The following is a 115,343-nucleotide window of genomic DNA, read 5'->3' on the forward strand; positions in this document are numbered from 1 at the left end:
AGCAGAAATAAAAGGGATAGGCTGCTCTTTCTTGCGTGGCCTACTGGCTAATTTGGTAAGGCGATATAGCAGCCGTATAGACAGCTGCTATACAAAAGCTTTCTATGGCTTTTCGGCTATGAATGTGGCACGCAGTGGAGCCGGAAGACCTTCTATAGTGCGGCTCATATCAGTAGTGTCAAGAAAGTCGGGCAAAGATTGAAATTTCATCCATTCAGTAGAGCGCTGCTCCTGAATAGAGGTTCTGCTAATATCCGCCAGTCTTATATTTTTGAATCCCGCCCGACGCAGCCATAGTTCTAATGCTGCAGGCGAGGGCAGGAACCAGACATTTCTCATTTGAGCATAACGATCTTCTGGTACCAGTACAGTCTGCTCGTTTCCTTCTACAACTAATGTCTCGAGTACTAATTCACCTGATGAGCGCAGACATTCTTTCAGTGCTAGAAGATGATCAATAGGCGAGCGTCTATGGTAAAGCACGCCCATCGAGAAGACGGTATCGAACCCGTTGAGAGAAGGGGGAAGCTCTTCAAGCGTTAGAGGAAGACTCCAAACTGGAATATCGGGCAAATACTTTTTCATGGCCATAAACTGACATAAAAAGAGCCAGTTAGGATCAATCCCGATTACTGTATGAGCGCCGGCACCTACCATGCGCCATGCGTAATAGCCGTTCCCGCAACCTACATCCAAGACAACCTTATTGTTCAGATCCAAGTGTTTGGACACGCGCTCCCACTTCCAGTCGGAACGCCATTCTGTGTCGATGTGAATACCGAAGACATCGAAAGGGCCTTTGCGCCATGGTGATAATTGAAGTAGCGCGTTTTTTAAGGTTTGTTGAGTCTCAACGTCTAAAGGCTTTTCTAGACAAAACCTATCCTTTAAAACAATCGAATCGGGTTTTAAGTCAGGCAGGGTCTTGAGAGCCGTTTGCCATCTCGCGAGGTCGCCATGACCTTTTTCAAGCTTTGCTGCAATCGCAGGTGGCAGACTGGCTAACCACTTTTCTAAGGGGCCTTCACCCAAGCGATTGGCAAGGCCTTCAATATTTAGTGTATTGATCATGGAAGAGCTATAAATGAAGCGAAGTTGAAGCATTGAAACCAAGGGATAACCGAGCTAAAGCCAGCCTCTTTCAAGCGCGCACGATGTGCTTCAATGGAGTCGATCATCATGACATTCTCCAAAGCGCTACGCTTTTGAGCGATTTCCATTTCGCTGTAGCCGTTAGCTCGCTTAAATGCAATGTGAAGGTCGTTAAGCAGTACTTGCTCTTCCTGAGATTCAAATCTGATCTTTTCCGATAGAAGCAAAGCGCCCTTTGGGTGAAGGGTACTGTGAATTTTACGCAACAGGCCTAGGCGTTTTTCAGGGGCGATAAACTGCAAAGTAAAATTCAAAGCCACTACTGACGCAGGCTGAAAATCCAGCGAAAGGATATCCGTTTCAACAATATCAATAGGTAGCAGTTGCTCATACATTGAGCTTTGCGCAGACATGTATTCACGGCAACGCTCAATCATGGCCGCTGAATTATCAACCGCAACAACCTTTGTTGATTCACTCTGAACGTGCCGTCTCAGCGACTGGGATACTGCACCTAGCGAGCAGCCTAGATCATAGAGAATCGTATTAGGCTGAGCGAATTGTGCAGCAATAACGCCTATATTTTCGACGATAGTGGGATAGCCTGGTACTGAACGCTTGATCATGTCGGGGAAGACCCGAACGACATCTTCGTTAAACGCGAAGTCGGCAACAGTAGCCTGTGGCTTGGCAAATAAACGGTCCTGCTCACTCATTAAGAGGTACCACTAGAAAATGTAAATGGTGTAGCCGAGCGGCGAGTGGCTATTTTACTTCGATACGACAAGTAAAGGCCTTTTCGGGAGCGCTATCTGCGTCCCATGGCTGCTGATATTGCAGCTTAAGCTCAGTCGCTCCTGATTGAATCGCTTGGAAGCGCCAGGAAGATATTCCTGCCGAGCCTATTCCATCTTCGCTCTCGTCAGAGGATGAAAATACCTCAGGCCCTAGGCTTTTCAGCACGGAAGGAACCGTGTTTTCGAGCTTCCATCTATAGCCTGTTGTAGGGTCGCTGGGAAGTGAGAGGTGTAGCTCTTGACCTTGTGTTAGTAAAAGAGGTTTACAGCGCGTGCGCTCGTTGATTGCGACGGTATGCTCGGGGCTGCTTGCACAGCCGGTCATTAGCAGCGTTGTCAATAAAGCGCAAAGCGTAGCTGATTTTAACATTCGTATCTCCAACCAAACTCTTCAACCGGCTGCAAGGATAACGAAGTTAAGGTAGGCAAGGGCAAGCTTGTACACAAACTGCCCTTGCTAATGGATTAAAAAAGGATTTTGGCTACATCTGCAAAACGCTTTGCAAAGTGGACAGTCAGCCCCTCCTTCAAGTACTCAGGAAGCTCTTCGAAGTCTCCTTTGTTGGCGTCTGGCAAAATAAGCTCAAATATTTTCTGCCGACGTGCTGCGATAACTTTTTCCCTGACGCCACCGATGGGCAAAACCTGGCCAGTTAAAGTCAGCTCGCCTGTCATGGCTACGTTTTTCTTGGGTGCCTGATTTCGTGCCAGAGATAACAAGGCGCTGGCCATGGTAATACCGGCACTTGGTCCGTCTTTAGGAGTAGCACCCTCTGGAACATGCAGGTGTACAAAGGCTTGGTCGAAGAACGTAGGATCTCCCTTGAATTCCTTCAGGTGGGAGGTAACGTAGCTGTATGCAATTTCAGCAGACTCTTTCATGACCTCGCCCAATTGACCGGTCAGTTTGAATCCACGGTTTAAGGTATGAATGCGCGTAGCTTCTACAGGTAAGGTAGCGCCTCCCATGCTGGTCCAAGCCAGGCCGGTGATAATGCCTACGCCGTTTAGAACCTGTTCCTTACGGAAAACAGGCTTCCCTAGATAACTTTCGATGTCACTCGCCCCAACCTTTATTCGGAGCTCAGGTTCCTCAATGAGCCTTAGAACAGCCTTACGCACCAACTTACCCAACTGTTTTTCAAGTTGGCGTACGCCAGCCTCTCGAGCATAGCCTTCAACGATACTTTTCAACGCACTGTCGCTGATGATCAGGCGCTCTTTAGGCACACCGGCTTTTTCCAATTGCTTGGGCCACAAGTGGCGTTTGGCAATCGCTTGCTTTTCTTCCGAGATATAACCTGAGAGGCGAATGACTTCCATGCGGTCCAGAAGAGGCCCAGGAATGGAGTCCATGGTGTTTGCGGTGCATACGAACAATACATTAGATAGGTCTAGCCGCAGATCCAGATAGTGATCCAGGAAATCTACATTCTGTTCAGGGTCCAGCGTTTCCAGCAAGGCAGATGCAGGGTCACCTTGATAGCTGGCTCCCATCTTGTCTATTTCATCCAGCATAATGACTGGATTCATTACTTTCACATCACGTAAAGCTTGAACAAGCTTGCCCGGCATGGCTCCGATATAAGTGCGACGATGCCCCTTAATCTCTGCTTCGTCTCGCATACCGCCTACGCTGAAGCGATAGAAGGGGCGGCCCAGTGATTCAGCAATTGACTTGCCGATACTGGTTTTACCTACGCCGGGGGGGCCTACCAGTAGCACGATAGAGCCAGATACTTCTCCTTTGAAAGCGCCAACAGCCAGAAACTCAAGAATGCGACTTTTGATGTCATCAAGACCGGCATGGTGACGATCCAGTACCTTGCGTGCACGTTTCAGATCAAGATTGTCCTTGCCCTGAATACCCCAGGGTAAATCGGTTGCCCAATCCAGATAGTTGCGCGTGACACCATATTCAGGCGAGCCGGTTTCAAGGATAGACAGCTTATTAAGTTCGTCGTCGATGCGTTTACGTACCGGTTCCGGCAGAACTTTGCCCTCCAGGCGCTGCCTGAAGCTTTCTAGATCGCTGCTGCGATCATCTTTCGTTATACCCAGCTCTTGCTGGATCAGTTTGAGCTGCTCTCGAAGGAAGAACTCTCGTTGCCGCTCATTGATTTTTCGGTTGACCTCAGCAGACAGTTCTTTCTGCAGGCGTCCGACCTCAACCTCTTTACGCAGCAATGGCAAAACCTTCTCCATGCGCTTAAGGATCGGGACGGTATCCAAAACCTGCTGCAGTTCCTGGCCTGGTGCGGTTGTCAGGGCGGCAGCGAAATCTGTTAAAGGCGAGGGGTCGTTGGGGCTGAAGCGGTTGAGATAGTTCTTTAGCTCTTCGCTATAGAGTGGATTGAGCGGAAGCAGCTCCTTGATGGCATTGATCAGCGCCATGCCATATGCCTTGACCTCATCGCTTGGGTCAGTCGGAGTCTTGGCATGCTCAACTTCAACAAGGTAAGGGTGCTTACGTCTCAGCCAACCGCTGATCCTGACGCGTGAAAGCCCCTGCGCTACGAATTGCAGCTTGCCGTTTTCCCGACTGGCATGATGGATACGAACCAGTGTGCCGTGCTCTGGCAGGTTATCAGGGTCGAAGCTGTTTCCATCCTCGGGAGGATTGTCCATATAGAACAATGCCAGACAGTGATGATCGGTTTTGGCCACCAGCTCCAACGTTTCGGCCCAAGGCTCTTCATTCACAATAACAGGCAATACCTGCGCTGGGAAAAAAGGCCGGTTATGGATGGGAATGATGTAAAGCTTGTCGGGAAGATTTTGTCCAGGCAGTGCAAGGCCGGTCTTTGAACCGTCGCCACTGATGATTTCGGGAGTATGTTCCTGATCGCTCATTGACTTACCTTAGAATGACTATTTGCGACCAACATGGGGAGGGCTTTGAAGCTTTTCAATGTGGTCGATGGCTACTCTAGACTTGACCGCAGATAAATAGGCAAGTGCGCTTCATTTGAGTAAGTGCACATAAACAAACTGGCTCCGTCCTATGTTGTTTGCTTGGCTATTATCTCTGTAAGGGCGAGGTAGAGAGCGTGCCGCCTGCAAGCCTGCACTGCTCTTGGCGAACGTGTTTATGCTTTTGCAAGGTTAGGCGATAACCAGACGTTGATTGTCTATCTTGATGAAGATGACATGACGGAAAACGTTTCTGATGTCATGGAAAGGTTGCGTGTTTTAGCGCGTTATCCTGCGCCGGACCCAGTTTTCAACACATGTTGTATTACGCCTGTGAAGAACTGTTCTCATTACGGCAATGACCAGCCTCTTTCCAAAGCTCTGTTGACGGGCCTGCTTCAGGCGCTTTATGCCCTTTAGATCGATAAGTGATCATTTCCATTGCCGGGGCGTTGGATTTTGAGGCGATTGAGTACTATTTAAGTGTTCACCTTGATCGCCGAATCACGATGGCGAATTAGCCTGTCAAGTCTCGCTGAGCCTAGTCATTTCCATATCCAGTTTAGGACGTTACAGGCATGACGCCGTATTGATAGCTGTTGAAGGCTCGCCTGGGTTAGACGCTCCATCTGCTGAGCGAGACGGAGATACCCTTCAGGCGAGTAGCGGCCAGATGCGGCGTTTCCTGCCTATTGGGCTTCGCCTTGTCTAGAGAGCGCTAGATTCCGTTACAAACATCATAGCGCCTCAACTATCCCGACACTGTGCCGATAAGGACGAGTAGGTAATTGCCAAGCCGTGTTCGAAGGATAACCTCATGTCTTCATCTATGATGCGTATAGCGCGGTGGCTAACCGGTGGGCTTATGGCGCTCTCTGTTCCGGCATGGGCCACTCAAGTGCATATCGCAGTTATCGATGGACAGGATAATCCGTCAACGGATGCGGTTGTTACGTTAAGCGGAGGCACTAATCCTGCTGTGCTCCAGCCTTCGGTCATGTATCAACGGGAACGTCGTTATGTACCGCATGTACTGGCGGTTCATACCGGAACGCAGGTCAGTTTCCCTATTAGTGATAATGTTCGTCATCAGGTGTATTCCTTTTCACCTGCCAAGCGATTCGACTTGCCTCTTTATCATGGCATTCCAGCTGATCCAGTAACTTTCGACAGACCAGGCGTTGTTGTGTTGGGTTGCAATATTCATGATTGGATGGTGGGTTATATCGTTATTACCGATGACCCATGGTTTGCTGTCAGTAACGAAAAAGGTGAAATAACGTTCGATTTGCCACCCGGCAAGTACCATGTCTCTTTATGGCACCCCTTTGCAAAGGCCAGACAGCTGCCTCATGGAGGGGATCTGATTGTATCGGCCACTGCGGGCACAGCTCGATACGCTATTGAGATAACGCCTGATAATGAACCCTCAGAGCCGGCGCCGAGTGCGTTGGAGCAAGCCTTTCGGAGCGCTGCCGATGACGCTGCGAAATAGCTTTCAGGCGCGCATCGCTAGCGCCATGTTCATCCTGGCGTTGCTAACCATCGGAACGGTTTATTTTGCCGTAAAGGCTGCTACCCAATCATCTGTACGGGCTGAGTCGCTTTCACAGCTCAATACCGGCGCTCGGGTATTCGAGCGTCTTGTGGAAATGCGCGGACGGCAACTGCATGACACGGTACAGGTTCTGACATCCGATTTTGCTTTCAAAGGAGCTGTCGCTTCTGGAGATGGGCTAACAATAACTTCAGCGCTAGCTAATTATGGCGCTCGGATCAAGGCGGATGAGGTGTTGCTGCTTGACCTGACGGGAAGGGTAATCAGTAGTACCGTTTCGCTCTATACAGTTGGGTCGATATTTCACGAGGGTAACAAGGTTCAGGTAGACGGTGCGACTGATCAAACGATGCGTATCGTTTCCCTGCAACGTGTTCCGCATCTGATGGTAGAGGCTCCTGTACTTGCTCCTCTACCAGTTGCGCGCGTGGTAATGGGCTTTGCCATGGATCAGAGCCTGGCGAGCGAATTGCGCTCGCTAAGCGGCCTGGATGTGTCTTTTATTGCGCAAGAGGGGGACGTTCCAGGTGAGCCGATCAGTACCCTTTCGGATCAAGCCGCTGACGAACTGCTAAGCCATCCGGCCAATGAACTCAGGCTAGGCAAACCGTTGCCGCTCAGATTGGATGGTCGTAACTATCTGACGGAGCGGCTGACGTTAACTGATGGCGATACCTTCAAGGTATCCGCTTTTCTGCATCGCCCGCTCGACGAAGCTATGAAAGCGTTTTCTCCTCTGATGCATCAGTTGTTCTGGATAGCCGTACTGACGCTTGTCCTGGCGCTGGGTCTGGCTTTACTTATTGCAAGAGGGGTTGCCGAACCTGTTCGACGATTGGCAGCTGCTACCCAGCGGATCGGTAACGGCGATTACACCACGCCAATTGCCCTGGCGCGAAGTGATGAGTTTGGCCGGTTAGCCAGCACACTTGACACCATGCGGATCGGAATCGCCGAACGAGAACGGCAATTGAGTCATAACGCACTCCATGATGCGCTTACAGGGCTTCCCAATCGGGCGTTGGCCATGGAGCGACTGTCTCACGCCATTGCGGGAGAACAGTCTGTTGCGGTCATGTATCTGGGGCTTGAGCGTTTTCGGGAGGTCAATCAGAGCAGTGGTACTGCAGGTGGAGATGTGGTTCTGCAAACCATTGCAGATCGACTTAAACGTCTTGTAGGAAATGGAGATTGTGTTTCTCGTCTGGTTGGCGACGAGTTCCTGCTGCTGCTCAATCCAGGTACGCCTGATACTGCTCTGGCAGCCGCTGAAGAAATTCAGCAGGCAATTGCTTTGCCTATTGCTGTAGGGCTGAACGAATTCAAGATGAGCTGCCGCGTAGGAGTGGCTTGCTACCCTCAGGATGGTCATGAGGCCCATGAGTTGCTCCTGCGGGCCAGTATTGCAATGCGGGACGCAGGCAGCCAGGCCGGGCGTCTGCAGCTTTACGAGAATGGTCGGGATGATGCTTATTATCGTCAGATCAGTCTTATCAGAGATCTTCAGCATGCAGGCTCAAGGGGTGAACTGCTCTTGCATTATCAGCCCAAGCTGAGTCTGGATGGACGGGGGCCTTTCATGGCTGAGGCGCTTCTACGTTGGCAGCATACTCAGTTCGGTATGGTATCGCCTGGGGAATTTATCCCGTTGGCTGAGCGTACCGGCAGCATCACCCTATTGACGATTTGGGTAGTCGAGGAGGTGTTTCGGCAGTTGGAAGAGTGGAACGAGCAAGGCCTTACTGCACGAGTGTCTCTCAATATATCCGCTGCCGACTTGGTTGATGGCGATCTCCCCAATCGTTTGGAGCGACTACTTAAAGGTTCGACTGTACGAGCAGACCAGCTTGTTCTGGAGGTAACGGAAAGTGCCATCATGCAGGATCCTGAGCGAGCAGTAAGCATTCTGCAACGTCTCCGGGATCAGGGTATCAGTCTGTCCGTAGATGACTATGGCACCGGCTATGCCTCATTGGCTCACTTGAAACGTCTGCCGGTAAGCGAGTTGAAGATCGATCAGTCGTTTATTCGCGACCTGAGTGATAACAGCGAGGACGCTGTGATTGTTCGCTCCACTATCGATATGGGGCATAACCTTGATATGAAGGTTGTTGCCGAAGGTGTGGAATATGCTCAGGCGCTGGAGTTGTTGACGCTATGGGGCTGCGACATGGTGCAGGGTTACCTGATCAGTCGTCCGCTGCCGGCGCAGGCGTTTGAACATTGGATGAATGACCGCCGTGTTCAGACCCCTGTTGAGGCGCTAGCACTGTGACGCGCTCATGGATCGCCATGGTCGCGATACTGCTTGTCATGAGCTTCCGACCCGCTTGGACGAATGATGGGTGTCTGCTGGCTACCCTGTTCCGACGTAAAACAGATTACTTGCGCGTCTTTCGCCTATGCGCAAAGACATTATTCATCAATGATAAGCGTGTGAGGCGCAACCAATCGGTTGCACCTGTCTCTTTCGTCGCTCAATCAATCCTGCTGACATAGAAGGTTAAGACCTTGTTTCAGGAAGCGTTTTTGATTGTCAGTGGCTATCCCAACTTGTTTGCCAATTCCGTAGAATGTTCATCCGGCTACGGTTGCACTTCGTCTGATGACGCTTTTGTCGTCTGGTAGCCCAAGGTAATACCTAGTTTGATCCAAACACGCCAGGAAACTGGTAGTTCCAGAAGACAGAATGGAACTCTGTCTGGTGCATACCTGATGGGTTGCCCAACGGTGACGGCATGTGCGTCGCCCTCTGCCAACGTGGGAGCGATGAGTAATTGATCCCACAACAACAAATAATGAGGGAATAATGAGCGTCAATACTCCAACGTTGATCACTTTCCTGATCTATATCGCTGCCATGGTCCTGATCGGCTTTCTGGCATGGCGATCTACAAAAAACTTCGACGATTACATCTTGGGGGGAAGAAGCCTCGGTAGTGTAGTGACAGCGTTGTCCGCCGGTGCTTCGGACATGAGCGGCTGGCTGTTGATGGGCCTGCCAGGCGCTATTTTTCTCGCCGGTATTTCTGAAAGCTGGATTGCCATTGGCCTGATAGCAGGTGCCTGGCTGAATTGGCTTCTGGTTGCAGGTCGGCTACGTGTCCATACCGAGCACAACAATAATGCTCTGACACTGCCAGACTATTTTACGCATCGCTTTGAGGATCACAGTCGTGTCCTGCGTATTTTCTCGGCAATCATCATCCTGGTTTTTTTCACCATCTACTGTGCTTCCGGTATTGTGGCTGGGGCTCGTCTGTTTGAAAGCACCTTTGGCCTCTCGTATGGGACAGCCTTGTGGGCGGGTGCACTGGCGACCATTCTCTATACCTTTGTAGGTGGCTTTCTGGCAGTAAGCTGGACGGATACTGTGCAGGCTACGCTCATGATCTTCGCCTTGATTCTGGCGCCAGTCATGATACTCAATGCCACAGGTGGTCTTGAGCCAGCATTTGCTGCCATCGAAAGCGTAAACCCCGCCCATTTCGACCTTTTCAAAGGGGCTACCTTCGTTGGCGTTATTTCATTACTGGCCTGGGGACTGGGTTATTTTGGCCAGCCTCATATCCTGGCACGCTTCATGGCTGCAGATTCGGTCAGGTCAATGCGCTCAGCACGTCGAATTGGTATGACCTGGATGATTCTGTGCCTGGCGGGTGCGGTGGGTGTAGGCTTCTTTGGAATTGCTTATTTTGCCGCGCATCCTGAGCAGGCTGGCGCAGTGACAGAAAACCCTGAGCGGGTTTTCATCGAGCTGGCGAAGCTGCTGTTCAATCCATGGGTGGCCGGTGTTCTGCTGTCAGCCATTCTGGCAGCTGTCATGAGTACCCTAAGCTGCCAGCTTCTGGTCTGCTCAAGTGCGCTAACTGAAGATTTCTATAAGGCTTTCCTTCGCAAGCACGCATCCCAGAAAGAGTTGGTGTGGGTAGGACGTCTCATGGTTCTTCTGATTGCAGTCATTGCGATCGCAATCGCTTCCAATCCTGAAAACCGCGTATTGGGATTGGTCTCCTACGCCTGGGCAGGTTTTGGTGCAGCCTTTGGTCCGGTTGTCCTCTTCTCGCTCCTATGGAAGGGAATGACACGTAACGGTGCATTGGCCGGCATGATCGTTGGTGCTGTGACTGTGGTGGTCTGGAAGCAGCTGGGATGGCTTGGCCTGTATGAAATTGTGCCTGGCTTTATTCTTGCGAGCCTAGCTATTGTTGTATTCAGCCGACTGGGTAGCGCTCCGAGCGCATCAATGAAGCAGCGCTTCGAGGTCGCGGAGCAGGAATACCGCAATAGCTGAGAGGTGTGTCAGCTAAGCGTAAAGAATGGTGAGCAGGGGTAAAGTCGTTCGAGAAAGAACGATGTGCCGGGTAGTGTTGGCTTTAAAGGCTCCTTTGAGGAGGAGCCTTTAAATAAGCTGATCGACCCACGAGGTAAACCATGCGTCATCGTGTTTTGCTAGCGACTACTTTAGCGGTCAGTTTGCTGCTGAGCGGCTGCTGTGGATGGTGGGGGCCTCATGGAGGTCACCATGGAGGTCCCGGTGGGCCAGGGCCAGGATTTGAACAAGGGCATGGCCGTCCGTAAAAAGCCGGAGCAATTGCTCCGGCTTTTTTATCGCTGCTTTGTAGCGTCAAACCTGGTACGTCATTTGCTCAACCGATGGTTATCGGTCAAGTATTTATCCAATAGTGTTCGGAGAATAATCATGCCATGGCTTTTTCGACATAGCCGCTGGACAACAGGCTTGTTGCTGATTGTGAGCCTAAGCGTAGCCGCAGCGCCTGCACCTTTCTTCAAATGGCGTAGCAAGTTCAACGGGCAGGTGGTATGTCAGAGGACATCGCCCGGCGATGGATGGGAACGACTGGCAGGGCCGTTTCGAGATATCGGCTGTCAGCAGTCTGGAGAGAAGCCGTTACAGCGATGGGACAGGGTAACTGCTTCCCCACGGTCCTGAGGAAGCAGTATTTATCAGGTCAAGGCGTCTCGTTGGTGTACAGGGCGGCCTTGATCAAGTCCTGCCCGATCTGTTTCTCGAAGTGCAGCCATACAGGTTGCATGGCTGCTCTCCAGCGCTGACGCTGATCATTGGTTAACGTGATGACTTCATTGTTACCAGCACTCACGATCTTGGCCTTGTCTTTCTGATTGAGTGCGTCTGCCTGTCGATTCACCTCATAGGTCACTTCGCCAAGAATAGTTTCCAGCTTGATGCGAACGTTAAAAGGAATCTGGCGCCAGAAGCTGGCGTTGGTAATGAGCATGTAATCCAGAGAGCCATGGTTGCTCTCGGTGATATAGCGCTGCTGCTCGTAAAGATGCTTGCTATAAAGGTTGGTCCAAGGGTTTTCTGCCGCGTTGATGGTCCCGTCAGCAAGTGCCTGGTTTACCTTGCTGAACGACAGCTTGACGGGCGTAGCACCCAACGACTGGAATTGAGACTCAAGGACGTCCGAATCCTGAATGCGAACCTTTAGGCCTCGCATATCTTCCGGCTCACGCAGCGGCTTCTGAGCGGAAAGCTGCTTCATTCCGTTATGCCAGTAAGCCAGTCCTGCGATGTTCTGCTTTTCCATGGACAGGAGCAGCTGTTGTCCGGTTGGCTTGCTTTGGAACCGATCCAGTGCGGCCTGGCTGTCAAACAGGAAGGGTAGGTCAAACAGCTTCAGTTTGGGTGAATAAGTACCCAGTTTGGCCAATGCCACTGCCAGCATTTCTACCTTGCCATCTTGAAGCGCCTGAATTTCTTCCTTATCGCCATACAAGGATGAGTTGGGGTATACCTCTACCTTGACGGTCCCTCCCAGCTGTTCCTCTACCTTCTTCTGAAACAGTAGCGCACCCTGGCCTTTAGGCGTACCTGGCGCGGCAACATGCGAGAAACGGATAACGATAGGGTCGGCTGCCATGCTTATTACAGGAGAAAGCATGGTGAGCGTGCATACCAGGATTTTGGAAAGAGAGCGGTACATGTAGAAGTCCTTGAGGCGCATCAAGTAATTGCCAGTTCCAGGTTTGGCGGGGGCGCCACTTTATCAGTGAGATCCGTCTCAATCGAGTGCCGACAGGCAGGCGACGTATGGTCATTCCGACCTTTTGACAGAACGCAAGACAAACACGGCGTCTAAGTTCAATAGACTTCAGGAGGATCGTTCATGACTTCTACCCCTTCGGCGGCACATGGCTTTGCCATTCCCTACCTTCGCTACCACGACGCTCCCGCTGCCATTGACTGGTTGCGCCTGACGTTTGGGTTCGAGGTAAAAAGCCTGATCTCGAATGAAGACGGCAGTATCGAATATGCACAGCTTGTTTATGGACAGGGAATGCTCATCGTAACGTCCGTGCTGCATAACGATGTGGATGCTTATATGGTCCAGCCGGAACAGGCCAGAGGCGTGACTCAAGGAGTGTATCTGGTAACCGATGAACCTGATGTCTTATGCGAGCGTGCCAAGGCATCGGGTGCCGATGTGATCATTGATATCCGTGAGGCGCCTTATGGAGGCCGTTCCTTTACTTGCCGGGACCGTGAAGGGCATCTCTGGAGCTTTGGCAGTTTTAATCCGTGGAGGGATAAGCCTGCCAAAACATCGGGTAACGGGTATGCCACCGAAGGGTACACGTCATGAAAACGGTTCGTTTACCTGACGGCACAACTGTCCCTGCGCTTGGCCAGGGTACTTGGCATATGGGTGAACAGGCATCAGCGCGCGAAAGAGAGATACGCGCTCTACGCCGTGGGATCGAGCTGGGTATGACCTTGATCGACACGGCTGAAATGTATGCCGAAGGAGGTGCTGAACATGTCGTTGGCGAAGCCATTCAAGGTCAGCGTGACAGTATTTTCCTGGTCAGCAAAGTCTATCCCCACAATGCGAATCGCGAGGGTGTTTTGCAGGCATGCGATCGCAGCCTCAGTCGTCTGCGTACAGATCGTATCGACTTGTATCTTTTGCATTGGCGGGGAAGAACACCGCTGAGCGAAACGGTAGAAGCATTCGAGACGCTGCGAGAACAAGGCAAGATTCTGCATTGGGGCGTGTCGAATTTTGACGTGGACGATATGCTTGACCTCGCGGACGATCGCTGTGCCGCGAATCAGGTCCTGTATAACCTGGAGGAGCGAGGCATTGAATTTGACCTCCTGCCTTGGTGCCAACGGCAGCAAATGCCTCTTATGGCTTATTGTCCGGTAGGGCAGGGTGGCGGCATGCTCCAGCATCCAGCTCTTCTGGCCGTCGCGGAGCGACTTGAGGTTACACCGGCTCAGGTAGCGTTGGCTTGGGTGCTTCGACAGCCTGGGGTGATTGCCATACCCAAGGCCGTCGGGTTTGATCATATCGAGCAAAATGCCAAATCTGCGACGCTTCAACTATCGGAGCACGATCTGGCATTACTTGACGCGGCGTTTCCTTCGCCCCAACGAAAGCAGCGGTTAGCGATGGTATGAGTATGTCATCAAGCTTGGCCCCTGATAACGGCTCTCAGAGGAAACCGGTTGGGGTGACAGGCCTCTGCTACGGCACGAGGTAATGGCAGTGGCTCATTGTTCAACCAAGCCGCCAACAGCTCGCCGGAAAGTGGCGCGGTAATCAGGCCGCGAGAACCGTGGCCTGCGTTGACAAACAGATTATTCAACCAAGGTACCGGACTCTCCGGTACTTGCCGAGCATCTTTGCCGAGAATGGAATAAGTATGCGCAAAGGCGGCAGCATCAGCTATCGGGCCCACGACTGGAAGATAGTCAGGGGTCGTACAGCGAAACGCAGCCCGTCCTTCCAGTGTTGCTGGATCCAGTTGTTCGGCGCCAAGTGCCTTGGCCAGCACGGGTGAGAGGGCATTAAGTAATGCAAGATTACCTTTATGTTCTTCAGTGCACAGCTCAAGATCGTCACGCTTGAAGTCGAAGCTGGCTCCCAATGTATGGAGATGATTCCGTGAAGGAGCAATGTACCCTTCACCGCAAACTACGCATTGCAGCGCCTGGCTTGCGCGTGTCGCTGGCAAATGAGTTATCTGTCCACGAATACGTTTGAGTGGTAGTTGGGCGTTTTCTATCAGTGTTGCCGTCTCGGTCGCGCTGGCCACCACAACAACAGACGCTTGAGCTAAAAGTGCTTCGTTGCCGTACACCTTCCATTGGGCGTGGTGACGCTCGAGCCGAATAGCCTCCTGATGGGTCATCAGCGTGATATTAGGATGCTGCAGTAAAAATCGACAGAGCGCAGGTGGATGAACCCAGCCCGACTCCGGAAAGTGAACTCCCCCTTGGGAAAGCTCAACCCCAGAAAGCTTTGAGGCTTCATCAGCACTGACTCGGCGCAGTAAAGCTGATGGCAACCGTTCTGCCAGTTGCTGCTGACGTTTGTCCTCGGCAGGGTCAGTAGCCAGTTGTATCGTACCGCACCCATCCCAGTTCAATGTTTTGTCCAGACCCTCCAGCAGACGACGGGTATAGCCAAAACCGCTTAAGGCTAAGCGGGTAAGCGGTGTGAAGTGAGGGGAGAGTTTAAGGTATAGAACGCCTTGCAGATTGCCGGATGCCTCTGCTGCAGAAGTTGCATGGCGCTCCAGAACCGTTACCTGCCAACCGCGCATTGCGAGACTGGCCGCTGTCGAAGCGCCTGCCAGCCCTGCACCTATTATTATGGCTGTTCTAGGGCCAATATGGAGCGGCGGCCGCTCAAACCATGGTTTGACAGAGCCAGGTACCGGCGCCACAAGACTGCCTTTGAGCATTTCCCGCTTATGTCCAAAGCCTTGTACTTTCTTCATTGCAAAGCCCGCCTCTAGCAGACCGCGGCGAACAAATCCGGCACAAGTAAATGTAGCGAGTGTTGCATCATCAGCCGACAGCCGGGCTAGTTGCCCAAACAGAGCGCTTGTCCACATGTCCGGATTCTTGGCTGGAGCAAATCCGTCAAGAAACCAGGCATTACAACGAGCATCCAGCTCCGGCAGACAATCGAGTGCATCACCTACCAAAAGCGTTAGCGTAACTCGGCCATCATCTAGAGAAAAACGCTGAAAGCCAGCATGTACGGCAATGTATTGAGCCAACAGAGCGTCGGCGTAATCCACTAATTCAGGCCAAAGGGCCAGAGCTTTTTTCAGGTCCGAAGCACTCAGCGGGAATTTTTCAACGCTAACGAAGTGCAGCCGGGCCTCAGCGGGTGCTGTCTGTATAAAGAGCTGCCAGGCACAAAGAAAATTGAGTCCCGTTCCAAACCCTGTCTCACCAATCGTAAAGACCTCACCTGCATGAAGCGCGGCGAAACGACGTGGGAGCTCATTTTGAGCCAGAAAAACGTAACGGGTTTCTTCAAGGCCACTCGCCTTGGAAAAATAGACATCGCCAAAGGAGCGGGAGATCGGTTGACCCTGATCGTCCCAGTCCAACTCAGCGTGAAAGGTATCTGACATCGACTGCACTGCTTATTTGGGCCAAGCAAAGCGCAAGTCTAGCCGATCCGAACGCGAGATTTTAGAGGAATTAGCCAGCTCGCTTTTGAATTTCAGCGGCCTGGGTCATTCTGGAGATATACCGTCCGATCTGGTGCTCGGCCTCTTCACGGGTAAAAAAAGGTCCTTCGAGCGTACCTTCTCGCGTTGTGAAGAAATAATTGCCATTAACCCAGCTAATGCGCTCGCTGCGAAAATGAGTGGCTGAAGTACTATCTTCAGTGCGCTTACCAAACATGACTGATCTCCGAACCGATTTACTTTCTGACCGCGCAAAACAGCGTTGGTTTGCTTTACCGTCAACTATTTTGGCTATGGATATATTGCCAAGCGTTTCCAGAATGGCAGGGTTACAGCGCGAGTCGTATCACTAAAGGTGTAGGTGATAATTCGCTACCTGAAAAGCTTGAGATATAACCACTGAACATTAGAGTTCAGTTTTTAGGTATCTGTTGCATCCATTCATCCAGACATGGTTGATTGGTAGTCGCCTCGCTGTTATCTGTATATACATCCACCCTGTGCTCGAAAGACCTCCTTCATTCAACTACGCAAAAACGGGTTTCTTTTGTTAAGGCCCGTAGCGGTACTCTGACCCTCCATGCACGCTACTCGAATTCTGGAAGATCCGTTTTATTACCTGAATAATTTCCACACGGTACTGGCCTGGACCGGCGAGCGTTACAGTGATCTTCTGAATGAGACGGAGAAGGTGTTTCTCCAGGTTTTTCCTTCGCTTCCTAAAGCCTCGCAGGCCCTGTTGGTTAGAATGGTCATGCGCAAAGGGGCGCTGTTCCGAGGCAGCAAGCTGTGCTACCAGGAGATTGGCTGCCCCCATCAAGCAGTGTTGCCACTGGTTGAGCTGGGCTGGGTATCGGATAGGCCAGTACTTTCTCTAGAGCAACTGTTCGGGTTACTGAAAAAGGCAGAATTGGCTCAGGTCTTTCCTGAGCAGTTATCTCGCTCATCTTTAAAGAAGTCAGAGCAGCTTGAGGCGCTCAAGGCTGACTTTGATGATCCGAGGCTGCTGACGGAATGGTGCAGTTCGCTGGATGACCGCGTCTATGAAATTACCGTTACAAACATATGTGACCGATTAAGGCTTATGTTTTTCGGTAATTTACATCAGGACTGGAGCGAGTTCGTCTTATCGGATCTCGGAATTTTTCGTTATGAAAAGGTGGAATTTTCTGATTCATCACGAGGCTTCCGTGTCCGCAAAGACATCGATGATTACGTAGCACTATATGACTGTCGTGAGCGCTTTCGTGACGGAACTGCATTGGACGACATTCTAAATGTGCTCTCCAGATTACCGTTAGATAATGATTGGCTGGAGGCACGCAGAGGTAAACTGACTTATGAGGTTGCCTACTGCTGTGAACAGCAGGGTAACTTTACTGCCGCCCTGGATCTCTATCAGAGTTGCCGGCATCCTGGCGCAAGAATTCGCGCTATCCGCGTACTCGAAAAAACCGAGCAGTATAAAGCCGCTTTCGAACTGGCCTGCCAGGCAGAGCGAGCTCCAGAAAGTGATAGTGAAGCCCAGCTATTGGCCCGTATGTTACCCCGGCTGCGGCGTAAGCTGAGTATGCCCAAGTTGCCCAAGCGCATCGAACGCTGCGTTGAGCGTATCGACCTGACGTTACATCGTCTGGATGCTTGTCGTCCCGTTGAGTTATGTGTTCAAGAGCATCTGTCGGAACCTGATGCGCCGGTCTTTTATGTTGAAAATATCCTGATCAATGCGCTACTTGGTCTTTTATGCTGGGACGCAATTTTTGTTCCTTTGCCTGGAGCCTTCTTTCATCCTTTTCATCGCGCTCCTGCCGACATTCATATGCCGCAATTCGCAACCAGGCGTGCACAGCAATTTGAAGCATGCCTGTCTCAGCTCGAAAGTGGCTGTTATAAGGAAACCATCAAACGCAACTTCCTGGAAAAGCAGGGTATTCAGGCCCCTTTTATTGCATGGGGAGCCGTAACGGCAGAAGTGTTGGAGCTAGCATTGCAGTGCTTGCCTCCCCAGCATTTACGCGTGTGGTTCGAGCGAATACTTCAAGATGTAAAGGTCAACCGGACAGGATTTCCAGACTTGATCCAATTCTGGCCCCACGAGCGACGGTACCGCATGATCGAAGTGAAGGGACCGGGTGATCGTCTCCAAGATAATCAGGTTCGCTGGTTGGATTACTCTATGGCTCATGAAATGCCGGTATGTGTGTGTTATGTGCAATGGGAGGAGTCTGTTGCGTGCAGTACAGCGTTGCTGTAAGGGCTCTGTGTGAGTTTGTTGCTAAGCAGGGAGACCTTGATCTACGTTTCACGCCATCACCGACAGCCCTTGAGGGCATTCAAGGACATGGCATCGTTACCTCGCGTCGAAAGCAGTCTTACCAGCGGGAGGTCGCGCTGGAGGGTGAGTACAGGCATCTTCGCATCAAAGGGCGGGCCGATGGATACGACCCGGAGCTGAACCGGCTCGAGGAAATAAAAACTTACCGGGGTGACCTGACTCACATGCCGCCCAATCATCGTCACCTGCATTGGGCGCAAGCGAAGATATATGGATGGCTGTTATGCCAAAAATTGTCGCTTCATGAGCTCGAGCTGGCGTTGGTGTATTTTGATGTAGGCAGTCAGAAGGAAACTACTCTGCTTGAGCGGTTTACATCTGGAGTGCTTAAAGAGTACTTCGAACGGCAGTGCAGCCTGTTTCTGGACTGGGCTGAGCAGGAACTGACTCATCGCGAGCACCGCCAGCGTTACCTGGAGGCGTTACCCTTTCCACATGCCTCCTTTCGTACGGGGCAGCGTGATCTTGCCGAGGCTGTCTATAAAGCGGCCCACGTAGGCTGTAGCCTCATGATCCAGGCGCCCACGGGGATAGGCAAAACCATTGGCACCTTGTTTCCATTGCTCAAGGCTATGCCACGGCAAAATCTGGACAAGGTCTTTTTTCTTACCGCAAAGAATTCTGGTCGGCAGTTGGCTTTCAATGCGATGGGCGCTATCACCCAGGCCGCACCAGAGCTTTCGCTGCGTATTCTGGAGCTGAGGGCACGCGACAAGGCATGTGAACACACGGATAAAGCATGCCATGGTGAATCCTGTCCTCTGGCCAAGGGGTTCTATGACCGTTTGCCCCAAGCCCGGCAAGCCGCCTTGAAGGAAAAGGTACTGGATCATGATTCGCTACGCACCATAGCGCTTGGGTGGCAGGTTTGTCCCTATTACCTGAGTCAGGAGATGGCGCGCTGGTGCGATGTCATTGTAGGGGATTACAACTACTACTTTGACAGCAGCGCTATGCTTTTTGCCTTAAAGGAGCAGAGTCAATGGCGGATCGGAATCCTCGTTGATGAAGCTCATAATCTATTGGAGCGTGCGCGGGGGATGTATACCGCCTCTCTGGATCATGCTGTAGTAGCGTCACTTCGCAAAGAAAGACCTCCAGGGCTGAAGCAGCCACTGGATCGGATCAATCGTTGCTGGAATGCCTTAATCAAGGTACAACCCTCAACCTATCAGGCATACGACGAAATTCCCGCGAAGTTGTTATCCGCGCTGCAAAAAGCGATTTCAGCTATAAACGACCTGCTTAACGAGACGCTGGCTCCACTGGATGCTACGCTTCAGCGTTTCTATTTTGATGCAATTCAATTCGTTCGGATGGCTGAAAGTTTTGGTGAGCACTCACTGTTCGAATTACTGAAAAAAAATGAGCTGTCACGTAAACCAGCCGTGCAACAGTCCGTTGTAACCATACGGAATGTAGTCCCGGCACCTTTTATCGGCCCGCGATTCAACGCAACCCATGCCGCTATTCTTTTTTCCGCGACCTTAAGTCCGCCTCACTTCTTGCGGGATACGCTTGGGCTTGCAGCGGGTACACCTTGGGTTAACGTAAAGTCCCCGTTTGCGGCTGAACAGTTATCGGTTCGCCTCGTAGACAACATTTCGACGCGTTATCAGCACCGAGAGCAATCCCTGCGGCCCATTGCAGAGTTAATGGCTTGGCAGTACAGACAGGAGCCAGGAAATTATCTGGCTTTCTTTAGTAGCTTCGACTATCTCGAAAAGACTGCATCGTTATTTTCCAATCTTTTCCCGGACATTCCGCTTTGGCTCCAGGCACGGCAGATGAATGAGGCAGACAGGGTCCAGTTTCTGCAACGGTTTACAAACACCAGCAGCGGTGTTGGTTTCGTAGTACTAGGGGGGAGTTTTGGCGAGGGTGTCGATTTGCCAGGGCAGCGGCTGATAGGAGCTTTTATCGCAACACTTGGCCTTCCTCAGATCAATCCTACCAATGAACAAATCAGGACGAAGCTCGACCGACAATTTGGTACTGGTTATGACTATGCCTACTTTTATCCAGGTATGCATAAGGTCATTCAGGCAGCAGGTCGCGTCATAAGGACAACCTCTGATCGTGGTGTGCTGTACCTGATTGATGACCGTTTTGCTCAGTCCAAGGTCAGACGGCTATTGCCTGAGTGGTGGAAGGCGCAGACCTTTCGATGGCCTTACAGCGTTAACCAGAAATAAGTCTGAAGGAAAAAGCGTAGGCTGGAGAGGCGGTAGTAGGGGAAGGGACTCAGGGCCTGAACGAGTTGTCCAGGCCCTGAGGTGAGGCACTGTTAGCGAGCCATCGCTACCAGTACTTCAGAGGCAGGAACATTGAAGTCTACTGACATCATCACGCTCAGCGCAGTGATCGTAACGATGGAGAAGACGAACAATTTTCTTGCCCAGGCATTGTCATCGTTGGTCTTGTAGCCCATTAGAGCCATGCGCAACCAATAAACGCCCATGGCTGCTGCAACCACCAAGTACTTATAACCGGCGTAGCCCCCAATCGTGAGCGCTAGCGTAGCGGCCAGAAAGGCCAGGATATAGACCGTAATATGGCGCTTGGTTACAGGGATACCCTTCATGACTGGCAATACCGGAATTGAAGCTGCCCGATAGTCGTTCAGTCTGAAGATTGCAATGGCGTAGGAGTGCGGCATTTGCCAGAGGCAGAAAATCAGCAGAAGAATAGCGGCACCCATATCGAACTCATTGCTAACGGCGCAATAGCCGATTACAGGAGGAGCCGCACCCGACAGGCTACCCACTAGGGTGCCATACACAGATTTACGCTTCAGGCACAGGCTGTATAGACCCACATACACAACGAATCCCATGAGCCCAAAGGCTGCGGATAGCGCATTTACCTTGAAGTAAAGAAGCGCGATACCCGCAATGCCCAAGAGCGTGGCATAGGACAATGTGACACTTGGAGAGATAAGTCCTTGGACGAGGACACGATTTTTCGTCCGTTCCATGACCTTATCAATGTCACGGTCAATATAGTTATTGAAGACGCAGCCGGAAGCGATGACCAGAGACACCCCTACTGCGGTAGCTAAGAAAAGTGCTAAGTCGATGCTTCCTTTCGAAGCAAGGAAAAAACCTCCGGCAACCGAGATCAGGTTGCCGAAGATAATGCCAGGCTTCGTTATAAGTAGGTATTTCTTGATCATCGAAGCGACTCTTAGTGGGCCAGCATGTTGCTATGCATGCCGTGAATGATCCACAGTGACCCTGCAACCACGATGACAGTAATCAGAATAGTGAAGGCAAAAGCGATCACATTCCAGCGCTGCTCGGACGACGTATTCATGTGCAGGAAGAACACTAGGTGTACAAAGATCTGCACAAGTGCCATTACCCAGATCACGATCAGCGTAGCCGACTGTGACAGCACAGGGTTCATGACGATGCCGAATGGGATCACGGTCAGGATGACGGACAGAACGAAGCCAATGATGTACGACTTCACAGTGCCGTGGCTGGAGCCCGCGTGGACAATATGTCCGTGTTCGTGAGCCATTACATAACCCCCATCAGATATACAACGGTAAACACGCAGATCCAGACGATGTCCAGGAAGTGCCAGAAGAGGCTCAGGCACATCAGGCGGGTCTGGTTGGTCGCAGTCAGACCTTTCTGGCTAACCTGAATCATCAGGATTGCCATCCAGATCAGACCGGATGTGACGTGCAGACCGTGAGTACCGACCAAGGTAAAGAACGCAGATAGAAACGCGCTACGCTGAGGGCCAAAGCCTTCAGCAATCAGGTGATGGAATTCGTTGATTTCCATCACGATGAAGCCAAGGCCGAGCAGGAAGGTAACAGCCAGCCAGCCCAGCGCCTTGCTCTTTTGCTCCTTGTGTGCAGCGATCATGGCAAAGCCATACGTGATACTACTGAACAGCAGCAGGAAGGTTTCTACCAGAACATAAGGCAGTTCAAAAATTTCTTTACCGGTAGGACCGCCGGCAAAGCTACCGCTCAGGACAGCGTAGGATGCGAAGATAGTCGCAAACAGAATGCAGTCCGTCATCAGGTACAGCCAGAAACCGAATACAGTCATGGATCCGGCATCGTGGTGCCCATGCTCCTCAGCATGGGCAACTTGGTTGTGAAGAACTTGACTAGACATAAGTTTAAGCCTGACTCGCTGCTAGTTTCTGGAGATGTTCATTCTCGATACGTGCCACTTCAGCGGCAGGTACGTAGTAGTCGATGTCATCGTCGAAGCTGCGAACGATAAAGGTAGCGATCATGCCGACGAATCCAACAGCAGCTAGCCACCAGATGTGCCAGATAAGAGCAAAGCCGAGGGCTAGACTGAACATACCCATGATGAATCCAACGCCTGTGTTGCGCGGCATGTGAATGTCTTTGTAGTCAGCAGCTTTACGCTCAGCCAGACCTTTTTCCTTAGCTCCCCAGTACGCGTCGATATCATCAACAACCGGCTGCTCTGCGAAGTTATAGAAAGGTGGCGGAGAAGAAGTAGACCATTCCAATGTACGGCCACCCCATGGATCACCGGTTACGTCCTGGTTCAGCTTGCGATCACGGATGCTGACGTAGTACTGCAGCAGCTGGCATATAACGCCACACAGAATGATGGCTGTACCAATAGCCGCCACGATCAGCCAAGGATGCCAGTCCGGGTTGTCATAATGGTTCAGACGACGAGTCATACCCATGAAGCCCAGTACATACAGCGGCATGAAGGCAAGGTAGAAGCCAACCAACCAGCACCAGAAGGCATATTTGCCCAACTTTTCGTTAAGCGTGAAGCCGAATGCTTTCGGGAACCAGTAAGCCACACCCGCAAAGTAACCGAAGACGGCACCGCCGATGATCACGTTGTGGAAGTGAGCGATCAGGAACAGGCTGTTATGCAGCACAAAGTCAGCGCCTGGAACAGCCAGCAGAACGCCAGTCATACCACCGATACTGAAAGTGATAATGAAGCCAATGGTCCACATCATCGGAGTGGTGAAGCGGATACGGCCTTTGTACATGGTGAAGAGCCAGGTAAAGATCTTCACACCAGTCGGGATGGCAATAATAGTCGTAGCGATACCGAAGAACGCATTGACGTTAGCACCGGAGCCCATGGTAAAGAAGTGGTGCAGCCATACAATAAAGGACAGCACGGTAATAGCCAGCGTAGCCCATACCATGGATACGTAGCCGAACATGCGCTTGCCGCTGAATGTAGACGCTACCTCAGAGAACACGCCAAAGGCGGGCAGAATGAGGATATATACTTCCGGGTGACCCCACGCCCAAATCAAGTTGACGTACATCATGGGGTTGCCACCAAGCTCGTTGGTGAAGAAGTGCATGCCCAGATAACGGTCAAGCGAGAGCATAGCCAATGTGGCGGTCAGAATCGGGAAAGCTGCAATGATCAGAATGCTGGTGCACAGGGCGTTCCAGGTGAAGATCGGCATTCTCATCAGAGTCATGCCAGTGGTGCGCATTTTTAGAATGGTCACCACAAAGTTCACGCCTGTTAATAGCGTACCCAGTCCCGAAAGTTGCAATGCCCAAATGTAGTAATCCACCCCTACGCCCGGACTGTATTGGATACCTGACAATGGTGGATAAGCTACCCAGCCGGTTGCTGCGAACTCACCAATGGCTAGAGATAGGTTGATAAGGATTGCACCTACCGCAAATACCCAGAAACTGAAAGAGTTCAGGAAGGGGAAGGCAACGTCTCGTGCGCCAATTTGCAGCGGCACGACAAGGTTCATGAGACCAGTCACCATTGGCATGGCCACGAAGAAGATCATGATCGTGCCGTGTGCGGTAAAAATCTGGTCGTAGTGATGTGGAGGCAGATAGCCTTCTGCACCGCCGGCTGCGATAGCCTGCTGTGCACGCATCATGATGGCGTCGGAGAAGCCGCGGAGCAGCATGATGAGCGCCACCAGGATGTACATCACCCCGATTTTCTTGTGGTCAACCGTCGTGATCCATTCGGACCACAGGTAACCCCATTTTTTGAAATAGGTGAGGCCGATAAATACGGCTATCACACCCAGAATCATGGCACCGACCGCACCTACGATGATCGGTTCATGATAAGGAATGTCTGCGAGACTTAATTTTCCGAACATGATTTACTCCGCCGCACCTTCGTGCGCACTCTTATTCATTGCCTGATCCATTACCTGATCTACACGCTTGCTGTAATCGCCTTTCAAGTATTTATCGATGATGTCCTGGAAAAGGTGAGGAGCCACGGATGAGTAATACTCGATCGGGTGCTTCTCGCTGGGCATGGCCAGGTCTGCATAGACCTCAGAGCTCAGTGTCTTAGGAGAAGCCTTGACCTTGTCGACCCACGCGTTGAACTCTTCAGGTGTCGTAGCGTGTGCGATGAACTTCATATCCGAGAAGCCAGCGCCGCTGTAGTTGGCCGAGCCACCGCCATACTGGCCAGTTTCATGAGCCATCAAATGCAGTTGGGTCTGCATGCCACCCATGGCGTAGACCATGCTGCCCAAGGCCGGAATAAACAGAGTGTTCATGACGGTATCGGAGGTGATGCGAAAGTTAACCGGCGTGTTGGCCGGGAATGCAATCTCGTTGACCGTAGCGATACCCTGTTCCGGATAAACGAAAACCCACTTCCAATCGGTAGCAATAGCTTCGATGGTAATCGGCTTGACGTCAGAGTCGAGTGGCCTGAAAGGGTCAAGAGAGTGGCTGGTCTTCCAGATGAGCACGGCCAGAATAGCCACGATCACCAGCGGAACACCCCATACAACCACTTCGACCTTAGTCGAGTGCGCCCAGTTGGGTGCGTAATCGGCATCCTTATTGGAGGCGCGATATTTGATTGAGAAAAGGATCGCCATGACGATGACTGGGATAACGACAATCAACATCAGGCCAGTGGCAGTCAATATAAGGTGTTTTGATTCTAAACCTACTGGGCCTTTAGGGTCTAAAAGCGTCATGTTACAACCACTGAGTAAACCAGTGGCACCTAAAGCCAATAGGCTAGAAAAAATACTATGTTTCTTTTTTCTCATCTCACGACCTCGGTTGAGGGGCACTCTTCGTTTCAGGGGGATAGCCAGTAATCGGTACCATCACTTATTTAAGTGCGGCGCAGAAATAGGTCAGGCTGATGAAGCTTTGGGTGTCGCGGTCATTACAAACGTGTCGATGACGTCGTGCGTCATTGAGTCACATGTAAGGATATGTTACGACCGAAATCCATTTGAGCCAAGCTGAGCCGGTCTTGGGCCTACGTCTGGATTGCACGTTTCACCAGTCCTCCTTACCTAGCCTGCGTAGAGTGCGGGCTTGTTCGGGCCTTAATGTTGAAATCGATCGCAACTGGAAAACAGGACTCTCCCAGACAGGCTACGCGCTCGTGGTATTACCAAGCATAGCAGGGGATACATTTAAGGCTTGGCCGTGCCATGAATCTTATTCACGTCAGTGCCGTGTACCAAAAATAACGCTGCAACTTGGGTAGCGTAAGCTGTACCAATAAGCACGAGGCCTATGCGGACGCGCTAATGGGCAGCATCCGGACCAATCTCGCTTGCTTACCAACCCGGTGGACTTGAAGCCATCTGCTTGCGAGCGAGCATATTGTTGCAAGTTGAAAATTCACCCTGCCTTATGTAGGCATATTGCTATCAATCAGGTGTTTTTTCTCTCTCTCAAGAGCGCTTCAAGGCACGCCTTATTGGGCCGTGCGCAGTTTAAGTTCATCTAGGGTTCACGTCTATCATTGAGTCGCTTTTAGGCGATACAAGGAGCTAGCTAAGTCCTTGATTTTTCAATGCCTGCTTCAATATGTCGCACCTTGATTGAGAGATTGTTGATTGTAGGGAATTGACAGCAGGCAAGTACTACAAAAAGAAGCGGAAAAGGAGTCGAAGCGAGAGTGCTAAAAATAAAGATTGTTACATATTGTGAAATTATGTTTTGTCATGAAAGTACGCTGGCAAGCATACGCCAGCGCAACTCAAATAAGGTTTGGTTTCTACGAAGTCAGTTCTGTTATGCATATTGGGACTTTCTTATTTAAAAGACTATTTACTAAGTTCAAGTAATTAATTTAGCAGCATACCTTTTAATAAAGGTTTCTAGTTCAAGTGCGACCCCATTCTTTGCACATCTTGAAGCCATCTCAATCGTTGTTCCTCGCTACTTGCTCTTATTGGTGCGAATTCCAGATGATCACGAATCTGTATGCCACACACATCCAAGGCCTCTCGCATCATGAGGCGATGCGGAGAAAGTCCTCTCAGGCGCTTCCAGGGAGTAGGCAGGCTGTCAGCAGTGACGATAAGGTCAGCGCTTCGGCCTGATAGAAGTTGTTCGCCTCCCCAGATCTGATCGCGATAAGCGAATGCGAAGCCTGGCAAGAAAACACGCTCGATAAAGCCGCTTAAAAGGGCAGGTAGGCCACCCCACCAGATGGGGTAAACAAATAGAAGATGTTCTGCCCAATGAATCAGTCGTTGAGCTTCCAGCAAATCTTCTTCAAGAATCTGGCTCTTATCGTAGCCTTCTCGAAGTACCGGGTCGAAACTAAGCTCTCCCAGTCGTAATTCACGTACTACATGATTATGTTGGCGAGCCCCTTGTATATAGGCTGCGCTCAATGCATGACAAAAGCTTTCGCTCTTGGGCGAGCCCTGGATAACCAGGACTCGCTTGCCATCGCCCTCTAGAGGTGTTGCGCCCGTTCTTGGCTCAGCCATGGCTGCCTGCTTCCAGCATGGTTTCAGGTCTTACCCACTCATCGAACTGCGCCTCGTTCAGATGACCAAGCTCAAGGGCTGCTGTTCTGAGGGTCTTATTTTCGGCATAAGCCTTCTTCGCAATTTCAGCGGCCTTGTCATAACCAATGTGGGGGTTCAAGGCTGTTACAAGCATCAGACCCTGCTCAAGGTGAGCTGCCATTTTCTCGGCGTCAGGCTCCATGCCGGCTACGCAATGTTTGTTGAAATTGCGGCAGCCGTCGGCCAGTAAGCGAATGGATTCAAGAATGTTATAAGCAATGACAGGCTTGAAGACGTTCAGCTGCAGATGCCCCTGGCTGGCAGCGAAAGTGATGGTGGTATCGTTCCCCATTACCTGGCAGGCCAGCATGGTCAAGGCTTCCGCCTGGGTTGGATTGACCTTGCCGGGCATAATGGAGCTGCCAGGTTCATTGGCTGGTAGCTTGACCTCGGCAAAGCCTGCCCTGGGGCCGGAGCCCAGCAGGCGCAGGTCGTTACCAATCTTCATGAGGGCTACGGCCAGCGTTTTCAGTGCGCCTGACAGTGCGGTAAGTGGTTCGTGACCTGCCAGGGCAGCAAACTTGTTAGGTGCAGTGACAAAGGGTAGGCCGGTAAGTGATGCAATTTCTTTTGCAATCGCCTCGTCGAAGCCTTTGGGAGAGTTGAGGCCAGTTCCTACTGCCGTTCCGCCCTGAGCAAGTTCATAAATGGCTGGAAGGGCTGAGCGAATGGCGCTCTGAGCGATGTCGAGCTGAGCGACGTAGGCCGATACTTCCTGGCCGAAAGTAATAGGTGTTGCGTCCATCATATGGGTACGGCCAGTTTTGACCAGACTCATATGGCGTGCGGCCTGCTGGGCCAGACCTCCGGAAAGCTCATCGATAGCAGGCAGCAGATCTCCCAGTACGGCTTGTGCGGTTGCGATGTGCATTGCAGTCGGGAAGCAGTCGTTGGAGCTTTGGCCGCGGTTGACATGATCGTTAGGGTGCACAGGCTTCTTGCCACCCTTGCCCTGGCCTGCAAGTTCATTGGCGCGCCCCGCGATCACCTCATTGACGTTCATATTGCTTTGGGTGCCGCTGCCGGTTTGCCAGACAACCAAGGGAAACTGATCATCATGACGCCCTTCAAGCACCTCATTGCTTGATTGCTCGATAAGGTCCGCTATCTCTTGCGGCAATTCGCCTAACCCTGCATTCACCCGAGCCGCTGCTTTCTTGATCAGCGTAAGTGCATGCACGATCGCCAGCGGCATTTTCTGGCCACCAATGGCGAAGTTTTCCATAGAGCGCTGTGTCTGAGCTCCCCAATAGGCATTTTCGTCGACTTCTACAGGACCTAGGCTGTCGGTTTCGGTACGGCTCATGATGCTCTCCTGCATGCAAATTTTGGGTGGTCGGCGCGCTGGCCAATGAAAGGCTTTCAAGCAGTAATGGGAAACCAATAGGGCCAAGGCTAGCGCTTATCGGTGATTAGTCTATTCAGATGTGGGGTGGGTTCCGAAAACATTAGGCGGGTCAGATTTCAGCTAGATTTACCATTGAAGATGCTGAAGCTTGCCTGAACGGAGCCGGAATACGACTTGAGTCATCGGGAAACACGTGGGCAGAATACAGATCTTTTAGCTATCGCTATTCATGTTTAAAGGATGTCCGATGAAGACTTTTCGTGCTGTCTGCACCGCTGTGATGCTCTCTGGTGTCAGTGGCCTGGCCCTGGCTGATGCGGCTAGCCATGCTGCCCAAGCCGAGCGGTTTCTAAAGCTGGCCAACGCCGACAAGCTCACTACACCGGTTTATGCCCAAGTGCATGAATTGTTTGATCAGCATTTCGCCCAGGCCAAGGCTCCGAGCAAGAAGGCTGTTCTTGAAAGCTACATTGCGCGTGCTAATGCAACACTGGACAAGTCGATTGGTTGGGACAAGGTTAAGCCTGATCTGGTCAAACTCTATACTCAGAACTTCAGTGAAGCCGAGCTGAAAGACTTGATCGACTTCTACCAGTCTCCACTGGGTAAGAAAATGATGAATACGCTACCGCAGATCTCCATGCAGTCTGCCCAGCTGACCCAGGGCAAGCTCGAGCAGGCAGTTCCCCAGGTCAACAAGCTGCTGAGTGATATGGATAAGGAGCTGGGTGTTAAGCCACAGGCTGCTCCTGAAGGTAGCGGTTCTAAGAAATAAGCGAGACCTATCCATGAGTATGCGCGACCGTATTCTTTCAACGTTAAGCATGCTGCAGCCGCAGCATCTTGATGTTGTTGACGAAAGCCACATGCACAGCCGTGGTCAGGAAACCCATTACAAGGCTGTAGTGGTCAGTGAACAATTTGAAGGGTTGAATGCCGTTAAGCGGCATCAGAAGGTCTACGGGGCGCTGGGTGGGCTGATGGGTGAGTTTCATGCCCTGGCGCTTCATACCTACACACCCGAAGAATGGGCCAGACAAGGAATGGCACCTGAGTCGCCGACATGTCGCGGTGGCAGCAAGCATGACGGACTGCACGACTAGAAGTGGCTGTGATCCGCTTGAGGGCTCTGTTCAAGCCCGTCGCGCTTCCTTAGACTTGTCGCTCCAGCGCCGGCCTTTGCCGGCGTTGTGCATTAACCGGTCCGTCCCTTACGAGGACGACCACTGGAGAAGTCGACATGTCTGGTTCTATTGTTGTAGCTGCACTGTATAAATTTGTCACCCTTGAAGATTACGTCGAGCGCCGTGAGCCCTTGCTTACTGTCATGTTGGACAATGAGGTAAAGGGCACCCTGCTACTGGCGCAAGAGGGCATCAATGGCACCATTGCTGGCTCTCGGGCCGGAATTGATGCGGTTCTGGCTTTTTTGAAGGCAGACTCGCGTCTGGTTGATCTTGAGCACAAGGAATCCTATTGCGATGAGCAGCCGTTCTATCGGACCAAGGTCAAGCTCAAGAAGGAAATTGTTACCTTGGGCGTGCCGGGCGTCGATCCCAACAAGAAGGTTGGAACCTACGTAGATCCGAAAGACTGGAATGCGCTTATTTCAGACCCTGATGTTGTATTGATTGATACGCGCAATGATTACGAGGTCGGTATCGGGACCTTTACCAATGCGGTGGATCCCAAGACCAAATCCTTCCGCGAGTTTCCTCAGTATGTCAGGCAGAATTTTGATCCTTCCCGTCATAAAAAAGTGGCCATGTTCTGCACTGGTGGTATCCGCTGCGAGAAAGCGTCGAGCTTCATGCTCAATGAGGGCTTCGAAGAGGTCTATCATCTTAAGGGTGGTATTCTGAAATATCTGGAAGAGGTGCCGCAGGAAGACAGTCTTTGGCAGGGCGACTGTTTTGTGTTCGATAACCGTGTAACGGTCAGGCACGATCTGAGTGAAGGGGAGTATGATCAGTGTCATGCTTGCCGGACGCCCATATCAGCTGCAGATCGGGAATCTGAGCACTACGTGCCTGGCATTAGCTGCCCTCATTGCTGGGACTCATTGCCAGAAAAAACACGTATCAGCGCACGTGAGCGTCAGAAGCAGATTGAGCTGGCCAGGCAGCGGAATCAGCCGCATCCCATTGGCCGGGATCCCCGACAGGTTTCCAAGCTATCGCAGGAGGCTTGACCTATGAAGGCGCGATTGCTCTATGTAATGGATCCTATGTGTTCCTGGTGCTGGGGGTTCGCGCCTGTCATGGAAGCACTGGCTGAGCAGGCACGTCTCTATGGCGTGCCCATGCATCTTGTCGTAGGTGGGCTGCGTAGAGAGCGAGTCGCCATGGATGCCGCAGCGCGGGTGCGTACTCTGTCTTATTGGCAAGCAGTCGAGGAAACTACAGGCCAACCCTTCACGGTTGACAATGCGCTGCCTGAAGGCTTTGTCTACGATACAGAGCCAGCCTGTCGTGCGCTGGTTGTAGCCAGAGGATTGGATGAGCAGGCGGTATGGCCGCTGGCAAAGCTTATCCAGCGTGCTTTTTATGTAGAAAACCGCGATGTTACCCAGCCGGCTGTTCTTGTTGAGATGGCGGAGAAGGCAGGACTGCCTCGCATTGAGTTTGCTCCGGCTTTCGATGCCCCAGAAACAAGAGCCGCAACCCAGGCGGACTTTGACTGGGCTCTCAATTTAGGCATTGCAGGCTTCCCGACCTTGCTGGCGGAGCGTGAGGGTCAGCTAGCGCTTGTCACCAATGGTTATCAGCCCCTCGATAACCTCTCCGAGCTTTTAGACATGTGGTTGGTGCGCGGTACTGAGTTCTAGTCCGCCTATTGTCTTTAAACCCTCATGATCCCTCGGGGTCTATCAAGGTACGTCCTTGCCTATGGCTATATATCAATGATTAGTATATCCAATACTGTTTCCCTGCCAGATACTGAAGTGGAATTGACGGCGGTGCGTGCTCAGGGGGCGGGCGGCCAAAATGTAAACAAGGTATCCAGCGCCATTCATTTGCGTTTCGATATCCGGGCTTCGTCGCTCCCGGATTTTTATAAGGAAAGGCTGCTGGCTCTGCAGGACACGCGTATTACGCGTGAAGGTGTTGTGGTACTCAAGGCGCAGCAATACAGAACGCAGGAGCAGAACCGTGAAGATGCATTAACGCGTCTTGCTGAGCTTATTCAGAGTGTTACCCGCGTTCAAAAAACACGCCGCCCAACCAAGCCAACGCTGGCGTCCAAAAAGAGACGACTCGAAGGAAAGACCAAGCGCAGTGCAGTCAAGGCAGGGCGTGGCCGGGTTGATTTTTCATAGAGGAGCTTGTACGGGCATTTGATGTGTCTGCAGTGTTTCCTGAGCATGACTCCCTTCTTTTGATGTAAGCCTGCCTTTTTGATGGTAATCAGATTATCTGGCGCCTCGGCTGTCTTTCACCGGGACATCAGCGATTTACGTTCCTGTCCATGATCAAGCAGCATCAGTACTGAGATAGCCGTTAAGACCTTTGTCGAATAGTTACCAAGGCGCTCAGCCAGTAAAACGGAACTACAAAAACAACAAACTTCTCCGTTGAGGTAACCGCCATGAGTGCCGCATCCCTCTATCCCGTACGTCCTGAAGTAGCCGCCCTGACGCTGACTGATGACGCTAGCTATAAGGCTCTATATCAGAAGTCCGTGATTAATCCAGACGGATTCTGGCGGGAGCAGGCCCAGCGGATCAGCTGGACAAAGCCATTTACTCGCGTCAAACAAACTTCATTTGACGATCACCATGTCGATATCAAGTGGTTTGCCGATGGAACGTTGAACGCGTCTTACAATTGCCTTGATCGCCATCTCGAAACGCGGGGTGATCAAGTGGCTATTATCTGGGAGGGCGATGATCCTTCTGAGCATCGTCACATTACCTATCGTGAATTGCACGAAGAGGTCTGCAAGTTTGCTAACGCACTGCGTGGCCAGGATGTACACCGTGGTGACGTAGTCACCATCTATATGCCAATGATTCCAGAAGCAGTGGTGGCCATGTTGGCGTGCGCTCGCATCGGTGCGGTGCATTCTGTCGTCTTCGGCGGCTTTTCTCCCGAGTCATTAGCGGGTCGTATCAGTGACTGTCGCTCTAAAGTCATCATCACTGCGGACGAGGGTGTCCGAGGCGGCAAGAAAACACCTCTGAAAGCCAACGTTGACGAGGCCTTGACCAATCCGGATACATGCTGTGTTCGTAAGGTCATTGTATGCAAGCGTACGGGTGCCCCCATTGCCTGGCATGCGCACCGCGACGTCTGGTATCACGACGTAACTCAGGTTGCCTCCGCGCACTGCGAGCCCAAGGAGATGGATGCCGAGGCGCCACTGTTCATCCTGTATACCTCAGGCTCTACCGGTAAACCCAAGGGCGTCATGCATACTACTGGCGGCTATATGGTTTATGCGTCACTCACGCATGAGCGGGTGTTCGACTATAAGCCAGGCGAGGTTTATTGGTGTACGGCTGATGTAGGCTGGATTACCGGTCATAGCTACATTGTCTACGGGCCTTTAGCCAATGGGGCTACCACATTATTGTTCGAAGGGGTCCCCAACTACCCGGACGTAACCCGTGTCGCCCAGATTATCGACAAGCATCAGGTAAATATTCTGTATACCGCTCCGACGGCTATCCGGGCGATGATGGCCCAGGGGGATGCGGCTGTTCGAGGGGCCGATGGTAAAAGTCTGCGCCTGCTGGGGTCAGTAGGTGAGCCGATCAACCCTGAGGCGTGGCACTGGTACTACAAAACCGTAGGACAAGAGCGTTGCCCGGTTGTTGATACCTGGTGGCAGACCGAGACGGGCGGAATTCTGATCAGTCCATTGCCTGGCGCTACGGCCTTGAAGCCTGGCTCCGCCACACGGCCTTTCTTTGGTGTTCAGCCAGCACTTGTCGATAATGAAGGCAATATCATTGAAGGGGCTGCGGAGGGCAATCTGGTTATTCTAGATTCCTGGCCGGGACAGGCGCGCACGATCTACGGTGACCACGATCGTTTCGTGGATACCTATTTCAAGACATTCAAGGGTATGTATTTCACCGGGGACGGCGCCCGTCGTGACGAGGATGGTTATTACTGGATTACCGGTCGCGTTGATGATGTCCTTAATGTTTCGGGACACCGCATGGGTACGGCAGAGATTGAAAGCTCAATGGTTGCACATCCCAAGGTGGCCGAAGCTGCTGTGGTAGGAATGCCTCACGATCTCAAAGGGCAGGGGATCTATGTTTACGTTACCCTCAACTCAGGTGAAGAGCCTTCGGAAGCGTTACGTCAAGAGCTCAAGCAGTGGGTGCGTAAGGATATAGGGCCTATTGCAACGCCTGACATCATTCAGTGGGCGCCGGGGCTGCCCAAAACACGCTCCGGAAAAATCATGCGTCGGATCCTGCGCAAGATTGCTGTAGGTGAATATGACGCGTTGGGCGACATTTCAACCTTAGCCGATCCAGGTGTTGTTCAGCAGCTTGTTGATACCCATCGTGGCATGACTCAGGCTGTAGCATGAGTACGTAACAACGGATGCGCCGAAATGAGGCCATGAGTAACATCTAGGCTTCATTTCGGCGCATTCTCTCTTCCCTGGCTCTACACGAATTGAGCTAAGCAGCGGTTTCATAAGGAAATATTGTCCTTGGGCGCGCTTATTGCTTCGTATATCTATTTTTAATTTTTTTCAAGCATGCTATCGTATAGCCTGTCAAGACTGTTTAGGTCTGTCTAAAACCCTTCTGTAATTACTTGTCGCATAGACGAAATAACCCTTACTAGGCTGCCGCTAGAATGCCGCTACCCACGCTGCTGCATTGCTGGTGCCATGCATGTGCATAGAGTATTGCCATGCGTATTGGTAGCCTGGGCTATTAACTAACGTCCGCAGCCCATTCCTTCGTAGGAGCTTGCATGAAAAAGCTGGCATTGCTTGGCGCTCTCGCGCTGTCTGTCCTCACCAACGTATCTGTAGCGGCCGATGGCAAGCCGGTTCGCATCGGAATTGAAGCAGCGTATCCGCCCTTTGCCTCGAAAGCAGCCGACGGCAGCATCGTGGGTTTTGACTATGACATCGGTAACGCGCTGTGTGCTGAAATGAAGGTCAAGTGCCAGTGGGTTGAGCAGGAGTTTGATGGTCTTATCCCTGCACTCAAAGTACGCAAGATCGACATGATCCTGTCATCGATGTCCATCACCGATGAACGTAAGCGTTCCGTTGACTTCACCAATAAGTATTACAATTCGCCAGCTAAGCTGGTGATGAAGGAAGGCGCTCAGGTCAACGATATCAAGACTGACCTGAAGGGTAAGAAGCTGGGTGTACAGCGTGGCAGTATTCATGACCGCTTTGCTACCGAGGTACTGGAGCCTGCCGGCGTGAGCATCACCCGCTATAGCTCTCAGAATGAAATCTATCTTGATCTGACCGCGGGCCGTCTCGACGGCACATTGGCCGATGCTACCTTATTGGACGACGGCTTCCTGAAAACCGATGCAGGCAAAGGGTTTGCCTTTACCGGGCCTGACTTCAATGATTCCAAGTATTTTGGCGAAGGTATCGGTATCGCTGTACGCAAGAACGACGGTGAGCTGAAAGAAAAGTTGAACACTGCAATCAGCACCATTCGCGAGAACGGTACGTATAAGAAAATTCAGGACAAATACTTTAATTTCAATATTTACGGAAATTAACGAATCCTGATGAGGCGTGGTGGCTTCACTGCCATCGCGCCTGTTTTGTATCTGGGCGCTTGATTTTGTTGCGCTGAGGAGTTGTCCACTATGCTCAACGGCTACGGGGCGAATATTGTCGATGGTGCCTGGCTTACCATACAGCTGGCCCTGATATCCATGGTGTTGGCCTGCGGCCTGGGTCTGGCTGGCGCTGCCTTTCGCCTTTCACCGGTACGCTGGCTGGCTTGGCTGGGCGATCTGTATTCGACAGTCATCCGGGGAATTCCCGACCTGGTATTGATTCTGCTGATCTTCTACGGTGGTCAGGATTTGATCAATCGTCTGGCTCCTATGGTGGGGTATGACGATTACATAGATATCAATCCGTTTGCAGCAGGTGTTTTTACTCTGGGTTTCATCTTCGGCGCATATTTGTCCGAAACCTTTCGAGGCGCTTTTTTGGGTATTCCAAAAGGGCAGGCTGAAGCGGGTGTTGCCTATGGCATGAGCGGCATCCAGGTATTTTTCCGAATTCTTGTCCCGCAAATGATTCGACTGGCCATCCCTGGATTTACCAATAATTGGTTAGTACTGACCAAGGCAACCGCGCTGATCTCTCTGGTGGGACTGCAGGACATGATGTTCAAGGCCAAGCAGGCGGCCGATGCTACCCGCGAGCCCTTCACGTTTTACGTGGCTGTTGCGGCGCTTTATCTGATTATCACCAGCGTGTCGCTTCTGTTGTTGAGGCTGGTTGAAAGACGTTATTCCGCAGGCGTTAAGGTGGCTGACCTATGATCTTTGACTACAACGTCATCTGGGAAAATTTGCCGCTTTATTTTAACGGGCTTCTGGTTACCTTGAAGTTGCTGGCTGTTTCTCTGGTCATTGGGCTGGCCGCTGCCATCCCGCTGGCGTTTATGCGGGTATCCAAGCGTATTCTGATCAATTTTCCTGCCTGGCTTTACACGTATGTAATTCGAGGAACACCAGGCTTGGTGCAGCTTTTCCTGATCTATTACGGCTTGGCTCAATTCGAGGTGATAAGGGAAAGCTGGCTCTGGCCTTGGCTCTCGAACGCCACGTTTTGTGCATGCCTGGCCTTTGCCATCAACACGAGCGCTTATACCGCCGAGATCATTGCGGGTAGCTTGAAGGCAACGCCGCACGGTGAGATCGAGGCGGCTCAGGCGATGGGAATGTCCCGTTCGCTCATGTATCGGCGGATCGTATTACCTTCTGCATTGCGTCGCGCACTGCCTCAGTACAGCAATGAGGTCATCATGATGCTGCAGACGACTAGTCTGGCCTCGATCGTAACCCTGGTCGACATTACCGGCGCAGCCCGTACAGTCAATTCCCAGTTTTATCTGCCTTTCGAGGCCTATGTCACCGCCGGCGTGTTCTACCTTGCGCTGACGTTTATTCTGGTCCGGCTATTCAAACTGGCCGAGCGGCACTGGCTCGCCTATCTGGCGCCTCGTAAACATTAAATATCGAGTACGAGCCGGGGCCTGTGCACTGGCTAGACTAATCAAGGCTTTGAAACCATGTTCAAACTTGAAATACAGGATCTACACAAGCGTTACGGTGATCATGAGGTGATCAAGGGGGTTTCGCTTGCGGCCAAGGCCGGCGATGTCATCAGTATCATCGGCTCCAGCGGTTCGGGTAAATCGACGTTGCTACGTTGCATCAATATGCTGGAACAGCCCCATGCGGGCAAAATCCTGCTTAATGGTGAAGAGCTCAAGCTGCAGTCTACCAAGCAGGGTGCGCTCAAGGCGGCAGATCCCAAGCAGCTGCAGAAGATGCGCTCGCGCTTGGCGATGGTGTTTCAGCATTTCAATCTATGGTCACATATGACGGTGATGCAGAACGTGATCGAGGCGCCAATTCATGTATTGGGTGTTCCCAAGGCTAAAGCCATCGAGCGAGCTGAGCGTTATCTGGCCAAGGTCGGGGTATCTCATCGTAAGGATGCATACCCTGCCCATATGTCGGGAGGCGAGCAGCAACGTGTAGCAATAGCTCGCGCGCTGGCCATGGAGCCTGAAGTTATGCTGTTTGATGAACCTACCTCTGCGCTGGATCCTGAGCTGGTAGGAGAGGTGCTCAAGGTGATGCGTGATCTGGCGCTTGAAGGGCGTACCATGGTGGTGGTTACCCATGAGATGGGCTTTGCCAGAGAGGTCTCCAATCAGGTTATCTTTCTGCATCAGGGGCGCGTCGAGGAGTCTGGCAATCCTCGTGAAGTTTTGGCTAATCCGAGCAGTGTGCGACTACAACAATTCCTGTCTGGCAGCTTGAAATAACATATGGCCATTCGTATAGGCTTTTTGATTTGGCCCGAAACCCGCCCTTTGACGGTAGCCCTGGCCGAAGAAGCCTTTCGAGTGGCTAGACGGCAGCAGGCCAGCGCTGAATACGTGCTTGAATTGATACGCATCGATCAGGCCGAGCAGCGCTTGACGCATATCTCCTGGCCCGCTCAACTGGAGCACTTCCAAAGAGTGTTTTTGTTGGCGGATGAGATTCCGCAATCACTCTCGGTCCCGCTGAGTACGGCGCTAAAGCAGTGCGCTCGATCCGGAGTGCAGGTAGGGGCTATTTCAGCAGGCGTATTTCCGCTGGCGCAGTCAGGTCTGCTTGACGGGTACCGCGCTGCGGTGCACTGGCGCTGGCTGGATGATTTCACAGAGCAGTATCCCAAGGTTATCGCAACTAATCATCTGTTTGAGTGGGACCGTGACCGGCTCTCTGCCTGTGGCGGTCTGGCTATCCTGGACATGGTCTTGTCCATGCTGAGCCATGACCATGGGGCGGACCTGGCTGGTGTTGTTTCGGAAGAGCTGGTTGTCGAGCGAATCCGCGAGGGTAATGAACGCCAGCGAATCCCACTGAAAAACCGGCTGGGCTCCAGTCATCCGAAGCTGACCCAGGCAGTGATGCTCATGGAGGCTAATATTGAAGAGCCGCTTACCACTGATGAAATTGCGCAGCATGTCTGCGTGTCACGTCGTCAGCTTGAGCGCATTTTCAAGCAGTACCTGTCACGTGTGCCAAGCCAATACTATCTGGAGCTTCGGCTGAATCGGGCACGCAAGATGCTGATGCAGACCAGCAAATCCATTATTCAAATTGGGCTGTCGTGCGGTTTTTCGTCGGGGCCTCATTTCTCCAGCGCCTATCGAAATTTCTTTGGTGTGACGCCGCGTGATGATCGTAATCAGCGGCGTGGTGCAGGACCGGATGTCGCGGTTGTTACCGAACGTTGAGCCGGGGCTTGGGCTTGCTCAGCCAAACAGTAGAGACAGTTCATGCGCAGGTAATGCCTTGCTGAAATGAAAGCCCTGTACCTCGTCGCAGGCATCGCCACGTAGGTGCTCAAGTTGCTCTGCTGTTTCTACGCCTTCAGCCGTAACCGTCATGCCAAGGGATTGGCCCAACGTAATGATGGCCTGGACGATAGCGCGATCGTCTGGGTTTGTACCGATACCAGCGACAAAGCTGCGGTCTATCTTGATGCCATCAAAGGGGTAGCTGCGCAGGTATCCCAGAGAAGAAAAGCCTGTACCAAAATCGTCCATGTGGAGACGTATCCCGAGCGCCTTCAGGCTGTTGAGTGTCTCCAGCGCTCCGTCAGCATCGTCCAGCATGACGCGCTCGGTAATTTCTAATTCAAGTCTGGAAGGGTCTAGCCTACTCTCGGTCAGCGCATTTTGTACCTGATTGATCAGGTCGTGGCGACCAAACTGTCGGGGCGAGAGATTCACAGAAATACCCACCGGTTGTGGCCAGTTGACAGCTACGTGGCAGGCACGTTTCAGTACCCAGTTTCCTATGGGAACGATAAGGCCGGTGTCTTCTGCCAGCGCAATGAAACTATCGGGTAGCAGCATGCCATGCTCAGGATGCTGCCAGCGTAATAGCGCTTCGAACCCGGTCAGCCGATTTCCCGTAAGCGAATAACGTGGCTGAAAATAGAGGCTCAATTCTTCTCTTTCCAACGCCTGACGGAGATCGTTCTCCAAGCGTCGACGGCTGGTAATCAGCTCGTTCATTTCGTGGGAGTAGAAGCGCCATGTATTACGGCCCGCAGCCTTGGACTGATAAAGCGCAATATCGGCGAGCCGCAGAAGCTCCTCTGCGTTATTTGTATCAGAGGGCGCTAGTGCAACGCCTATGCTTCCTCCGATAAACACGGTCTGGTCATCCACTTTGATAGGCTGATGGAGCTGATCAATGATTCGTGAGCTCAGTGCAGAGATTTCTTCATGGTTCTGAAGGCGGGTCATCACGACAATAAACTCATCACCACCGACCCGCGCGACTAGATCGGCTTCTCGAATGCAATTACGCAGGCGCTTGGCCACTTCCCTGAGCACTCTGTCGCCCGCTGCATGACCCAGCGCATCGTTGACCGGTTTGAAGCGATCCAGATCCACACTTAACAAGGCCACAGGGGCAACGCGTGTTGATGGGCTTACATGCTTTTTTAGAAACTCGTTCAAACGGTTGCGATTGGGCAGATCGGTTAAGGGATCATGCAGAGACAGGTGCCTTACCTGAGCTAGCGCCTTGACCTCGTCAGTAATATCGCTGGCCGTGCCGCGAAACCCTTGCGTGCCGTCTTTTATCGGTCGCGCCGAGACACGGCAGGTCCGCTGCTTACCTTGTCGGTCATGATAATGACAGACGAGTGGAGTAGATGTAGAGGCGTTCCTTCGATGGTTCAGCCATGTTGTCAATGACTCATGGTCTGCTGTCAGCAGTTCATTAAGGTTTTTGCCAAGCCACTGCTCAGGTGTAGTGCCTGTAACTTCCTCGAAGCGCCCTGAAAGATAGGTCAGGCGGTACTGAGCATCGATTTCCCACAGCCAGTCTGACGCGGCTTCTGCTACGTCTCTGAAGCGCTCCTCGCTAACCGCCAAAGCTTCCTTGCTCTGAGTCAATTCAACGTAATGAGCTTCCATGAGTCGTGCCGTAGAAAGTGCATTACGCAGGACTAGCCAGGTTGACGCGATCAGCATGAGACCCGCGATACCGAAGTAGGGAAGAATCGAGTCAAGCAGCGTCTGCCCATGACGTGGCGGGTCCCAGGCCAAGTAGCTATCAGCGCCAGGTGCTAGACGAAGCGTGGACGAGCCTTCAATCTGAGGCGTCTGTGTAGTCCGCAGATTGACTAATCCATATTGCGTACCCAGCGCCTTGAGCTTGTCTGGTGTAAGGATATTGACGAAGAGAAGTACTGAGCGGGTACCGGGCCGCTCCTTAACGGTTGGGTCTTTTCCTGGCGTGATAGATCCAGCCGCAACGATGGCAGGTACTGAGTCGACTTTCAGGAGTTCACTGACTACCTCTTACTTATTTTCAGGCGCGCGTGCCTTGTTCAGTAGAGCGTCAACATCGCCTTGTAACCATTGCCGGGCATCAAGAGGTGTTTGCTCACCCTCAAACAGTGAATAGACGGTTTTGTCCTGCGCATTTAGAACAAGTAATCCCTGAAAGCCATAGAGCTCATAAATCGACTCGCCCAGGTTTTCTCCGTCATACGCCCAGCTGATGTTGAGCTTAAGGTGCATGTTCTTGTAAAGCTCACCCCATTTGGAATAGTCAGATATATCCTTTTTTATGCTTGTATTCAGGTCTTCAAGGGCTTTTTGAGCAGCGTATAAGGTGTCTGCCTGAGCCTGTTGATCCTGGCTACGAGCGTTGTGGATCAACAGCCCACATGCGAGCGAAAACATCAGGAACAGCAATACTGTAACCAGAGGGAATACGCGACGGGTAAAAGTAGTACTGAGCATAGTAGGCAAAGGCGGCGCAGAGTGGTCTTGAAATATAGGCATTGATGGCAGATGGCCACTCTTAGGGAGGGGAGGCATCCTATAAGATGTCGACTGATGTGTGAAATAATTCAGCTAAAACAGATATTAAACTAGCAGGCCTAGTGAGCTTGGCGAAATAGATATTCGTCTGATGTAAGGCGGGCGCCCATGAGGCAGTAAACGAAGAACCTTGGATAAGAGGCTTTCATTGCCAATGCGTGCTGTTTGAGGCTTAGTAACAGCACGCAGGACTGGATTTCTTTAATGGGTGTCAGTAGCACCGCCATAGTGCGCGCAGCCTGACATGCTCTTGCCATTGACACGCAGCTCCGCCTGAAGGGATTGAACCGTACCAGTGCTTTCATCAACACAGCGCTGCGGACTGACCCATAGCTCGACACGCTCGCCGTTGGCTTCGGTAGACAGGCTACGACTACCGTCGGGTAGTTGCTCCTGCAAATATGGAAGAGCCTGCTGGCTGCGATCGGTCGAGGCTATAACCATGCCTTGGCCACTTACTACCACATTCCATTCTGGAGTATGACCGGCTGCGCGAAGCGTCAGGCGCTTGAAATTAGGGTCTGAACAGCCGGGCCCGGTGTACTGCATGCGATACACTTCGGAAACGGCAAATACGCCATCGCTTCCAGCCGGCCCTCCAGATTTCATCTTTCCGCGTAAATCTGCGAATAGGCTGCTGGCACCGCTATCGGCCGTCAACTCATGAGCATCGTTGATAATAGACGTGTTGGCCGCATCGTCTATTTGAAAGTAGCGATGCTCCTGACAGGGGCGAAAGAGTAACTGGTCATTCGCTAACCGCAAATCACCTTGCAGGCGTACGCCTTGAGACGCCTTGGACGAAGCGATGCTATCGCTCGGGGTGCTATGGCAGCCTGCCAGCAACGTGGCCAGCAAGGTCAGGGGCAGCAGCAAGCGTGGCGCTAACATCTAGAGCTCTCCATTGAAACAAGGGTGGCAACGTTACTGAGCTATATCCGTTAGGACAAGGCTGAAATGAACTTGTGCGCTCTTTTTGAACGGAGCGCACAAGCGATCCTTTAGCCTCCCAGGTAGGCCTTGCGTACGTCAGGGTTGGCCAATAGGGCTTCGCCGGTATCCTGCATGACGATATGACCATTTTCTAGAACGTAGCCACGGTCTGCTAGTCTGAGCGCCTGGTTGGCGTTCTGCTCGACCAGAAATACCGTTACGCCATCCTCGCGCAGTTGTTCGATGATATCGAAAATCTGCTGAATGATGATGGGGGCTAAACCCAGTGAGGGCTCGTCAAGCAGCAGGAGACGCGGATGACTCATCATCGCACGACCGATGGCCAGCATCTGTTGCTCCCCACCGGACATCGTGCCTCCGCGCTGGTGATAACGCTCCTTCAAGCGAGGAAACAGGCCAAGAACCTTTTCAAGCTGACGATCATAGTCATGCTTGTCGGTAAAAAAACCGCCCATGGCGAGGTTTTCCTCGACAGTCAGGCGAGCAAAGACGCGGCGACCCTCAGGAACTACGGCGATACCCTTGCGCATGATTTCGGAGGAGTCTTTCCCGACCAGCTCTTCACCTTCGTAACGAATACTACCGCCAGCTGCCTTAGGAGAACCGCATAGCGTCATCAGGAGGGTAGACTTGCCAGCGCCATTGGCGCCGATGAGTGTCACGATCTCCCCTTTGTTGACGGACAGGCTGACCCCATGCAGCGCCTGGATCTTGCCATAGAAAGTCGAAACGTTTTCGAACTGCAGCATCACGCTTCTCCCAAATAGGCTTTGATCACGTCAGGGTTATTACGGATTTGCTCCGGCTTACCATCGGCCAGGGGGGTGCCCTGATTGATAACGACAATATGATCCGAGATGCTCATGACCAGGTGCATGTCGTGCTCAATGAGCAGAACAGTTACGCCATGCTCGTCTCGCAGCAGGGAAATCAGCGCTTTCAGGTCTTCCGTCTCGCGAGGATTAAGGCCAGCGGCAGGTTCATCAAGCATGAGGAGTTGAGGACGTGTCATCATGCAGCGAGCAATCTCAAGACGGCGCTGTTGGCCATAGGCCAGATTGCCGGCAGGTCGGTTGGCGACCTCGGTGAGGTTGACCTGCTCAAGCCAGTGGCGGGCAAAGTCCATGGCTTCAGATTCTGCGCGGCGAAAGTCGGGAGTTTTGAAAAGGCCAGCTAGAAAATTCGTATTCAGATGGCGGTGTTGAGCAACCAGCAGGTTTTCAACCGCTGTCATTTCCTTGAACAACCGAACATTCTGGAAGGTGCGTACGATGCCGCGTCGGGCGATCTGGTGACCCGGCAAGCCATGAATGGGCGTACCTCTAAGTAGAATTTCGCCTCCTGTTGGTTGATAGAAACCGGTCAGGCAGTTGAACACGGTCGTCTTGCCGGCGCCGTTCGGTCCTATCAGGGAAACGACCTGCTTTTCCTCGACGCTGATATTGACGCCATTGACTGCCAAGAGGCCGCCAAAACGCATGGTCAGGTCTTTAGCTTGAAGAATAGGTTGGCTCATTTACGCAGCTCCAAATGGGGGCGCTGCATCGGGAGCAGGCCTTGCGGCCGCCAGATCATCATCAGGACCATCATGGCGCCAAACATCAACATGCGATATTCACTGAACTCACGCATCAGCTCTGGAAGCAGAATCATGACAATGGCTGCCAGAATGACGCCCAATTGTGAGCCCATTCCACCCAGAACAACGATCGCCAAGATGATGGCTGACTCAATGAAGGTGAACGATTCCGGCGACACCAGCCCTTGGCGAGCCGCAAAGAAGCTGCCCGCGAAACCTGCAAAGCAGGCACCCAGCGTAAAAGCGGAGAGTTTGATAAGGGTCGGATTCAAGCCTAATGCACGGCAGGCGATCTCATCTTCACGTAAGGCTTCCCAGGCGCGACCGATGGGCATGCGCAGTAATCGATTGATCACGAAAAGCGTAAGCAGGACGAGCAGTAACGCAACCAGGTAAAGAAAGATCACCTTGTAGTTCGAGTTGTAGGCGATGCCAAAAAACTCATGGAATGTCTGCATGCCTTCAGGGGCACGCCGCTCAAACGTCAGGTTGAATAGCGTAGGCTTGTCGATTCCGCTAATGCCGTTGGGGCCGCCGGTGATGCTGGTAAGGTTGCGTAGCAGAATACGGATGATCTCGCCGAAGCCGAGCGTTACGATGGCGAGATAGTCACCTCGCAGGCGCAGCACGGGAAAGCCCAGCAAAAAGCCGAATAGCGCAGCCATCAAACCGGCAATGGGCAGGCAGATCCAGAATCCAAGGCCGTAATAGTGGGAGAGCAGGGCGTAACTATATGCCCCTACGGCGTAAAAGCCGACGTAGCCCAGATCAAGAAGACCCGCCAGGCCGACCACAATATTCAGACCAAGCCCCAGCATCACATAGATGAGAATCAGCGTAGCGATATCCACGGCCCCCCGTGAGCCGAAGAATGGCCAGACTAGCGCGACAAGAACCAGCCCGAGGATGACCCAGCGTTGAACAGATGGCTCGGTGAGCTGGGCGCCTAGTTTGGTCAGTGGTGAGGTGTGGGTGCCCCTGGTTCGGCGCGGCATGGGAATGCGATCACGTACCAACTGCCATACGAACATAAGGGCGGCCGCCCCAAAAATGATCGTCAGGGTGGTTGGGCTGGCGCCATGGACTTCGAGCCCGATACCCACTGTGGTCAGTTTTAGCCCCAAAACAGGGTAGGCCACTGCGAGTACGAGAAGCGCACTGAAAAAAGCCGTTTTAAGCTGTTTGTTGAAAGGGGTACTGCTCATACTTTTTCTACCTCCGGACGGCCCAGAATGCCGGTCGGCCGGAACAACAAAACGAGGACAAGAAGTGTGAATGCCACGACATCCTTGTACTGATCACCAAAAATATCGGCCCCGAACGCTTCGGCTACCCCTAGCACCAGTCCGCCCAGCATGGCGCCTGGAATACTGCCGATCCCGCCCAGTACTGCGGCAGTAAACGCCTTGATACCTGCCAGAAATCCCAGGCTCGGATTAATGACGCCGTATTGCATACCGAGCAGAACAGCCGCGATGGCTGCCAGGGATGCGCCGATAACAAAGGTCAGGGCGATAATGTTGTTGGTGTTGATGCCAAGCAGGTTGGCCATCTTGATGTCTTCGGCGCAGGCTCGGCAGGCGCGGCCGAGACGCGAACGTGAGATGAACAGTGTCAATCCGAGCATGGCCAGAAACGTGACTACGAAGATCAGAATCTGCATGTACGAAATGACGACTCCACTCATGGCATCATTGCCAAATATGATGTTGCCAGGCAGCAGGCTGGGAATGGCCTTGTCCTTGGAGTCCTGTGCCAATAGCACTTCGTTTTGCAGGAAGATGGACATGCCGATGGCTGAGATCAGCGGAATCAGGCGATTACTGCCACGTAGCGGACGGTAGGCAATACGCTCAATACTGTAGCCATAGGCACTGGCAACAATAATGCTGGCAGCAAAGGCCGCAATCATGATGATCGGCAAACTATGAATGCCCATGAGTGCTAATCCGGCGATGACAATGAAGGCTACATAGGAGCCAATCATGTATACCTCGCCATGGGCGAAGTTGATCATGCCAATAATGCCGTAGACCATTGTGTAACCAATGGCTATCAAGGCGTAGGTGCTGCCAACGGTCAAACCGTTTACCAGCTGTTGAAGATAGTGGTAGAGCTCAGGCATTACTTTCTCCTGAATAGCGGCCACAGTGCTTTTGGCGTCTTGGCACGCCTACTCATTTGGAATGAACAAAGCCCACGGAGGATACCGTGGGCTTTTGAGGACGTTTGCCAGACAACGTGCTGGCAAGTTCCTGCTTAACGGTTACTTGGCTTCGGTCTTGGTGCCGTCGGCGTGCCACTCATAGACGACAAATTCGAAGTTTTTCAGGTCGCCTTTTTCGTCAAACGCCAGGTCGCCTGTAGGTGTGCTGAACGTATTGCTGCGCAGGGCCTCTGCTACAGCATCGGTTTCAGTGTTGCCTGCCTTCTTGATGCCATCAGCAATAACTTGCACGGCTGCGTAGGAGGGGAAGACGAACGGGCCGCTCGGATCCTGCTTCTTGGCTTTGAATGCTTCAACCAGGGCTTTGTTTTTCGGATCCTGATCGAAAGAGCGGGGAAGGGTTACAAGCATGCCCTCTGAGGATTTGCCTGCAATGGCGGAAATTTCAGAGTTACCCACACCTTCCGGCCCCATGAAGCGAACTTTCAAGCCTTTTTCCTGTGACTGGCGCATCAGAAGGCCGAGCTCCGGGTGATAGCCGCCGTAATAGACGAAATCCACACCCGCCTGCTTCAGCTTGGAGATCAGAGAAGAAAAGTCCTTGTCGCCGGCATTGATACCTTCGAATACGGCAACTTTGACATTGGCGCCTTCAAGTGTCTGCTTGACGGCCGTGGCAATGCCTTCACCGTACTGCTGCTTGTCGTGGATGATGGCGACTGTCTTGGGCTTGATATGCTCGGCTATATATTTGCCGGCAGTAGGGCCTTGCATGTTGTCAAGACCAATGGTGCGGAAGATCAGTTTATGTCCGCGTGCCGTGAGATCAGGGCTGGTTGATGCTGGGGTGATCATCAGGATGCCTTCGTCTTCGTAGATATCGGACGCCGGCTGGGTGGAGCTGGAGCACAGGTGGCCAACCACGAATTTCACTTCGTCATTGACGATCTTGTTGGCAACGGCAACCGCTTGCTTGGGGTCACACGCATCGTCGTAGACTACGCCTTCGAGCTGCTGGCCATTGACGCCGCCAGCCTTATTGATTTGCTCGATAGCCATTTTGGCGCCGACAAATTCCATTTCCCCATATTGCGCTACAGGGCCGGTAACCGGGCCGGCCAGAGCGATTTTTATTGTATCGGCAGCGACGCTGTAGCTGGTGAGTCCAGCCAGGGCCATAGCGGCGAATAGTCGGGAAAGACGCTGAGTTGCCTTATTCATAGTGCTCCACTCGAAATGCTTATTGGTTTTGGCAGATCACAAACGTTTATTGCAGTATTTATTCTTATTGCTGGCTTTCTTGTTATGACGATAAATCGGCATCGCAACGTGCGGAGTGTAGAGTGCCGATCACGGAATTGAAAAGTGGCACATCGACTGTATCGATACACTTTGTCGCATCATGTATCGGATACGAGCCGAAACCGGGCTGAAGACATGTCAATCCTGTCGACAATAAGCGACAGCCGCTATCATGTCGCTTTATTTTTAGGGGTGACGTGATGTCCGAAACCAGCACTCTGTACGCTACGCTGTTGGGCCAGACCGCTGAAATCTCATGGCAAGAGTTACAGCCGCACTTTGCCAAGGGTTCGTTGCTTCGGGTGGATGCCGAGATAGACTTGATAGAGGCGGCAGAAGCCATTGTTCAGGACAATACAGGCAAGGTTTCTGCCTGGCTGACGTCCGGGCAAATGGCCAAGGTGGCCGAGGATGAGGCACGGGGTTTTCTGGTAAGCGATCCAGTCTTTTGGGCAGTGGTCGTTGCGCCCTGGGTGCTTATACAGGCTAGAAACGGTAACAGCGGCGAGGCATGAGACCGCCAGGGTGGATCAATGATTGATCCACCGCTGACGGATCCAGGCACTAAAAGCGTCCACCAGCAGTACCAGGGTCAGCATGGCCAGGATAATGGTTGCAGCCTGAGCGAGTTGAAACAGGCTGAGGCTGATTTGAAGCATTTGTCCTAGGCCGCCAGCGCCTACGAATCCCAATATCGTCGCCATGCGGATATTGTTTTCCCAGCGATAGAGAATATAGGCAAGCAGCTGAGGCCAGACGCTTGGCAGAATGCCATAGGCGAAGGCGGCAAGGCGTCCGCCGCCAGCCAGTCTGATCGCATCGCTGGGGGCGGACGGAGTGTTTTCCAGCGCCTCGGCAAACAGGCGACCCAGTACACCCGCCGTATGCAGTGCCAATGCAAGCGTGCCGGCGTTGGGCCCTAGCCCTGCAGCCAGTACCATCAGTGCCGCCCACACCAGTTCCGGGACGGCGCGGAGGGCATTGAGCAAGAACCGCGCAACTGCTTTGAATAGAGTACCGAGTCGGCCTGCCGCAGGCAGGGCCAGTATTATGCCAAACAGGGCTGCCAATAGGGTTCCCATGGCTGACATGGCCAGTGTTTCCAGGCAGGCCCAAGCGATGGCGTATAGGTGACTGCGGGAAAAGTCCGGGGTAAGAAATCCGTTGGCAAATTTTGCCATTTGCGCAAGAGAGGTCCGCGAAAACAGCTCGATAAAATTCGTCTCAAGGTAAGCAAAGGACGAGGCAATGGCGGCTAGTACTACGATAACGGCGGCAAGACCCTTGATTTTCATCGTTACGGCTCTCGCAGCAAGCGGCTGATCAGGTCGGCCAGCATGACCAGTATCAGAAAGGTCAGCATCAGGCTGGCAACTTCTCCGCCAGCAAACATTCGCAGAGACAGATCGACCTGTTGCCCCAGCCCGCCAGCGCCGACAAATCCCATGACGACCGATGCACGGATAGCACACTCCCAGCGGTAGATCGTATAGGAGATCATTTCGCCGCTGGCGGCCGGTAGCAGTCCATATGCGAATGCCTGAAGTCGCGAGCTGCCACCCAAGAGCAATGCTCGCGTCGCGTCAGCAGGTACGGATTCGAAAATCTCAGCGTACACCTTGCCCAGCATGCCACCGTACGTGATGGCAATGGCCAGGACGCCCGCAGTTGGACCCAGGCCTACCGCTCGTACAAATAACAAGGCCCAGACAATTTCAGGAATGCTGCGCAGAATTACAAGAACGATACGTACCGTATTGCGAGTCGCCTGACCCAGCCACGAAGGGCGTCCTTGCCGATGAAGCGCGGAGATGGAAATCGAGCGTGTTGCCAGCAGGGCTGCTGGAAAGGCGATCACCCAGGCGAGCGTCATGCCGGCCGTGGCAATGGCTAGGGTTTCCAGCGTGGCTTTGCCAACTATCGAGAGAAACTCCGAATCGTAGGCTAGCGGCCAGAATCCTGCCAGAAAGCTACCCATGATTCTGGCGTTCTCGCCGGTGAGCAAACCAGGAATATCCAGCTCGGACAGGTGAAGCCCAGGCCAGAGCAGTATGATTGCCAGCAGGCTGATGCCTAGACGAGGCAGGGCAGCAGGATCACGCGAGGGGGCAATCAGCATCGCGGTGGTGTGGCAGGCATGAAATAAACACTGGATGAGTTCTCTGGTGCCAATTGCTCATTGGCATACAACTGCTCCAGATCATCGGAGGTAACGGCTTGCGTTGCTTTGTCGAATACAATAACGCCTTGGCGTAGCCCAATGATTCGCGGAAAGTGTTTGAGCGCCAGCTCTACGCTGTGCAGGCTGGCAATCAGCGTTGCGCTTCGTGTTTCGGCCTCACGAGCGAGAATGGTTAGTGTATGGCTGGCAAGTACCGGATCCATGGCGGAGACAGGCTCATCCGCCAGTATCAGCTCAGGCGCCTGGTATAACACGCGGGCAATGCCGACGCGCTGGAGCTGGCCCCCCGAGAGCTGATCGCAACGCTGATACAGCTTTTCTGACAGGTCCAGCTTTGCCAGAGCCTGTTGGGCGCCCGGACGATCCAGTGGATAGACAAGGCTGACCAGGCTCTTCCATAAAGGCCATTGGCCCAGGCGCCCAGCCAGTACCGCCGTTACGACGCGTTGCCGCGCCGGGAGGGGAGGTGCCTGGTGAATCAGACCGATATGGGCACGAAGTGACTTCAATCGGGACACGCTCAATGACCACGGATCGGTCTGCAATACGGTGAGCTGTCCTGCCGTTGGCTTATGGCTTGTCGCCATCAGGCGGAGCAAGCTGGTCTTGCCTGCTCCAGAAGGGCCAATCAGTGCTACGCGTTCACCTTTGGTGATCTTCAGGTCAAGCTTTGAAAGCGCGCGATGCCCATTGGCGTGAAGAAGCTCCACGCCAGCTAACTGGACGCTCACTTCAACAGACCGGCCGCACGTGCAGAGCCTTCGATGCCCTTATAGTTTTCAGGAGAAGTTTCTACAAAACGACTGGCTGCCTGTAGATCCAGAATGGCTTTGTCTTCAGGCTTCGAAGGATCCAATGCAAGAAAGGCCGCCTTGATTTTGGCCGCCAGTTGCGGATCCAGATTGCCTCTGACGGTCCAGTTGTAATCGTAATAGGGCGGAGTGGTCGCGAAGACCTTGACCTTGCTTGTGTCTACTTTCTTGGCATCAACCAGCTTCTGCCAGACCGAAGCGTTCAAAACGCCTCCATCCACTTTTCCAGCCTGTACCCAGGCGGCAGTTGCATCATGGGCTCCAGAATAGGCTACACGTGAGAAAAACTGCTCCGGTATTATTCCTTCCTGCTGCATGAAGTAACGGGGCATCAGGCTGCCGGAGGTCGAAGAGATCGAGCCAAAGGCGAACGTTTTGCCTTTTAGGTCTTGAACCGATTTGACGTTTGGATCAGCTGTAATGAATTTGCTGGTGAATTTCTGATCTTCTTCCCGTTGTACCAGCGGATTCATGGGAGCTTTGAGTTGGGCCTGGACAAAGGTAAAGCCACCCAACCATGCCATGTCCAGTCTGTCAGAGGCCAGCGCTTCGACCACGCCTGCATAATCGGAGACCGGCACGAAGGTAACAGGCATGCCAATCTGCTTTTCCAGGTACTCTCCCAGCGGTTTGAACTTGCGAAGCAATTCGGTAGGTGCTTCATCCGGGATAGCCGAGACGCGTAGTGCATCTGCTGCCTGGGTAAGAAGGGAAGTGGCGCACAGGGTAAGACCGGCCACGAGGGCCAGGGAACGCTTCAACATGAGTTTCTCCGGTTCAATAGCGGAAAAAATAGAGCCGCGAAGTATACGGAGATTGACGAAATTTCACAGCCGCTTAATGGCACCCTGGTGTGGCGACGTGTAACGAGGCAGGAGCTGCAAAGCTATTGCAGCTCCTGCTTAAGTCATCAAGTTTCGTCAAAGAAGCGTTCGTGCCACTCTACCAGTGGCTGAGGCGTATTGAGTTTTTGGCCGTAGATGACCGCATACGCTAGCACGTTTTGGACATATTGACGGGTTTCGTCAAACGGAATGGTTTCTACCCAGACATCGAACGCCAAGTGCCGGGCGTCCTTCAGCCATCTTTTTACACGTCCGGGACCGGCGTTATAAGCCGCTGAGGCTAGAACACGGTTACCGTTGAATTGTGCATGAACCATGCTCAGGTAAGCGGTGCCCAGCTGGATGTTTGTGTCCGGTTGCAGGGCTGATTGAGGGCTGGCCAATGGAATAGAAAACTTGCTGGCAGTATGTTTTGCCGTCGCAGGCATCAACTGCATCAAGCCCATGGCTCCCACGCCTGAACGGGCATCGGCCATGAAGCCGCTCTCTTGCCGGGTGATAGCGAAGACCCAGCTGCTATGCAAGCCTCGCTGGCGCGCTTCACGAACGAAACTGTCGCGGTAGGCGATAGGGAAGCGGATGTCCAGATCGTCCCAGTACTTGGCTTGGCTAATTGAGCGAATAGCCGGGAAATACCATTGCATGTCGTAGGCCATGCGGGCCTGGGCAACCAATTCGTCCCGGTTGAAGCTGCGGCTGACATGAAACCACTCGCGCCGCGCATTTACAAATTCACCACGTGCATAGAACTCGAGCGCGCGCTGAATACCAGGCGTGGTGCGTACGCGGTTGCGAAGGCTATTGCTCAGTACGAGCGGACGATTGTTCAGCTGATAAGGCGCCTTGATGCGGTCGGCTGCTAGAAAGCCGTAGAAATCGCGCTCACGCGAGACTGGCTGGTAATCAGCCAGTACGCTTGAGCTTTGCGGCTGAGACAGCTCCAAGGTACGGGCGCGCCAGTATTGCCAGCGGTTGGTTTCCAGAAGCGATGGAGGAAACCGCTGGATTAACTGGTAAGTCTCTTTCCAGCGGGCCAGACGCAGTAGAAGGCGCGCACGCCATTCGCTGACCGTGTCATCACGGAGTTCCGGATCGTAACGCTCCATGAGCGGAAGGGCTCGTGGGTCAAAGTTCTTGGCCAGGGTCAGCCCGATCTCACGCGCAATGGATACTTTTTCGTCGCGCGAAAAGGGTAGGCGCTGACTATAGGTATCGAGTAGGCCCAATGCTTTCTCGGGATCCTGTTTGGCAAGGCGTCGCAAACCCAGACCAACCACATCGGCCATGGGCTCGCTGGCAGGTGTGAAGCGCTGCACATCGGCTAGCTGTTGGGGTTTCTGAGCGATATCGCTCATCAGGTTAGCAAGTGAGCCCAGGGTGGGCATCTGCTGTCCCAAATGGGTGACCAGCCCGTAATTACGCGCTTCGGCCGCCAGCTTGGCACGTTTCCAAACCATGCTTTCAGGCATCTGGCCGCGAGCAGCCCAGGCACTGAAAAGGCCATCACAGGCGGCTGGTTGTGACTTGCCTACCAGCCAGAGCTTTTCCGCTGTTTTGAAGGGTTGTGTTGTCTGGCCTTCCTGAATCTGGTGCTGGGCATTCAGGCAATCCAGCTCGGTAAAGTTGAGCTTGGAGTCATAGTAGCGGTCAAAGGTACTCCAATCGCCGCGCTCGGAGAGCCAGCGCAGCCAGCGCAGCTTCATCCAGCTTGCCTGCGGAAGATCGCCATGCTCGGCAAGAAAGGCTTCTATTTCTGTATTGCTGGCGTTCTTGAGGCGTGCGGTCAGCTCGTCATATTGCAGGTAGGGCTCCAGGGGATACCCTTGCAACGCATTGCGTGACTGCAGATAGAGACTGGCATCTCCCTTGGCCAGCGCTGCCTTGGCTTGGTCGTATAGGAGACGTTGTTGCTCAATGGGGGCCGCGTGAGCGGTTTCCAATCCAATGAGAGAAGCAAAGACACAGGTCAACAGCTTGAACAGACGGCCGCGCATGAGATTCCCGGAGAAGACTGCTGGTACATGCGGCTCGGCCGCACAAAGGCGATTACTTTAGCTTGTCGGCCATTACGACGAAAGCGTATGAGCTACCAACGGTCAGGCTAATAATCTTGTCGTCATGTGTACGAAAACATTGAGTGCCGTCGGTAGGAAAGCATGCAGTTCGTACGGATGGGCACTAGAATGCACGTCCTTTTTCTTGGAGATGCCTATGACCTTGCTCAAATTCACCGGCGTATCCCTGGCTTTCGGTGCCATGCCATTGCTGGACGGAGTGTCCTGGCAGATTGCTCGGGGTGAGAGAGTCTGCGTGATCGGGCGCAACGGTACTGGCAAGTCCAGCATGCTGCGCCTGGTCAAGGGCGAGCAGATGCCAGACGATGGCGAGATCTGGCGTGCTCCGGCGCTGAAGATCGGAGAGTTGCCCCAGGAGTTGCCTCGGGCAGATGATCGTACCGTATTCGATGTTGTGGCCGAGGGATTGACTGGCGTAGGGGAGTTGCTGGCGGAGTATCATCGACTGTCCCAGAACATTCACACTGACGAAGACCTGACGCGTCTGATGCGCGTTCAGCAGGATTTGGAAGCCAAGGATGGCTGGCGACTGCAGCAGCTGGTCGAGAGCACGCTGAGCCGCCTTCAGTTGCCTGCAGAAAAGACCCTTGCAGAGCTTTCCGGAGGCTGGCGTCGGCGTGTGCTATTGGCGCAGGCCCTGGTGGCCGAACCTGACTTGCTGTTGCTCGATGAGCCAACCAACCATCTGGATATCGGGGCTATTGCCTGGTTGGAAGAGGCCTTGAGTCAATATCCGGGTGCGATTCTGTTTATCACCCACGACCGAGCCTTCCTGCAAGCCCTGGCGACACGTATTCTTGAGTTGGATCGGGGCCATCTCATCGACTGGCAGGGCGATTACGCCAGTTTTCTGGTGCATAAAGAGCAGCAGCTTGCAGCGGAAGAGACCGCCAACGCACTGTTCGATAAGCGTCTGGCTCAGGAAGAGGTCTGGATTCGTCAAGGCATCAAGGCTCGACGTACCCGCAACGAAGGGCGAGTGCGTGCATTGAAGGCCATGCGCTTTGAACGCAGCGAACGACGCGAACGCCAGGGTAAGGCAAATCTGCAGCTGGAAACCGCCGACAAGTCTGGAAAACAGGTCATTGTTGTCGAGCACGTGGATTACGCCCATCCAGGCAGCGAACCCATTATCCGTGATTTTTCCCTGGTGGTGCAGCGAGGCGACCGGATGGGCTTGTTAGGCCCCAACGGCTCTGGAAAGACAACGCTGCTCAAACTGCTGCTGGGTGACCTTGAGCCGACAGCAGGAAAAATCGTGCATGGCACCAAGCTTGAAGTGGCCTATTTCGATCAGTTGCGACATGCGCTTGAGCCTGAAAAAACCGTCATCGACAATATGGCTGAAGGACGTGAAATCATCACGATCAACGGTCAGGATCGTCATGTCCTCAGTTATCTGGGGGATTTCCTGTTTAGCCCACAGCGTGCCCGGACGCCCGTGAAAGCGCTTTCAGGTGGCGAACGTGCCCGACTGCTGCTAGCGAAGCTGTTCAGCAAGCCGGCCAATCTGCTGGTGCTCGACGAACCTACCAACGATCTGGATGTGGAGACGCTGGAACTGTTGGAAGAAGTGCTTCTGAGCTTTGAGGGCACCGTGCTGATGGTCAGTCACGATCGGGCGTTTCTTGATAACGTCGTAACCAGCACCCTGGTGTTTGAAGGCGAGGGCCTCGTGCGCGAGTACGTCGGAGGCTATCAGGATTGGCTACGTCAAGGTGGATCGCCTCGCTTGTTAGGTGCGACAGGGTCGAAAATGGAGGCCAAGTCGGATGCGGCGGCCACTCAAGCGACGCCCGTAGAAGCATCCAAGGCAGCAGCGCAGCAGGCGCCGGCCCGTAAAAAGCTCAGTTATAAGGATCAACGCGAGCTGGATGCCTTGCCGACACAGATCGAGGCGACGGAAAACGAGCTGGCGAGACTGCAAAGCCAGATTTCCGATCCGGCGTTCTACCAGCAGCCGCTTGAAACGACGCGTGTCGTTGTTGAGCGCTTCGAGGCTTTACAGCGTGAGCTCGATCAGCTGCTGGAGCGATGGGCTGAACTGGAAGAATGAAAAAAGGGCTCCTGAGGGAGCCCTTTTTAGTGTTACCTCCGGGTCAGGGAGACCGCTAAAGTGTCACACGGGGCACCATGTAACAAGTCATTGGCGGTCGAGCCCAGAAGAAGGGCAAGGCCATGGCGGCCGTGGCTGCCTACAACGATCAGATCACAGGCATTTTCGCGAGCAAAGCGGTGGATTTCCTGGCGAGGCTGCCCATAGGCCAACTGGCACTGGCCCTCCAGAAGACTGTATTGCGCAACAAAGCTGTCCAAGCGCTCACGGGACTGTTCGATCTGCTGTTGTTGAAGGGAAGAAAGGTCCATGGGCACGTCACCGCCGAACGCCATAGCCATTGGTTCGACCACATGGACCAGGGAAACCTTGCTTTGGAGGCCGGTAGCCAAGTCGACAGCACGACGGATTACGGCATGGCATTCATCAGTCAGGTCGATGGCTACCAGAATGTGTTTATAAGACATTTTATTTCTCCTCCTTAAGGATGGCGAACATTTCAAGTATGGCCTGTCTGGTGCGGCTCGCACCTGCTATCCAGATACCGTTTGGACCGCATTTCGCGGTACTTGCTCCTTGCTGCGGGTGTTGCGCCTCGCTGTTGTTAACAGATCGCTGCGCCAATTGCACCTATCCTTTGTAGAGATTGACGGTTTTTCCGCTCCATGCCCTCTGGGCTCAATGGGTTGTTATGCCACGTTAACGCATGGGTCGAATTGACATAACGCAGGTTTTGAATGATCGTGTAGGGGCTGTCAAACACTTGTATGAATCAGATGTTTGTCTTGCGGGCCCTGTAGTGCTCGGGCAGAGAAGAGAAGGTTGCCGCAAGGTATAGCTTTCGCGTTTCGCCCGGGCTTAACGAATCCTAGTATCACGCCATGCAGTTGGCTGCCTGCCTGAATGGGCAACAAGGCTTGGATGTGAGTGTTCCGCTTCCACGTATGGAGATCAGTTGATGATTTACGAAGGTAAAGCCATCACGGTTAAGGCTCTAGAAAACGGTATCGCCGAGTTAAAGCTTGATCTTACTGGCGAGTCGGTCAATAAATTTAATCGCCTGACCTTGAACGAGCTGCGCCAGGCTGTCGATGCCCTCAAGGCCGACGCTTCGGTCAAGGCCGTCATTCTCAGTAGCGGAAAGGATGTTTTCCTCGTAGGGGCAGACATCACCGAGTTTGTCGAAAGTTTCCGTATGCCAGACGAGGATCTGCTGGCAGGGAACCTCGAGATCAATCAGATCTTCAATGACTTTGAAGACCTCAACGTCCCTACCGTAGCGGCAATTAACGGCATCGCGCTTGGCGGTGGCCTTGAAATCGCCATGGCTGCCGACTTCCGGGTCATGAGCGAGACCGCAAAGGTTGGTCTGCCAGAAGTAAAACTGGGCATTTATCCCGGTTTTGGCGGGACTGTTCGGTTGCCTCGCCTGATCGGTAGCGACAATGCCATCGAGTGGATTGCTTCGGGCAAGGAGAACTCTGCTGCCGAGGCGCTCAAGGTCGGTGTCGTGGATGCAGTTGTTGCACCCGACAAGTTGCAGGCCGCGGCGTTGGATCTGGCACGTCGAGCCATTTCTGGCGAGCTTGACCACAAGGCCCGTCGTCAGCCCAAGCTTGAAAAGCTCAAGCTAAACCCCATTGAAGCCATGATGGCATTCGAGTCGGCCAAAGGCTACGTTGCAGGTCAGGCGGGTCCGAATTATCCCGCGCCAGTAGAAGCGATCAAGACCATCCAGAAGGCCGCTAATTTCGGACGAGAGAAGGCGCTTGAAGTCGAAGCCAAAGGCTTCGTGAAGCTCGCCAAGACAACTGTTTCGCAAAGCCTGATCGGTCTGTTCCTGAATGATCAGCTGCTCAAGAAAAAGGCTAAGGTTTACGATCAGCAGGCGGGTGAGATCAAACAGGCCAGCGTCTTGGGGGCAGGTATCATGGGCGGTGGTATCGCCTATCAGTCTGCGCTCAAAGGCACGCCGATTCTCATGAAGGATATCCGTGAGGAAGCCATTCAGCTCGGTCTTGATGAAGCGAGCAAGCTTCTCAACAAGCGCGTCGAGAAGGGCCGTCTCGAGCCGGTGAAAATGGCTGAAGCGCTCAATCGTATTCGCCCCACTTTGTCCTATGGCGACTTCAAGTCGGTGGATATCGTGGTTGAGGCTGTTGTTGAGAATCCCAAGATCAAGCAGGCTGTGCTGGCAGAGGTCGAAGATCAGGTTGGTGAAGAAGCCATTCTGGCGTCCAATACCTCGACCATCTCGATCAGCTTGCTTGCACAAGCCCTGAAGCGTCCTGAAAATTTCTGCGGTATGCACTTCTTCAATCCGGTGCACATGATGCCTCTGGTTGAAGTAATCCGCGGCGAAAAGACCAGCGAAAAAACGATTGCGACCACTGTGGCCTATGCCAAAAAAATGGGTAAGAACCCTATCGTGGTCAATGATTGTCCGGGCTTTCTGGTCAATCGGGTGCTGTTCCCTTATTTCGGTGGTTTTGCCGGCCTGATCGGGCAGGGCGCTGATTTCCAGCGTATCGACAAGCTCATGGAAAATTTTGGCTGGCCTATGGGGCCGGCTTACTTGATGGATGTTGTAGGGATGGATACGGCGCATCATGCCCGTGATGTGATGGCGGAAGGCTTCCCTGACCGGATGAAAGAGTCCCGTAAGACCGCTGTTGATGCGCTGTACGAGGCTAAACGTCTTGGACAGAAGAACGGCAAAGGGTTCTATGTGTACGAGACCGATAAAAAGGGCAAGCCAAAGAAAGTCGCTGATGCAGAAACCTACGCCTTGCTCAAGCCTGTCGTGTATGAGCAGCGCGATTTCACGGATGATGAAATCGTTCAGCGCATGATGATTCCGCTGTGCCTGGAAACGGTTCGTTGCCTGGAAGATGGCATTGTCGAGTCGGCTGCAGAGGCGGACATGGGATTGATCTATGGCATTGGCTTCCCTCCCTTCCGAGGCGGTGCACTGCGTTATATCGATTCCCTGGGCGTTGCCGAGTTCGTGGCACTGGCCGGCCAGTATGCAGACCTGGGGCCGCTGTATCACCCGACTGAAAAGCTGCGCGAAATGGCCCGTAACGGCCAGTCCTTCTTTGGTTAACGCAGACAGTACAGAGCGAGAATTCTTATGAGCCTGAATCCAAGAGACGTTGTTATCGTCGACTTTGGCCGCACACCGATGGGTCGCTCCAAGGGTGGCATGCACCGTAATACCCGGGCAGAAAACATGTCTGCCCATCTGATTACCCAGCTTCTGGCACGCAATCCGCAAATCAACCCGGCAGAAGTGGAAGATGTGATCTGGGGGTGCGTAAACCAGACGCTCGAGCAAGGCTGGAACATTGCGCGAATGGCGTCCTTGATGACGCCCATCCCTCATACTAGCGCAGGGCAGACCGTAAGCCGGCTCTGCGGGTCTTCGATGAGCGCACTGCATACAGCGGCGCAGGCCATCATGACCGGTAATGGGGATGTGTTCGTGGTAGGTGGCGTCGAGCATATGGGACATGTCAGCATGATGCATGGCGTTGACCCTAACCCGCATCTGTCGCTTTATGCTGCAAAGGCCTCTGGCATGATGGGGCTCACAGCAGAGCTGCTGGGCAAGATGCACGGCATTACCCGGGAAGCACAGGATAAATTCGGCTACCGTTCGCACCAGTTGGCTTGGAAGGCCACTCAGGAGGGTGCGTTCAAGGATGAAATCATCCCCATGGAAGGACATGATGAAAATGGCTTCCTGAAGATGTTTGACTATGACGAGACTATCCGTCCTGATACAACGGTGGAAGGCCTGGCCGAACTCAGACCTGCGTTTAATCCAAAGGATGGTACAGTAACTGCAGGTACGTCATCCCAGATCACCGACGGCGCCTCCTGTATGATTGTGATGTCCGGTCAGCGGGCAATGGACCTTGGCCTGCAGCCACTGGCACGTATTCGGGCCATGGCGGTTGCTGGCGTAGACCCTGCGATCATGGGCTATGGTCCTGTTCCGGCTACCCAGAAGGCCCTCAAGCGTGCGGGGCTGTCGATGGGCGACATTGACTATGTCGAACTCAATGAGGCTTTCGCAGCCCAAGCATTACCGGTGCTGAAAGACTTCAAGCTCCTCGACAAGATGGACGAAAAGGTCAATCTTCATGGTGGGGCCATCGCGTTAGGTCATCCCTTTGGTTGCTCTGGAGCCCGTATTTCCGGCACGCTATTAAATGTCATGAAACAAAAGGGTGGTGCACTGGGCGTAGCAACCATGTGTATCGGCCTGGGTCAAGGCATTACGACGGTGTTCGAACGCGTCTGAGAATGGCGTTTATGCTACCGAAACCGGGGCCTGGCCCCGGTTTTTCTTTCTGGAGGGAACATGTCCTTACAACCTGGGCTCTATCGGCATTACAAGGGGCAGGAGTACCGTGTCCTGGGCGTAGCCAAACATTCTGAAACGGAAGAGGAGCTTGTTTTTTACCAGGCGTTGTATGGTGAATACGGCCTTTGGGCGCGTCCGCTCAGCATGTTTCTGGAAAGCGTCGAGGTGGACAGCGAGCGTGTTCCCCGCTTTGCTTTAGTAAAGGTTGAGGAGAATCCGTTAGGGCTTGCCGATAACGCGCAGCCTTGACCTTGCTCCAACAGCCACTATATATAGCGGGGCCGTACAGCCACGCTGTCATGGTTCGTCAGTCACTGCCTCACTGCCAAATGTCTGTCAGACTGTCTCGCCTTTCTCTTTACATCTTTTAATAACGCAGGAATCAACCGATACATGGGCAAATCGCTGGTCATCGTGGAATCCCCGGCCAAGGCCAAGACCATCAACAAGTATTTGGGCAACCAGTACGTGGTGAAGTCGAGTATCGGCCATATCCGTGACCTGCCTACCAGTGGGTCGGCAAGCGCGTCAAAAGAGTCCGCCACGAAAGGACGCAAGTCTGCTGCCGAAGCTCCAGCCCTTTCTCCAAAGGAAAAGGCCAAGCGCCAGCTTATCGCTCGCATGGGGGTCGACCCTGAGCATGGCTGGAAGGCGCACTACGAGATCCTGCCTGGAAAGGAAAAGGTGATCGAAGAGCTCAAGCGTCTGGCTAAGGAAGCTGACACTGTTTATCTCGCAACCGACTTGGACCGCGAAGGGGAAGCCATTGCCTGGCATCTTCGTGAGGCCATCGGAGGAGACGAAAGCCGCTTCAAGCGGGTCGTCTTCAACGAAATCACTAAAAAAGCGATTCAGGATGCGTTCTCCAAGCCGGGCGAGCTGGATATCAATCGAGTCAATGCCCAGCAGGCCAGGCGCTTTCTGGACCGTGTAGTAGGCTACATGGTCTCGCCTCTGCTATGGCAGAAGATCGCCCGAGGGCTTTCGGCTGGACGTGTTCAGTCCGTTGCGGTCAAGCTGCTTGTGGAGCGTGAGCGGGAAATTCGTGCTTTCGTCCCTGAAGAGTACTGGGAAGTTCACGCCGATTTGGCGAACCCCAAGAATGCCAAGGCGCGTTTTGAGGTCGTCCGGCAAAACGGCGAAGCATTCAAGCCGTTGAACGAGGCGCAGGCAAGTGCTGCCGTCGAGAAGTTAAAGGCTTCCAGCTACAGCATTAGCAAGCGTGAAGACAAGCCTACCAGCAGCCGACCTTCCGCTCCGTTCATTACATCGACTTTACAACAGGCTGCCAGCAATCGGCTGGGCTTTGGTGTAAAGAAAACCATGATGATGGCCCAGCGTCTTTACGAGGCGGGTTATATCACTTACATGCGTACCGATTCGACGAACCTGTCCAGCGATGCCATTACCATGGCTCGGGCGTTTATCGAAAAGGAATTTGGCGAAAAATACTTGCCGGCCAAGCCTAATTTCTACAGCAGCAAGGAAGGTGCGCAGGAGGCTCACGAAGCAATTCGTCCGTCTGACGTAAACACGCGTCCTGACCAGCTGTCTGGCATGGAGCGAGACGCCGAACGCTTGTACGATTTGATCTGGCGTCAGTTCATTGCCTGTCAGATGCCTCCTGCGGAATATCTTTCTACGACCGTTACGGCAAAGGCCGGTGAGTTTGAGTTGCGCGCCAAAGGGCGAATCCTCAAGTTCGATGGCTTTACCCGAGTTCTGTCGCAACAGAGCAAGCCTGGCGAAGACGACGTACTGCCCGAAATGAACCAGGGCGATGCCATGAAGCTGCTGAAGCTGGATCCCACTCAGCACTTTACCAAGCCGCCGGCACGTTTCTCCGAGGCCAGTTTGGTCAAGGAGCTGGAAAAGCGCGGTATTGGTCGTCCGTCAACCTATGCAGCCATTATTTCCACGATTCAGGATCGCGGCTATGCCACCGTGCATAATCGCCGTTTCTACGCAGAAAAGATGGGTGACATTGTTACTGACCGGCTGGGCGAGAGCTTCTCTGACCTCATGGATTATGGTTTTACCGCCAGCATGGAAGGTGATCTCGATACCGTAGCGCAGGGCGAGCTTGACTGGAAAAACCTGCTGGATGAGTTCTATAGCGATTTCAAGAAAAAGCTAGAAGCCGCTGAGAGCGCTGAAGGAGGAATGCGTGCGAATGTGCCGACTCTCACGGACATCCCTTGTCCGACATGTAGCCGGCCGATGATGATTCGTACCGCTTCAACGGGTGTATTCCTTGGATGCTCGGGTTATAGCCTGCCGCCCAAAGAGCGTTGCAAAGGAACGATCAACCTTGTTCCGGGTGATGAAATTGCTGAGGACGACGAAGGCGAGTCGGAATCGCGTGTGCTGCGTGGCAAGCACCGCTGCGATATTTGCGGAACTGCGATGGATGCTTACCTGATTGACGAGCATCGCAAGCTCCACATCTGTGGCAATAACCCCGATTGCTCGGGTTATGAAGTTGAAACCGGTAACTATCGCATCAAGGGCTATGAAGGGCCTTCACTGGAGTGTGACAAGTGCGGCAGTGAAATGCAGCTCAAGACGGGTCGTTTCGGCAAATTCTTTGGATGTACCAATCCTGAGTGCAAGAATACGCGCAAGCTGCTGAAGAACGGCGAGCCGGCTCCGCCCAAGATGGATGCCATTGCAATGCCTGAGCTCAAGTGCGAGAAAGTCAACGATACGTATGTATTGCGAGATGGAGCTTCAGGTTTATTCCTGGCCGCCAGCCAGTTTCCAAAGAATCGCGAAACTCGCGCACCGTTGGTCAGCGAGCTGTTGCCGCACAAGGATGAAATCGATCCGAAATACCATTATCTATTAAGTGCACCGGCCAAAGACCCGGATGGCCGTTCTGCTGTTATTCGCTTCAGTCGCAAGACGAAGGAGCAATATGTACAGACAGAAGAGAATGGTAAGCCGACCGGTTGGAAAGCCTATTTCGATAATGGGAAGTGGAAGGTAGAAGACAAGCGTAGTTGATGCGCTGTATCTGGTTGCCAGGTCTGCAAGCCTGGCAATTGGTGTCTGTGTAGCGGGGCAGTTGGCACCGCTTTGCCTTGGGAGGATTCAGGCATGTCTCATGAGATCTATACTCGTACCAACCAGAAGTTGTACTTCGCCGGTTTAAGCCTTGAATCGTGGCGCAGGGCGGAGCACGAGCAGAGCATGAATGCCCAGGGGCAGATTCAGGCCGAGCGAGAGGCGACGTTGTTTCATTTGTATGGTGCTGTTTTGGGGTTGTGTCACGAAGTGGCAGGTTATTACCGTCTGCCTAACGCCCAGGCTGCCTCAATCGATCAGTTTTTAAATCCACAAGCTTTGAAAGATTCGCCAAGTCCTGAGTTGGCTGAATTGTTTGAGTTGGCAAGTCATCAGCAAACATGGCTGGCTCAATTGCTGGATGGGTTCTCCGCATTGCAAAAACCACCGCAGCCTATCAAGCAAGCTAAGGTTGATCCTAGTCTGCCGCTGATTGAGTCGGTTACGCTTGATGAAGAGAAGAGGCTGCTGAGCCATACTGAGCTCGAGGCCTGGAGAAAAAACATCAAGGAGTTGGCGCTGCGCTTTCGTGGTTCATTGACCGAATGGTGAGGCACAGACGCCAAAAATGTGTAGATTTTCTTGATTGAAGAGCTGTCTTGCAACATTTTAGTCTTTATTGCATTACGTTAATCGATAGAGCCTAGGGAAGGGCAGGTGCGACTGCTACAATACCAGCGCCTGCTGGAGATGCACATATGTCTACGTCTTATCTTGAAATTGTCGAACTGGCTGATGGCCGTATCGTTCTTCGCCGTGCCGATGGTGAAGAGGCACTGGTGACATTGGAGTTTTCTTCCGATGCAAAGGATTTTCTGCATGGCCAGCAAGTTGAAGTGGCTAAAGCCATGTTCAATTTGGGTGTGCAGATGGCGGGGCGTCTAGCCGAAGGAGATATGATAGAACGCGAAGATACTCCCCGCGTTCTTCATTGATCAGCCCAAGCGAATGTTAAGGCTTTGGGCGTTGCCTGTCTGAGCGGCCAAAGCCAGCTTTTTCTTCTCGGAAGTCTTCATGCCGTGGAGCCAGCTCACCACGGTATGGCTTCTTCCTGAACGTAAGGCTTCACAAGCAAGCTCTAGTGTCTGCATGCTCTGACGCGGTTGCAGCAGCAGGATTCTATTTAGATTCAAATCCCTTGAGCGCAGCCACTTTGTCGTTAGCAGCGTCGGAGGTGCTATCAGTGTCAGCCACCGGGGATCCTGTTCGTCACTCAACTCCCGCAGCATGGGTGCTAGCAAATGCAGGCAATGGTCTTGAGCGCCGTTTAGAGTCACTTCACTAAAGCAATCAGGCAGAGTCGCCGCCTGAATAGGTCCAGCCAAAAAAGGATTGAGCGACGGTTGAACCAGTGCGTCGTGAAACAACGGCAACTGTCCATGATCCGGCGGCAATAAAGATTGCACTGAACACCTCCTTATAGATACGTTGACTCGTTAACGCCTGATGACACCTACGCTCAGGCCTTCGATTACTAGATCCTGCTTATTGAGGTCCACCTCAATAGGCTGGAAATCAGGGTTTTCAGCAATCAGCCAAACCTTGTTGCCCTCACGTTTGAACCGCTTGACCGTAACTTCTTCTCCGACACGAGCAACCACGACTTGCCCGTTGCGTGCCTCACGAGTGACGTGAACCGCCAGAAGGTCACCATCAAGAATACCAATGTTCTTCATGCTCATGCCTTCTACCTTGAGAAGGTAATCCGCACGTGGTTGGAAGAAGTCAGGGTTAATATTGCAATTTTCTTCCACGTGCTGCTGGGCCAGGATTGGCGCGCCTGCAGCGACACGACCGATGACAGGGAGTTCACTGTCAGAAGGTTTCTGTGTTTCCAGTCCAGGAATGCGGATTCCGCGAGAGGCACCAGGCGTCATTTCAATAGCGCCTTTACGTGCAAGCGCCTTGAGGTGCTCCTCTGCCGCATTCGGGGATTTGAAGCCAAGCTCCTGAGCGATTTCCGCACGGGTGGGCGGGAATCCGTTTTCTTCAAGGCAGCGCTTGATGAAGCTCAGGATTTCAGACTGTCTCGGAGTTAGTTTTAGCATGATAGGTGTCTGGCTTTATATACAGTTCCTGGGATTATATACAGTATTGGTTTGAGGGCAACCGACTTTTTATCAGCCAAATGCCATTACGGCACTTAGCTATCCCAGGCATTGACTCAGGAATGTTTTAAACATATGTTTAAAACATTTTATGATCAGGTAGTTAAGCGATGGCTCAATCTGAAACGGTCGAGCGGATATTGGATGCCGCTGAACAACTTTTTGCTGAGCGTGGCTTTGCTGAAACATCGCTCCGCCTGATAACCAGCAAGGCGAATGTAAACCTTGCAGCAGTGAATTATCACTTCGGCTCGAAGAAATCCCTTATCCAGGCGGTATTCTCTCGTTTTCTGGACCCTTATTGCGCGTGTTTGGAAAATGAGCTGGACCGACGGTACGGCAAGTCTGGGGCCAAGGCAGACCTTGAGGAGCTTCTTTATCTGCTGGTAGATCAGGCGTTAGCCATCAAACCGCGTCACGGTAATGATCTTTCCATTTTCATGCGGCTTTTAGGGCTGGCATTCAGTGAGAGCCAGGGGCATCTGAAGAAATACCTCGAAGAGGCATACGGACGCGTTTTTCGTCGCTACATGGAGCTGGTTGCCGTGGCCGCGCCTGACATTCCTCCGCTGGAGCTGTTCTGGCGCGCCCACTTCATGATAGGGGTGGCTGCATTCAGCATGTCAGGTATCAAGGCTTTGAAGGCCATGGCTGATAATGATTTTGGTGTACATACGTCAACGGAGCAGGTATTGCGTTTGATGGTGCCTTTCATGGCCAGTGGCATGCTGGCGGAGAGTGCAATGACGGATCAGGCTCTGGCATCTGCGCAATTCAAGCCCCGCAAGCCTGTCAGTCAGGATGCTCAGCGCTTCTGAGTGAGAATATGCCAGCGCTTTCAGCAAAGGCATTACTGACACATTGATTGAAACGAGTTGAAAGGGCACCATGCCTCACTTGTTTTCTGTGCCTCAGGAATGCCTATGCAAGGCTCATTAATGGTGGACATTGGCGGCACATGGCTGACCGCTGAAGACCGACATCTCCTGCGCCAGCCCGAAGTGGGTGGGCTCATTCTTTTTGCTCGCAATATCGAGCATCCTCGCCAAGTGCGTGAGCTATGTGAAGCCATACGCGCCGAGCGGCCGGAGTTGCTATTGGCTGTCGACCAGGAGGGCGGCCGCGTCCAGCGACTTCGACAGGGCTTTGTACGTCTGCCTGCCATGCGGCGATTTGCCGATCATCCAGAGGCCGATCGCCTTGCCGAGGCATGCGGGTGGATAATGGCAACCGAAGTGCTGGCCGTCGGGCTCGACTTCAGCTTTGCTCCGGTTCTGGATCTTGATCATGGCCGTAGCGCGGTAATCGGTCAGCGAGCCTTCGAGGGGGCGCCGGACAGGGCGACCGATCTGGCGGGCGCCTTCGTTCGCGGCATGCATGCTGCCGGCATGGCTGCAACCGGCAAGCATTTCCCGGGGCATGGATGGGCAGAAGCCGACTCGCATGTGGCCATTCCCCGTGACGAGCGTAGCCTGGAAGACATCAAGGCCGTTGATCTTGTACCTTTCAAGCGTCTGAGTGGGCAGCTGGAAGCGATCATGCCTGCTCATGTGATCTATCCCTGCGTAGATGAGCAGCCAGCCGGGTTTTCGCGGCGGTGGCTGCAGGACGTGCTTCGCGGCGAGTTGGGTTTCAAGGGTGTTATTTTTAGCGACGATCTATCCATGGCCGGTGCGCATGTTGCTGGTGACGCGGCAGGACGCATAGAGGCTGCCTTGAGTGCTGGCTGTGACATGGGGCTCGTTTGTAATGACCGTGCCGCGGCTGAGCTGGCGCTAACCGCGCTGCAGCGCTTGAAAACCAAGCCTTCGCAGCGGTTGAAACGCATGAGTGCAAAAGCATTTCCGTCCATTGAATACCGTCAGCATCCTCGCTGGCTTGCGGCTTTATCTACTCTGCGCCAAGCAGGTTTGATTGATTAAGGAGTTTATATGACCGTTTACGCCATTATCGGCGGGACTGGCCTGACGCAGCTGGAAGGTCTGACGCTGGATGAGTCCCTCAGAATAAACACGCCCTATGGCGCGCCTTCGGCGGACATTCTCAAGGGCCATTATGCAGGGCGCGAAGTATTGTTCCTGGCACGCCATGGTCATCCACATCGCATCCCGCCTCATCAGGTTAATTATCGGGCCAATATATGGGCGCTCAAGCATGCCGGTGCAGAAGCAATCCTGGCCGTTAATGCGGTAGGCGGTATCCATTCAGCAATGGGTAGCGGGCATCTATGTGTGCCTCACCAGATCGTCGACTATACATGGGGTCGTGAACACACCTTTTTTGAAGGGTCTCTGGAGGCGGTAACCCATATCGATTTCAGCTACCCCTATGATGAGGCGCTTCGCCAGCAATTGATCAGTGCGCTGCGTCAACACGGCTATGCCCACAGTGATCAGGGCGTCTATGCCTGTACACAAGGGCCGCGCCTGGAAACGGCAGGAGAGATCGTTCGCCTGGAGCGTGATGGATGTGACATCGTGGGGATGACAGCCATGCCAGAAGCCGCACTGGCTCGGGAGCAGGATTTGGCTTATGCCTGTCTGGCGTTGGTTGTTAATCCAGCTGCAGGTAAGGTAACTGGCGTTATCACCATGGCTGAAATAGAGCAGGCGCTGCATGAGGGTATAGGCAGGGTTAAAGCTGTACTGGCAACAGTACTGGCAGGTTAAGCCCGACTGGCCGGGCACCTCCTGAGTGCCCGGCCGGTTACCTGGACTAGACGTTTTCCGGGGTCAAGCGCTCGAAAAGTGCCTCAATGATATTGAAACGCTCTTCAGGACGCTCCATCGGTACCTGGAATTTAAAGATGGTTGCACCCTCAAGGCGATACTTGTTGGGCTGGCTTTGTATCATTTTGACCAGTACCAACGGATCAACCTTCGTATCATGAGTGAACTCGATACGACCGCCTTGCGGGCCGGCATCAACCTTCACAACACCTAGGGCTTCTGCCTTGATCTTCATAAGTGTCAGGCGGACCAGGTTTTTGACGGCATTGGGCAAAAGGCCAAAGCGGTCAATCATCTCGACCTGTAGCTCCTTGAGTGCATCTTCATCGGCTGCAGAGGCAATACGCTTGTACAGAATCAGACGAGTATGGACGTCTGGCAGATAGTCCTCTGGAATGAGCGCAGGTACCCGCAGATTGATGTCCGGTCCACCCCCAAGGGGCTGTTCCAGGTTCGGTTGTTCACCTTTGCGAATAGCCTTGACCGCCCGTTCCAGCATTTCCATGTACAGCGTAAAGCCTACAGCCTGGATCTGGCCGCTTTGACCTTCGCCCAGGAGTTCGCCGGCGCCCCGTATTTCAAGGTCATGGGTGGCCAGAATGAAGCCTGCGCCCAGGTCCTGCGCACCAGCAATCGCCTCAAGACGTTTTTCAGCATCAGGCGTCATGCTTTTTCGTGGCGGTGTTAGCAGGTAGGCATACGCCTGGTGGTGACTTCGTCCCACACGTCCACGCAGCTGATGCAGCTGCGCCAGGCCAAACTTATCTGCACGCTCGATAATGATGGTATTGGCGCTGGGAACGTCAATACCGGTCTCGATAATAGTTGACGCTACCAGCACGTTGAAGCGCTTGTGGTAGAAGTCGCTCATGACCTGTTCCAGTTCCCGTTCGCGCATCTGTCCATGACCAATGCCAATACGGGCCTCCGGCACCAGCTCCGCAAGGTCCCGGGCGCACTTTTCAATGGTCTTTACTTCGTTGTGAAGGTAGTAGACCTGTCCGCCGCGTAGCAGCTCGCGAAGAAGGGCTTCCTTGATAACCGCGTTCTGCTGCTCCATGACGAACGTCCGGACCGACAAACGTCGAGCCGGCGGAGTGGCGATGATGGAAAGATCGCGCATACCTGCAACAGCCATGTTGAGCGTGCGCGGAATCGGTGTGGCCGTAAGGGTCAGAATATCGACTTCGCTACGTAGCGCTTTGAATTGCTCCTTCTGACGCACGCCGAATCGGTGCTCCTCATCAATGATGACGAGTCCCAGATTCTTGAGCTTCACGTCGTCCTGCAGCAGTTTGTGTGTGCCGATAATAATGTCGATATTACCGTCAGCCAGTTCCTGTACGGCCTTATCAACATCCTTGGCAGACTTGAAGCGAGACATCACCTCGACGCGCACAGGCCAGTCGGCAAAGCGGTCGCGAAAGCTGTTGTAATGCTGCTGCGCCAATAGTGTTGTAGGAACCAGGACGGCCACCTGCTTGCCGCTGTGTACCGCTACAAACGCCGCCCGCATGGCGACTTCGGTCTTGCCAAAGCCTACATCCCCGCAGACCAGACGATCCATGGGCTTGCCTGACAGCATATCCTTGAGTACAGCATCGATAGTAACTTGCTGGTCAGGTGTTTCTTCAAACGGAAAGCCTGCTGCGAAGGTTTCGTAATCCGCCTTGGGGTCAGTAAACGCAAATCCTTCCCGAGCGGCTCGACGGGCATATACATCCAGCAGTTCGGCGGCAACATCGCGCACCTGCTCAGCTGCCTTGCGTTTGGCTTTCTGCCAGGTTTCAGAACCTAGTTTGTGTAGTGGAGCAAGCGCGTCGTCAGCGCCTGAATAACGGGCAATCAGGTGCAGGTTGGCAACCGGAACATAGAGCTTCGCTTCGTCTGCATATTCCAATAGTAGAAATTCTTGCGCTTGGCCCTCCAACTCAAGCGTTACCAGACCCATATAACGCCCAACGCCGTGATCAATATGCACGACCGGTGCGCCCTCGCGTAGCTCGGTCAGGTTCTTGACGACGTTGTCACCATGCTCGTTGCGCTTTTCCCGGCGACGACGCTGCATGATACGCTGACCAAACAACGGACTTTCGGCAATGAGGGCTACATCGGGTTTTTCGAGTAGCAAGCCTTCGTCGAGCGGCGCGACTGTAATCGACAGGCGCTCGTCAGTTTCCTGAAAATCTTCCCATCCCTCGACCGATGTAGGACGCAGGTTGATACGTGCCAGCAACTCAAGCAGCACCTCCCGACGACCGGCGGATTCTGCTGTAAACAGGATGCGTCCATCAAAATCAGCCAGGAAGTTCTGCAAGGCCGCCAATGGCTGATTAGCCTTGGCCTCAATGGCAAGATTGGGCAGAGGCCGCGCTGAAAAACGCTCACGACCCACGCCCGGCTCGATATCATCGCTACTGATAACAATGCGTGGCCATTGCTTGAGACGAGCGAAGCACTCTTCTACCGGGAGGAAAACTTCAGCCGGTGGTAATAGAGGACGCTCCGGGTCAACGCGACGGTCTTCGTAACGGGTCCGTACGTCCGTCCAGAACTGTTCAGATGCCTGCTCGATGCCTGGTAACGAAAAAACCTGTGCGCTCTGGGGCAGGTAATCAAACAGCGTCGACGTCTCATCAAAGAACAGCGGCAAGTAATACTCGATGCCCGCGGGCGTCAAGCCACTCGCCAGATCCTGGTAAAGAGGGCTGCGACGATAATCCACATCAAAACGCTCTCGAAAGCGCGCCCTGAATCCTGTGACGGCTTCTTTATGCAGCGGAAATTCTCGAGCAGGAAGCAGTCGGATCGAATCTACCTTGTCGATTGATCGCTGCGTCTCTGGATCAAATGTGCGTAATGTCTCAATTTCGTCATCGAATAAGTCGATTCGGTACGGGAGACTACTGCCCATCGGGAAGAGATCAATCAGTGCTCCACGGACTGTAAATTCGCCATGCTCGTAGACGGTATCGACATAGCGGTATCCGGCTGCCTCCAGGCGAGCCCGAGTAGCCTCTACATCCAGACGTTGTCCCACATCCAGCACAAGACTGCTGCCTAACAGGAAGCGTGTAGGTGCCATACGATGTAGGGCTGTTGCGATAGGCACTACCAAAATGCCGTGATCAAGCTCTGGTAGACGATAGAGCGCCGCTACACGTTGGGAAATAATGTCTTGATGCGGCGAGAAAATATCGTAAGGCAACGTTTCCCAATCAGGGAAATGCAGTACGGGAAGCCTCGGGGCAAAGAAGCGCAGTTCTTGCTCCAGGCGTTCGGCGCTCTGGCTGTCCGGCGTTAAAAGTAGGGTGAAGCGTTGGCTGGCAGCGCTTGCAGCCTCGGCAATAGCCAGACTTAGCGCGGCTCCGGGGAGATTTCCCCAATGCTGTCGTCCGGCGGTATCAGGAATTGATGGAATGCGCAAAACGGGCACGCTGATTAGGCTCCGTTGAAAAAAATCTGAGTTGGGATTGTAACGACGGTCTCGTCTCGCTGTCAGTGCATCGACGCGCGAAGATTGCCGGTTCAGGCAGGTGCGGTCATAATGTAGTTCCTTTTGTTAGCCCCTACATATGGAAGGTATCACCGTGAGTCAGAACTCCGACCAGTGTCTTGGTGAATGGATCGATCGTGAGGCGATTGCGGAGGCAATGATTCCGCTGATCGGTCAGCTCTACCGTAATAATAATGTTGTGACCTCTATATATGGGCGTGGTTTGGTTAATCGTTCAGTGATCGCCATTCTCAAGGCGCATCGCTTTGCACGTCAGGTCGATGATGTCGCATTGTCTGTACACGATACCTATCCGCTGCTTAAGGCTATTAGTGAACTTGAGCTAGGTGCCGCTTCCATTGATTTGGCGCGTCTGAGCTTGAAATTCAAGCAGGCGGGGGCAGGGCGTGATCTAAAAGAGTTCCTACGCGAAGAACTGGCTGCCGTTGTAGGTAAGCAGGGCACCGAAAAGCGCCAGGGAACCGATGTGGTTCTGTATGGCTTTGGCCGTATCGGACGTTTGCTTGCACGTATCCTTATCGAGCACTCTGGAAGCGGCGATGGCCTGCGTCTACGTGCCATTGTGGTGCGTAAAGGCGCTGAAAACGATCTGGTCAAGCGCGCCAGCCTGTTGCGTCGCGACTCGGTACATGGCTCCTTCGAAGGCACCATCACCGTTGACGAGACCAACAACACAATTTGTGCAAATGGCACCCTGATTCAGGTGATTTATTCCAACGATCCGACCACAGTCGACTACACCCAGTACGGTATCAATAATGCGATTATTGTTGATAACACCGGTAAATGGCGTGATGCAGAAGGCCTGTCGCAACATCTGAAGTGCCCGGGCGCTGCACGTGTCGTGCTGACTGCGCCTGGCAAGGGTTCGCTCAAGAACATCGTTCACGGTATCAACCACAACACTATCAGCCCGGAAGACAGCATTGTTACGGCGGCTTCCTGCACCACCAATGCTATCGTGCCCGTGCTGAAGGCCGTCAATGACAAGTACGGCATCATCAGCGGTCATGTAGAAACGGTTCACTCCTTCACCAATGATCAAAACCTGATCGACAACTTCCACAAAGGTGATCGTCGCGGTCGTAGTGCACCGTTGAACATGGTGATTACCGAGACGGGCGCCGCCAAAGCGGTCGCCAAGGCGCTGCCTGAATTGGCTGGCAAGCTGACAGGTAATGCCATTCGCGTTCCAACGCCCAACGTGTCGATGGCTATCCTGAACCTGAACCTTGAAAAAGGTACCAATAAGGAAGAGATCAACGATTATCTGCGTTATATGGCGCTGCACTCTGATCTTCACAAGCAGATCGATTTCGTCAACTCGCCTGAAGTGGTATCCAGCGACTTCGTTGGCTCTCGTCATGCTGGCATAGTAGACGCAGGTGCTACCATTTGCAGCGATAACCGTGTCGTTCTCTATGTGTGGTACGACAACGAGTTCGGCTATAGCTGCCAGGTTGTTCGTGTGCTTGAGGAAATGGCTGGTGTAAACCCACCGGCTTATCCAGCGGTTTAAGCATTGTTCATATGAAGACGGGAGCTTAGGCTCCCGTTTTTATTTATCGCTTTAAATTGAAAAGATTTTCTAGTGTGACGAAAGGTCGCAACGAGAGGATAGGTGTAACCTATATAGAGATCATCGCTTAAATCGGGTTGCCGTAGAGCCGGTGATGATGTGCTCGACGCTCATGAGCGATCGGTTCGTTTTTTCGAGGAGTAATCATGGCTGTCTATAACTATGACGTAGTGGTGCTGGGATCGGGCCCGGCAGGCGAGGGGGCTGCAATCAATGCAGCCAAGCACGGACGCAAGGTGGCGGTCGTGGACAGTCGCCAGGTCATCGGTGGAAATTGCATTCACCTTGGCACCATTCCGTCAAAGGCTCTGCGTAACTCAGTCAAGCAGATCATCCATTTCAACAATAATCCGATGTTCCGCACGATTGGCGAGCCTCGCTGGTTTTCCTTTCCTGACGTGCTCAAGAGTGCTGAGCGCGTCATTGGAAAGCAGGTTAATTCACACACATCCTATTTTGCTCGTAACCGGGTCGATGTGTACTTCGGAACCGCAAGCTTTATCGACGAGCACACGATCAACGTCATAAATCCCAATGGCGGTACCGAACAACTGGTTGGCAAGCAGGTGGTTATTGCAACGGGCTCGCGTCCTTACCGCCCAGCTGATGTTGATTTCTCCCACCCGCGTGTTTATGACAGCGATACCATCCTGACCTTGAGCCATACACCACGGCGCCTGATCATTTATGGAGCAGGTGTCATTGGGTGTGAATACGCCTCCATCTTCAGTGGCCTGGGTGTGCTCGTCGATCTGATCGATACGCGCGATCAGCTGCTGAGCTTCCTGGATGATGAAATCTCCGATGCGCTTAGCTACCACTTGCGCACCAATAATGTGCTCATTCGTCACAATGAAGAGTATGAGCGTATTGAAGGCCTGGAGCATGGGGTCGTTCTTCACCTTAAGTCAGGCAAGAAGCTGCGAGCTGACGCGCTTCTGTGGTGTAACGGGCGCACCGGCAATACCGACCAGCTGGCGTTGGAGAATGTTGGTATCGAGGTGAACAGCCGCGGCCAAATTAACGTGGATGAGAATTACCGCACCAGTTGCCCCAATATCCTGGCGGCTGGAGATGTCATTGGTTGGCCTAGCCTCGCCAGTGCAGCGTTTGACCAAGGTCGTTCAGCTGCCGGTAATATTCTGGATGATGATTCAGCGCGCTATGTCGATGATATTCCTACTGGAATTTATACCATTCCCGAAATCAGTTCTTTGGGTAAAAACGAGCGCGATTTGACGCAGGCCAGAGTACCCTACGAAGTTGGCAAAGCGTTCTTCAAAAGCATGGCGCGAGCGCAGATTTCAGGCGAGCCGGTAGGCATGCTCAAAATCTTGTTCCATCGCGAGACTCTGGAAGTCCTTGGTGTTCACTGCTTTGGCGATCAGGCGTCCGAGATTCTTCACATCGGACAAGCCATCATGAACCAGAAAGGTCCTGGCAACAACATCAAGTACTTCATCAATACGACGTTTAATTATCCCACCATGGCTGAGGCGTACCGCGTAGCTGCCTTTGATGGGTTGAACCGGCTTTTCTAAGCCGGCTTAGCCTGTGGTTTGTGATCATCCAGCACGGTTCTAGCCAGTGCTGGATAATCCGTAATTAAACTGTCTGCACCGAAGTCGATTAGGCGTCGCATCAAGGAAGGCTCATTTACCGTCCATACCGATACATGCAGGCCTTGGCGCTGGGCCTTCAAGAGTCGCTCAGGGGTGCACAGCGTCCAATTGAGCGCAAGTAAATGGCAGCCGTAGTTAGCAGCCACTTTCAGCGGATCCAGCCAGGCGTATTCTGCCACCAGCCCACGTTGAAGCCAGGGAGTGTCACGGTTAAGCGCCCTTAATACTTCCCGTGAGCTGGACGTTACCGTAATGCGATCGCTGAGATTGAAGCGTTTCGCCAGCTCATCAATGGCTTTGATGGTGCGTGCAGCCCGGACGCGTGAAGCGCTTTTGACTTCAAGCTGCCAATGCTCGAAATCCACTTGCTCGAAAAGATCCTCAAGGCGTGGAATAGGGCAGGGTCGAGGCCATGAGGGACCTGCCAAGCGTGCGTCATAGGTAACCAGCGTATCGGCAGGTAACTCGGCAACCTTACCTCGACGTCCCGTAGTACGCTTGAGGGTAGGGTCGTGAATGACCATCAATTCTCCATCACTGGACAGGTGGAGGTCCAGCTCGCAGCGAGTTACGCCCACCTGCAGGCACTGTTCAAAACTGGCTAGCGTGTTTTCCGGGGCCTCGCCTTTGGCTCCTCGATGGCCGTAGATGACTGTCATGGCGTTTCCCTGCGATTAAGTGGCTGATGGTCACGAACCGCATCAATGACACGGTCATTCTCAAAATAGACGCTGAAGTCGCGATAGTCCCAGCGAGTAATGGGCGGCTTACCTACGGCTGGATGTTCTTCATCCGGCAAACCAAATCGATTCAGCACCTCGGTGCGAAATTGCCCAGGTTGGGGCAGGGCCGTGTGGGTGTCACCTTGACGACTAATAGGGATCGAAAGCGTATCGGCGAAAGCAGCTGTTGGGCCGAGCAACAATAAAAAACTCAGCCAGTAGTTCACTATTGCTCACCCTTGGGCTGTGCTCTGAGCGTACGGCGCTCATGGGCCTGCTTCTTGAAGATATGCCGAGCAAGCAGCTGGCGTTGTGCATCGCTGATGTCTACGAAGCTGGTGCCTATCTCATAACTGCCTGGCGTAGCCGGCTGGCAGTGAATCACTTCAGCTTTCAATTCCAGGCCCAGTGCCTGAGGCATCAGTATCATGCGCAGGCTTAGCTGGCTACCCAGTGAAAACGCCTCCGAATGCTGAAAGCTGATGCCACCCTCGGACAGTACGACAGGTCTGGGTTCTCCGACTTCATGAATCAAATTCCAGGTCAGTGCCTGACCCAGTAAATCGATTCGCTTGTTGAGCAGCTTTATACAGGCGGCAATTGGGCGGTCGCGCTCATTGACGCTACGCAGAAGGTGCTGTGATTCGAACTCCAGAAGATGCATTTCACTTAACAGATCGAACAAAGGTGACGCATTAGGCGTGGCGGATTGTTCTGTCCCGGCAAGTGGGGTGATTTCCAGTGCGATCGAGTCTGTGATGCGATAGTATTCGCGGCGTTCATCCGCGTCTGGTGCGGTCATGGTAAACCCACGGCGATGATCGAAGCGTTGAGTGTAATGCCTGCTGATGGGGGCTTGCCAGTCTGTAAGCTGGCGCTTCGTCAGGGCTGTGAAGCAACAGGGATTCGCTCCGCCTGAAGTGGCGAACGCTACATATATGAGTGTAGTCGAGCTTGGGACTATAACGGCCAGTTCTGTATTGTTTGCCGTTTCCCTTGTCCATAAGGACTCGCTTGCGTCCCATTCCTGCTTAAGCCTGGATATGTTTAGACCACTACCTATCTACATCGGCATGCGTTATGTGCGTGCCAAGCGAAGAAATCACTTCGTTTCATTTATTTCCCTGACCTCCATGGTTGGGCTGGCGCTGGGTGTGCTGGTCATGATCGTAGTGCTTTCGGTCATGAATGGATTCGACCGTGAAATGCGCGACCGCGTCTTGGGGATGACTCCCCATGCCACTGTAGAGTCCTACCAGCCGATTAATGATTGGCGGACTATTGCCGATCAGGCCAGAAAAAATCCTCAAGTGGCCGCGGTTGCGCCGTTTACCCAGCTGCAAGGCATGCTGACCCAGGACAAGGCCGTTCAGACCGTACTTCTCAACGCCATTGATCCGGATGAGGAGCCGAAGGTTTCGATCATCAGTGACTTCATGCGTGAAGGTAAGCTGACGGATCTCAAACCTGGCGGTTTCGGCGTTATTATCGGAACGCTGGCTGCGCAGAAACTGGGCGTTAAAGTGGGTGATAAGGTTACCTATATCGCCCCGGAAGTAGCCGTGACGCCTGCCGGTATGTTTCCCCGGATGAAGCGGCTTACCGTCGTAGGTATTTTTAGCGTCGGGGCCGGAGAGCTGGATGGTTCGGTGGGTCTGATCCATGTTGAGGATGCGGCGCGCCTGCAGCGGTGGCAGCCCAGTCAGGTCCAGGGCATCCGCCTGAAACTGCACGATTTGTTCAAGGCACCCCAGGTTTCGTGGGATATTGTCCGGTCGCTGGCAAATGACAACGAAGACTTCTATGCGCGTGATTGGACTCGCACCCATGGCAACCTGTATCAAGCCATCGGGATGGAGAAGACCATGATTGGCCTTCTCCTTCTTCTGATCGTGGCGGTAGCTGCCTTCAATATCATCTCGACACTGGTCATGGTGGTAACTGACAAGACGTCCGACATTGCCATTTTACGGACGTTGGGTGCCACGCCTCGCCAGATCATGTTTGTTTTCATGGTTCAGGGTACTTTCATCGGCGTAATTGGAACCCTGCTTGGCTGCGCCTTGGGAGTTGTCGCTGCGCTTAATGTCAGCGGCTTCATTGCTTGGCTGGAACGTACGACAGGACATCAGTTCCTGAACGCTCAGGTGTATTTCATCAATTATTTGCCGTCCCAGTTGCAGCTCAATGATGTCTTGTGGGTGTGTGGTGCCTCGCTGCTGCTGAGTTTCCTTGCCACCCTGTACCCTTCCTGGAGTGCTGCTCGCACCCAGCCTGCCGAGGCGTTGCGTTATGAGTGATAAAGCCGTACTGCGTTGCCAGAACCTGGGCAAACGCTACGAAGAGGGACCGCAAACGGTCGACGTCCTGACCGGCGTAGAGTTGGAGCTGCTTCCAGGAGAGCGTGTTTCGATCGTAGGCAGTTCCGGTTCAGGAAAAACGACGTTGCTGAACCTGTTGGGCGGACTGGACACCCCAAGTCAGGGCAGTGTATGGCTGGATGGGGAGGAGCTTTCGGCGCTCAATGAGAAGGCACGCGGCCTGTTGCGTAACCGTGCCATGGGCTTCGTTTATCAATTTCATCACTTGCTCCCTGAGTTCAGCGCACTGGAAAATGTCTGCATGCCATTGCTTATCGGTCGAACGTCGATAGCTGAAGCCCGCAGGAAAGCTTCTGCATTGCTGGAGCGGGTGGGGCTGGGACATCGACTAAGCCATAAGCCGGCTGAGTTATCCGGAGGCGAGCGCCAGCGGGTAGCCATCGCACGTGCATTGGTCAATGAGCCCAAGCTGGTTTTGCTGGATGAGCCTACAGGCAATCTGGATCAGCACACGGCCCATGGAATTCAGCAAATGATGCTTGAGCTTTCAACGTCCTTGCGGACGTCCTTTCTTGTAGTAACCCACGACCAGTCGCTGGCCGCTCAGATGGATCGTACGCTGCGCCTGGAAGATGGCCGCCTGGTTCCGGCCTGACGGCCATTCTTCTCCTGAAACAGTGTAAGGCGAAATGTTCAGACCTTTATCTCTTTTCATTGGATTGCGATATACACGGGCAAAGCGCCGTAAATCGTTTATCTCATTCTTCTCGCTGGTCTCCATGATCGGGCTGACGCTGGGCGTATTGGCCATGATTCTGGTGCTATCAGTCATGAACGGCTTTCAGCGGGAGATGCGTACCCGAATCCTGGGAATGGTGCCTCACGCAACCATTAATGCAGAGCAGCCATTCTCGGACTGGAAAAGCGTAGCGGACAAGGCGGTGCAGCAGCCTCATGTATTGGCTGCGGTTCCCTATACCCAGCTGCAGGGCATGCTATCCCAGCGCGGACGCATGCAGCCGCTGTTGGTGGATGGTGTTGATCCTGAGCTGGAGCCCAAGGTCTCGATCATCGGTGATCGCATGGTTCAAGGGCAACTGGATAACCTGAGGGCGGGTGAGTTTGGCATCGTTATTGGCGAGATCACAGCTCATCGCTTCCAGCTGGGTATGGGTGACAAGGTCACCGTTATCGTCCCTGAGGTAACCTCTGCGGCAGGCAACATCACGCCACGGATGCGTCGCTTTACTGTGGTAGGTATCTTCAAGGTCGGTGCAGAGCTTGACGGTTCCCTAGGGCTTATCAATGTAGCGGACGCCGCTCCATTGAAAGGATGGGAGCCCGGGCTCGTTCAGAGCGTTCGTCTGGCATTCGATGATCTGTTCAAGGCGCCACAGTATTCCCGTCAAGTAGCTAATGCCATGGGGCCGGGTTATCAGGCGCAGGACTGGACCAGTACTCAGGGAAGTCTGTTCCAGGCAATGAACATGGAAAAGACCATGATTGGTCTGCTGCTTCTACTGATCGTAGCGGTAGCGGCCTTTAACATCATCGCCACGCTGATCATGGTTGTTGCCGACAAGAAGGCAGATATTGCGATCTTGCGTACATTGGGTGCTACGCCTCGCCAGATCATGTTTGTTTTCATGGTGCAAGGGACCATAATTGGAGTTATCGGCACGCTTGTTGGCGGTGTCCTGGGTGTTATTGCTGCGCTTAATGTAAGCCAGTGGATTTCAGCCCTTGAACGTATTGTCGGGCATAAGATATTTGGCTCTGACATGTACTTCATCAGCAACCTCCCGTCTGAGCTCCAGCTAGAAGATGTAGCGCTAATCTGTTGCGCCGCGTTGTGCATGAGTTTTTTGGCTACGCTTTACCCTGCCTGGCGTGCATCGCGCACAGAGCCTGCCGAGGCATTGCGATATGATTAACGAGGCCGTGCTGCGTTGCGTTGATCTGGGCAAACGCTATGTCGAAGGTCCTGAGACCGTCGAGGTTCTTTCAGGGGTCAATCTGGACCTTCAGCCAGGTGAGCGCATTTCCATTGTAGGCAGCTCTGGTTCAGGCAAAACCACATTACTGAACCTATTAGGTGGCCTGGATACACCGTCTCAGGGCGGTGTTTGGTTGGCAGGCGAAGAGCTTTCCCGACTGGGTGAGAAAGCGCGCGGTCTATTGCGCAATCGTGCCATGGGCTTCGTCTATCAGTTTCATCACTTGCTCCCGGAATTCAGTGCATTGGAAAACGTCTGCATGCCGCTGCTTATTGGCGCTACGCCGATCTCGGAGGCGCGGGAGCGTGCCGCTCAACTGCTTAAGCGGGTGGGGCTGGGGCATCGGTTGAGTCACAAGCCTGCTGAATTATCGGGTGGTGAAAGGCAGCGGGTCGCGATAGCCAGGGCCCTTATCAATCAGCCCAAGGTTGTTTTGCTGGACGAGCCTACAGGCAATCTGGATCAGCATACTGCACACAGTATCCAAGAGTTGATGCTTGAGTTGAGTGACTCGCTGAGCACAGCCTTCCTCATAGTGACGCATGATTTGGCGCTCGCAGCGCAGATGGATCGGTGTTTGAAATTAGCTGACGGACAATTGGCTGACGTATAAGGTTGAACCCGGCAGGATGCCGGGTTGTTGTTCTTGGGCTTCGATGGAGCGGAGTCATGCGCACAGGGATCGTTGCGTTCATTGCAGGCCTATTGGTGCTGCGCTTTCTACCCGAATTGCCTGATCGAGAGGTTCTTGTTGCCTGCTTGATAGTGGCATTCGGTCTGATGTTCCTGCCCCGTGTCTACGTGGCAGGTGCCTTCTTGATAGGCTTTGGCTGGGCCTGCCTGTCGGCTCATTGGGCGCTGGATGAGCGACTGGATGATGGTCTGGATGGACGAATAGTCTGGCTTGAGGGAACAGTTGTAGGGCTTCCTGAGTTGCGCGAAGGTTCGACGCGTTTTCTTTTGGAAAATGCGCAGAGCCGTCGAGGGGCTTTACCAAGCCGTATCCGAGTCTCCTGGTCAAATGCGCCAGCCGTACGATCAGGTGAGCAATGGCGTCTCGCTGTAGAGTTGCAAAAGCCGGGCGGGCTCCACAATCTCCGGGGAATGGATGGCGAAGCCTGGATGCTGGCTCATCGAATCGGTGCAAGCGGTGTCGTTAAGGCAGGGCAACGACTTTCCCGTCAGGCCACCTTGGATGCCTGGCGAGACGCATTAAGGCAGCGGTTATTGCATCTTGACGCCTTTCAGCGAAACGGTGGACTGGCTGCATTGGTTCTGGGCGACGGCTCAGGCGTTTCGACTCAGGATTGGCAGCTTTTACAGGCCACAGGCACCACGCATCTGATGGTTATTTCCGGTCAGCACATTACGCTGCTTTCGGGATTTGTATTTGCGCTGATCGCCGGATTGGCGCGTCTGGGCTACTGGCCTGTCCGGATACCGTGGTTTCCTGTTGCTTGCCTGTCTGCGCTTGTATCGGCGGTAGGATACGGATTTCTGGCAGGCTTTGACGTTCCTGTAAGACGAGCCTGCATCATGATCGCGCTGATTACACTATGGCGATTACGGTTTCGTCACCTGGGGGCATGGGTACCGGTAGGTATTGCCTTGGCGGCTGTGCTGGTGGCTGAGCCGCTGGCAAGCCTTACGGCAGGCTTTTGGTTGTCTTTTATCGCTGTAGGTCTCTTGATATGGATCTTTGGCGGCCGTTTGGGTCAATGGAATCCTTGGCGCAGTTGGGGGCGGGCCCAATGGATGATGGCAGTCGGGCTAGCGCCGGTTTTACTGGCTCTGGATCTGCCTGTCAGTCTGTCGGGGCCGATCGCTAACCTTGTTGCCGTGCCTTGGGTAGACTTTTTAGTGGTGCCAGCCGCCTTGCTGGGTACCGTGTTTCTTCTGATCATTCCTCCCCTAGGCGAGTTGCTACTGTGGTGTTCAGGCGCGACCCTTGATGGTTTATTCGCATTTCTCGGGTACGTGTCGGCACTGGTTCCTGCGTGGCAGGGAGCATGGGTGCCTGCGTGGGCTGTCGCTTTAGGCATGCTGGGTGTGTTGCTATGGCTGGCTCCCGATGGGGTGCCGGTCAGGCCTTTGGCAGTATTTCTGCTGATTCCGTTGTTCTGGCCGCCAGTGACCCGACCAGCGTCAGGACTGGCAAAGGTAACCGTGCTCGACGTCGGACAGGGGTTGTCTGTATTCATACAGACCAAAGGCCACGCCATGCTATACGACGCTGGGCCGCTTAGCGGAAGCTATGATGCTGGCGAAAGGGTGGTAGTCCCCAACCTGAAAGCTACAGGCGTCAGTCATCTAGACATGATGTTGATCAGTCATGGGGATGCAGATCATGCAGGAGGCGCCGCTGCTGTTTTCAGCGCCTTGAAGGTGGACAAGGTGGTGAGCGGGGAAGTGAAGCGGCTTCCTCCTGGCTTGCATCCGACACCCTGCGAAGATAATCAGCGCTGGGTGTGGGAGGGAGTCTTATTTACTGTCTGGCAGCCTAGCCCCTTGATGAAGGGAAACGCTGCATCGTGCGTGCTGATGGTAGAAGCAGCAGGCGAGCGCCTTTTGCTAACCGGTGATATAGACGAAAAGGCCGAGCGTCGCCTCGTTGAATCTGGGCGGGATATACGGGCTCAATGGTTATTGGCACCTCATCATGGCAGTCGAACGGCTTCGAGCGAGCGTTTCGTCAGTCTGGTAAAACCTGAATATGCCTTGATCTCGAGGGGAATTCACAACAACTTTGGCCATCCACATGCACAAGTGATCAGTCGTTATGAACGTCATGGCGTCCGGATTTACGATACAGCCTTGAACGGTGCAATATCATTTACCCTCGGTAAGCATGATTTGCCGCAAGGCGCTCGTCAGAAGCGTTATTTCTGGCAAGAAAAATAATTGGCGCTTCATGATAGAGTTGCGCACTTTTAAGGAAAGGGTTCAGGGCGTGTTCGAACTGGTCAAAGCAGGCGGCTGGATGATGCTGCCAATTATTCTGAGTTCTATTGTAGGCATGGCTATCGTAGCCGAGCGGTTATGGACACTGCGCCGTGCACGTGTCGTTCCGCCGCAACTGTTGGCTCAGGTATGGAAGTGGCTGCAAGATAATTCGCTCACAAGCGAGAAGCTTAAGGAGTTGCGCGCCAATTCGCCTTTGGGTGAGGTAATGGCTGCAGGGCTTGCCAATTCCCGTCATGGCCGTGAAGTCATGAAAGAGGCCATTGAAGAGGCTGGTAGCCGCATCGTGCATGATCTGGAGCGCTATCTGAATACCCTGGGTACGATTGCTGCCATGGCACCCTTGATGGGACTGCTAGGCACGGTGTTTGGCATGATCGAGATCTTCAGCTCTTTCATGGAAAGCGGTCTGGCCAACGCTCCGGTTCTGGCTGGCGGTATTTCCAAGGCCTTGCTGACCACGGCGGCTGGTCTGATCGTGGCTATTCCTGCCGTATTCTTCCATCGCTTCCTGCTGCGTCGTGTCGATGAACTGATTGTCTCCATGGAACAAGAGTCCATCAAGCTGGTTGAAGTCGTTCAGGGTGATCGTGAAGTAGACTTCGTCACGGAAGGTACCAAAGCGTGAAGTTTCGGCGTAGATCAGGCGGGGCAGCTAGAGACGAGGCCTACGTCAACCTGACATCACTGATCGATGTTGTATTCGTGTTGTTGCTGTTCTTTGTCGTAACCACCACCTTCAACAAGCCGAGCCAGTTGAAACTGGAGCTGCCTGAGGCGCAAAGTGCAGAACCTGCCGAAGCAGCTGCCAAGGACTTGGAAATCAGCATTTCAGCAGACGGCGTCTTTTCACTGAACGATCAAACGTTGGCTAAAGGTGATCTGACTTCGCTCATGACTGCATTGCAGCGTGAGTCGGGTGGGGATAACAGCGTGCCACTGATCATCTCTGCTGATGGCCGCACGCCTCATCAATCAGTGGTGACGGCAATGGATGCCGCTGGAAAGCTGGGCTTTTCACGAATCCGCATCACAACGGTTGAGGCTCAGGCAGACAAACAGTGAGTATTTCCTCACGGCTTCTCAGGGCTTGGTATCGTGGTCATCCGGCCCTGAATGTACTGAAACCCTTGGAGGCCCTGTATTGTCACGTTGCTCGACGAAAGCGTAGGCGCTTTCTGGAGAGCGACAAGGGTGTTTTCGTTTCACCTGTTCCTGTGCTGGTCGTGGGAAACCTCACAATAGGTGGAACGGGCAAAACTCCGATGATCCTTTGGCTCATCGAGCACTGCCGCGGTCGTGGATTGCGAGTCGGTGTGGTAAGCCGGGGCTATGGTGCAAAACCTCCACATTTTCCCTGGCGGGTAATGCCGGAGCAGCTGCCTGCGGTAACGGGTGATGAGCCTTTGCTTATTGTTCAACGGACCCGGGTTCCGCTTGTCATCGCTCCGAATCGTCCTGCTGCGGTTCAGGAGTTGCTGCGAACCGAGTCGCTGGATCTCATCCTCAGTGATGACGGTCTACAACACTATGCGCTTGCACGTGACCTTGAACTTGTCATGGTTGACGCGGCAAGGGGCTTTGGCAACAAGCGCTGTCTTCCGGCGGGGCCACTTAGAGAGCCTATTGAGCGACTGCTAAGCGTTGACGCCATTCTTTATAATGGTGGCACCAGCGATACGGAAGATGGCTACTCGGTTCAATTGAAACCAACGGCCTTGATCAATCTAGTATCAGGTGAGCGCCGGCCTCTCAATTATTTTTCTCCTGGCCAGGAGGTTCACGCCCTGGCTGGGATTGGTAACCCTGATCGCTTCTTCAAGACGCTCGAAGCATTGCAGTGGCGACCCATTGCCCACCCATTCGCCGACCATGCAGTTTATACCTCTGAGCGACTACGCTTTCAGCCGGCTTTACCATTGATCATGACTGAGAAAGATGCCGTCAAATGCAGAGCCTTTGCCGCTCCTGATTGGTGGTATCTTGCGGTTGATGCTCAGCCTTCAGCAGCTTTTGTTTCGTGGCTGGACAGACGGCTAGACCTGTTACAGGCTCAATAACTTATTTACCCAACAAGGATTCCTTATGGATCTCAAGCTTCTCGACATCCTGGCTTGTCCTATTACCAAAAGTCCGCTCAAGCTAAGCGAAGACAAGACCGAGTTGATTAGCAAGGCCGCAGGGCTTGCGTATCCTATCCGGGATGGCATCCCGGTCATGCTGGAAAGCGAAGCCCGTGTCCTCAGCGTTGATGAGCGTCTGGATAAATGACTGTCTCCTATACCGTAGTCATTCCTGCGCGTTTTGCTTCGAGCCGTTTGCCCGGCAAGCCGTTGCAGGATATTGCAGGCAAGCCCATGATTCAGCATGTATGGGAGCAGGCGAGTAAGAGCGCAGCCGGTCAGGTGGTTGTGGCTACAGATCATTCCGACATCATGGCAGCCTGCGAGCGTTTCGGTGCACATGCGCTGCTGACGCGTACTGATCACGCTTCAGGTACGGACAGGCTGGCAGAGGTAGCCGAACTTATTGGCCTCCCGGACGATGCCATTATCGTGAATGTTCAGGGGGATGAGCCGCTTGTTCCGCCTGCCATTATCGATCAGGTTGCTCAGAATCTTGCCGCTCATTCCGAGGCGGGCATAGCCACATTGGCTGAGCCCATTCATGATACCGCCGCGTTATTCAACCCGAATGTTGTTAAGGTTGTCAGCGACAAGAATGGTCTGGCCTTGTCATTTAGTCGAGCGCCTATGCCTTGGGCGCGTGATGCGTTTGTCACAAGCCGCGATGTCTTGCCCTCAAGCGTGCCGTACCGACGTCATATCGGTATCTATGCCTATCGAGTAGCATTTCTGAAGGACTTTGTGCGCTGGGGTGCATGCTGGCTTGAAAATACTGAAGCCTTGGAGCAGCTACGTGCACTTTGGCATGGCGTGCGTATCCATGTAGCAGATGCCATTGAGTCACCAGAGGCCGGAGTAGATACAGCTGAAGATCTGGAGCGGGTTCGCCGAGTCTTAGGAGGCGAATAATGCGTGTTCTGTTTGTCTGCATGGGCAACATTTGCCGCTCCCCTACGGCCGAGGCCATCTTTCGCGACAAGCTTGTCAAGGCTGGCCTACTTGACCGTATTGTTGTCGACTCGGCGGGAACAGGCGACTGGCATGTCGGTAAAGCCCCCGATCCTCGCTCGATCCAGGAAGGTGCTAAGCGAGGATATGATCTTTCAGGCCTGCGGGCTCGACAGATTACGACTGAAGATTTTCGCTCATTTGACCTTATCTTGACGATGGACCATGAGAACATGGCCTTTTTGTCCAAGCTTCGTCCTTCCAACGCTTCAGCTGAGGTGGATCTTTTGCTTCGCCGTTATGGTCTTGAGCAGGATGAAGTGCCGGATCCCTATTTTGGCGGAGTTGCTGGCTTCAAGCATGTTATTGACTTGCTTGAAAAGGCATGTGAAGCGCTTGTGCATGAGGTAAGGGGGCCACTTGAGCCTTACTGTACGTGAGTGGGTTTGTCTTAAACCTTTTAATACATTTGGTTTCGATGTGCGGGCACGCTTCTATGCAGAGGCTTACACGGATAATGATGTTCGTGAGGCTATGGCGTTTGCCGACAAGCAGGATGTGCCGCTCTATATCTTGGGCGGAGGCAGCAATCTGGTGCTTACGGAAGATGTTCAGGCTCTGGTGCTGCACATGCGTAGTCAGGGGATCCGACTTCTTGAGGAGGGCTCCTCAGGCAGTGTGACTGTTGAGGCTGAGGCAGGCGAGTCATGGCATGGGCTAGTCGAGACTTCATTGAGTATGGGGCTGAGTGGGCTGGAGAACCTGAGTCTTATACCGGGTACTGTGGGCGCCTCTCCCATGCAGAATATCGGTGCCTATGGTGTTGAGCTAAAGGATGTGTTTCATGGCTTAACGGCATTGGATCGCAAAACTGGCCAGACTTGCGAGTTTACCCTTGAAGAGTGCTGTTTTGGGTATCGAGAAAGCCGATTCAAGCAGGAGCCTGGCCGTTGGGTCATATTGCGGGTTCGTTTCAATCTAAATCGACACGGTACTTTGCGTCTGGATTACGGTCCTGTTCGCCAGCGCTTGGTGGAACAGGGCGTTGATGATCCGTCTCCCCAGGCAGTAAGCAAGGCCATTATTAGTATTCGACGGGAAAAACTGCCTGACCCTGCCATGTTGGGCAACGCGGGCAGTTTCTTCAAAAATCCTGTGGTTTCAAATCAATTGGCTACAAGACTTAAGGAGTGCTATAGCGATCTGGTCGTTTACCCAGTCACGGATGACCAGGTAAAGCTTGCAGCGGGTTGGTTAATTGATAAGGCTGGCTGGAAGGGCTTTCGGGAAGGGGACGCAGGCGTTCATGCGCAGCAGGCGCTTGTCCTGGTTAATTACGGTACAGCGTCGGGTAAGGATATTCTTGATCTTGCTCAGCAAATTCGCACTGATATCGAGAGCCGGTTTTCTGTCCTGTTGGAGATAGAGCCCGGAGCGCTGAATTAGCGGTAACGGCATAATAAAAAGGGATGCATATGCATCCCTTTTTATTTGTTGAGATATCAGGGCTGCGGTTTAGGCGCCTGCTTTTCCTCTTCTTCGCTTTCAGATGGCTTTTGCTCTTCCACAGCATCCTGCTGAGGTTGTTGCTGCTCTACTGCTGACTTTGGCAGGGCAAGCTCTGCAGGAATTTCGGCAGACTCAACCCTTTGAGCTGGCAGTTGATTCAAGCTTTCCGGGCTTGGCATAACAATCTCGGCCGTCATGGCAGGCTGGCTTTCTTTCGAGGGCTCATCCAGTGGTTTTTCCACATGTACATTCTCCAGGCGTTCTTGTGCCTGAGTAATGCCAGAGGGGGGGGCGGCTTCAACAACGGGTTCTGAGTCGGCAGCCAGGACCGGAGAGGCGTGCTCTACAGGCGCTGGGGTTTCAGTTGGCAAGGAAGCTGCCGGAGGAGTATTCAGGCTGACAGATGTTGCGGCCTGTGCTGCTGCAGCTTCCTCCTGTTCACGCGCCAAGCGCTCGGCCTCACGCTGACGGCGACGACGCTCACGGGGATCGTTAGGCGCACGTCCAACGGCCGGTGGGGTTAACTTAGGCTGTGCTCCAATGTCAGGCGTGTCTTCGCTTACCTGAACGAGGGGCTGAGCCTCGGAAGAGACCTCCACGGGGGATGCGGCTTTCTCTTTCTGCATAGGCGCCGTTTCATTGACTGCCTGGGTAGGCTCCTCGGCTTGAGGAGCTTCAACCTCTACTACCGCTACCGTCTGATGAGTTTTCAAAGTAGTCTCGTGCGAGGCTACTTCAACGACAGGCTGCTCTTCAGTGTGGTTAGGTGCAGAAACATCCTGGGCGACGACTGCTTCTGCTTCCGCCTGGGTCTGATTTTCCTGTTTGGGCTCGTTTCTTTCCGTTACGGTTGTGGCTTCAGCTGCTTGGGCATTGACCACTTCGGCAACCACAGCGGCGTTGGCAAGAGGTTCAGTGTTGGATTCTCCCGTCAAGGCAACAGATTCGTTGTCGTTTGACTCGCCATGAGTGTCACGCTGACGTTCACGGCGATTGCTGCGACGACGCTGGCCGCGGGAGCGACGGCGTGGACGCTCATCGCTGTCTTGATCGTCATTCTGATCGTTCAGCTCTTCGTCGTTCAGTTGCTCGGCGTCAACTGTTGCATCCTGACGTGTTTCGGCCTCTTCTCTGGTCTGACGGCGTTCGGCGCGGGAAGGACGTTCGCTGCGGCTGGGTTGTTCCTCGCGGGCAGGGCGCTCGTCCTTGTTTGCACGCTCTTCACGGGCAGGACGCTCTTCGCGTGGTTGGCGTTCCTCACGGGCGGGACGCTCTTCGCGTGGCTGACGTTCCTCGCGGGCAGGGCGTTCTTCACGGCTCTGACGCTCTGCTCGTGGCTGACGCTCTTCACGTGGTTGGCGCTCTTCACGGGTCGGACGTTCTTCTCGAGCGGCCTGGCGCTCTTCGCGTGGAGGGCGCTCGGTACGCGGTTGGCGCTCTTCACGGGTCGGACGCTCTTCACGATTGTCACGAGCCTGCGACTGACGTTCTTCGCGAGGCTTGCGTTCTTCATCACGACGGTTATCACGGCGACGATTCTGCTGACGACCATTGCGGCGCTCATCAGTACGACGTGCTTCGCCATTGGGCTGGGTAGTTTCGGCTACAGCGGCAGGCTCTTCCGTCTTGCCGGCAAACAGACTGACCAGGGAGCGCACCAGGCCCTTAAAGAGGCTTGGCTCCGGCTGATGAGCAGGTTTGCTAGGTGCTTCGACCTGAGGCGCGGGAGTGCGCTCGGGTGCGACCTTGACTGCGGCTTCTTGGCGAACAAGGGTTCGTGTAGCGCTTGCAGGCTGGATCTCTTCGGCCTCGCTGTGAGTCATTTCATAGCTGGACTGGCCGTTCAGAAGATCCGGGTTGTCATCACGCAGGCGTATCACTTCAAAATGCGGGGTTTCGATGTGATCATCCGGCAGGATGATGATGCGAACCCGTGTACGTAGTTCAATCTTGGTGATGCTGTTGCGCTTTTCATTCAATAGGAACGAGGCGACCTGTAAGGGTACGCGTGCTCGAACCTCTGCTGTCCGATCCTTGAGTGCTTCCTCTTCAATCAGACGCAGAATGGCAAGCGACAAGGACTCGACATCTCGGATAATGCCCTGACCGTTACAACGTGGGCAAACGATGCCGCTCGTCTCGCGTAAAGAGGGGCGTAGCCGCTGGCGGGACATCTCTAGAAGGCCAAATCGAGAAATGCGACCGATCTGTACTCGAGCACGATCAGCCTCAAGCGCTTCCCGCATGCGATCTTCAACGGCGCGCTGGTTTTTCACCGGTGTCATGTCGATGAAATCAATAACGATCAAGCCGCCGATATCCCGTAAACGCAACTGGCGAGCGATTTCCTCGGCCGCTTCTAGGTTCGTTTGCAGGGCTGTCTCTTCAATATCGCCACCTTTGGTAGCGCGTGCAGAGTTGATATCGATCGAAACAAGCGCTTCAGTAGGGTCGATAACAATCGAGCCGCCAGAGGGCAGCTTTACTTCACGTTGAAAGGCAGTTTCGATCTGACTTTCGATCTGGAATCGATTGAACAGCGGTACGCTGTCCTGATAGAGCTTGATCTTGCTCTGGTACTGAGGCATGACCTGACGAATGAAGCTTAGTGCTTCTTCCTGAGCCTCTACGCTATCAATAAGCACTTCGCCGATATCCTGGCGAAGATAATCACGAATGGCTCGAATGATGACGTTGCTTTCCTGATAGATCAGGAAAGGCGCACTACGCTCGACAGAGGCTTCCTTGATAGCGGACCAGAGCTGCAGTAGGTAGTCCAGATCCCACTGCAGCTCTTCGGTGCTGCGGCCAAGGCCCGCTGTGCGGACAATCAGTCCCATGTCGGCTGGGGCATCCAGTCCATTCAGGGCTTCGCGCAGCTCGTTGCGCTCTTCACCCTCGATGCGGCGGGAAATGCCACCTGCACGTGGGTTGTTTGGCATCAGAACCAGATAGCGACCAGCCAGGCTGATAAAGGTAGTTAACGCAGCGCCCTTGTTGCCACGCTCTTCCTTTTCAACCTGAACAATGACTTCCTGCCCTTCGGACAGAACTTCCTTGATGTTGATGCGACCTTCTGGCGCTTTCTTGAAGTATTCGCGAGAGATTTCTTTGAGAGGGAGAAAGCCGTGACGCTCTGAACCGAAGTCGACAAATGCGGCCTCGAGGCTGGGCTCGATACGAGTGATGCGGCCTTTATAGATATTGGCCTTTTTCTGTTCACGAGCCCCTGACTCGATATCCAGATCAAATAGTTTTTGGCCATCTACTAACGCAACACGTAGCTCTTCAGGCTGCGTGGCATTGATGAGCATTCTTTTCATGTAATACCGTCGGTTTCCGGGCTACCGGAAACGGCGTGCGGCACACACGACTCGCCGAGGGTCGGTGCTTGGGGTCGTATCAAAGGCGGAGCCATCCGCCTTCGTGTCCAGCAGTACTCGGTTGTATGCCGAGCCGCGACTACGTCTCCTGCTTGCTGTCGTAACAGCAGCAACGTCAAACAGTCAGGAGGAGGAATAAGCTGTCAAAAGCGGACGAATAAGCGTCTAAGCCAGGCATTACCGGCTACACAGTTCAACAGCGGTACATCTCCACCCTTCACGTATCCTTCAGGAATCCTGGTGCCGCTCGCAGAATCCGGAGCGGTTGTTTTTTGTACTCACCTTCAACAGTGGGCACGGTGTTTTATAAGGCTTTTGTTTTAAGTGGCACGTGTACTGCTTATAGCCATACGAACCACTCGAAGGACGGCCTGACGTCCACTGAACATGTTTATGACAGGGAGCTTATTTACAAGCGCTGTGTCATGCCAGGGTTATTGGCTTCCGGGACTATAACAGCAACCATTAAGTGCTTCAATTAAGTGGAAATTGCTATTATGTAGCAATGACTAATCCTACTTCTTCCAACAATGGCGTACAGCTCTTCGAAGTTTCTTCAGAGCTGGCTGGCCAGCGTATCGATAACTATCTGCGTACTTTGCTCAAAGGTGCGCCGAAAACCTTCATTTATAGAATACTTCGCAAGGGTGAAGTACGTGTTAATAAGGGGCGTATAAAGCCGGATTATCGGCTGCAAGCCGGCGATATCATTCGTGTCCCTCCTATGCGTTTGCCTGAAAAAGATGAACCTGCACCTGTCTCCCAGGCGCTTGCCGAGTTGATGGAGGCTGCGATTGTCTATGAAGACAAGACACTGATCGTTATCAATAAGCCTGCAGGTATTGCCGTTCACGGAGGGAGTGGTGTCAGCCTAGGCGTTATAGAGGTCTTTCGTCAGATTCGTCCAGATGCCAAAGACCTTGAGCTGGTTCATCGCCTGGATCGGGATACCTCGGGTCTGCTCATGATTGCCAAGAGGCGCAGCATGCTGCGTCATTTGCATGAGGCCTTACGTGGAGATGGAGTCGACAAACGCTACCATGCGCTGGTTCGTGGTCACTGGCCTGCAGCAAAAAAACAGATTCGAGCGCCTTTGATGAAAAATAACTTGCGTTCCGGTGAGCGGATGGTTGAAGTCAATGTAGAGGGTAAGGACGCTCTCACGGAATTTCGAGTGCTCAGACGCTACGGTGATTTCGCTACTCTAGTAGAGGCAAAGCCGGTCACAGGACGTACTCACCAGATTCGTGTTCATGCCAAGCACGCAGGTCATTCCATTGCAGGGGATCCTAAGTACGGTGATGAGGCGTTTTCCAGGGAGATTCGGGATTTGGGCGGTAAACGGCTGTTTCTTCATGCTGCCAGTCTTAATGTACCGCTCCCCGATGGGGAAACATTGCAACTGACTGCTCCTGTTGATGAGACCTGGGCGGCTACATTGAGTCGACTGGATGCCTAGTTACGACTTGCTGGTATTTGACTGGGACGGGACGCTCTCTGACTCGGTTGGTCGCATCGTGGACGTTATGCAGGCAGCTGCCGCCGACCTTCGGCTCCCCGTTCGAAGCGATCGATCGATTAAGTCCATTATCGGGCTGGGCTTGCCAGAGGCCATCCAGACGCTTTACCCGGAGATGACGCCAGGAGCTGTGGAGCGTTTTCGTCAGTGTTATAGCGATCATTTCGTTATGCGTGAGCAAGAGCCTTCTCCGTTTTTCGAGGGTGTGGCTGAAGGCTTGGCAGCGTTTCGGCGCAAAGGCTATCGTTTGGCTGTTGCTACCGGTAAAAGCCGAAGAGGGCTGGATAGGGTGCTTGCAGCCAAGGGGCTGGCTGGCTTCTTTGACGTAACGCGTTGCGCTGATGAAACGGCCAGCAAGCCGGATCCGTTAATGCTTAACGAGATCTTGGCGCATTGTCAGGTGCATCCGTCAAAGGCGCTGATGATCGGGGATGCACCATTCGACCTTGAAATGGCTCGCAGAGCGCAAATGGCCTCGGTTGCAGTCAGTTACGGTGCTCAGCCAGTTGAGGTGCTGCGTAATTACGAGCCAACGCTTGTGGTTGATCGTTTTGAGGAGTTGCGTGTCTGGTTGGATGCGTAACGATTAATTGAACCAAGCAGGACTACCAATGGCAGATGATTGGAAAGCGTCGGATCGCCCGGCGGATGAAAAAAGCTGGAAGCTCATCGAAAAGGCGATGCTGGCCAGCGTGCATGAGCAAAGAAGGGCACGTCGTTGGGGAATCTTTTTTAAATTCCTAACGTTTACTTATCTTTTTATCATGCTGGCGCTCTTTGTTCCTTTTTCCGGGCTCAAGGGAGAAGCCTCGCGTGAGGGTTCCCATACGGCGCTTATTGAGGTGAAGGGAACCATTGCGGCTGATGAGAAGGCGAGTGCCGACAATATTGTTGGAGCACTGCGCGATGCCTTTAAAGACGAAGGTACCAAAGCCGTTATCCTTCGTATCAATAGCCCAGGAGGCAGTCCTGTGCAGTCAGGTTATGTCTATGACGAGATCAAGCGTCTGCGTGGATTGCATCCTGACATCAAGCTTTATGCCGTGATTTCTGATCTGGGAGCTTCGGGCGCCTATTACATCGCCAGTGCTGCCGATGCCATCTATGCTGACAAGGCCAGTCTTGTGGGCTCAATCGGCGTAACGGCAGCATCCTTTGGCTTTGTCGGAACCATGGATAAGCTAGGCGTTGAGCGTCGCGTTTACACATCCGGTGAGCACAAGGCCTTTTTGGACCCCTTCCAGCCTGCTAAAGAAGAGGAGACCCGCTTCTGGCAACAGGTGCTCGATACTACACATCAGCAGTTTATCGATAGCGTGAAAAAGGGGCGTGGTGATCGCTTGAAGGTCGAGGGTCATCCTGAGTTGTTTTCCGGGCTCGTATGGTCTGGAGAGCAAGCGCTTGGGCTGGGGCTAATCGATGGCCTGGGCAGTGCCAGCTTTGTGGCTCGGGAGGTGGTTGGTGAAGAAAAGATTGTGGATTACACCGTTCAGGAAAGCCCATTCGACCGCTTTGCCAAGCGCCTGGGGACCAGTGTGGCGGAGCGCCTGGCATTGCTGGTGGGGTGGCAGGGACCTGTGTTGCGATAAGTTGAGAGGCTGATGCTAGGGTACTACCACGCCCTCATTGAGTAGGAGATCGGTCAGCCGAATAAGCGGCAGGCCGATCAAGCTGGTCACGTCCTCTCCTTCGGTAGAGCGAAAAAGGGTAATTCCCAGTCCCTCGACTTTAAAGCTTCCAGCGCAGTCATAGGGTTGTTCAATATTGAGGTAACGCTCGATTTGATCGCTTTCCAGCGTACGGAAATGAACGGTAAACGGTACGCAATCCAGCTGGCAGGTTCCGGTTTGAGTATTGAGCAGCGCGAGCCCGGTCATGAACGTCACGCTTTTTCCGCTGGCATTCGACAGTTGCTTATGGGCGCGCTCGTATGTCAGAGACTTGCCAAGTATCTGGCCGTCAAGCGAGGCGGTTTGATCGGAGCCAATAATAAGATGGTTGGGGTAATTAGGCGCCAGCGCGCGGGCCTTGGCTTCAGCCAGTCGCATAGCCAAATGACGAGCGCTTTCGCCTGGATGAGAGCTTTCGTCTATATTAGGTGAAGCGTATGTAAAGTTTAGTTTCAGGCGAGCCAGCAGTTCGCGTCGATAGGGTGAGCTTGAAGCGAGCAGTAACGGAAGCATTATAATGAGTCTCTGTGAACGCAGAATCGTCGGTCTAACCGACCAAAAGTCAGCAAAGGATACTATCCTTTGCCTAATTTCCTTTGACAGGCCTGAGGTCGTCTCTATAATGGCGCGCTTATGTTGAATGGGCCACTTCCACCTCACGTAGATCCACGCAAACTGGCTGATCGCGGTGTCACGCTTCGGGGTGAACTGCCGGTATCTAGTTTGCCACGTCTTTGCGAGCAGCTGTCGAGCACTGAGGGAACGGTGAAGGCCGTCCTCGAGTTCTTCCGTGATGAGCAAAGGCTTGTCGTCATTCATGGCGCACTGGATACTGAAGTGCAAATGGTATGTCAGCGATGCCTGGAGCCGGGCGCGTTTCCTGTACACGGCGAGTACGATTACGCAGTGCTATGGGAAGGGCAGTCGGCGGATGCGTTGCCAAAAGGTTATGACGCACTGGAAGTCGGTGAAGAGCCTTTGGATCTGATTGGTTTGATTGAGGATGAGCTTTTGCTTGCCTTGCCAATCATTCCAACTCATGAGCCCGGCATCTGTCATCATCCAGCAGGATTCGAAGCGCCTGAAGCGCCCGAAGAAAGCGCGGACGAGGAAAAGCGAGCCAACCCGTTCAGCGTACTGGCGCAGTTGAAGCGTGACCCAAACGTTTAGGAGTTAATGAGTTATGGCTGTTCAGCAGAACAAAAAATCCCGTTCCGCCCGTGATATGCGTCGCTCCCACGATGCGCTCGAGCCGAATGCATTGTCTGTAGAAAAGAGCACTGGTGAAGTTCACCTGCGTCACCATGTGTCTCCGGACGGTTTTTACCGTGGTCGTAAAGTGATCGACAAGGGTTCCGACGAGTAATCCTTGTCGTCACCTGTCATCGCTATCGATGCAATGGGCGGGGACTTCGGTCCCCGCTGCATTGTGCCTGCCTGTATTTCCTTCCTCGCTAGTCATCCTGCCGTTACGTTGATCCTTGTTGGTGATCCTGATGTCATCCAAGGCTATGTCGGTCAGTTCTCATTTGATGATTCTCGTCTGCGTATCCATGTAGCCACTCAGGCCGTTGATATGGCGGAAAAGCCTTCTTATGCCCTTCGTAACAAGCCTGACTCTTCCATGAAGGTTGCGCTGGGGCTGGTTGCCAGTGGCGAGGCTGACGCATGCGTTAGTGCAGGTAATACTGGCGCCCTGATGGCCTTTGCTCGACAGACGCTGGATACGCTTCCTTGGATAGAGAGGCCGGCCATCTATACCCATCTGCCTGTGATGGGTCGTCAATGTGTGTTGGTGGATCTTGGCGCTAATCTCGACTGTTCCGCTCTCAATCTTTACCAGTTTGCATGCCTGGGGGCCGCTGCTGCTAAAGCAGCAGGGATACATGAACCTCGAGTCGCTCTTTTGAATGTAGGTGTTGAGCCGACCAAAGGTAATAGTGTCGTCCAGCAAGCATCAATCCTGCTGGAGAAGTGCAGGCGCCTTAACTATGTCGGCTTCATCGAGGCGAACGCAGTGTTCCGGTCTGAAGCGGATGTGGTGGTATGTGACGGATTTGTTGGCAATGTCCTGCTTAAAGGAAGCGAGGGGCTTATTTCCATGCTTTTCAAGCAGTTGGAAGGGGCGCCTGTTTTTCTAAGGCTCCTGGCTGCTCCCCTGTTATATCGTCTGCGAAAAGAGATGATGCCTGCCCGCTATAACGGTGCCGGTTTTCTCGGATTGCGTGGACTGGTTATTAAAAGTCATGGCAGTGCTGATGAGTTCGGCTTTCAGCGTGCGATAGAGCAAGCGGTGCAGGCAGTAGAACTTCGCCTGGATACCTTGATAAAAGCGAATTTTCTGGACCTTTATGAGGATTCAGTGCCTAAGTGTGACTGACCTCGGTTGCCTGACATCAAACCAAGAACCTGCTGCGGCATGCTGTTAGGCTGTGGCTTTTGATGAGACTAAAAAGAGATCGACTATGTCTGCTTCTTTCGCTTTCGTATTTCCAGGCCAAGGCTCACAGTCCTTGGGTATGCTGGCCGATATTGGAGCTCAACATTCGCAGATACGCGATACGTTTGCTGAGGCTTCTGATGCGCTTGGCTACGATATCTGGTCACTGGTTCAGCAAGGTCCGGAAGAGCAGCTGAATCAAACGGACAAGACTCAGCCCGCTATTCTGACGGCGTCCATTGCCTTGTGGCGACTGTGGGAGGCAAGGGGAGGCGTACGTCCTTCTTATGTGGCAGGTCATAGTCTTGGCGAATATTCCGCTCTGGTTGCTGCAAGTGCTCTGGCCTTTACTGACGCTGTAAGGCTCGTTGAGCGCCGTGGACAGCTGATGCAGGAGGCTGTGCCAGCGGGCGAGGGCGCAATGGCCGCTATCCTGGGGCTAGAAGATGCAGATATCGTTAACGCCTGTGCTGAAGCGGCCCAGGGTGATGTTGTGAGCGCAGTGAATTATAATGCGCCTGGACAGGTGGTCATTGCAGGTAACGCAGCTGCAGTGATGCGAGCTGTCGAGCTATGCAAGGCGCGTGGCGCAAAACGTGCGGTTCCGCTTCCGGTAAGTGTGCCCTCCCATTGTGAGTTGATGCGTCCGGCAGCGGAGCGCTTTGCCGAGGCTGTTAACGCGATCCAATGGCAGCAGCCCTCCATTCCGGTCGTTCAGAATGTAAACGCCGGAGTCAGTGCAGATCTTACAGCGCTGAAGCAGAACCTGCTGGCGCAATTGTACAGTCCGGTGCGCTGGGTTGAGTCCGTTCAACTGCTTGCGGACAAAGGGGTTACTCAACTGGTAGAGTGCGGGCCCGGAAAAGTCCTGGCAGGTTTGAACAAGCGGTGTGTCAAAGGTATAGAGACCTATAGTCTTGACGCGCCTGATGCTTTTGCTGCTACCCAAGCAGCATTGGCTTGATTTAAGGAGAAAACATGAGCCTCCAAGGTAAAGTCGCATTGGTAACCGGTGCAACACGTGGCATCGGACAGGCCATTGCTCTTGAGCTCGGACGCCTCGGGGCTACCGTGATCGGTACGGCTACCAGCGAAAGCGGTGCCTTCCGTATCAGCGAAAGCCTGAAGGCCAATGGTATAGAGGGCACCGGACTGGTGCTGAACGTTGCAGACAACGCTTCGGTGACGGCGGCGTTGGAACAGATTCAGCAGCAATATGGTGCGCCTGCTATTCTGGTCAATAATGCGGGCATCACGCGAGATAATCTGATGCTGCGCATGAAAGACGACGAGTGGTTCGATGTAATCGATACCAACCTGAACAGCCTGTTCCGTTTGTCGAAAGCCGTATTGCGTGGGATGACCAAAGCTCGTTGGGGGCGCATCATCAGCATAGGCTCTGTTGTCGGGGCTATGGGTAATGTTGGCCAAGCCAATTATGCTGCCGCCAAGGCCGGTCTTGAGGGGTTTACTCGGGCGTTGGCTCGTGAAGTAGGTTCCAGAGCTATCACGGTAAATGCCGTGGCTCCAGGGTTTATTGATACTGATATGACGCGTGAGCTGCCAGATGCTCAGCGTGAAGCGCTTTTGACTCAAATTCCACTGGGTCGATTAGGGCAAGCTGAAGAAATTGCAAAAGTTGTCGCCTTTTTAGCAACGGACAGTGCTGCGTACGTTACAGGTGCTACTGTTCCAGTTAACGGCGGAATGTATATGAGTTAAGCGATTTTTGACGGGTTGAACGACTTTTTGTGAATTTTCAAGACTAGCAAAAAGTCAGTTCAGAGGTCAGGATGTCGCGTCAGCTTGAAATATTGAAAACCCTTTCTATACACTTACGCGCAGTCCGGCTGCACGGATTATTCCATAGGAGTGAAAACACGGTATGAGCACCATCGAAGAACGCGTTAAGAAGATCGTCGCTGAACAACTCGGCGTGAAAGAAGAGGAAGTAACCAACAGCGCTTCCTTCGTCGAGGATCTGGGCGCCGACTCCCTTGACACCGTTGAGCTGGTGATGGCTCTGGAAGAGGAATTCGAAACTGAAATCCCGGACGAACAAGCCGAAAAGATCACCACTGTTCAGGAAGCTATCGACTACATCGTTGCTCACCAGCAATAAGTCGGTTCTTCTGTAGAACACGAAAGCCGCACGCCTGTCCAGGCGTGCGGCTTTTCTATATAACGGTCATCAATGTAATAACTTTAGATGATCGAACAAACGAGCTATGAGGAAATCGTTGTGTCACGTAGACGCGTCGTGATCACGGGCATGGGCATGGTATCGCCGCTGGGCGGGGACGTGCAAAGCAGCTGGGAAGGCATTCTTGCTGGTCGCAGCGGTATTGCCCCGATTGAACACATGGACGTTTCTGCCTTTGCTACCCGCTTTGGGGGATCAGTCAAAGGATTCAACGTAGAAGATTATCTCTCTGCGAAAGAAGCTCGGAAACTCGACCTCTTTATTCAATATGGCCTGGCGGCTAGCTTCCAGGCTATGCGTGATTCCGGACTTGAAGTGACAGATGCCAATCGGGATCGAATTGGTGTCGCCATGGGGTCTGGTATTGGTGGTCTCTCCAATATCGAGAACAACTGCAAGGCCTTGTTTGATCAAGGTCCCCGCCGTATTTCGCCATTTTTTGTCCCTGGCTCGATCATTAACATGGTCTCCGGCTTCCTTTCCATCCACTTGGGATTGAAGGGGCCTAATTATGCAATCGCTACAGCATGTACAACCTCCACGCATTGTGTAGGTATGGCTGCACGTAACATTGCCTATGGTGATGCTGATGTCATGGTGGCTGGCGGTGCCGAAATGGCTACCTGCGGGCTAGGGTTGGGTGGTTTTGGTGCTGCACGGGCACTTTCTACCCGAAATGAAGAGCCTACTAAGGCCAGCAGACCTTGGGATCGTCAGCGAGACGGCTTTGTGCTGTCTGATGGCGCGGGTGCATTGATTCTGGAAGAGCTAGAGCATGCTCAAGCGCGTGGCGCCCATATTTATGCTGAGCTTATTGGGTTTGGCATGAGCGCTGATGCGTTTCATATGACGGCCCCCCCTGAAGATGGCGCTGGCGCAGCACAGTGCATGAGCAATGCACTGAAAGATGCGCGAATCGATCCATCCCAGGTCGATTACATCAATGCGCACGGTACGTCCACGCCTGCTGGTGATATGGCAGAGGCTTCTGCGGTCAAGCGGATCTTTGGTGAGCATGCCTACAAATTGTCGGTGAGCTCTACCAAATCAATGACTGGGCATCTGTTAGGGGCTGCCGGGGCTGTTGAAGCCATTTTCAGCATCCTGGCCATTCGTGACCAACTGGCGCCACCTACCATCAACCTGGATGATCCGGATGATGGCTGTGATCTGGACTTTGTGCCGCATAAGCCAAAGGCAATGCCTATCGAGATCAGCCTGTCCAACTCCTTCGGCTTCGGTGGTACTAATGGTAGTTTGATCTTCCGTCGCTTTTCTGAGTGATGAAAGACTGGGTTAATGGTCAGCCGGATGAGGCTGGCCTTTCCTTCCGGGATCGTGGTTTGGCATATGGCCATGGGCTTTTCGAAACGATAGGCGTCCATAACGGCCACCCACGATTCCTTGATGATCACCTGATGCGGCTGCTTGATGGATGTCGTCGTCTGGCAATTCCCTTGGAGCTTGATGCAGTCAGGCTTGAAATTCTTGAGTATGCTGCGTTGTTACGCAACGGTGTAGCCAAGCTGATCATTACGGCCGGCCTCGGTGAACGGGGTTATGCGGCTCCGTCGAATCCACTTCCGCAACGGCTTCTGCTGGCCTCTCCTATGCCTCGCTATCCATCTGAGAATGCTGAGCAGGGGATCCGTCTGTTTCCCTGCCAGACACGTCTGGCTTGCCAACCGCTATTGGCTGGACTCAAGCACCTGAACCGTCTTGAGCAGGTATTGGCGCGGGGAGAGTGGCAGGGAGCAAACTATGCTGAAGGCCTCATGTGTGATGCATTTGGGCATGTTGTAGAAGGCGTTTTCAGTAACCTTTTTATCGTGTCCAGGAACACATTGATAACGCCCGTGCTTGATAAGTGTGGTGTTGCTGGTGTGATGCGCTCCTATCTTCTTCGTTGCGCGGATGGGCTTGGCGTCATGACCGAAATCAGGCCGGTGACGTTGAGTGAGTTCATGGCCGCTGATGAGGTATTTATGTGCAACAGTCAGTATGGTGTTTGGCCAGTATGTACGTATGCTGAGCATGAATGGCCAATAGGCCCGTTGACACGTCAACTTCAACAGATTGCCTCGAAGGCTCTGGATTCGTAATGCGAAAATTATTGGTTCTGCTCGAGGGCGGCTTGCTCTTGATGGGGCTAGCGCTAGCTGGAATGGGCTGGTTGCAACACAAGGCACTCGAGCAGCCTGTGGCGGTTGGCCAGGAACAGCTTGTCGAAATACCCAAGGGCGCTACGCCGGGCGGTATGCTCCGGCATCTTGAGGAGGAGAAGTTACTGAGCGGATCCTTCTGGTTGCGTTTGTATTGGCGTTTCAATCTTTCCGGACAGGCTCTGCACAGCGGTGAGTACCGAGTAACGCCAGGGATGAGTGTTCGTGAATTACTTGCCCTCTGGCAAAAAGGCGAGGTGGTCCAATACAACGTTACGCTCGTTGAAGGCTGGAACTTCCATCAGGTTCGGGATGCCTTGGCTCGTCAGGAAAAGCTGGAGCAAACATTGGCTGGACTGAGTGACGAAGACGCCATGGTACGTTTAGGCAAGCCTGGTATGCATCCCGAGGGACGTTTCTTTCCCGACACCTATCGTTATGTAAAGGGAATGCGCGACGTCGAAATTCTGAAGCAGGCCAGTCAACGTTTGGAGCAGGTTCTTGCCGAGGAGTGGGAGGCGCGCGCCCCGGATGTGCCCTATCAAGAGCCATATCAGGCTCTGATCATGGCCTCTTTAGTGGAGAAGGAAACAGGGGTTCCGCAAGAGCGGCCTCAAATAGCAGGCGTTTTTGTTCGCCGTCTAGCGTTGAATATGCTCTTGCAGACAGATCCTACGGTCATCTACGGGCTGGGTGACAACTACAAGGGCAAGTTGACCCGAGAGCACCTGCGCCAACCTACGCCTTACAATACCTATGTGAATCCTGGTTTGCCGCCTACGCCTATCTCCATGGTAGGGCGGGAGGCGATTCATGCTGCGCTGCACCCCGAACCAGGTAAAAGTCTTTACTTCGTAGCGCGCGGAGACGGAACGCATGTGTTCTCCGATGATATCGATGCCCATAGCCGCGCTGTTCGTGAGTATCAACTTAAACGCCGAGCCGATTACCGTTCGAGTCCGGCACCTATTACCAAGGAGTCTGAGTGAGCGGGTTGTTTATTACGCTGGAAGGGCCGGAAGGGGCAGGTAAAAGCACTAACCGTGACTATCTGGCAAGGCAATTACAATCGCATGGCCTTGAAGTGGTGCTGACACGTGAGCCTGGCGGAACGCCATTGGCCGAGCGCATCCGCGGACTTCTGCTCGACCCCTGCGATGAGGGCATGCATGCGGATACTGAGCTGCTGCTTGTGTTTGCTGCACGTGCACAGCATTTAAACACTGTAATTAAGCCTGCGCTTGATCGTGGTGCGGTTGTCCTGTGTGATCGATTCACTGATGCGACCTACGCGTATCAGGGCGGGGGACGTGGGCTTTCGGAAGCACGCATTGCCACCCTGGAGCACTTTGTTCAGTCAGGCCTGCAGCCTGATCTTACCTTGGTGTTCGATTTACCTATCGAAATAGGTCTTGAAAGAGCAGCCAAACGAGGTCGCCTCGACCGGTTTGAGCGGGAACAACACAGCTTTTTCGAGGCCGTAAGGCAGACTTATCTCTCCCGTGCCGCGGCTAGTACCGACCGATATCGGGTGGTTGACGCAGCCCAGTCGCTTGCCGATGTACAGCACCAACTTGATCAGCTTGTGCCTGAGTTGTTGGAGCGCTCCCGTGGTTGAGCGGTACCCGTGGCAATCGGAACTATGGGAGCGGCTGACTCATCGCGAACGGCATGCCCATGCTTATCTATTTCATGGGCCAGCGGGTATTGGCAAGCGGGCGCTGGCCGAGCGGCTTGTAGGGCGTTTGCTTTGCCAGAACGTAGCAGCAGGGGAGGCATGCGGCCAGTGTAAGGCTTGTCTTTTGTTAAGGGCTGGAACGCATCCTGACTATTTTCTTGTAGAGCCGGAAGAGGTGGAAAAGCCTATCCGCGTTGATCAAATCAGGAGCCTGGTCGACTTCGTTGCCCAAACCGCACAGTTGGGCGGCCGCAAGGTTATTCTACTGGAACCAGCCGAGGCGATGAACCTCAATGCCTCAAATGCTTTATTGAAAAGCCTGGAAGAGCCTTCCGGTGACACGGTCTTGGTGCTGATCAGTCATCAGCCGAGTCGACTATTGCCTACTATCAAAAGTCGTTGTGTGCAGCAGGCCTGCCCCGTGCCTCGTCCAGAAGAAAGCCTGGCTTGGTTAAGGCAGGCCTTGCCTGATCTCTCCTCGGAAGATCTCAATGATGTGCTGACGCTGGCTGGTGGTTCGCCTTTGACGGCTGCTCGTTTGCATGCGATGGGCGTTCAGGCTTACCGATCACATGTTGTAGATGGCTTGAAAAAGCTCTTGAAGCGGCAGATTGCGCCGAGTCCATTAGCCGAAGGCTGGAACAATATTCCGTTACTGCTATTGATGGACTGGTTCTGTGAGTGGGCATTGTTGATCCTGCGCTATCAAATGACTCGGGATCAAGCGGTGACCGGTTTGGCCGATATGAGCAAAGTAATCCAGTATCTGGGTGATAAGGCCGATTCTACCCAGGTCATAAATCTGCAGAACTGGCTGCTCGAGCAGCGGCAGAAAGTAATGGGTAAGGCTAATCTGAATCGCGTGCTGCTACTTGAAGCGCTGTTGATACGGTGGGCAAGCCTACCGCAGCAGGGCTAGAATTCACTTAATAATGGTTGAGTGCTGTCGTATGAGTTTGCCTCCGAATCTGGGTCCTCGAAACGGAATTCTGTCCCTTACGATCAAGGACAAATCAGTACTGTATGCCGCCTATATGCCTTTCATCCGTAATGGTGGCCTGTTTATTCCAACAAACAAGTCATACAAGTTAGGGGATGAAGTATTCATGCTGCTCAACCTGATGGATGAGCCTGAAAAAATCCCTGTTGCCGGAAAAGTCGTCTGGATAACGCCCCGGGGCGCACAGGGAAATCGTGCTGCTGGGGTTGGCGTTCAATTCAATGACGGCGATAACACGGCTCGAAACAAGATCGAGACCTATCTGGCGGGTACGCTCAAGTCGGACCGCCCTACGCATACCATGTAATTCTTTCTTTTGTGCAAGCATGGCCTTGCTGAAAGCGCACGTTTTTACCAGGAAAACCCATGAAACTGATCGACTCCCATTGTCATCTAGATCGCCTTGATCTAACGGCTCATAATGGATCGCTGGACGCGGCGCTTGAGGCGGCAAGGGAGAGAGGCGTAGGGCACTTTCTATGCATTGGTGTAAGCGCCGAAAATGCTGCCGATGTGAAGACTGTTGCCGAGCGTTACCCGGACGTGCATTGCTCTGTTGGAATTCATCCATTGGATGTTTCTGCTGAAAAGGAGCCTGCGCTGGAGTGGCTGTTGCGCGAGCTGGATCATCCTCGTGTGGTCGCCATCGGAGAAACCGGGCTGGACTATCATTACGAGCCTGAAAGCGCTGAGCTGCAGAAGCAGTCCTTTCGGTTGCATCTTGAGGCGGGGCGGATTACCGGTAAGCCTGTCATTGTGCATACCCGTGAAGCCAGAGCTGACACGTTGGCCTTGCTCAGAGAGGCTGATCTGACTGCTGCAGGAGTATTGCACTGTTTTACCGAGGACTGGGAAATGGCCAAGGCTGCCCTAGACCTGGGTTTTTATATCTCTCTTTCAGGAATCGTGACGTTCCGAAATGCCGAGGCATTGCGTGAAGTGGCTCGTCAGGTGCCAGCCAATCGGCTTCTTGTGGAAACCGATTCGCCTTATCTGGCGCCTATTCCTTATCGTGGCAAACCGAACCTCCCTCAATATGTTCGTGAGGTGGCTGAGTTTTTAGCTTCGGTTCGTGGTGTCGAGCTGGAAGCACTGGCCGAGCAAACTACAGAAAATTTCTACCGGCTCTTTCCTCTGGCAAAAGCTGTATAAAACCAATAGTCAAAAAAAACCCGGTTTTTGCTAACCGGGCCAAGACCATTAGGAGTTTAACGGGATGCACCAATAGCGATGTATCCCACCGATAACGCCTCGGGGGAGTGGCGCTGCCGGTAAGTAGAAGTATTGATCAGTCATGGGGAACATCCAGTCGGGATTGATCATTTTTTAAACAGATTTGGAATAGGCAACCTTTCATTGAGCACTTATCGCGACAACTTCCGGATGATGTCCAGCGTCTCATCCAGTACCTGTTGCGGTGTGTAAAAGTGTGGCGAAAGACGGATGCCAGCACCGCGTTGAGCGCAGATAATGTTCTCGCGCTTCAGGCCTTCAAAAAGAGTCGTATTGTCTTTGCCATCCAGCGTAAACGTTAGAATACCAGCTCTGCGATTGGGATCTGTCGCGCTGTGGACATGAGCGCCGGGAAGTGCTTTCAGTCCTTCAATCAACATGTGCATTCTGGTATGTAATTCCTGCGCAACTTGCACCATGCCTACCTCATCGAGCAATGAGAGACTGGCCTTCAAGGCGACAGCGCCGAGCATGTTGGGGCTACCGCATTCGAAGCGGCGGGCGGTGCGTGCAGGTTTCCATTCTCGACTATTATAATCACCAGCATTATCGAGCATATGCCAGCCATATTCATTTAGCGTCAGCTGCTCTCTAAGATCACTCCGACAATAAAAAACGCCAAGCCCCTCTGGGCCTAGCATCCATTTATGCCCGTCTGCCATGGCAAAGGCGCACTCGCAGGCTTGTACGTCCAGAGGAAGTGCGCCTAGCTGTTGAATTGCATCAACACACAACAGTACGCCTTTCTGGCGACAGCCCTGGCCTAATTTGACTAAATCCAGGCGTAGGCCGCTTGCATATTGCACTGCGCTGATCGCCAGCAGGCGTGTCCGGGACGTACAGGCCTCTAGCAGCGCCTGTTCAGGATTTGTCCCAGCTAGACTGACCTCAATGACTTCGACTCCAAAGCGGGACAGTGCCTCCCAAACGATTCGGTTCGATGGGAATTCTTCATTGCTGATGACCACTTGATCGCCGGCCCGCCAGTCCAGACCAAACGCAACAAATGACAGAGCCTCTGACGTATTCTTGACCAAGGCTATATCTGCCGTGCTGGGCGCGTTTAGCAGCTTCATCAGAAGCGCTCTCAATTGCTGCTCGATTTCAAGCCAGGCGGGGTAATCCTTGGCTCCCTGGATAACGTTTTCCTGTGCAAACGCCGCTACGGCCTGCGATGCACGCGCTGGCCAAGGCGCTACTGCGGCATGGTTGAGGTAGCGCAGGGTTTCATGATGCGGAAACTCGTTCATCCAGGTGTTCATAAAAGGCTCATCCATACAAAAATATGTATTTTTAGGCATAATGCCGTAATCAATGTGACATCGCCTGTCAGATGCGTATCGTCCATCTCGCGTTGTGCCAGCCGATGGTAATAGCTTCCCCTACCGATACCTTCCGCATTCAGACTCTAAAAAGAAACTTATTTCTATGCAGAAAGAACCTCGAAAGGTCCGTGAATTTCGCCGCCGTGAGCAGGAGATTCTAGACACAGCCCTCAAGCTTTTCCTGGAAGAAGGGGAGGACAGTGTTACTGTAGAGATGATCGCTGACGCGGTCGGGATTGGAAAAGGAACGATTTATAAACATTTCCGATCCAAAGCCGAGATCTATCTTCGCCTGATGCTGGATTACGAGCGAGACCTGGCTTCGCTGTTTCACTCGGAAGACGTGGCACGTGATCGGGAAGCGCTGTCCCGGGACTACTTTGAGTTTCGTATGCGCGACCCTCAGCGCTACAGGCTTTTTGACCGGCTGGAAGAAAAGGTGGTTAAAGCTAATCAGGTTCCTGAGTTGGTCGAACAATTGCATAAGATCAGAGCGTCAAACTTCGATCGTTTGACTCAGCTGATCAAGGGACGAATCGCTGAAGGGAAGCTGGAAGATGTTCCTCCTTATTTTCACTATTGCGCTGCCTGGGCGCTGGTGCACGGGGCGGTAGCCTTGTACCACTCTCCCTTCTGGCGAGATGTCATTGAAGATCAGGACGGATTTTTTCAGTTTCTCATGGACATCGGCGTGCGTATGGGTAACCGCCGTAAGCGAGACACGGAAATACCGGCTTCCCGGTGAGTCCGACAGTCTGAGCTTGAATAAATCGTTCTCGACCCAGATATCTTTTTTCTCTGTTAAGCAGTTGGAGTTCAAGCATGATCGTTGACCGTCAGGGTCGAGCCTTTCGCAACCTACGGATCAGCTTAACCGCTGCATGCAATTATGCATGTACATATTGTGTTCCCAATGGGAAACGCCTCGTAGCGGCTCAAGATGAGTTATCGGCTGATGCCATGGCTCGTGGTGTTGAATACCTTATTGAGGCTGCAGGCATCGAGCGTCTGCGTATTACTGGTGGTGAGCCACTGGTCACTCCCAAGTTCGAGCCTTTCTTGCAGGCGGTTTCCGCCTTAAAGCTCAAAGACATTAGTCTTACCACTAACGGCCAGCTGCTGGCTAAAAAGCTGCCCATCATCATCGACAGCGGGGTTCGCCGTCTGAACGTCTCTCTGGATACGCTCGATGCGGAAGCCTTCCCTGTACTCGCGCGGGGAGGCGATCTGAAGACGGTGCTTGCAGGTCTTGAAGAAGCCCGTCAGGCAGGACTTAAAATCAAGGTCAATATGGTCCCATTGCGTGGCCAGAATCTTGATCAGGTATTGCCGCTGCTCGAATACTGTCTCGAGCGCGGCTTCGAGTTGCGGTTTATCGAGCTGATGAGGATGGGGCATCTCGCGCGTGATCCCAACGGCTTCCAGCAGCAGTTCGTACGGTTGGCAGAGCTTTTAGAGATCATCGGTGCGGTCCATCCTTTTGTACAGGCTGATGCGCCTGTAGACGCCACTGCCTTGCGTTATCAGGTAGAGGGTAGGGGCTACTTCGGCGTTATTGCGAATGAAAGCGTACCTTTCTGCCGTAGCTGTTCGCGTCTACGCTTGTCTTCAACAGGTTGGCTGCATGGCTGCTTGTCATCCAGTAATCGCCACTTTGTTGGTGATTTGCTGGACAAGCCCCGTCATCTAGCGCTTCCGGCGCTACAGCGGTTGCTGGTCAAGGCCTTGGGCGATAAGCAGGACGTTGCGTTCTCTGGTGGTGTAACGGTGATGAAGATCATCGGGGGCTAGCATATAGATTGGCCTGGAAACTGCTAGACGCGTGTCAGCGCCGGTTTTTCGTCGCCGGTTCAGGAGAAAGAGATGCGTCGTTTCCTCGCCATTTGTGCGATTGTATTGTTGTCCGGTTGTATGAATGTCAGCGATATGGCTGCTGGTACTACTTATCACCTACGGGATGCTGGGTTTCTTGACTACAGCCATACACAGCGATTGAACAACTTCCGGTTGCAGCCGGACTCTTATATCTATATCGCACAAGGTGCGTTCGTGCCGCCAGGGCATCCATATGCCAGGCCCAATGTCGTAGCGGAACAGGCCTTCAATGGTTTCGTGGAATATTTTCCACGGGTACGTCGTGCCAAAGGGCCCATTGGATTGGACGAAGCCATACTCGAGGCACGTAACCTGGGGGCTCACTATCTGCTGTATACCCGCTTTGCAGCCGCTGATGATGCCATTGGCAACTGGCAGGAGTGGGAAGATCAGGAAGCGTTGGATCGAGTAGGTCGGGACCGCAGTGTGGTTCAGGTCATGCTGATCGAAACGGCAACTTATTATCTGGTCGATACGGCCCGTATTCGCAGCCGGGGCGGTTTCCTGACATTTTACAATGAGAAACCCGAAGACCTGCTAGCGCCTCCGCTTGCGGAGTATGCTCAGCATCTGTTGGGTTTGACGCGATAAGGAGTGTTCATGAGTGAGTCGCATAAGGTTGATGACCTGATCGCCCAGTTACCGAGCGGGGAGGGTAAGGCATTGCCGCCGGTTCATTCATGGAATCCCCCCTTTTGCGGCGATATCGACATGCGTATCGCGCGCGATGGCACTTGGTTTTACCAAGGCTCTGCTATAAATCGACCTGCCATGGTCCGGCTGTTTTCAACCATCCTGCGTAAGGATGAGCAAGGCTATGTGTTAGTGACGCCTGTTGAGAAGGTAGGTATTCAGGTTGAGGATGCTCCCTTTGTGGCCATTGATTGTGATGTACAAGGTCAAAGGCAAAATCAGGTTTTGTGCTTTACAACCCAAGTAGGCGATACGGTGGAAGCCAATGCTGATCATCCCCTGCGCGTGGTCATTGATCCTAGTACGCAAGAGCCTTCGCCATACGTGCTTGTAAGAGATCGCCTCGAAGCCTTGATTCATCGTAATGTCTTCTATCGGCTCGTCGAATGTATGTCGCTGGAACATTATGAGGGGGCGATATGGCAGGGCCTATGGAGTGGCGGGGCGTTTTTCCCGGTGGCTCGGCAGGACTGAAATAAGAAAGGGCTCCCTGGGGAGCCCTTTTTGTTACATGTTAGGGTAGTTGGGGCCGCCAGTGCCTTCTGGCGGTACCCAGGTGATGTTTTGGGAAGGATCCTTGATATCACATGTCTTACAATGCACACAGTTTTGGGCATTGATCTGGAAGCGTTTCTCGCCGTCTTCCTGCGTCACAACTTCGTATACACCAGCTGGGCAATAACGCTGCGCAGGCTCGTCGTAGAGCGGAAGATTGCGGTCGATCGGAATGGAAGGGTCCTTGAGCTTCAGGTGAACAGGTTGGTCCTCTTCATGGTTGGTATTGGAGAGAAACACCGAAGACAGTTTGTCGAAGCTGATTTTGCCATCAGGCTTGGGATAATCGATCCGTTTGGATTCAGACGCCTTTTTCAGGCAGGCATAATCAGGCGTTGTGTCATGCAGCGTAACGGGTAACTTGCCGCCAAACAGGTTCTGCTCGATAAAATTAAAGGCGTTGCCCTTTATTGCTCCATATTTATGGATGGCAGCGCCGAAGTTGCGGCTCTTGTAGAGCTCCTCGTACACCCAACTGTTCTTAAACGTATCCAGATAACGGGTCAGCTCATCGGCTTCACGCCCGGCTACCAGGGCTTCGGCAATGGCTTCAGCGGCCAGCATACCGGTTTTCATCGCCGTGTGGCTGCCCTTGATCTTCGAGAAGTTGAGCGTACCGCCGTCACAACCGATCAATGCACCGCCTGGGATCGTCAGTTTGGGAAGTGAGTTCAGGCCGCCCTTAGTGATGGCGCGAGCGCCATAAGATACACGCTTGCCGCCCTCCAAATATTGCTTGATTACCGGGTGATGCTTGTAGCGCTGAAATTCATCAAAGGGCGAGAGGTAAGGGTTGCTGTAGGACAGATCCACGATCAGGCCCACTACGACCTGGTTGTTTTCCAGGTGATAGAGGAATGAGCCACCCGGGTTATCATCGTCTAGCGGCCAGCCTGCTGTATGCACAACAAGGCCCTGCTCATGCTTGGCAGGGTCGACATCCCAGATTTCCTTGATGCCTATCGCGTAGTGCTGCACATCGGCATGGGCGCCCAGGTTGAAACGCTGACTTAATTGCTTGCCAATATGCCCACGGCTACCTTCGGCGAATAGGGTGTATTTGGCACGTAGTTCCATGCCGGGCGTATAGTAGCCTTCCTTGGGGTTTCCTTCGCGGTCTACGCCCAGGTCGCCGGTTACGATACCTCGCACGATGCCGTTCTCATCAATCAGGGCTTCCTGTGCAGCGAAGCCTGGATAGATTTCTACACCCAGTCCTTCAGCCTGCTGGGCTAGCCAGCGGCACAGGTTCCCAAGGGAAATGATGTAGTTGCCTTGATTGTGCATGGTCTTGGGGACAAGAAAGTCGGGCAGCTTTCTGGCACGTTCGGCGTCCTTGAGCAGGTAGATATCGTCGCGCTTGACTGGCGTATTCAGCGGGGCACCCAGTTCCCTCCAGTTGGGGAACAGTTCATCGAGTGCGCGCGGCTCGAACACGGCGCCAGAGAGAATATGAGCACCGACCTCGGAGCCTTTCTCTACAACGCAGACGCTGATTTCCTGACCGGTCTCAGCCGCCTTTTGCTTCAATCGGCAGGCAGCGGAAAGGCCTGCCGGGCCGGCGCCGACAATAACAACGTCGAACTCCATAAATTCGCGTTCCACGGACAGTCTCCTCAAGGCATTGATGCTAGTTATATTTTGGCGGCTGTAATAAAGAAAAACATTATATAGGGGTCTTTCCAGAGGTCCAATACAAACGTTTGTTTGAATTTTCTCTCGGACTGGTACATTCTGCTTGTGCTGCCTCCAGAAGCGGCTAGGGTTATGTCGGGTAACTGCCTGTTTGCATTATGGCTTGGTTAAAAAAGCGTTCGGACGGCCTTTGCTAAAGGCAAGTACCCTTTAACTGTGATGCCTTTAGCCTATCGCATTTCCTTCTGGCAGCACGCCGACTTGCCTTGGAGCGTTGACCCTCTCGACTGATGCAGTCAACATACGGCGGTTAATGGTTATTTGTAAGCCGAGAGCCGTTATTTGGTCGATTCGATCGGCTAGGCCTGCCTGGCTACCGTATTTATTCACTACAGAATAATGAGGAACTCATGAAGGTTCTTGTAGCTGTAAAAAGAGTGGTGGACTACAACGTCAAGGTCCGCGTCAAACCCGATAACTCCGGTGTTGACCTGGCCAACGTCAAGATGTCCATGAACCCCTTCTGTGAGATCGCCGTTGAAGAAGCGGTGCGCCTGAAGGAAAAAGGTATCGCTACCGAAATCGTGGCCGTGTCTGTAGGTCCGACTGCTGCACAGGAGCAATTGCGTACTGCGTTGGCTCTGGGAGCGGACCGTGCTGTTCTGGTCGAGAACAATGAAGAGTTGAGCTCGCTGGCGATTGCGAAGCTGCTCAAGGCGGTTGTCGACAAAGAACAACCCCAGCTGGTTATCATGGGCAAGCAGGCTATTGACAGTGATAACAACCAGACGGGTCAGATGCTGGGTGCACTCACCGGCTTTGCCCAGGGAACCTTCGCTTCCAAGGTCGAGCGTGACGGTGACGTATTGAACGTGACCCGCGAAATCGATGGAGGGCTGCAGACCGTTGCTCTGAACCTGCCTGCTATCGTGACCACTGACCTGCGCTTGAACGAGCCGCGTTATGCCTCGCTGCCAAACATCATGAAGGCCAAGAAAAAGCCGCTGGATGTTTTAACGCCGGACGCTCTGGGTGTTAGCACGGCTTCGACTGTCAAGACGCTGAAGGTGGAAGCACCGGCTGGCCGTCAGGCAGGTATCAAGGTGAAGTCGGTTGCTGAACTGGTCGAAAAACTCAAGAACGAAGCGAAGGTGATCTGATGGCTATTCTGGTCATTGCCGAACACAGTAATGCTGCGCTCAATGGCGCAACGCTCAATACCGTGGCTGCAGCCAAAGCCATCGGTGGTGATATTCATGTTCTGATCGCCGGTCAGAGCTGCGGTGGTGCGGCTGAAGCTGCTGCCAAAGCCGAGGGCGTTTCCAAGGTGCTGGTTGCCGATAATGCTACTTACGCCTACCAGTTGCCAGAAAACGTGGCGCCGTTGGTTGTTGAGCTGGTTAAAGGCAATGGGTACACCCACGTACTATCGCCAGCCGGTTCGAACGGCAAGAATTTCATGCCACGTATTGCTGCGCTACTAGACGTGGATCAGATTTCCGAGATCATTTCGGTAGAAAGTCCGGATACCTTCAAGCGGCCCATCTATGCCGGTAATGCGATCGCAACCGTGCAGTCATCCGCTCCGGTAAAAGTTATTACTGTGCGCGCTACTGGTTTTGATCCGGTTGCTGCCGAAGGTAGTTCTGCCGCTATCGAAGCGGTTTCTTCCGTACAGGATGCAGGTATTTCCCGCTTCGTGAACGAAGAATTGGCCACGACAGGTCGCCCGGACTTGGGCGCTGCGAAAGTAGTGGTATCGGGCGGTCGTGGTTTGCAGAACGGTGATAATTTCAAGATTCTGTACTCCCTGGCAGACAAGCTGGGTGCTGCCGTAGGCGCTTCTCGCGCAGCGGTGGACGCAGGCTTCGTACCCAACGACATGCAGGTTGGTCAAACAGGCAAGATCGTTGCGCCGCAGTTGTACATTGCGGTAGGCATCTCCGGTGCGATTCAGCACCTGGCCGGTATGAAAGACTCGAAAGTCATTGTGGCCATCAACAAGGATGAAGAGGCGCCAATCTTCCAGGTGGCTGATTATGGATTGGTAGGTGACCTGTTCGAGTTAATCCCTGAGCTTGAAAAGTCGATATAAGCAATAACCTCCTAAAAACCCGCTCGATCGAGCGGGTTTTTTATTGGGTAGATTTTTGTTGACGGACAAATGCCTTTCAACATGACAAAATTCTGGTTTTAGGCAGCGTCATAGAGCTGTCGCCTGACTCTGCAGGAAACCAGATAGTGAAAAAATCTTATTGTTGGGCAGCTTCTGTTTTGGCCCTTTTGCTTGCCGGGTGCGCCAACGATCCCGCACCATCCGAGCAAATGAAACTAACCACTCAGGCATTCGACCAAGCCCATGACATTGGGGCGGATGACTCCATTCCTGAATACAGCCTCGCCAACGACAAGCTTGAACGGGCCCGAAAAGCCATGCGGGTTGAAGATTACAAAAAAGCCCGTGTACTGGCGGAACAGGCTGAACTCGACGCTCGCCTGGCCGAGGCCAAGGTACTCAATAGCAAGAGCCAGACACATGTGGATGAACTCAACAAGCAGATCGCCCGATTACAAAAGCGTTTGGAGAGTACGCCATGATGCGTTCGGTACTGTCGGTGGCTGGACTTGCGCTGGCTTTTTCAATGATCACAGGGTGTGCGAGCAGCAGCACCACTACTCGGCAGGCGTTACAGGACGCCAAATCCAGGTATGCCACGGTCAAGACTGATTCCGACGTGCTGCGTAGCGCACCCAAGGATGTAAAAAGAGCCGAGGAAACCCTGGACAAGGCGGAGCAGCTAGCTGGCTATTGGGGAAGCAGCAAAGATGTACGCCACTTTGCCTACCTGAGCCAACGCTACAGCGATATCGCCCGAGAGCATGCAAACCTTCGCTTGAGCCAGGACAAGGCGACGCAATTACAACTGCAGATCGAACGCCTGCAATTGCAGTTGCGGGAAAAAGAACTCCGTTCTGCACGAGAGCGTAACGTATGGCTTACCGATCAGCTGTTTAACCTGGGTACGACTCAGACAGAGCGCGGTCTCGTCATGACGCTGGGCGATGTGTTGTTTGCTCCGTGGCGATCACAACTCAATCCAACGGCTAATGAAACGGTTCTCAAGCTTGCCCAGTTTCTTCAAATCAACCCCAAGCGGGAGATCCGAATCGAAGGCTATACGGATAACTCCGGTGATGAGGATCGCAATCTTTCCCTTTCCAAACAGCGTGCCCATGCCGTCGCCAAGGCCTTGAGTGCATTAGGTGTAGAGGCAGGCCGCCTTCAGGTCATTGGATATGGCGAGGATTATCCGGTGACGTCCAACGGGACGGCCGAAGGCCGCGCCAAGAATCGCCGGGTCGAAGTAGTATTTTCTGACGAAAACGGTAATTTCATACCGGCACGTTGAGCGTAAACGGCAGGTTTGAACGGCCTGCCTATCGCGTTCATGCTTAAAAGCGGCATCCCTTGTTTCATTGTCGACTGACTGTCCGTTCGCACTGGCTGTATTGTCCTAAATTTACCAAGCTGTACCGGTGCAATCTGGTAAGACGATGCTACTGTTTCGGTTCAGTGACCAAGGGAATGCGTGCCATGACGAATCTGTTGCTCTATCAACGTATCGCTCATCAGTTGGCTGAAGATATTCGCCGGGGTGTCTATCAGCCGGGCGAACGCGTTCCCTCTGTTCGCAAGATGAGTCAGCAGTTGGGCGTCAGTCATGCAAGTGTTTTGCAAGCTTATGCCACACTGGAAGACCAAGGGCTTATTCGGGCTCGTCCCCAGTCAGGGTTTTACGTACACCAGACGCCTGCCTTGACAGCGCCTACACCTGAAATCGGCAGGGTAGAGCGACCAACCCTGGTCACTCGCGGTGACATTATCAATCAAGTGCTTCTGGAGTCCCGACGAGATGACGTGGTTCCTTTCGGGGCTGCCATTCCTAATGTGGATTTTCTACCTATCCGGGCCCTGCATCAGCAGATCAGCAAGGTGACGCGCTTTCACAGTCAGCGTGCGTTCAGCTATATGTACAGCCCGGGTTACGAGCCCTTGCGCCGCCAGGTTGCGATCCGTATGCGGGATGCCGGGGTCTCGGTAGCGCCTTCTGAGGTTGTTATTACCCATGGCTGTGTGGACGCCTTGCAGATGTCCCTGCGTGTGCTGACCAAACCGGGTGATTTGATCGCTACCGAATCGCCTACCTATTACGGCTTGCTGCAATTGGCTGATGTGCTAGGTCTCAAGGTGGTCGAGATTCCCTGTGACCCACAGACCGGCCTAAGCGTAGAGGCATTGCAGCTGGCCGCGCGGCAGTGGCCTGTAAAGGCGCTGGTCATGACCTCCCGGCTGAGCAATCCCCTGGGCAGTACAATGCCTGAGGCGCGTCAAAAGCAGCTGCTAAGGCTTGCCAATGAGCGAGACTTCATGATCATTGAGGACGATATCTACGGTGAGTTGTTCTATGAGGTCGGTGCGACGAAGGCGTTGAAAGCCCATGATCGGAACGGCAGGGTTGTCTATTGTTCAAGTTTTTCCAAGACGATCTCACCTGGTGTGCGTATCGGTTGGGTCATTGCCAATCAATACCAGTCGGACATTCAGCGCTTACAGACCTTTACCACCCACTCTGCCTGTAGTCTGACGCAAATGGGTGTAGCGGCTTATCTTGAAAATGGCGGGTATGACCGTCATCTACGCTCCATCAGGCAGGAGTACCGCAAGAATATGACGGCTTGGCAGCTGGCCGTTCAACAGTACTTCCCAGAGGGAACCCAAATGAGCCGACCTATCGGCGGCTTCATTCTCTGGGTGAGCCTTCCAGCCAGGGTCAATACGAAGGATCTCCACCTCCGGGCGTTGCAGGAGGGCATCAGCATTGCGCCAGGCATCATTTTCAGCAATACGGATCAATTCAATAATTGTATTCGGCTCAATTGCGGGATGGCGTGGAATCGACAAACCGAGCGCGCTTTGATGACGATCGGAATACTGGCCAATCAGCTCTGCCAAGAGGCTCAGGTAGCTGCTTAACGGTGTGAACTCGCTCGCCCTTTAGTGAGTCTGTTTACATTAGGTGTGAAGAGGTAAAGGTGTCGATGGGCTCGACCGAGGCCGCAAGCTGGCTGCCGATGATTGGAGTGCTAGGCAATGTACCGCTGGTGCTTGTTTGGCTGACAGGGCTGCTGGTGGCTTGCCTGAAATGGCGAACGCACCGCAAGGCGAGCCTGTTATGCCTGTTGAGTATGGTCATCCTGCTTGTCTGGCTTGCAACCTATAGCGTGCTTACGCTGGCATTGCCGGTTTTACTGCCGCTCTGGCAGATCCCGCTGGCGCCAGGGTGGGCGTATGCGCTACTCAACGCCGTTGGCAACCTGGTAACCGCAGTGTGCTATGCGCTATTGCTGTGGGCCATCTTCACAGGAAGGAGTTCACGACGCTCTGCCTGAGGCTTTCTTATGAGGACTCTACGTTGGATGG

At 53.3% G+C, this 115,343-nt stretch carries 108 protein-coding genes (1 of these 108 running past the window's edge); 70 read left to right on the plus strand and 38 right to left on the minus strand.

What is annotated here, in order from left to right:
- Positions 1-102: 102 nt before the first annotated feature.
- The 4 genes from cmoB to lon form a co-directional block, all read right to left on the minus strand.
- The gene (gene cmoB / locus PLU01S_RS14540; protein WP_074827559.1) at positions 103-1,071 is read right to left on the minus strand and encodes a tRNA 5-methoxyuridine(34)/uridine 5-oxyacetic acid(34) synthase CmoB; all 969 of its coding nucleotides are present in this window, start codon (positions 1,069-1,071) and stop codon (positions 103-105) included.
- Complete coding sequence (cmoA, locus tag PLU01S_RS14545) at positions 1,068-1,808, minus strand: carboxy-S-adenosyl-L-methionine synthase CmoA (protein WP_074827558.1); 741 nt, start codon at positions 1,806-1,808, stop codon at positions 1,068-1,070. The genes cmoB and cmoA overlap by 4 nt, the downstream gene beginning before the upstream one ends.
- Positions 1,809-1,857: 49 nt before the next feature.
- On the minus strand, positions 1,858-2,259 hold the full coding sequence (locus PLU01S_RS14550; protein ID WP_074827557.1) for a protease inhibitor I42 family protein: 402 nt from the start codon (positions 2,257-2,259) through the stop codon (positions 1,858-1,860).
- Positions 2,260-2,354: 95 nt separating this feature from the next.
- Positions 2,355-4,742 carry an endopeptidase La gene (gene lon / locus PLU01S_RS14555; protein ID WP_074827555.1) on the minus strand — a complete coding sequence of 796 codons (2,388 nt, stop codon included), beginning with the start codon at positions 4,740-4,742 and terminating at the stop codon, positions 2,355-2,357.
- A gap of 877 nt (positions 4,743-5,619) precedes the next feature.
- On the opposite strand from lon, the gene PLU01S_RS14565 reads away from it, so the two are divergent.
- The 3 genes from PLU01S_RS14565 (at position 5,620) to putP (ending at position 10,654) form a co-directional block, all read left to right on the plus strand.
- Positions 5,620-6,297 (plus strand): methylamine utilization protein, encoded by a 678-nt coding sequence (locus PLU01S_RS14565; protein ID WP_233432204.1) that lies wholly within the window; start codon positions 5,620-5,622, stop codon positions 6,295-6,297.
- Complete coding sequence (locus PLU01S_RS14570) at positions 6,281-8,635, plus strand: putative bifunctional diguanylate cyclase/phosphodiesterase (RefSeq protein WP_074827550.1); 2,355 nt, start codon at positions 6,281-6,283, stop codon at positions 8,633-8,635. The genes PLU01S_RS14565 and PLU01S_RS14570 overlap by 17 nt, the downstream gene beginning before the upstream one ends.
- Positions 8,636-9,169: 534 nt before the next feature.
- Positions 9,170-10,654, plus strand: coding sequence for a sodium/proline symporter PutP (gene putP, locus PLU01S_RS14575; protein ID WP_074827548.1), 1,485 nt, complete (start codon positions 9,170-9,172; stop codon positions 10,652-10,654).
- Positions 10,655-11,333: 679 nt separating this feature from the next.
- On the opposite strand, the gene PLU01S_RS14585 is transcribed toward putP, so the two are convergent.
- On the minus strand, positions 11,334-12,329 hold the full coding sequence (locus PLU01S_RS14585; protein ID WP_074827546.1) for a DctP family TRAP transporter solute-binding subunit: 996 nt from the start codon (positions 12,327-12,329) through the stop codon (positions 11,334-11,336).
- A 183-nt stretch (positions 12,330-12,512) separates the two neighbouring features.
- Between PLU01S_RS14585 and PLU01S_RS14590 the strand changes: the two genes are divergently transcribed.
- Together PLU01S_RS14590 and PLU01S_RS14595 are read left to right on the plus strand one after the other, a co-directional pair.
- Entirely contained in the window at positions 12,513-12,989 is a 477-nt protein-coding gene (locus tag PLU01S_RS14590) for a VOC family protein (protein WP_074827544.1), read from the plus strand.
- Entirely contained in the window at positions 12,986-13,810 is an 825-nt protein-coding gene (locus PLU01S_RS14595; protein ID WP_074827542.1) for an aldo/keto reductase, read from the plus strand. Before PLU01S_RS14590 ends, PLU01S_RS14595 begins: the two co-directional genes overlap by 4 nt.
- An 8-nt stretch (positions 13,811-13,818) precedes the next feature.
- Here PLU01S_RS14595 and mnmC read toward each other — a convergent pair whose 3' ends face one another.
- Positions 13,819-15,783, minus strand: a complete 1,965-nt coding sequence (gene mnmC, locus PLU01S_RS14600) for a bifunctional tRNA (5-methylaminomethyl-2-thiouridine)(34)-methyltransferase MnmC2/FAD-dependent 5-carboxymethylaminomethyl-2-thiouridine(34) oxidoreductase MnmC1 (RefSeq protein ID WP_074827539.1) — start codon at positions 15,781-15,783, stop codon at positions 13,819-13,821.
- 70 nt (positions 15,784-15,853) lie between these two features.
- Positions 15,854-16,060 carry a DUF6316 family protein gene (locus tag PLU01S_RS14605; protein WP_010797657.1) on the minus strand — a complete coding sequence of 69 codons (207 nt, stop codon included), beginning with the start codon at positions 16,058-16,060 and terminating at the stop codon, positions 15,854-15,856.
- Between the two features lie 363 nt (positions 16,061-16,423).
- On the opposite strand from PLU01S_RS14605, the gene PLU01S_RS14610 reads away from it, so the two are divergent.
- Together PLU01S_RS14610 and PLU01S_RS14615 are read left to right on the plus strand one after the other, a co-directional pair.
- The gene (locus tag PLU01S_RS14610; RefSeq protein ID WP_074827536.1) at positions 16,424-18,097 is read left to right on the plus strand and encodes a VRR-NUC domain-containing protein; all 1,674 of its coding nucleotides are present in this window, start codon (positions 16,424-16,426) and stop codon (positions 18,095-18,097) included.
- A complete protein-coding gene (locus tag PLU01S_RS14615; RefSeq protein ID WP_074827533.1) occupies positions 18,058-20,373 on the plus strand; it encodes an ATP-dependent DNA helicase in 2,316 nt (771 codons plus the stop codon). The genes PLU01S_RS14610 and PLU01S_RS14615 overlap by 40 nt, the downstream gene beginning before the upstream one ends.
- 92 nt (positions 20,374-20,465) lie before the next feature.
- Here the strand turns inward: PLU01S_RS14615 and cyoE are convergent, their stop codons facing one another.
- The 7 genes from cyoE to PLU01S_RS14650 all read right to left on the minus strand — a co-directional run bounded on the left by cyoE (position 20,466) and on the right by PLU01S_RS14650 (position 28,301).
- Positions 20,466-21,353 carry a heme o synthase gene (gene cyoE / locus PLU01S_RS14620; RefSeq protein WP_010797660.1) on the minus strand — a complete coding sequence of 296 codons (888 nt, stop codon included), beginning with the start codon at positions 21,351-21,353 and terminating at the stop codon, positions 20,466-20,468.
- 11 nt (positions 21,354-21,364) lie between these two features.
- A complete protein-coding gene (gene cyoD, locus PLU01S_RS14625; RefSeq protein ID WP_010797661.1) occupies positions 21,365-21,703 on the minus strand; it encodes a cytochrome o ubiquinol oxidase subunit IV in 339 nt (112 codons plus the stop codon).
- Positions 21,703-22,317, minus strand: coding sequence for a cytochrome o ubiquinol oxidase subunit III (locus PLU01S_RS14630; RefSeq protein ID WP_010797662.1), 615 nt, complete (start codon positions 22,315-22,317; stop codon positions 21,703-21,705). The genes cyoD and PLU01S_RS14630 overlap by 1 nt, the downstream gene beginning before the upstream one ends.
- 4 nt (positions 22,318-22,321) lie before the next feature.
- Positions 22,322-24,301 (minus strand): cytochrome o ubiquinol oxidase subunit I, encoded by a 1,980-nt coding sequence (gene cyoB, locus PLU01S_RS14635; protein WP_074827531.1) that lies wholly within the window; start codon positions 24,299-24,301, stop codon positions 22,322-22,324.
- 3 nt (positions 24,302-24,304) lie between these two features.
- The gene (gene cyoA, locus PLU01S_RS14640; protein WP_010797664.1) at positions 24,305-25,222 is read right to left on the minus strand and encodes a ubiquinol oxidase subunit II; all 918 of its coding nucleotides are present in this window, start codon (positions 25,220-25,222) and stop codon (positions 24,305-24,307) included.
- Between the two features lie 1,071 nt (positions 25,223-26,293).
- On the minus strand, positions 26,294-26,914 hold the full coding sequence (locus PLU01S_RS14645) for an NAD(P)H-dependent oxidoreductase (RefSeq protein ID WP_074827529.1): 621 nt from the start codon (positions 26,912-26,914) through the stop codon (positions 26,294-26,296).
- On the minus strand, positions 26,907-28,301 hold the full coding sequence (locus PLU01S_RS14650; RefSeq protein WP_074827527.1) for a class II fumarate hydratase: 1,395 nt from the start codon (positions 28,299-28,301) through the stop codon (positions 26,907-26,909). The genes PLU01S_RS14645 and PLU01S_RS14650 overlap by 8 nt, the downstream gene beginning before the upstream one ends.
- Positions 28,302-28,590: 289 nt before the next feature.
- On the opposite strand from PLU01S_RS14650, the gene PLU01S_RS14655 reads away from it, so the two are divergent.
- The 11 genes from PLU01S_RS14655 to PLU01S_RS14705 all read left to right on the plus strand — a co-directional run bounded on the left by PLU01S_RS14655 (position 28,591) and on the right by PLU01S_RS14705 (position 38,328).
- The gene (locus tag PLU01S_RS14655) at positions 28,591-29,118 is read left to right on the plus strand and encodes a DUF2059 domain-containing protein (protein WP_074827526.1); all 528 of its coding nucleotides are present in this window, start codon (positions 28,591-28,593) and stop codon (positions 29,116-29,118) included.
- Between the two features lie 13 nt (positions 29,119-29,131).
- Complete coding sequence (locus PLU01S_RS14660) at positions 29,132-29,446, plus strand: BolA family protein (RefSeq protein ID WP_010797668.1); 315 nt, start codon at positions 29,132-29,134, stop codon at positions 29,444-29,446.
- Positions 29,447-29,583: 137 nt separating this feature from the next.
- The gene (gene trhO / locus PLU01S_RS14665) at positions 29,584-30,534 is read left to right on the plus strand and encodes an oxygen-dependent tRNA uridine(34) hydroxylase TrhO (RefSeq protein ID WP_019365884.1); all 951 of its coding nucleotides are present in this window, start codon (positions 29,584-29,586) and stop codon (positions 30,532-30,534) included.
- Between the two features lie 3 nt (positions 30,535-30,537).
- Positions 30,538-31,170 (plus strand): DsbA family protein, encoded by a 633-nt coding sequence (locus PLU01S_RS14670; protein WP_074827522.1) that lies wholly within the window; start codon positions 30,538-30,540, stop codon positions 31,168-31,170.
- Positions 31,171-31,245: 75 nt separating this feature from the next.
- Positions 31,246-31,662, plus strand: coding sequence for an alternative ribosome rescue aminoacyl-tRNA hydrolase ArfB (gene arfB, locus PLU01S_RS14675; RefSeq protein WP_074827520.1), 417 nt, complete (start codon positions 31,246-31,248; stop codon positions 31,660-31,662).
- A gap of 269 nt (positions 31,663-31,931) precedes the next feature.
- Complete coding sequence (gene acs, locus PLU01S_RS14680; RefSeq protein WP_074827518.1) at positions 31,932-33,893, plus strand: acetate--CoA ligase; 1,962 nt, start codon at positions 31,932-31,934, stop codon at positions 33,891-33,893.
- A 395-nt stretch (positions 33,894-34,288) separates the two neighbouring features.
- A complete protein-coding gene (locus tag PLU01S_RS14685) occupies positions 34,289-35,068 on the plus strand; it encodes an ABC transporter substrate-binding protein (protein ID WP_074827516.1) in 780 nt (259 codons plus the stop codon).
- A gap of 90 nt (positions 35,069-35,158) precedes the next feature.
- Positions 35,159-35,848, plus strand: a complete 690-nt coding sequence (locus tag PLU01S_RS14690) for an ABC transporter permease (protein WP_010797674.1) — start codon at positions 35,159-35,161, stop codon at positions 35,846-35,848.
- Positions 35,845-36,543, plus strand: a complete 699-nt coding sequence (locus PLU01S_RS14695) for an ABC transporter permease (protein WP_010797675.1) — start codon at positions 35,845-35,847, stop codon at positions 36,541-36,543. Before PLU01S_RS14690 ends, PLU01S_RS14695 begins: the two co-directional genes overlap by 4 nt.
- 57 nt (positions 36,544-36,600) lie before the next feature.
- Positions 36,601-37,365, plus strand: a complete 765-nt coding sequence (locus tag PLU01S_RS14700) for an ABC transporter ATP-binding protein (protein ID WP_010797676.1) — start codon at positions 36,601-36,603, stop codon at positions 37,363-37,365.
- A gap of 3 nt (positions 37,366-37,368) precedes the next feature.
- On the plus strand, positions 37,369-38,328 hold the full coding sequence (locus PLU01S_RS14705; protein WP_074827514.1) for a GlxA family transcriptional regulator: 960 nt from the start codon (positions 37,369-37,371) through the stop codon (positions 38,326-38,328).
- Positions 38,329-38,346: 18 nt separating this feature from the next.
- On the opposite strand, the gene PLU01S_RS14710 is transcribed toward PLU01S_RS14705, so the two are convergent.
- The 8 genes from PLU01S_RS14710 to PLU01S_RS14745 all read right to left on the minus strand — a co-directional run bounded on the left by PLU01S_RS14710 (position 38,347) and on the right by PLU01S_RS14745 (position 46,862).
- Entirely contained in the window at positions 38,347-40,158 is a 1,812-nt protein-coding gene (locus tag PLU01S_RS14710; protein ID WP_083397941.1) for a putative bifunctional diguanylate cyclase/phosphodiesterase, read from the minus strand.
- Between the two features lie 255 nt (positions 40,159-40,413).
- Positions 40,414-40,860, minus strand: a complete 447-nt coding sequence (locus PLU01S_RS14715) for a CHASE4 domain-containing protein (protein ID WP_159435107.1) — start codon at positions 40,858-40,860, stop codon at positions 40,414-40,416.
- A gap of 282 nt (positions 40,861-41,142) precedes the next feature.
- On the minus strand, positions 41,143-41,832 hold the full coding sequence (locus PLU01S_RS14720; protein WP_010797680.1) for a hypothetical protein: 690 nt from the start codon (positions 41,830-41,832) through the stop codon (positions 41,143-41,145).
- 110 nt (positions 41,833-41,942) lie between these two features.
- Entirely contained in the window at positions 41,943-42,644 is a 702-nt protein-coding gene (locus tag PLU01S_RS14725; protein ID WP_010797681.1) for an ABC transporter ATP-binding protein, read from the minus strand.
- Positions 42,644-43,411 carry a high-affinity branched-chain amino acid ABC transporter ATP-binding protein LivG gene (gene livG, locus PLU01S_RS14730; RefSeq protein WP_074827509.1) on the minus strand — a complete coding sequence of 256 codons (768 nt, stop codon included), beginning with the start codon at positions 43,409-43,411 and terminating at the stop codon, positions 42,644-42,646. The genes PLU01S_RS14725 and livG overlap by 1 nt, the downstream gene beginning before the upstream one ends.
- Positions 43,408-44,679, minus strand: a complete 1,272-nt coding sequence (locus PLU01S_RS14735; protein ID WP_010797683.1) for a high-affinity branched-chain amino acid ABC transporter permease LivM — start codon at positions 44,677-44,679, stop codon at positions 43,408-43,410. Before PLU01S_RS14735 ends, livG begins: the two co-directional genes overlap by 4 nt.
- The gene (gene livH / locus PLU01S_RS14740; RefSeq protein WP_010797684.1) at positions 44,676-45,599 is read right to left on the minus strand and encodes a high-affinity branched-chain amino acid ABC transporter permease LivH; all 924 of its coding nucleotides are present in this window, start codon (positions 45,597-45,599) and stop codon (positions 44,676-44,678) included. The genes PLU01S_RS14735 and livH overlap by 4 nt, the downstream gene beginning before the upstream one ends.
- 141 nt (positions 45,600-45,740) lie before the next feature.
- Positions 45,741-46,862 carry a branched-chain amino acid ABC transporter substrate-binding protein gene (locus PLU01S_RS14745; protein ID WP_074827508.1) on the minus strand — a complete coding sequence of 374 codons (1,122 nt, stop codon included), beginning with the start codon at positions 46,860-46,862 and terminating at the stop codon, positions 45,741-45,743.
- A gap of 281 nt (positions 46,863-47,143) precedes the next feature.
- On the opposite strand from PLU01S_RS14745, the gene PLU01S_RS14750 reads away from it, so the two are divergent.
- Complete coding sequence (locus tag PLU01S_RS14750) at positions 47,144-47,458, plus strand: DUF2288 domain-containing protein (protein ID WP_074827507.1); 315 nt, start codon at positions 47,144-47,146, stop codon at positions 47,456-47,458.
- 15 nt (positions 47,459-47,473) lie between these two features.
- On the opposite strand, the gene phnE is transcribed toward PLU01S_RS14750, so the two are convergent.
- The 5 genes from phnE to PLU01S_RS14775 form a co-directional block, all read right to left on the minus strand.
- The gene (gene phnE, locus PLU01S_RS14755) at positions 47,474-48,238 is read right to left on the minus strand and encodes a phosphonate ABC transporter, permease protein PhnE (protein WP_074827505.1); all 765 of its coding nucleotides are present in this window, start codon (positions 48,236-48,238) and stop codon (positions 47,474-47,476) included.
- 2 nt (positions 48,239-48,240) lie between these two features.
- Positions 48,241-49,062, minus strand: a complete 822-nt coding sequence (locus tag PLU01S_RS14760; RefSeq protein ID WP_074827503.1) for a PhnE/PtxC family ABC transporter permease — start codon at positions 49,060-49,062, stop codon at positions 48,241-48,243.
- Positions 49,056-49,856, minus strand: coding sequence for a phosphonate ABC transporter ATP-binding protein (locus PLU01S_RS14765; protein WP_019365897.1), 801 nt, complete (start codon positions 49,854-49,856; stop codon positions 49,056-49,058). The genes PLU01S_RS14760 and PLU01S_RS14765 overlap by 7 nt, the downstream gene beginning before the upstream one ends.
- Positions 49,853-50,701, minus strand: coding sequence for a putative selenate ABC transporter substrate-binding protein (locus PLU01S_RS14770; protein WP_074827502.1), 849 nt, complete (start codon positions 50,699-50,701; stop codon positions 49,853-49,855). The genes PLU01S_RS14765 and PLU01S_RS14770 overlap by 4 nt, the downstream gene beginning before the upstream one ends.
- A gap of 146 nt (positions 50,702-50,847) precedes the next feature.
- Positions 50,848-52,776 carry a transglycosylase SLT domain-containing protein gene (locus PLU01S_RS14775; protein WP_074827501.1) on the minus strand — a complete coding sequence of 643 codons (1,929 nt, stop codon included), beginning with the start codon at positions 52,774-52,776 and terminating at the stop codon, positions 50,848-50,850.
- Between the two features lie 217 nt (positions 52,777-52,993).
- Here PLU01S_RS14775 and PLU01S_RS14780 point away from each other — a divergent pair, with 217 nt between their 5' ends.
- Complete coding sequence (locus PLU01S_RS14780; RefSeq protein ID WP_074827500.1) at positions 52,994-54,913, plus strand: ATP-binding cassette domain-containing protein; 1,920 nt, start codon at positions 52,994-52,996, stop codon at positions 54,911-54,913.
- 32 nt (positions 54,914-54,945) lie between these two features.
- Here the strand turns inward: PLU01S_RS14780 and PLU01S_RS14785 are convergent, their stop codons facing one another.
- Positions 54,946-55,380 carry a universal stress protein gene (locus PLU01S_RS14785; RefSeq protein ID WP_074827499.1) on the minus strand — a complete coding sequence of 145 codons (435 nt, stop codon included), beginning with the start codon at positions 55,378-55,380 and terminating at the stop codon, positions 54,946-54,948.
- Positions 55,381-55,871: 491 nt separating this feature from the next.
- Here PLU01S_RS14785 and fadB point away from each other — a divergent pair, with 491 nt between their 5' ends.
- The 6 genes from fadB to PLU01S_RS14815 all read left to right on the plus strand — a co-directional run bounded on the left by fadB (position 55,872) and on the right by PLU01S_RS14815 (position 63,286).
- The gene (gene fadB / locus PLU01S_RS14790; protein ID WP_074827497.1) at positions 55,872-58,019 is read left to right on the plus strand and encodes a fatty acid oxidation complex subunit alpha FadB; all 2,148 of its coding nucleotides are present in this window, start codon (positions 55,872-55,874) and stop codon (positions 58,017-58,019) included.
- A 27-nt stretch (positions 58,020-58,046) separates the two neighbouring features.
- Positions 58,047-59,222: an acetyl-CoA C-acyltransferase FadA gene (gene fadA / locus PLU01S_RS14795; protein ID WP_074827495.1), complete on the plus strand. Its 1,176-nt coding sequence runs from the start codon at positions 58,047-58,049 to the stop codon at positions 59,220-59,222.
- A gap of 60 nt (positions 59,223-59,282) precedes the next feature.
- Entirely contained in the window at positions 59,283-59,534 is a 252-nt protein-coding gene (locus tag PLU01S_RS14800; protein WP_010797696.1) for a DUF1653 domain-containing protein, read from the plus strand.
- A gap of 144 nt (positions 59,535-59,678) precedes the next feature.
- On the plus strand, positions 59,679-62,291 hold the full coding sequence (gene topA, locus PLU01S_RS14805) for a type I DNA topoisomerase (RefSeq protein WP_074827493.1): 2,613 nt from the start codon (positions 59,679-59,681) through the stop codon (positions 62,289-62,291).
- A 93-nt stretch (positions 62,292-62,384) separates the two neighbouring features.
- Positions 62,385-62,903 carry a DUF6586 family protein gene (locus PLU01S_RS14810; RefSeq protein WP_074827491.1) on the plus strand — a complete coding sequence of 173 codons (519 nt, stop codon included), beginning with the start codon at positions 62,385-62,387 and terminating at the stop codon, positions 62,901-62,903.
- 146 nt (positions 62,904-63,049) lie between these two features.
- A complete protein-coding gene (locus PLU01S_RS14815) occupies positions 63,050-63,286 on the plus strand; it encodes a hypothetical protein (protein WP_010797699.1) in 237 nt (78 codons plus the stop codon).
- Here PLU01S_RS14815 and sulA read toward each other — a convergent pair whose 3' ends face one another.
- The gene (gene sulA, locus PLU01S_RS14820; protein ID WP_010797700.1) at positions 63,287-63,757 is read right to left on the minus strand and encodes an SOS-induced cell division inhibitor SulA; all 471 of its coding nucleotides are present in this window, start codon (positions 63,755-63,757) and stop codon (positions 63,287-63,289) included.
- Between the two features lie 30 nt (positions 63,758-63,787).
- Positions 63,788-64,399, minus strand: a complete 612-nt coding sequence (gene lexA / locus PLU01S_RS14825) for a transcriptional repressor LexA (protein ID WP_010797701.1) — start codon at positions 64,397-64,399, stop codon at positions 63,788-63,790.
- Positions 64,400-64,569: 170 nt separating this feature from the next.
- Here lexA and PLU01S_RS14830 point away from each other — a divergent pair, with 170 nt between their 5' ends.
- From PLU01S_RS14830 to PLU01S_RS14840, 3 genes are all read left to right on the plus strand, one after another.
- Positions 64,570-65,277 carry a TetR/AcrR family transcriptional regulator gene (locus PLU01S_RS14830; protein WP_074827489.1) on the plus strand — a complete coding sequence of 236 codons (708 nt, stop codon included), beginning with the start codon at positions 64,570-64,572 and terminating at the stop codon, positions 65,275-65,277.
- Between the two features lie 105 nt (positions 65,278-65,382).
- Positions 65,383-66,381 (plus strand): beta-N-acetylhexosaminidase, encoded by a 999-nt coding sequence (gene nagZ / locus PLU01S_RS14835; RefSeq protein WP_074827488.1) that lies wholly within the window; start codon positions 65,383-65,385, stop codon positions 66,379-66,381.
- 9 nt (positions 66,382-66,390) lie between these two features.
- On the plus strand, positions 66,391-67,128 hold the full coding sequence (locus PLU01S_RS14840; RefSeq protein WP_010797704.1) for an S-methyl-5'-thioinosine phosphorylase: 738 nt from the start codon (positions 66,391-66,393) through the stop codon (positions 67,126-67,128).
- Between the two features lie 46 nt (positions 67,129-67,174).
- On the opposite strand, the gene mfd is transcribed toward PLU01S_RS14840, so the two are convergent.
- On the minus strand, positions 67,175-70,624 hold the full coding sequence (gene mfd / locus PLU01S_RS14845; protein WP_074827487.1) for a transcription-repair coupling factor: 3,450 nt from the start codon (positions 70,622-70,624) through the stop codon (positions 67,175-67,177).
- 139 nt (positions 70,625-70,763) lie between these two features.
- Here mfd and PLU01S_RS14850 point away from each other — a divergent pair, with 139 nt between their 5' ends.
- A complete protein-coding gene (locus PLU01S_RS14850; RefSeq protein ID WP_174588319.1) occupies positions 70,764-72,224 on the plus strand; it encodes a glyceraldehyde-3-phosphate dehydrogenase in 1,461 nt (486 codons plus the stop codon).
- Between the two features lie 206 nt (positions 72,225-72,430).
- On the plus strand, positions 72,431-73,825 hold the full coding sequence (gene sthA, locus PLU01S_RS14855; protein WP_010797707.1) for a Si-specific NAD(P)(+) transhydrogenase: 1,395 nt from the start codon (positions 72,431-72,433) through the stop codon (positions 73,823-73,825).
- On the opposite strand, the gene PLU01S_RS14860 is transcribed toward sthA, so the two are convergent.
- The 3 genes from PLU01S_RS14860 to PLU01S_RS14870 are packed head-to-tail and all read right to left on the minus strand — an operon-like array spanning position 73,822 to position 75,430.
- Positions 73,822-74,565: a glycerophosphodiester phosphodiesterase gene (locus tag PLU01S_RS14860; RefSeq protein ID WP_019365911.1), complete on the minus strand. Its 744-nt coding sequence runs from the start codon at positions 74,563-74,565 to the stop codon at positions 73,822-73,824. The genes sthA and PLU01S_RS14860 overlap by 4 nt on opposite strands.
- Positions 74,562-74,855 (minus strand): phosphodiesterase, encoded by a 294-nt coding sequence (locus PLU01S_RS14865; protein WP_074827486.1) that lies wholly within the window; start codon positions 74,853-74,855, stop codon positions 74,562-74,564. Before PLU01S_RS14865 ends, PLU01S_RS14860 begins: the two co-directional genes overlap by 4 nt.
- Positions 74,855-75,430 carry a PilZ domain-containing protein gene (locus PLU01S_RS14870; RefSeq protein WP_074827485.1) on the minus strand — a complete coding sequence of 192 codons (576 nt, stop codon included), beginning with the start codon at positions 75,428-75,430 and terminating at the stop codon, positions 74,855-74,857. Before PLU01S_RS14870 ends, PLU01S_RS14865 begins: the two co-directional genes overlap by 1 nt.
- Positions 75,431-75,671: 241 nt before the next feature.
- Here PLU01S_RS14870 and PLU01S_RS14875 point away from each other — a divergent pair, with 241 nt between their 5' ends.
- The 12 genes from PLU01S_RS14875 to murB are packed head-to-tail and all read left to right on the plus strand — an operon-like array spanning position 75,672 to position 86,427.
- Positions 75,672-76,928: a lipoprotein-releasing ABC transporter permease subunit gene (locus PLU01S_RS14875; RefSeq protein ID WP_074827484.1), complete on the plus strand. Its 1,257-nt coding sequence runs from the start codon at positions 75,672-75,674 to the stop codon at positions 76,926-76,928.
- Positions 76,921-77,604 carry a lipoprotein-releasing ABC transporter ATP-binding protein LolD gene (gene lolD, locus PLU01S_RS14880; RefSeq protein WP_019365915.1) on the plus strand — a complete coding sequence of 228 codons (684 nt, stop codon included), beginning with the start codon at positions 76,921-76,923 and terminating at the stop codon, positions 77,602-77,604. The genes PLU01S_RS14875 and lolD (PLU01S_RS14880) overlap by 8 nt, the downstream gene beginning before the upstream one ends.
- 34 nt (positions 77,605-77,638) lie before the next feature.
- Positions 77,639-78,883, plus strand: coding sequence for a lipoprotein-releasing ABC transporter permease subunit (locus tag PLU01S_RS14885; RefSeq protein ID WP_074827482.1), 1,245 nt, complete (start codon positions 77,639-77,641; stop codon positions 78,881-78,883).
- Entirely contained in the window at positions 78,876-79,559 is a 684-nt protein-coding gene (lolD, locus tag PLU01S_RS14890; RefSeq protein ID WP_010797714.1) for a lipoprotein-releasing ABC transporter ATP-binding protein LolD, read from the plus strand. The genes PLU01S_RS14885 and lolD (PLU01S_RS14890) overlap by 8 nt, the downstream gene beginning before the upstream one ends.
- Positions 79,560-79,615: 56 nt before the next feature.
- Entirely contained in the window at positions 79,616-81,847 is a 2,232-nt protein-coding gene (locus tag PLU01S_RS14895; RefSeq protein ID WP_074827480.1) for a DNA internalization-related competence protein ComEC/Rec2, read from the plus strand.
- 49 nt (positions 81,848-81,896) lie between these two features.
- Positions 81,897-82,535 (plus strand): MotA/TolQ/ExbB proton channel family protein, encoded by a 639-nt coding sequence (locus tag PLU01S_RS14900; protein ID WP_019365918.1) that lies wholly within the window; start codon positions 81,897-81,899, stop codon positions 82,533-82,535.
- Positions 82,532-82,972: an ExbD/TolR family protein gene (locus PLU01S_RS14905; RefSeq protein ID WP_010797717.1), complete on the plus strand. Its 441-nt coding sequence runs from the start codon at positions 82,532-82,534 to the stop codon at positions 82,970-82,972. The genes PLU01S_RS14900 and PLU01S_RS14905 overlap by 4 nt, the downstream gene beginning before the upstream one ends.
- On the plus strand, positions 82,969-83,967 hold the full coding sequence (gene lpxK, locus PLU01S_RS14910; RefSeq protein ID WP_010797718.1) for a tetraacyldisaccharide 4'-kinase: 999 nt from the start codon (positions 82,969-82,971) through the stop codon (positions 83,965-83,967). Before PLU01S_RS14905 ends, lpxK begins: the two co-directional genes overlap by 4 nt.
- 25 nt (positions 83,968-83,992) lie before the next feature.
- Complete coding sequence (locus PLU01S_RS14915; protein WP_010797719.1) at positions 83,993-84,178, plus strand: Trm112 family protein; 186 nt, start codon at positions 83,993-83,995, stop codon at positions 84,176-84,178.
- The gene (gene kdsB / locus PLU01S_RS14920) at positions 84,175-84,942 is read left to right on the plus strand and encodes a 3-deoxy-manno-octulosonate cytidylyltransferase (RefSeq protein WP_074827478.1); all 768 of its coding nucleotides are present in this window, start codon (positions 84,175-84,177) and stop codon (positions 84,940-84,942) included. The genes PLU01S_RS14915 and kdsB overlap by 4 nt, the downstream gene beginning before the upstream one ends.
- On the plus strand, positions 84,942-85,421 hold the full coding sequence (locus PLU01S_RS14925; protein ID WP_074827475.1) for a low molecular weight protein-tyrosine-phosphatase: 480 nt from the start codon (positions 84,942-84,944) through the stop codon (positions 85,419-85,421). The genes kdsB and PLU01S_RS14925 overlap by 1 nt, the downstream gene beginning before the upstream one ends.
- Entirely contained in the window at positions 85,402-86,427 is a 1,026-nt protein-coding gene (gene murB, locus PLU01S_RS14930) for a UDP-N-acetylmuramate dehydrogenase (protein ID WP_074827471.1), read from the plus strand. Before PLU01S_RS14925 ends, murB begins: the two co-directional genes overlap by 20 nt.
- Positions 86,428-86,483: 56 nt before the next feature.
- Here murB and rne read toward each other — a convergent pair whose 3' ends face one another.
- On the minus strand, positions 86,484-89,813 hold the full coding sequence (rne, locus tag PLU01S_RS14935; protein WP_216822616.1) for a ribonuclease E: 3,330 nt from the start codon (positions 89,811-89,813) through the stop codon (positions 86,484-86,486).
- Positions 89,814-90,378: 565 nt separating this feature from the next.
- On the opposite strand from rne, the gene rluC reads away from it, so the two are divergent.
- From rluC to PLU01S_RS14950, 3 genes are read left to right on the plus strand one after another with little or no spacing between them, the layout of a single operon-like run.
- A complete protein-coding gene (rluC, locus tag PLU01S_RS14940; RefSeq protein ID WP_010797724.1) occupies positions 90,379-91,332 on the plus strand; it encodes a 23S rRNA pseudouridine(955/2504/2580) synthase RluC in 954 nt (317 codons plus the stop codon).
- Positions 91,325-91,975, plus strand: a complete 651-nt coding sequence (locus tag PLU01S_RS14945; RefSeq protein WP_074827466.1) for an HAD-IA family hydrolase — start codon at positions 91,325-91,327, stop codon at positions 91,973-91,975. Before rluC ends, PLU01S_RS14945 begins: the two co-directional genes overlap by 8 nt.
- 28 nt (positions 91,976-92,003) lie before the next feature.
- Positions 92,004-92,981, plus strand: a complete 978-nt coding sequence (locus PLU01S_RS14950) for a S49 family peptidase (RefSeq protein ID WP_010797726.1) — start codon at positions 92,004-92,006, stop codon at positions 92,979-92,981.
- 15 nt (positions 92,982-92,996) lie between these two features.
- On the opposite strand, the gene PLU01S_RS14955 is transcribed toward PLU01S_RS14950, so the two are convergent.
- Positions 92,997-93,575, minus strand: coding sequence for a Maf family protein (locus tag PLU01S_RS14955; protein ID WP_010797727.1), 579 nt, complete (start codon positions 93,573-93,575; stop codon positions 92,997-92,999).
- Positions 93,576-93,695: 120 nt separating this feature from the next.
- On the opposite strand from PLU01S_RS14955, the gene PLU01S_RS14960 reads away from it, so the two are divergent.
- From PLU01S_RS14960 to PLU01S_RS15020, 13 genes are all read left to right on the plus strand, one after another.
- Positions 93,696-94,232, plus strand: a complete 537-nt coding sequence (locus PLU01S_RS14960) for a YceD family protein (RefSeq protein ID WP_010797728.1) — start codon at positions 93,696-93,698, stop codon at positions 94,230-94,232.
- 13 nt (positions 94,233-94,245) lie between these two features.
- Positions 94,246-94,428: a 50S ribosomal protein L32 gene (gene rpmF, locus PLU01S_RS14965; RefSeq protein WP_010797729.1), complete on the plus strand. Its 183-nt coding sequence runs from the start codon at positions 94,246-94,248 to the stop codon at positions 94,426-94,428.
- 3 nt (positions 94,429-94,431) lie between these two features.
- Positions 94,432-95,442, plus strand: a complete 1,011-nt coding sequence (plsX, locus tag PLU01S_RS14970; RefSeq protein ID WP_074827465.1) for a phosphate acyltransferase PlsX — start codon at positions 94,432-94,434, stop codon at positions 95,440-95,442.
- A gap of 85 nt (positions 95,443-95,527) precedes the next feature.
- Positions 95,528-96,466, plus strand: coding sequence for an ACP S-malonyltransferase (gene fabD / locus PLU01S_RS14975; RefSeq protein WP_074827463.1), 939 nt, complete (start codon positions 95,528-95,530; stop codon positions 96,464-96,466).
- A gap of 14 nt (positions 96,467-96,480) precedes the next feature.
- The gene (gene fabG / locus PLU01S_RS14980; RefSeq protein WP_074827461.1) at positions 96,481-97,224 is read left to right on the plus strand and encodes a 3-oxoacyl-ACP reductase FabG; all 744 of its coding nucleotides are present in this window, start codon (positions 96,481-96,483) and stop codon (positions 97,222-97,224) included.
- Between the two features lie 163 nt (positions 97,225-97,387).
- On the plus strand, positions 97,388-97,624 hold the full coding sequence (acpP, locus tag PLU01S_RS14985) for an acyl carrier protein (RefSeq protein ID WP_007160597.1): 237 nt from the start codon (positions 97,388-97,390) through the stop codon (positions 97,622-97,624).
- Between the two features lie 120 nt (positions 97,625-97,744).
- Entirely contained in the window at positions 97,745-98,989 is a 1,245-nt protein-coding gene (fabF, locus tag PLU01S_RS14990; RefSeq protein WP_074827562.1) for a beta-ketoacyl-ACP synthase II, read from the plus strand.
- The gene (gene pabC / locus PLU01S_RS14995; RefSeq protein WP_074827459.1) at positions 98,989-99,807 is read left to right on the plus strand and encodes an aminodeoxychorismate lyase; all 819 of its coding nucleotides are present in this window, start codon (positions 98,989-98,991) and stop codon (positions 99,805-99,807) included. The genes fabF and pabC overlap by 1 nt, the downstream gene beginning before the upstream one ends.
- The gene (mltG, locus tag PLU01S_RS15000; protein WP_074827457.1) at positions 99,807-100,856 is read left to right on the plus strand and encodes an endolytic transglycosylase MltG; all 1,050 of its coding nucleotides are present in this window, start codon (positions 99,807-99,809) and stop codon (positions 100,854-100,856) included. The genes pabC and mltG overlap by 1 nt, the downstream gene beginning before the upstream one ends.
- Complete coding sequence (gene tmk, locus PLU01S_RS15005) at positions 100,853-101,485, plus strand: dTMP kinase (RefSeq protein ID WP_074827456.1); 633 nt, start codon at positions 100,853-100,855, stop codon at positions 101,483-101,485. The genes mltG and tmk overlap by 4 nt, the downstream gene beginning before the upstream one ends.
- Positions 101,478-102,464 (plus strand): DNA polymerase III subunit delta', encoded by a 987-nt coding sequence (locus PLU01S_RS15010; RefSeq protein WP_074827455.1) that lies wholly within the window; start codon positions 101,478-101,480, stop codon positions 102,462-102,464. The genes tmk and PLU01S_RS15010 overlap by 8 nt, the downstream gene beginning before the upstream one ends.
- 31 nt (positions 102,465-102,495) lie before the next feature.
- Positions 102,496-102,852: a PilZ domain-containing protein gene (locus PLU01S_RS15015; protein ID WP_010797738.1), complete on the plus strand. Its 357-nt coding sequence runs from the start codon at positions 102,496-102,498 to the stop codon at positions 102,850-102,852.
- A 59-nt stretch (positions 102,853-102,911) separates the two neighbouring features.
- Complete coding sequence (locus tag PLU01S_RS15020; protein ID WP_074827453.1) at positions 102,912-103,697, plus strand: TatD family hydrolase; 786 nt, start codon at positions 102,912-102,914, stop codon at positions 103,695-103,697.
- Positions 103,698-103,909: 212 nt separating this feature from the next.
- Here the strand turns inward: PLU01S_RS15020 and PLU01S_RS15025 are convergent, their stop codons facing one another.
- Positions 103,910-105,040 carry an aminotransferase class V-fold PLP-dependent enzyme gene (locus PLU01S_RS15025; protein ID WP_074827451.1) on the minus strand — a complete coding sequence of 377 codons (1,131 nt, stop codon included), beginning with the start codon at positions 105,038-105,040 and terminating at the stop codon, positions 103,910-103,912.
- 166 nt (positions 105,041-105,206) lie between these two features.
- Here PLU01S_RS15025 and PLU01S_RS15030 point away from each other — a divergent pair, with 166 nt between their 5' ends.
- From PLU01S_RS15030 to PLU01S_RS15045, 4 genes are all read left to right on the plus strand, one after another.
- Complete coding sequence (locus tag PLU01S_RS15030) at positions 105,207-105,848, plus strand: TetR/AcrR family transcriptional regulator (RefSeq protein ID WP_010797741.1); 642 nt, start codon at positions 105,207-105,209, stop codon at positions 105,846-105,848.
- A gap of 77 nt (positions 105,849-105,925) precedes the next feature.
- Complete coding sequence (locus PLU01S_RS15035; protein WP_074827448.1) at positions 105,926-106,894, plus strand: GTP 3',8-cyclase MoaA; 969 nt, start codon at positions 105,926-105,928, stop codon at positions 106,892-106,894.
- Positions 106,895-106,966: 72 nt separating this feature from the next.
- On the plus strand, positions 106,967-107,569 hold the full coding sequence (locus tag PLU01S_RS15040) for a DUF4823 domain-containing protein (RefSeq protein ID WP_074827447.1): 603 nt from the start codon (positions 106,967-106,969) through the stop codon (positions 107,567-107,569).
- 9 nt (positions 107,570-107,578) lie between these two features.
- Positions 107,579-108,145 (plus strand): DUF1285 domain-containing protein, encoded by a 567-nt coding sequence (locus PLU01S_RS15045; RefSeq protein ID WP_074827446.1) that lies wholly within the window; start codon positions 107,579-107,581, stop codon positions 108,143-108,145.
- A gap of 33 nt (positions 108,146-108,178) precedes the next feature.
- On the opposite strand, the gene PLU01S_RS15050 is transcribed toward PLU01S_RS15045, so the two are convergent.
- The gene (locus PLU01S_RS15050; RefSeq protein WP_074827445.1) at positions 108,179-109,831 is read right to left on the minus strand and encodes an electron transfer flavoprotein-ubiquinone oxidoreductase; all 1,653 of its coding nucleotides are present in this window, start codon (positions 109,829-109,831) and stop codon (positions 108,179-108,181) included.
- Between the two features lie 440 nt (positions 109,832-110,271).
- Between PLU01S_RS15050 and PLU01S_RS15055 the strand changes: the two genes are divergently transcribed.
- The 7 genes from PLU01S_RS15055 to PLU01S_RS15085 all read left to right on the plus strand — a co-directional run.
- Positions 110,272-111,021, plus strand: coding sequence for an electron transfer flavoprotein subunit beta/FixA family protein (locus tag PLU01S_RS15055; protein WP_074827444.1), 750 nt, complete (start codon positions 110,272-110,274; stop codon positions 111,019-111,021).
- Complete coding sequence (locus PLU01S_RS15060; RefSeq protein ID WP_074827443.1) at positions 111,021-111,956, plus strand: electron transfer flavoprotein subunit alpha/FixB family protein; 936 nt, start codon at positions 111,021-111,023, stop codon at positions 111,954-111,956. Before PLU01S_RS15055 ends, PLU01S_RS15060 begins: the two co-directional genes overlap by 1 nt.
- 146 nt (positions 111,957-112,102) lie before the next feature.
- On the plus strand, positions 112,103-112,459 hold the full coding sequence (locus PLU01S_RS15065) for a DUF4398 domain-containing protein (RefSeq protein ID WP_074827442.1): 357 nt from the start codon (positions 112,103-112,105) through the stop codon (positions 112,457-112,459).
- On the plus strand, positions 112,456-113,271 hold the full coding sequence (locus PLU01S_RS15070) for an OmpA family protein (protein WP_074827440.1): 816 nt from the start codon (positions 112,456-112,458) through the stop codon (positions 113,269-113,271). Before PLU01S_RS15065 ends, PLU01S_RS15070 begins: the two co-directional genes overlap by 4 nt.
- 185 nt (positions 113,272-113,456) lie before the next feature.
- Positions 113,457-114,896 carry an aminotransferase-like domain-containing protein gene (locus PLU01S_RS15075; RefSeq protein WP_010797750.1) on the plus strand — a complete coding sequence of 480 codons (1,440 nt, stop codon included), beginning with the start codon at positions 113,457-113,459 and terminating at the stop codon, positions 114,894-114,896.
- A 59-nt stretch (positions 114,897-114,955) separates the two neighbouring features.
- Positions 114,956-115,312 (plus strand): hypothetical protein, encoded by a 357-nt coding sequence (locus tag PLU01S_RS15080; RefSeq protein WP_139208843.1) that lies wholly within the window; start codon positions 114,956-114,958, stop codon positions 115,310-115,312.
- A 9-nt stretch (positions 115,313-115,321) separates the two neighbouring features.
- Positions 115,322-115,343 carry the beginning of a hypothetical protein gene (locus PLU01S_RS15085; protein ID WP_139208841.1) on the plus strand. The gene runs 548 nt beyond the window's last position, so only the first 22 of its 570 coding nucleotides appear in the window; its start codon is at positions 115,322-115,324; the stop codon falls past the right edge of the window.

The sequence above is a fragment of the Pseudomonas luteola NBRC 103146 genome, from assembly GCF_002091675.1.
Lineage (GTDB): Bacteria > Pseudomonadota > Gammaproteobacteria > Pseudomonadales > Pseudomonadaceae > Chryseomonas > Chryseomonas luteola.

Coding starts and splice junctions, on each gene's coding strand:
- cmoB (WP_074827559.1), bottom strand. CDS start 1,071: ATGATCAATACACTAAATATTGAAGGCCTTGCCAATCGCTTGGGTGAA.
- cmoA (WP_074827558.1), bottom strand. CDS start 1,808: ATGAGTGAGCAGGACCGTTTATTTGCCAAGCCACAGGCTACTGTTGCC.
- PLU01S_RS14550 (WP_074827557.1), bottom strand. CDS start 2,259: ATGTTAAAATCAGCTACGCTTTGCGCTTTATTGACAACGCTGCTAATG.
- lon (WP_074827555.1), bottom strand. CDS start 4,742: ATGAGCGATCAGGAACATACTCCCGAAATCATCAGTGGCGACGGTTCA.
- PLU01S_RS14565 (WP_233432204.1), top strand. CDS start 5,620: ATGTCTTCATCTATGATGCGTATAGCGCGGTGGCTAACCGGTGGGCTT.
- PLU01S_RS14570 (WP_074827550.1), top strand. CDS start 6,281: ATGACGCTGCGAAATAGCTTTCAGGCGCGCATCGCTAGCGCCATGTTC.
- putP (WP_074827548.1), top strand. CDS start 9,170: ATGAGCGTCAATACTCCAACGTTGATCACTTTCCTGATCTATATCGCT.
- PLU01S_RS14585 (WP_074827546.1), bottom strand. CDS start 12,329: ATGTACCGCTCTCTTTCCAAAATCCTGGTATGCACGCTCACCATGCTT.
- PLU01S_RS14590 (WP_074827544.1), top strand. CDS start 12,513: ATGACTTCTACCCCTTCGGCGGCACATGGCTTTGCCATTCCCTACCTT.
- PLU01S_RS14595 (WP_074827542.1), top strand. CDS start 12,986: ATGAAAACGGTTCGTTTACCTGACGGCACAACTGTCCCTGCGCTTGGC.
- mnmC (WP_074827539.1), bottom strand. CDS start 15,783: ATGTCAGATACCTTTCACGCTGAGTTGGACTGGGACGATCAGGGTCAA.
- PLU01S_RS14605 (WP_010797657.1), bottom strand. CDS start 16,060: ATGTTTGGTAAGCGCACTGAAGATAGTACTTCAGCCACTCATTTTCGC.
- PLU01S_RS14610 (WP_074827536.1), top strand. CDS start 16,424: ATGCACGCTACTCGAATTCTGGAAGATCCGTTTTATTACCTGAATAAT.
- PLU01S_RS14615 (WP_074827533.1), top strand. CDS start 18,058: ATGGGAGGAGTCTGTTGCGTGCAGTACAGCGTTGCTGTAAGGGCTCTG.
- cyoE (WP_010797660.1), bottom strand. CDS start 21,353: ATGATCAAGAAATACCTACTTATAACGAAGCCTGGCATTATCTTCGGC.
- cyoD (WP_010797661.1), bottom strand. CDS start 21,703: ATGGCTCACGAACACGGACATATTGTCCACGCGGGCTCCAGCCACGGC.
- PLU01S_RS14630 (WP_010797662.1), bottom strand. CDS start 22,317: ATGTCTAGTCAAGTTCTTCACAACCAAGTTGCCCATGCTGAGGAGCAT.
- cyoB (WP_074827531.1), bottom strand. CDS start 24,301: ATGTTCGGAAAATTAAGTCTCGCAGACATTCCTTATCATGAACCGATC.
- cyoA (WP_010797664.1), bottom strand. CDS start 25,222: ATGAGAAAAAAGAAACATAGTATTTTTTCTAGCCTATTGGCTTTAGGT.
- PLU01S_RS14645 (WP_074827529.1), bottom strand. CDS start 26,914: ATGGCTGAGCCAAGAACGGGCGCAACACCTCTAGAGGGCGATGGCAAG.
- PLU01S_RS14650 (WP_074827527.1), bottom strand. CDS start 28,301: ATGAGCCGTACCGAAACCGACAGCCTAGGTCCTGTAGAAGTCGACGAA.
- PLU01S_RS14655 (WP_074827526.1), top strand. CDS start 28,591: ATGAAGACTTTTCGTGCTGTCTGCACCGCTGTGATGCTCTCTGGTGTC.
- PLU01S_RS14660 (WP_010797668.1), top strand. CDS start 29,132: ATGAGTATGCGCGACCGTATTCTTTCAACGTTAAGCATGCTGCAGCCG.
- trhO (WP_019365884.1), top strand. CDS start 29,584: ATGTCTGGTTCTATTGTTGTAGCTGCACTGTATAAATTTGTCACCCTT.
- PLU01S_RS14670 (WP_074827522.1), top strand. CDS start 30,538: ATGAAGGCGCGATTGCTCTATGTAATGGATCCTATGTGTTCCTGGTGC.
- arfB (WP_074827520.1), top strand. CDS start 31,246: ATGATTAGTATATCCAATACTGTTTCCCTGCCAGATACTGAAGTGGAA.
- acs (WP_074827518.1), top strand. CDS start 31,932: ATGAGTGCCGCATCCCTCTATCCCGTACGTCCTGAAGTAGCCGCCCTG.
- PLU01S_RS14685 (WP_074827516.1), top strand. CDS start 34,289: ATGAAAAAGCTGGCATTGCTTGGCGCTCTCGCGCTGTCTGTCCTCACC.
- PLU01S_RS14690 (WP_010797674.1), top strand. CDS start 35,159: ATGCTCAACGGCTACGGGGCGAATATTGTCGATGGTGCCTGGCTTACC.
- PLU01S_RS14695 (WP_010797675.1), top strand. CDS start 35,845: ATGATCTTTGACTACAACGTCATCTGGGAAAATTTGCCGCTTTATTTT.
- PLU01S_RS14700 (WP_010797676.1), top strand. CDS start 36,601: ATGTTCAAACTTGAAATACAGGATCTACACAAGCGTTACGGTGATCAT.
- PLU01S_RS14705 (WP_074827514.1), top strand. CDS start 37,369: ATGGCCATTCGTATAGGCTTTTTGATTTGGCCCGAAACCCGCCCTTTG.
- PLU01S_RS14715 (WP_159435107.1), bottom strand. CDS start 40,860: ATGCTCAGTACTACTTTTACCCGTCGCGTATTCCCTCTGGTTACAGTA.
- PLU01S_RS14720 (WP_010797680.1), bottom strand. CDS start 41,832: ATGTTAGCGCCACGCTTGCTGCTGCCCCTGACCTTGCTGGCCACGTTG.
- PLU01S_RS14725 (WP_010797681.1), bottom strand. CDS start 42,644: ATGCTGCAGTTCGAAAACGTTTCGACTTTCTATGGCAAGATCCAGGCG.
- livG (WP_074827509.1), bottom strand. CDS start 43,411: ATGAGCCAACCTATTCTTCAAGCTAAAGACCTGACCATGCGTTTTGGC.
- PLU01S_RS14735 (WP_010797683.1), bottom strand. CDS start 44,679: ATGAGCAGTACCCCTTTCAACAAACAGCTTAAAACGGCTTTTTTCAGT.
- livH (WP_010797684.1), bottom strand. CDS start 45,599: ATGCCTGAGCTCTACCACTATCTTCAACAGCTGGTAAACGGTTTGACC.
- PLU01S_RS14745 (WP_074827508.1), bottom strand. CDS start 46,862: ATGAATAAGGCAACTCAGCGTCTTTCCCGACTATTCGCCGCTATGGCC.
- PLU01S_RS14750 (WP_074827507.1), top strand. CDS start 47,144: ATGTCCGAAACCAGCACTCTGTACGCTACGCTGTTGGGCCAGACCGCT.
- phnE (WP_074827505.1), bottom strand. CDS start 48,238: ATGAAAATCAAGGGTCTTGCCGCCGTTATCGTAGTACTAGCCGCCATT.
- PLU01S_RS14760 (WP_074827503.1), bottom strand. CDS start 49,062: ATGCTGATTGCCCCCTCGCGTGATCCTGCTGCCCTGCCTCGTCTAGGC.
- PLU01S_RS14770 (WP_074827502.1), bottom strand. CDS start 50,701: ATGTTGAAGCGTTCCCTGGCCCTCGTGGCCGGTCTTACCCTGTGCGCC.
- PLU01S_RS14775 (WP_074827501.1), bottom strand. CDS start 52,776: ATGCGCGGCCGTCTGTTCAAGCTGTTGACCTGTGTCTTTGCTTCTCTC.
- PLU01S_RS14780 (WP_074827500.1), top strand. CDS start 52,994: ATGACCTTGCTCAAATTCACCGGCGTATCCCTGGCTTTCGGTGCCATG.
- PLU01S_RS14785 (WP_074827499.1), bottom strand. CDS start 55,380: ATGTCTTATAAACACATTCTGGTAGCCATCGACCTGACTGATGAATGC.
- fadB (WP_074827497.1), top strand. CDS start 55,872: ATGATTTACGAAGGTAAAGCCATCACGGTTAAGGCTCTAGAAAACGGT.
- fadA (WP_074827495.1), top strand. CDS start 58,047: ATGAGCCTGAATCCAAGAGACGTTGTTATCGTCGACTTTGGCCGCACA.
- PLU01S_RS14800 (WP_010797696.1), top strand. CDS start 59,283: ATGTCCTTACAACCTGGGCTCTATCGGCATTACAAGGGGCAGGAGTAC.
- topA (WP_074827493.1), top strand. CDS start 59,679: ATGGGCAAATCGCTGGTCATCGTGGAATCCCCGGCCAAGGCCAAGACC.
- PLU01S_RS14810 (WP_074827491.1), top strand. CDS start 62,385: ATGTCTCATGAGATCTATACTCGTACCAACCAGAAGTTGTACTTCGCC.
- PLU01S_RS14815 (WP_010797699.1), top strand. CDS start 63,050: ATGTCTACGTCTTATCTTGAAATTGTCGAACTGGCTGATGGCCGTATC.
- lexA (WP_010797701.1), bottom strand. CDS start 64,399: ATGCTAAAACTAACTCCGAGACAGTCTGAAATCCTGAGCTTCATCAAG.
- PLU01S_RS14830 (WP_074827489.1), top strand. CDS start 64,570: ATGGCTCAATCTGAAACGGTCGAGCGGATATTGGATGCCGCTGAACAA.
- nagZ (WP_074827488.1), top strand. CDS start 65,383: ATGCAAGGCTCATTAATGGTGGACATTGGCGGCACATGGCTGACCGCT.
- PLU01S_RS14840 (WP_010797704.1), top strand. CDS start 66,391: ATGACCGTTTACGCCATTATCGGCGGGACTGGCCTGACGCAGCTGGAA.
- PLU01S_RS14850 (WP_174588319.1), top strand. CDS start 70,764: ATGGAAGGTATCACCGTGAGTCAGAACTCCGACCAGTGTCTTGGTGAA.
- sthA (WP_010797707.1), top strand. CDS start 72,431: ATGGCTGTCTATAACTATGACGTAGTGGTGCTGGGATCGGGCCCGGCA.
- PLU01S_RS14860 (WP_019365911.1), bottom strand. CDS start 74,565: ATGACAGTCATCTACGGCCATCGAGGAGCCAAAGGCGAGGCCCCGGAA.
- PLU01S_RS14870 (WP_074827485.1), bottom strand. CDS start 75,430: ATGACCGCACCAGACGCGGATGAACGCCGCGAATACTATCGCATCACA.
- PLU01S_RS14875 (WP_074827484.1), top strand. CDS start 75,672: ATGTTTAGACCACTACCTATCTACATCGGCATGCGTTATGTGCGTGCC.
- lolD (WP_019365915.1), top strand. CDS start 76,921: ATGAGTGATAAAGCCGTACTGCGTTGCCAGAACCTGGGCAAACGCTAC.
- PLU01S_RS14885 (WP_074827482.1), top strand. CDS start 77,639: ATGTTCAGACCTTTATCTCTTTTCATTGGATTGCGATATACACGGGCA.
- lolD (WP_010797714.1), top strand. CDS start 78,876: ATGATTAACGAGGCCGTGCTGCGTTGCGTTGATCTGGGCAAACGCTAT.
- PLU01S_RS14895 (WP_074827480.1), top strand. CDS start 79,616: ATGCGCACAGGGATCGTTGCGTTCATTGCAGGCCTATTGGTGCTGCGC.
- PLU01S_RS14915 (WP_010797719.1), top strand. CDS start 83,993: ATGGATCTCAAGCTTCTCGACATCCTGGCTTGTCCTATTACCAAAAGT.
- kdsB (WP_074827478.1), top strand. CDS start 84,175: ATGACTGTCTCCTATACCGTAGTCATTCCTGCGCGTTTTGCTTCGAGC.
- PLU01S_RS14925 (WP_074827475.1), top strand. CDS start 84,942: ATGCGTGTTCTGTTTGTCTGCATGGGCAACATTTGCCGCTCCCCTACG.
- rne (WP_216822616.1), bottom strand. CDS start 89,813: ATGAAAAGAATGCTCATCAATGCCACGCAGCCTGAAGAGCTACGTGTT.
- rluC (WP_010797724.1), top strand. CDS start 90,379: ATGACTAATCCTACTTCTTCCAACAATGGCGTACAGCTCTTCGAAGTT.
- PLU01S_RS14945 (WP_074827466.1), top strand. CDS start 91,325: ATGCCTAGTTACGACTTGCTGGTATTTGACTGGGACGGGACGCTCTCT.
- PLU01S_RS14950 (WP_010797726.1), top strand. CDS start 92,004: ATGGCAGATGATTGGAAAGCGTCGGATCGCCCGGCGGATGAAAAAAGC.
- PLU01S_RS14955 (WP_010797727.1), bottom strand. CDS start 93,575: ATGCTTCCGTTACTGCTCGCTTCAAGCTCACCCTATCGACGCGAACTG.
- PLU01S_RS14960 (WP_010797728.1), top strand. CDS start 93,696: ATGTTGAATGGGCCACTTCCACCTCACGTAGATCCACGCAAACTGGCT.
- rpmF (WP_010797729.1), top strand. CDS start 94,246: ATGGCTGTTCAGCAGAACAAAAAATCCCGTTCCGCCCGTGATATGCGT.
- fabD (WP_074827463.1), top strand. CDS start 95,528: ATGTCTGCTTCTTTCGCTTTCGTATTTCCAGGCCAAGGCTCACAGTCC.
- fabG (WP_074827461.1), top strand. CDS start 96,481: ATGAGCCTCCAAGGTAAAGTCGCATTGGTAACCGGTGCAACACGTGGC.
- acpP (WP_007160597.1), top strand. CDS start 97,388: ATGAGCACCATCGAAGAACGCGTTAAGAAGATCGTCGCTGAACAACTC.
- pabC (WP_074827459.1), top strand. CDS start 98,989: ATGAAAGACTGGGTTAATGGTCAGCCGGATGAGGCTGGCCTTTCCTTC.
- mltG (WP_074827457.1), top strand. CDS start 99,807: ATGCGAAAATTATTGGTTCTGCTCGAGGGCGGCTTGCTCTTGATGGGG.
- PLU01S_RS15015 (WP_010797738.1), top strand. CDS start 102,496: ATGAGTTTGCCTCCGAATCTGGGTCCTCGAAACGGAATTCTGTCCCTT.
- PLU01S_RS15020 (WP_074827453.1), top strand. CDS start 102,912: ATGAAACTGATCGACTCCCATTGTCATCTAGATCGCCTTGATCTAACG.
- PLU01S_RS15025 (WP_074827451.1), bottom strand. CDS start 105,040: ATGAACACCTGGATGAACGAGTTTCCGCATCATGAAACCCTGCGCTAC.
- PLU01S_RS15030 (WP_010797741.1), top strand. CDS start 105,207: ATGCAGAAAGAACCTCGAAAGGTCCGTGAATTTCGCCGCCGTGAGCAG.
- PLU01S_RS15035 (WP_074827448.1), top strand. CDS start 105,926: ATGATCGTTGACCGTCAGGGTCGAGCCTTTCGCAACCTACGGATCAGC.
- PLU01S_RS15040 (WP_074827447.1), top strand. CDS start 106,967: ATGCGTCGTTTCCTCGCCATTTGTGCGATTGTATTGTTGTCCGGTTGT.
- PLU01S_RS15045 (WP_074827446.1), top strand. CDS start 107,579: ATGAGTGAGTCGCATAAGGTTGATGACCTGATCGCCCAGTTACCGAGC.
- PLU01S_RS15055 (WP_074827444.1), top strand. CDS start 110,272: ATGAAGGTTCTTGTAGCTGTAAAAAGAGTGGTGGACTACAACGTCAAG.
- PLU01S_RS15060 (WP_074827443.1), top strand. CDS start 111,021: ATGGCTATTCTGGTCATTGCCGAACACAGTAATGCTGCGCTCAATGGC.
- PLU01S_RS15070 (WP_074827440.1), top strand. CDS start 112,456: ATGATGCGTTCGGTACTGTCGGTGGCTGGACTTGCGCTGGCTTTTTCA.
- PLU01S_RS15075 (WP_010797750.1), top strand. CDS start 113,457: ATGACGAATCTGTTGCTCTATCAACGTATCGCTCATCAGTTGGCTGAA.